Source organism: Hymenobacter sp. UV11, assembly GCF_004684095.1.
In the GTDB taxonomy this organism is placed as follows: domain Bacteria; phylum Bacteroidota; class Bacteroidia; order Cytophagales; family Hymenobacteraceae; genus Hymenobacter.
Genome location: NZ_SRII01000002.1, coordinates 115344 through 230686, shown reverse-complemented (window position 1 = coordinate 230686; position 115343 = coordinate 115344). Strand labels below are relative to the sequence as shown.

Annotated in this window: 90 protein-coding genes (2 of these 90 cut by a window edge); 38 read left to right on the top strand and 52 right to left on the bottom strand. The window is 60.6% G+C overall.

The genetic code is table 11. The features are described 5' to 3' along the window. Nucleotides 1-1259, top strand: partial view of a M1 family aminopeptidase gene (locus E4631_RS03550; RefSeq protein ID WP_133657376.1) — the 3' portion only. It extends 2392 nt beyond the left edge of the window; 1259 of the gene's 3651 nt are visible here — the last part of the coding sequence; its start codon lies off the left edge, out of view; its stop codon occupies nt 1257-1259. A gap of 96 nt (nt 1260-1355) precedes the next feature. Here E4631_RS03550 and E4631_RS03545 read toward each other — a convergent pair whose 3' ends face one another. Continuing rightward, nucleotides 1356-1766, bottom strand: a complete 411-nt coding sequence (locus tag E4631_RS03545; protein WP_133657377.1) for an EVE domain-containing protein — start codon at nt 1764-1766, stop codon at nt 1356-1358. Nucleotides 1767-1903: 137 nt separating this feature from the next. Here E4631_RS03545 and E4631_RS03540 point away from each other — a divergent pair, with 137 nt between their 5' ends. The 3 genes from E4631_RS03540 (at nt 1904) to E4631_RS03530 (ending at nt 5155) form a co-directional block, all read left to right on the top strand. Further along, nucleotides 1904-2575 carry an FkbM family methyltransferase gene (locus tag E4631_RS03540; protein ID WP_166648070.1) on the top strand — a complete coding sequence of 224 codons (672 nt, stop codon included), beginning with the start codon at nt 1904-1906 and terminating at the stop codon, nt 2573-2575. 90 nt (nt 2576-2665) lie between these two features. Then, nucleotides 2666-3934 (top strand): O-antigen ligase, encoded by a 1269-nt coding sequence (locus tag E4631_RS03535; RefSeq protein ID WP_133657379.1) that lies wholly within the window; start codon nt 2666-2668, stop codon nt 3932-3934. 9 nt (nt 3935-3943) lie between these two features. Further along, nucleotides 3944-5155 (top strand): glycosyltransferase family 9 protein, encoded by a 1212-nt coding sequence (locus E4631_RS03530; protein ID WP_133657380.1) that lies wholly within the window; start codon nt 3944-3946, stop codon nt 5153-5155. Between the two features lie 25 nt (nt 5156-5180). Here E4631_RS03530 and E4631_RS03525 read toward each other — a convergent pair whose 3' ends face one another. Continuing rightward, the gene (locus E4631_RS03525) at nt 5181-6209 is read right to left on the bottom strand and encodes a YncE family protein (protein ID WP_133657381.1); all 1029 of its coding nucleotides are present in this window, start codon (nt 6207-6209) and stop codon (nt 5181-5183) included. A gap of 462 nt (nt 6210-6671) precedes the next feature. Here E4631_RS03525 and E4631_RS03520 point away from each other — a divergent pair, with 462 nt between their 5' ends. Then, on the top strand, nt 6672-8042 hold the full coding sequence (locus E4631_RS03520; RefSeq protein ID WP_240734649.1) for a flippase: 1371 nt from the start codon (nt 6672-6674) through the stop codon (nt 8040-8042). 3 nt (nt 8043-8045) lie between these two features. Further along, the gene (locus E4631_RS03515; RefSeq protein ID WP_133657382.1) at nt 8046-8960 is read left to right on the top strand and encodes a glycosyltransferase family 2 protein; all 915 of its coding nucleotides are present in this window, start codon (nt 8046-8048) and stop codon (nt 8958-8960) included. Nucleotides 8961-9039: 79 nt separating this feature from the next. On the opposite strand, the gene E4631_RS03510 is transcribed toward E4631_RS03515, so the two are convergent. Both E4631_RS03510 and E4631_RS03505 read right to left on the bottom strand, forming a co-directional pair. After that, a complete protein-coding gene (locus tag E4631_RS03510; RefSeq protein ID WP_133657383.1) occupies nt 9040-10263 on the bottom strand; it encodes an OmpA family protein in 1224 nt (407 codons plus the stop codon). Nucleotides 10264-10456: 193 nt separating this feature from the next. Beyond that, on the bottom strand, nt 10457-10987 hold the full coding sequence (locus tag E4631_RS03505; protein ID WP_133657384.1) for a hypothetical protein: 531 nt from the start codon (nt 10985-10987) through the stop codon (nt 10457-10459). A gap of 412 nt (nt 10988-11399) precedes the next feature. Between E4631_RS03505 and E4631_RS03500 the strand changes: the two genes are divergently transcribed. The 10 genes from E4631_RS03500 to E4631_RS03455 all read left to right on the top strand — a co-directional run bounded on the left by E4631_RS03500 (nt 11400) and on the right by E4631_RS03455 (nt 24862). Beyond that, nucleotides 11400-12179 (top strand): polysaccharide biosynthesis/export family protein, encoded by a 780-nt coding sequence (locus E4631_RS03500; RefSeq protein WP_133657385.1) that lies wholly within the window; start codon nt 11400-11402, stop codon nt 12177-12179. A 51-nt stretch (nt 12180-12230) separates the two neighbouring features. Further along, nucleotides 12231-14621, top strand: a complete 2391-nt coding sequence (locus E4631_RS03495) for a polysaccharide biosynthesis tyrosine autokinase (protein ID WP_133657386.1) — start codon at nt 12231-12233, stop codon at nt 14619-14621. Between the two features lie 83 nt (nt 14622-14704). After that, complete coding sequence (locus E4631_RS03490; RefSeq protein ID WP_133657387.1) at nt 14705-16285, top strand: lipopolysaccharide biosynthesis protein; 1581 nt, start codon at nt 14705-14707, stop codon at nt 16283-16285. After that, complete coding sequence (locus tag E4631_RS03485) at nt 16282-17502, top strand: glycosyltransferase family 4 protein (RefSeq protein ID WP_133657388.1); 1221 nt, start codon at nt 16282-16284, stop codon at nt 17500-17502. Before E4631_RS03490 ends, E4631_RS03485 begins: the two co-directional genes overlap by 4 nt. A gap of 48 nt (nt 17503-17550) precedes the next feature. Then, nucleotides 17551-18846: an O-antigen ligase gene (locus E4631_RS03480; protein WP_133657389.1), complete on the top strand. Its 1296-nt coding sequence runs from the start codon at nt 17551-17553 to the stop codon at nt 18844-18846. 105 nt (nt 18847-18951) lie between these two features. Beyond that, a complete protein-coding gene (locus tag E4631_RS03475; RefSeq protein ID WP_133657390.1) occupies nt 18952-19953 on the top strand; it encodes a nucleotide-diphospho-sugar transferase in 1002 nt (333 codons plus the stop codon). A gap of 175 nt (nt 19954-20128) precedes the next feature. Next, nucleotides 20129-21400, top strand: a complete 1272-nt coding sequence (locus E4631_RS03470; protein ID WP_133657391.1) for a glycosyltransferase family 4 protein — start codon at nt 20129-20131, stop codon at nt 21398-21400. Between the two features lie 114 nt (nt 21401-21514). Beyond that, entirely contained in the window at nt 21515-22354 is an 840-nt protein-coding gene (locus E4631_RS03465) for a glycosyltransferase family 2 protein (protein ID WP_133657392.1), read from the top strand. After that, complete coding sequence (locus E4631_RS03460) at nt 22355-23527, top strand: hypothetical protein (protein ID WP_133657393.1); 1173 nt, start codon at nt 22355-22357, stop codon at nt 23525-23527. Nucleotides 23528-23689: 162 nt separating this feature from the next. Beyond that, complete coding sequence (locus E4631_RS03455) at nt 23690-24862, top strand: glycosyltransferase family 4 protein (protein WP_133657394.1); 1173 nt, start codon at nt 23690-23692, stop codon at nt 24860-24862. A 155-nt stretch (nt 24863-25017) separates the two neighbouring features. Here the strand turns inward: E4631_RS03455 and E4631_RS03450 are convergent, their stop codons facing one another. Together E4631_RS03450 and E4631_RS03445 are read right to left on the bottom strand one after the other, a co-directional pair. Then, nucleotides 25018-26178: a glycosyltransferase family 4 protein gene (locus E4631_RS03450; protein ID WP_133657395.1), complete on the bottom strand. Its 1161-nt coding sequence runs from the start codon at nt 26176-26178 to the stop codon at nt 25018-25020. A 33-nt stretch (nt 26179-26211) separates the two neighbouring features. Then, entirely contained in the window at nt 26212-27186 is a 975-nt protein-coding gene (locus tag E4631_RS03445) for a polysaccharide deacetylase family protein (RefSeq protein ID WP_133657396.1), read from the bottom strand. 234 nt (nt 27187-27420) lie between these two features. Between E4631_RS03445 and E4631_RS03440 the strand changes: the two genes are divergently transcribed. Further along, the gene (locus E4631_RS03440; RefSeq protein WP_133657397.1) at nt 27421-30186 is read left to right on the top strand and encodes an Ig-like domain-containing protein; all 2766 of its coding nucleotides are present in this window, start codon (nt 27421-27423) and stop codon (nt 30184-30186) included. A 99-nt stretch (nt 30187-30285) separates the two neighbouring features. Here E4631_RS03440 and E4631_RS03435 read toward each other — a convergent pair whose 3' ends face one another. The 3 genes from E4631_RS03435 to E4631_RS03425 form a co-directional block, all read right to left on the bottom strand. Next, nucleotides 30286-31032, bottom strand: a complete 747-nt coding sequence (locus E4631_RS03435) for a WecB/TagA/CpsF family glycosyltransferase (protein ID WP_166648072.1) — start codon at nt 31030-31032, stop codon at nt 30286-30288. 35 nt (nt 31033-31067) lie between these two features. Further along, complete coding sequence (locus tag E4631_RS03430; protein WP_133657398.1) at nt 31068-32465, bottom strand: exopolysaccharide biosynthesis polyprenyl glycosylphosphotransferase; 1398 nt, start codon at nt 32463-32465, stop codon at nt 31068-31070. A 500-nt stretch (nt 32466-32965) separates the two neighbouring features. Further along, nucleotides 32966-33385, bottom strand: a complete 420-nt coding sequence (locus E4631_RS03425; protein WP_133657399.1) for a hypothetical protein — start codon at nt 33383-33385, stop codon at nt 32966-32968. Between the two features lie 122 nt (nt 33386-33507). Between E4631_RS03425 and E4631_RS03420 the strand changes: the two genes are divergently transcribed. Both E4631_RS03420 and E4631_RS03415 read left to right on the top strand, forming a co-directional pair. After that, nucleotides 33508-35223: a helix-hairpin-helix domain-containing protein gene (locus E4631_RS03420; protein ID WP_133657400.1), complete on the top strand. Its 1716-nt coding sequence runs from the start codon at nt 33508-33510 to the stop codon at nt 35221-35223. 79 nt (nt 35224-35302) lie between these two features. Continuing rightward, complete coding sequence (locus E4631_RS03415; protein ID WP_133657401.1) at nt 35303-36304, top strand: glycosyltransferase family 9 protein; 1002 nt, start codon at nt 35303-35305, stop codon at nt 36302-36304. A 74-nt stretch (nt 36305-36378) separates the two neighbouring features. On the opposite strand, the gene E4631_RS03410 is transcribed toward E4631_RS03415, so the two are convergent. The 3 genes from E4631_RS03410 to E4631_RS03400 form a co-directional block, all read right to left on the bottom strand. Then, entirely contained in the window at nt 36379-36888 is a 510-nt protein-coding gene (locus E4631_RS03410) for a hypothetical protein (RefSeq protein WP_133657402.1), read from the bottom strand. A gap of 12 nt (nt 36889-36900) precedes the next feature. Then, complete coding sequence (locus tag E4631_RS03405) at nt 36901-38052, bottom strand: zinc-dependent alcohol dehydrogenase (RefSeq protein ID WP_133657403.1); 1152 nt, start codon at nt 38050-38052, stop codon at nt 36901-36903. Between the two features lie 258 nt (nt 38053-38310). Beyond that, on the bottom strand, nt 38311-40383 hold the full coding sequence (locus E4631_RS03400; RefSeq protein ID WP_240734647.1) for an OmpA family protein: 2073 nt from the start codon (nt 40381-40383) through the stop codon (nt 38311-38313). A 309-nt stretch (nt 40384-40692) separates the two neighbouring features. On the opposite strand from E4631_RS03400, the gene lon reads away from it, so the two are divergent. The 3 genes from lon to hslU all read left to right on the top strand — a co-directional run bounded on the left by lon (nt 40693) and on the right by hslU (nt 45866). Further along, complete coding sequence (gene lon, locus E4631_RS03395; RefSeq protein ID WP_133657548.1) at nt 40693-43125, top strand: endopeptidase La; 2433 nt, start codon at nt 40693-40695, stop codon at nt 43123-43125. Nucleotides 43126-43230: 105 nt separating this feature from the next. After that, the gene (gene porQ, locus E4631_RS03390; protein WP_133657404.1) at nt 43231-44262 is read left to right on the top strand and encodes a type IX secretion system protein PorQ; all 1032 of its coding nucleotides are present in this window, start codon (nt 43231-43233) and stop codon (nt 44260-44262) included. 170 nt (nt 44263-44432) lie between these two features. Then, the gene (hslU, locus tag E4631_RS03385) at nt 44433-45866 is read left to right on the top strand and encodes an ATP-dependent protease ATPase subunit HslU (protein WP_133657405.1); all 1434 of its coding nucleotides are present in this window, start codon (nt 44433-44435) and stop codon (nt 45864-45866) included. An 80-nt stretch (nt 45867-45946) separates the two neighbouring features. Here hslU and E4631_RS03380 read toward each other — a convergent pair whose 3' ends face one another. The 14 genes from E4631_RS03380 to E4631_RS03315 all read right to left on the bottom strand — a co-directional run bounded on the left by E4631_RS03380 (nt 45947) and on the right by E4631_RS03315 (nt 69389). Then, nucleotides 45947-47308 (bottom strand): RagB/SusD family nutrient uptake outer membrane protein, encoded by a 1362-nt coding sequence (locus tag E4631_RS03380; protein WP_133657406.1) that lies wholly within the window; start codon nt 47306-47308, stop codon nt 45947-45949. A gap of 21 nt (nt 47309-47329) precedes the next feature. Then, nucleotides 47330-50515 carry a TonB-dependent receptor gene (locus E4631_RS03375; RefSeq protein WP_240734672.1) on the bottom strand — a complete coding sequence of 1062 codons (3186 nt, stop codon included), beginning with the start codon at nt 50513-50515 and terminating at the stop codon, nt 47330-47332. Between the two features lie 200 nt (nt 50516-50715). Then, entirely contained in the window at nt 50716-52161 is a 1446-nt protein-coding gene (locus E4631_RS03370; protein WP_133657408.1) for a RagB/SusD family nutrient uptake outer membrane protein, read from the bottom strand. Nucleotides 52162-52181: 20 nt separating this feature from the next. Further along, nucleotides 52182-55394, bottom strand: a complete 3213-nt coding sequence (locus E4631_RS03365; RefSeq protein WP_133657409.1) for a TonB-dependent receptor — start codon at nt 55392-55394, stop codon at nt 52182-52184. Between the two features lie 389 nt (nt 55395-55783). Next, nucleotides 55784-57211 (bottom strand): SusD/RagB family nutrient-binding outer membrane lipoprotein, encoded by a 1428-nt coding sequence (locus tag E4631_RS03360; RefSeq protein ID WP_133657410.1) that lies wholly within the window; start codon nt 57209-57211, stop codon nt 55784-55786. Between the two features lie 19 nt (nt 57212-57230). After that, the gene (locus E4631_RS03355; RefSeq protein ID WP_133657411.1) at nt 57231-60461 is read right to left on the bottom strand and encodes a SusC/RagA family TonB-linked outer membrane protein; all 3231 of its coding nucleotides are present in this window, start codon (nt 60459-60461) and stop codon (nt 57231-57233) included. A gap of 396 nt (nt 60462-60857) precedes the next feature. Beyond that, a protein-coding gene (gene prfB / locus E4631_RS03350) for a peptide chain release factor 2 (protein ID WP_205704198.1) occupies nt 60858-61935 on the bottom strand; the annotation gives its coding sequence in 2 pieces (ribosomal slippage) (nt 60858-61874 and nt 61876-61935; 1077 coding nt in all). Between the two features lie 158 nt (nt 61936-62093). Next, nucleotides 62094-63158 (bottom strand): branched-chain amino acid aminotransferase, encoded by a 1065-nt coding sequence (locus E4631_RS03345; RefSeq protein ID WP_133657413.1) that lies wholly within the window; start codon nt 63156-63158, stop codon nt 62094-62096. A 136-nt stretch (nt 63159-63294) separates the two neighbouring features. Next, complete coding sequence (locus E4631_RS03340) at nt 63295-63846, bottom strand: cob(I)yrinic acid a,c-diamide adenosyltransferase (protein WP_133657414.1); 552 nt, start codon at nt 63844-63846, stop codon at nt 63295-63297. 91 nt (nt 63847-63937) lie between these two features. Then, nucleotides 63938-64675 (bottom strand): ABC transporter ATP-binding protein, encoded by a 738-nt coding sequence (locus tag E4631_RS03335; protein ID WP_133657415.1) that lies wholly within the window; start codon nt 64673-64675, stop codon nt 63938-63940. Between the two features lie 17 nt (nt 64676-64692). Continuing rightward, nucleotides 64693-67449 carry a hypothetical protein gene (locus E4631_RS03330; RefSeq protein ID WP_133657416.1) on the bottom strand — a complete coding sequence of 919 codons (2757 nt, stop codon included), beginning with the start codon at nt 67447-67449 and terminating at the stop codon, nt 64693-64695. Between the two features lie 167 nt (nt 67450-67616). Then, entirely contained in the window at nt 67617-67898 is a 282-nt protein-coding gene (gene gatC / locus E4631_RS03325; protein ID WP_133657417.1) for an Asp-tRNA(Asn)/Glu-tRNA(Gln) amidotransferase subunit GatC, read from the bottom strand. 95 nt (nt 67899-67993) lie between these two features. Next, nucleotides 67994-68767: a 1-acyl-sn-glycerol-3-phosphate acyltransferase gene (locus tag E4631_RS03320; RefSeq protein ID WP_133657418.1), complete on the bottom strand. Its 774-nt coding sequence runs from the start codon at nt 68765-68767 to the stop codon at nt 67994-67996. 37 nt (nt 68768-68804) lie between these two features. Continuing rightward, nucleotides 68805-69389, bottom strand: coding sequence for an NUDIX hydrolase (locus E4631_RS03315; protein ID WP_133657419.1), 585 nt, complete (start codon nt 69387-69389; stop codon nt 68805-68807). Nucleotides 69390-69524: 135 nt separating this feature from the next. Here E4631_RS03315 and E4631_RS03310 point away from each other — a divergent pair, with 135 nt between their 5' ends. Both E4631_RS03310 and E4631_RS03305 read left to right on the top strand, forming a co-directional pair. Next, on the top strand, nt 69525-69761 hold the full coding sequence (locus tag E4631_RS03310; RefSeq protein ID WP_133657420.1) for a hypothetical protein: 237 nt from the start codon (nt 69525-69527) through the stop codon (nt 69759-69761). A 10-nt stretch (nt 69762-69771) separates the two neighbouring features. Beyond that, nucleotides 69772-70383 (top strand): DUF4252 domain-containing protein, encoded by a 612-nt coding sequence (locus tag E4631_RS03305; RefSeq protein WP_133657421.1) that lies wholly within the window; start codon nt 69772-69774, stop codon nt 70381-70383. 69 nt (nt 70384-70452) lie between these two features. Here E4631_RS03305 and E4631_RS03300 read toward each other — a convergent pair whose 3' ends face one another. The 16 genes from E4631_RS03300 to E4631_RS03225 all read right to left on the bottom strand — a co-directional run bounded on the left by E4631_RS03300 (nt 70453) and on the right by E4631_RS03225 (nt 90409). After that, on the bottom strand, nt 70453-72054 hold the full coding sequence (locus tag E4631_RS03300; protein ID WP_133657549.1) for an aldehyde dehydrogenase family protein: 1602 nt from the start codon (nt 72052-72054) through the stop codon (nt 70453-70455). Between the two features lie 57 nt (nt 72055-72111). Further along, a complete protein-coding gene (locus E4631_RS03295; RefSeq protein WP_133657422.1) occupies nt 72112-72531 on the bottom strand; it encodes a hypothetical protein in 420 nt (139 codons plus the stop codon). Nucleotides 72532-72710: 179 nt separating this feature from the next. After that, complete coding sequence (locus E4631_RS03290) at nt 72711-74075, bottom strand: Do family serine endopeptidase (protein ID WP_240734645.1); 1365 nt, start codon at nt 74073-74075, stop codon at nt 72711-72713. Between the two features lie 414 nt (nt 74076-74489). Next, entirely contained in the window at nt 74490-74936 is a 447-nt protein-coding gene (locus tag E4631_RS03285) for an Hsp20/alpha crystallin family protein (protein ID WP_133657423.1), read from the bottom strand. A 191-nt stretch (nt 74937-75127) separates the two neighbouring features. Beyond that, nucleotides 75128-75988, bottom strand: coding sequence for a hypothetical protein (locus E4631_RS03280; RefSeq protein ID WP_135318582.1), 861 nt, complete (start codon nt 75986-75988; stop codon nt 75128-75130). Nucleotides 75989-76001: 13 nt separating this feature from the next. Continuing rightward, complete coding sequence (locus tag E4631_RS03275) at nt 76002-77192, bottom strand: M20 family metallopeptidase (protein WP_133657425.1); 1191 nt, start codon at nt 77190-77192, stop codon at nt 76002-76004. A gap of 119 nt (nt 77193-77311) precedes the next feature. Then, nucleotides 77312-77881, bottom strand: a complete 570-nt coding sequence (locus E4631_RS03270; protein WP_133657426.1) for a hypothetical protein — start codon at nt 77879-77881, stop codon at nt 77312-77314. After that, nucleotides 77862-78536 carry a deoxyribose-phosphate aldolase gene (gene deoC / locus E4631_RS03265; RefSeq protein WP_133657427.1) on the bottom strand — a complete coding sequence of 225 codons (675 nt, stop codon included), beginning with the start codon at nt 78534-78536 and terminating at the stop codon, nt 77862-77864. Before deoC ends, E4631_RS03270 begins: the two co-directional genes overlap by 20 nt. A gap of 30 nt (nt 78537-78566) precedes the next feature. Beyond that, entirely contained in the window at nt 78567-79841 is a 1275-nt protein-coding gene (locus E4631_RS03260; protein WP_166648074.1) for a T9SS type A sorting domain-containing protein, read from the bottom strand. Nucleotides 79842-80486: 645 nt separating this feature from the next. Continuing rightward, nucleotides 80487-83912 (bottom strand): preprotein translocase subunit SecA, encoded by a 3426-nt coding sequence (gene secA / locus E4631_RS03255; RefSeq protein WP_133657429.1) that lies wholly within the window; start codon nt 83910-83912, stop codon nt 80487-80489. Between the two features lie 161 nt (nt 83913-84073). Continuing rightward, nucleotides 84074-84277: a hypothetical protein gene (locus E4631_RS03250; protein WP_135318581.1), complete on the bottom strand. Its 204-nt coding sequence runs from the start codon at nt 84275-84277 to the stop codon at nt 84074-84076. Between the two features lie 112 nt (nt 84278-84389). Then, a complete protein-coding gene (glf, locus tag E4631_RS03245) occupies nt 84390-85568 on the bottom strand; it encodes a UDP-galactopyranose mutase (RefSeq protein WP_133657430.1) in 1179 nt (392 codons plus the stop codon). Between the two features lie 92 nt (nt 85569-85660). Next, nucleotides 85661-86872 carry a glycosyltransferase family 1 protein gene (locus E4631_RS03240; protein WP_133657431.1) on the bottom strand — a complete coding sequence of 404 codons (1212 nt, stop codon included), beginning with the start codon at nt 86870-86872 and terminating at the stop codon, nt 85661-85663. A gap of 142 nt (nt 86873-87014) precedes the next feature. Beyond that, a complete protein-coding gene (locus E4631_RS03235) occupies nt 87015-87584 on the bottom strand; it encodes a GNAT family N-acetyltransferase (protein ID WP_133657432.1) in 570 nt (189 codons plus the stop codon). A gap of 181 nt (nt 87585-87765) precedes the next feature. Then, entirely contained in the window at nt 87766-88572 is an 807-nt protein-coding gene (dapF, locus tag E4631_RS03230) for a diaminopimelate epimerase (RefSeq protein WP_133657433.1), read from the bottom strand. A gap of 31 nt (nt 88573-88603) precedes the next feature. Then, nucleotides 88604-90409, bottom strand: a complete 1806-nt coding sequence (locus E4631_RS03225; protein ID WP_166648075.1) for a penicillin-binding protein 2 — start codon at nt 90407-90409, stop codon at nt 88604-88606. A gap of 209 nt (nt 90410-90618) precedes the next feature. Here E4631_RS03225 and galB point away from each other — a divergent pair, with 209 nt between their 5' ends. Together galB and E4631_RS03215 are read left to right on the top strand one after the other, a co-directional pair. Next, on the top strand, nt 90619-93063 hold the full coding sequence (gene galB / locus E4631_RS03220; RefSeq protein WP_133657435.1) for a beta-galactosidase GalB: 2445 nt from the start codon (nt 90619-90621) through the stop codon (nt 93061-93063). Nucleotides 93064-93378: 315 nt separating this feature from the next. Continuing rightward, nucleotides 93379-94383, top strand: coding sequence for an SDR family oxidoreductase (locus E4631_RS03215; RefSeq protein WP_133657436.1), 1005 nt, complete (start codon nt 93379-93381; stop codon nt 94381-94383). Between the two features lie 85 nt (nt 94384-94468). Here the strand turns inward: E4631_RS03215 and E4631_RS03210 are convergent, their stop codons facing one another. Further along, nucleotides 94469-94978 carry a Dps family protein gene (locus E4631_RS03210; protein ID WP_133657437.1) on the bottom strand — a complete coding sequence of 170 codons (510 nt, stop codon included), beginning with the start codon at nt 94976-94978 and terminating at the stop codon, nt 94469-94471. A gap of 204 nt (nt 94979-95182) precedes the next feature. Between E4631_RS03210 and E4631_RS03205 the strand changes: the two genes are divergently transcribed. After that, entirely contained in the window at nt 95183-96067 is an 885-nt protein-coding gene (locus tag E4631_RS03205; protein WP_133657438.1) for a class I SAM-dependent methyltransferase, read from the top strand. A 6-nt stretch (nt 96068-96073) separates the two neighbouring features. On the opposite strand, the gene E4631_RS03200 is transcribed toward E4631_RS03205, so the two are convergent. Together E4631_RS03200 and E4631_RS03195 are read right to left on the bottom strand one after the other, a co-directional pair. Beyond that, nucleotides 96074-96445 (bottom strand): hypothetical protein, encoded by a 372-nt coding sequence (locus E4631_RS03200; RefSeq protein WP_133657439.1) that lies wholly within the window; start codon nt 96443-96445, stop codon nt 96074-96076. A 2-nt stretch (nt 96446-96447) separates the two neighbouring features. After that, entirely contained in the window at nt 96448-96756 is a 309-nt protein-coding gene (locus E4631_RS03195; RefSeq protein ID WP_133657440.1) for a hypothetical protein, read from the bottom strand. Between the two features lie 108 nt (nt 96757-96864). Between E4631_RS03195 and E4631_RS03190 the strand changes: the two genes are divergently transcribed. Further along, on the top strand, nt 96865-97815 hold the full coding sequence (locus E4631_RS03190; RefSeq protein ID WP_240734643.1) for a phosphatase: 951 nt from the start codon (nt 96865-96867) through the stop codon (nt 97813-97815). 104 nt (nt 97816-97919) lie between these two features. Here the strand turns inward: E4631_RS03190 and E4631_RS03185 are convergent, their stop codons facing one another. Then, nucleotides 97920-99008 carry a putative zinc-binding metallopeptidase gene (locus E4631_RS03185; protein WP_133657441.1) on the bottom strand — a complete coding sequence of 363 codons (1089 nt, stop codon included), beginning with the start codon at nt 99006-99008 and terminating at the stop codon, nt 97920-97922. A 230-nt stretch (nt 99009-99238) separates the two neighbouring features. Here E4631_RS03185 and E4631_RS03180 point away from each other — a divergent pair, with 230 nt between their 5' ends. The 4 genes from E4631_RS03180 (at nt 99239) to E4631_RS03165 (ending at nt 103165) form a co-directional block, all read left to right on the top strand. Next, nucleotides 99239-100684, top strand: a complete 1446-nt coding sequence (locus tag E4631_RS03180; protein ID WP_133657442.1) for a circularly permuted type 2 ATP-grasp protein — start codon at nt 99239-99241, stop codon at nt 100682-100684. 38 nt (nt 100685-100722) lie between these two features. Next, nucleotides 100723-101145, top strand: a complete 423-nt coding sequence (locus E4631_RS03175) for a four helix bundle protein (RefSeq protein ID WP_133657443.1) — start codon at nt 100723-100725, stop codon at nt 101143-101145. A 24-nt stretch (nt 101146-101169) separates the two neighbouring features. Then, complete coding sequence (locus E4631_RS03170) at nt 101170-102093, top strand: alpha-E domain-containing protein (protein ID WP_133657444.1); 924 nt, start codon at nt 101170-101172, stop codon at nt 102091-102093. 94 nt (nt 102094-102187) lie between these two features. Beyond that, on the top strand, nt 102188-103165 hold the full coding sequence (locus E4631_RS03165) for a transglutaminase family protein (RefSeq protein ID WP_133657445.1): 978 nt from the start codon (nt 102188-102190) through the stop codon (nt 103163-103165). A 130-nt stretch (nt 103166-103295) separates the two neighbouring features. On the opposite strand, the gene E4631_RS03160 is transcribed toward E4631_RS03165, so the two are convergent. From E4631_RS03160 to E4631_RS03150, 3 genes are read right to left on the bottom strand one after another with little or no spacing between them, the layout of a single operon-like run. Next, nucleotides 103296-104639 carry a M56 family metallopeptidase gene (locus tag E4631_RS03160; RefSeq protein WP_133657446.1) on the bottom strand — a complete coding sequence of 448 codons (1344 nt, stop codon included), beginning with the start codon at nt 104637-104639 and terminating at the stop codon, nt 103296-103298. A gap of 53 nt (nt 104640-104692) precedes the next feature. Then, nucleotides 104693-105151 carry a toxin-antitoxin system YwqK family antitoxin gene (locus tag E4631_RS03155; RefSeq protein WP_133657447.1) on the bottom strand — a complete coding sequence of 153 codons (459 nt, stop codon included), beginning with the start codon at nt 105149-105151 and terminating at the stop codon, nt 104693-104695. Nucleotides 105152-105168: 17 nt separating this feature from the next. Next, a complete protein-coding gene (locus E4631_RS03150) occupies nt 105169-105582 on the bottom strand; it encodes a BlaI/MecI/CopY family transcriptional regulator (protein ID WP_133657448.1) in 414 nt (137 codons plus the stop codon). Between the two features lie 323 nt (nt 105583-105905). Here E4631_RS03150 and E4631_RS03145 point away from each other — a divergent pair, with 323 nt between their 5' ends. Together E4631_RS03145 and E4631_RS03140 are read left to right on the top strand one after the other, a co-directional pair. Further along, nucleotides 105906-106967 carry an Ldh family oxidoreductase gene (locus tag E4631_RS03145; RefSeq protein WP_133657449.1) on the top strand — a complete coding sequence of 354 codons (1062 nt, stop codon included), beginning with the start codon at nt 105906-105908 and terminating at the stop codon, nt 106965-106967. Nucleotides 106968-106983: 16 nt separating this feature from the next. After that, nucleotides 106984-107520 carry a GNAT family N-acetyltransferase gene (locus E4631_RS03140; protein WP_205704197.1) on the top strand — a complete coding sequence of 179 codons (537 nt, stop codon included), beginning with the start codon at nt 106984-106986 and terminating at the stop codon, nt 107518-107520. Here E4631_RS03140 and E4631_RS03135 read toward each other — a convergent pair. Together E4631_RS03135 and E4631_RS03130 are read right to left on the bottom strand one after the other, a co-directional pair. Beyond that, nucleotides 107512-108144 (bottom strand): phosphatase PAP2 family protein, encoded by a 633-nt coding sequence (locus E4631_RS03135; protein ID WP_133657451.1) that lies wholly within the window; start codon nt 108142-108144, stop codon nt 107512-107514. The genes E4631_RS03140 and E4631_RS03135 overlap by 9 nt on opposite strands. Nucleotides 108145-108301: 157 nt before the next feature. Further along, entirely contained in the window at nt 108302-108625 is a 324-nt protein-coding gene (locus E4631_RS03130; protein ID WP_133657452.1) for a hypothetical protein, read from the bottom strand. 170 nt (nt 108626-108795) lie between these two features. Between E4631_RS03130 and E4631_RS03125 the strand changes: the two genes are divergently transcribed. The 4 genes from E4631_RS03125 (at nt 108796) to E4631_RS03110 (ending at nt 113351) form a co-directional block, all read left to right on the top strand. Further along, complete coding sequence (locus E4631_RS03125) at nt 108796-110226, top strand: alpha-amylase family glycosyl hydrolase (protein WP_166648076.1); 1431 nt, start codon at nt 108796-108798, stop codon at nt 110224-110226. Nucleotides 110227-110277: 51 nt separating this feature from the next. Next, the gene (locus tag E4631_RS03120; RefSeq protein WP_133657454.1) at nt 110278-111510 is read left to right on the top strand and encodes an alpha/beta hydrolase-fold protein; all 1233 of its coding nucleotides are present in this window, start codon (nt 110278-110280) and stop codon (nt 111508-111510) included. Between the two features lie 109 nt (nt 111511-111619). After that, a complete protein-coding gene (locus tag E4631_RS03115; RefSeq protein ID WP_133657455.1) occupies nt 111620-112969 on the top strand; it encodes an alpha-amylase family glycosyl hydrolase in 1350 nt (449 codons plus the stop codon). A 52-nt stretch (nt 112970-113021) separates the two neighbouring features. After that, nucleotides 113022-113351, top strand: coding sequence for a multidrug efflux SMR transporter (locus E4631_RS03110; protein WP_133657456.1), 330 nt, complete (start codon nt 113022-113024; stop codon nt 113349-113351). An 87-nt stretch (nt 113352-113438) separates the two neighbouring features. On the opposite strand, the gene E4631_RS03105 is transcribed toward E4631_RS03110, so the two are convergent. After that, nucleotides 113439-115343, bottom strand: the 3' portion of a protein-coding gene (locus tag E4631_RS03105) for a DUF4331 family protein (protein ID WP_133657457.1). Its footprint extends 255 nt past the window's final position; only the last 1905 of its 2160 coding nucleotides appear in the window; its start codon lies off the right edge, out of view — the gene reads right to left on this strand; the stop codon is at nt 113439-113441.

Sequence of the window (115343 nt, the reverse complement as noted above, 5' to 3'; positions counted from 1 at the left end):
AGGACGCGGACTGGATTCGCTTCCGCACCACGGTGAGCACCACCGCCGACCAGACGGCCGTCGCCCCCGGCTACCTGCAAAAGGAATGGACCAAGGACGGCCGCCACTACTTCACCTACGTGATGGACCGGCCCATGCTGAATTTCTACACCTTTCTCTCGGCCAGGTACTTAACTTATAAAGACAAGTGGGTGGACTCGGTGGGCCAGCGCAGCATTCCCATTACCATTTACTACCAGCCGGGCCACACCTACAACCTGGCCAGCATGGCGGCCGGGGCCAAGGCCTCGCTGGCGTATTGCTCGCGCAACTTCTCGCCCTACCAGCACCAGCAGGTGCGTATTCTGGAATTCCCTAACTACCAGTCCTTTGCCCAGAGCTTTGCGAATACCATTCCGTATTCTGAGAGCATCGGCTTCATTGTGAAGGTGGACCCCAAGGACCCCGACGACCTGAACATTCCCTTCTACGTGACGGCCCACGAGGTGGCGCACCAGTGGTGGGCGCACCAGGTAATCGGCGGCAACGTGCAGGGTAGCACGCTGATGGTGGAGTCGATGGCCGAGTATTCGGCCCTGATGGTGGTGAAGCACCGCTACGGCTACTTCGCGATGGAAAATTTTCTGAAAATCGACCAGCGCCGCTACCTGCAAGGGCGGGCGTTTGAGCGCAAGAAGGAGGTGCCGCTGGCCCTGGTCGAAAACCAGCCCTACATCCACTACGGCAAGGGCTCGGTGGTGATGTATGCCCTGCAGGACTACCTGGGCGAGCAAAAGCTGAACGCGGCCCTGCACGACTACGTGCACGCCGTGGCCTTTCAGGGGCCGCCTTATACCAATTCGACCGAGTTTATCAGCGCGTTGCGGCGGGCCGCGCCCGACTCGCTCCAGCAGTTTATTACCGATAATTTCAACCGCATCACGCTCTACGAAAACCGGGTGACCGACGCAGCGGCGAAGAAGCTGCCCGATGGCCGCTACCAGGTCAGCTTCACGGTGAAGAGTGAGAAATTCTACGCCGACAGCACCGGCAACCAGCGGCCGGCCGCCGAGCACGACTACGTGCCCGTCGCCGTTTTTCCGGCCCTTGGCCCCGACAAGAAGCCCCTACCCCCCCTGCTACTCACCAAGCGCCGCCTCGTGGCCGGCGACAATAAGCTGCAATTCATAGTAGTCCAAAAGCCAGCCTCCGTGGCCGTGGACCCCTACCACGAGCTGATAGACCGCAACCTGGACGACAACACGAAAGACGTAAAGTAGTGAGCAGTGAGCAGTGAGCAGTGAGCAAAAAAACTGTTCATTGTTCATTGTTCATTGTTCATTGTTCATTGTTCATTGTTCACTGCTCATTGCTCCCTACCCCTCCCCCAGCGCCAGCACCACGTCGAACTCGTCGGGCGTGACGGGCGTCACTGACAGGCGCGACTGCCGGATGAGGCCCAGCGCGGCCAGCCGGGGCTCGGCCTTGAGGGCGGCCAGCGGCACGGGGCGGGCCAGCGGCGCGTGGGGCCGCAGGTGCACGGCCACCCAGGGGCTGCCGGCCTCGGCGGTGGCATCGGGGGCGGCGGCGGCGTGCACCAGGGCCACGCCCACCACGGCTTTCTGGCTCACGCTGTGGTAAAAAAGGGCTAGGTCGCCGGGCTGCATGGCTTGCAGGTTGTTGCGGGCCTGGTAGTTGCGCACGCCGGTCCAGTCGGTGCCGCCGTCGCGCACAAAGTCGGCCCAGGAATACGCTTCGGGTTCAGATTTAACGAGCCAGTGGTTCATGCTCGCAAAGGTCGGGGCAGCGCAACCACAACGGCGCAGGCTTTACTTTTATGGCTCTATTGGCTACTCCCGTCCAGCTTGCTGATGCCGAATTTGGCTTGGCTTCTGGCACGGTGGCGTTAGCCCAGCCCTCGGTAATGAACAGAATCTACGAAAAGCTTTCGCCCAAAAAACTAATCTTTACCCACGTCTGCGAGGTAGGGGTTTACATTCCGGAAACATCTAACGTACTGGAGTTTATCAGAGATGGAGTGCGGGCTACGCTAGTGGAAGCCGACCCCGAAGTGGCAGAAAAAATTCGGGTAACTTTCGCTGCCAATAACGTGCGCGTGTACCCGGTGGCAGTTTGGGATACCACGGGTACGCTTCAGCTTTCTAAAGCGGCCTCGTCCACGTTTGCCACGGCGCTGCCCAGTAGCCCGGCCCGCGAAAACGACCGCTACCACGTGCGCGAAGAGCTGACGTTTGAGGTACCCTGCGTACAATTTTCTGAAATCGACGACGGCACCATCGACTTGCTCAGCGTTGATATTGAGGGTGCCGAGTGGTACGTGCTCAAGCACCTGCGCAGTCGCCCCAAGGTGCTCTCGCTTGAAACGCACGGTAAGTACTACACCAACCCGTATATGCCGCAAATCAGCGACTGGCTGCACCACCACAACTACGTACTCTGGTATAAAGATGGCAGCGACAGCGTATATATCGCCCAGGGGCTGTTTGCTGTTAGCTTCTTGGACAAGCTAGAAACCCGGCAGGCGGAACTACTTATTCGCTGGAAAAAGCTGAAACGGATTTTTAAAAAGAAATAAACCAGCTTTTCGCTTACCGTTTTTCCGGCCGGGGCCGGCTTCGCCTAAGTCGGCTCGAAAATTCATGGCGCACACCGTCGCCTTTCCTAAATGCGGAGTTTTTTTTCTGAAAGCCGGGTACGGTACCTAAGCGTTGGCTGGAGTCTGCTTATCGTGGTGGGGCTATTCGTTTCGGATGCCGTGCGGGTGTTGCCGAGCATTGGGGTGGCCGGGCTGTTTGCGACGGGCCTGGGCTACAGCGTAGCGCACCGGCGCATTGCGCAGCGCGTTTACTGGCCCGAATTGCTGAGCTTTACCTTGGTGTACGCGCTGCACCTGGCCACGGGCCTGTGGTGGGGCCACCTCACCGAGCCGGCCCTGTGGCAAGACCTCCTGCTGGAGCTACCCTTTGTGCTGCTGCCAGTGGCTTTTTTACTGCTGCCCACCTGGCCGCCAGCGCATAAGCGCACGGTGTGGCTGGTGCTACTGGGCTGCTGCCTAGTAGCGGCCACCAGCGCCACGGTCAACTACCTACGGCACGTGCAGGCCATCGACCACCTGTACCTGGAATCGCGGTTTATGCCAACCGAGCCAGACCATATTCGCTTTAGTCTGCTGGTGAGTATGGCCGTGCTGGCGAGCACCGTGCTGCTGTTTCATTCTGAGCTGCCGCGCTGGCTGCGGCCAGTCGTGCTGGTGAGCGTGCTATTGCTATTCCTGTTTCAACATCTGCTGGCTGCCCGTAGCGGCTTGGTTACGCTGTACGCGGGTGGGGCGCTGTGGCTGGGCTGGCTGGGCTGGCAGCTAGGGCGCTGGCGGGCCATGCTGCTAACCAGCGTGCTGGTGGCTAGCCTGGCCGGGGCCTCGCTCCTGCTCTTTACTACGCTGCAAAACAAGATTATCAACACGCGGGTAGATGCCGGCAAGCTCGCGTCGGCGGGTGCGGCCAACAATTTTTCCGTTACGGGGCGGGTATACTCCTATCAGGTGGCCGGCGTCGTCATCCGCGCGCATCCACTACTGGGCGTGAGCAAGCTCCGGCTCGCCGACGCAATGGCCGAGCAGTACTCGTATATGTTTCCGGCCATCGAGCGTGACCATTACCTGCTGCCGCACAACCAGTTTCTCTTCAACCTGGCCGCATATGGCGCGGTCGGGTTACTGATTTTTCTGCTGGGCTTCTACTACCCCCTGCTGGTAGCCCTGCGCCGCCGCAATATCTTGACACTGCTCATGTACGTGATTGTCTCGGTGTCTTTTCTGGTCGAATACACCCTGGAAACTAATATCGGCGTGCTCACGGGGCTATTCTTTATCCTGCTGGCCGCCGCCCCCGAGGGGCCGGCCCCAGTTGTGCCGCGCCCGGCGGTGAGCCAGTAGTTTTACGCCATGCTCGGTTCTTTATTCGCCCGCTTGCGTCAGTTTAGCCGTCAGCGCCGCCAGGCGCGCCAGGTGGCGCTGCTGAACCAGACCGACGCCGCGGCCCTGGCCTCACAGGCTACCCCCGACCCGGCGCGCGTGCTGATCGTGCGCAATGATTCTATTGGTGACTACCTGCTCTATCGGCCCTGGCTGCGCCAGCTGGGTGCCGAAGCCCGCGGCCGCGGCCAGCGCCTGACGCTACTGGCCAACGCCCTCTGGGCGCCGCTGGCCCAGGCCTGGGATGCCGACCTGGTGGAGCAACTTATCCCCGTCGATTTTGGCCGTTTCACTACTGATTACGCTTACCGGGCCGAAATCCTGATGCTTATCGGCCGGACGGGCTTCGGGGAAGTGCTATACCCGGTACACGTGCGCGAGCCGGCAGTAGAGAATTTCATTCGCTTCCTGCGCGCGCCCGTGCGCGTAGCTAGCCAGGGCACCCACGTGCTTGGCTCCTGGGTGGCCCAGCTCAATGCCGGGTACACCCACCTACTGCCCAGTACCCGCGCCGTGCTGCACGAGTACTACCGCAACCAGGAGTTCTTTGCGCACTGGCAACAGCTTATGCATCCCGCAGCGGCCCCTACCCCCCCCCGAGCTGCCCCGCTGCTGCTGCCCGCTACGGTGCCCCAGGCAGCAGCGACGCTGGCGGCGGCCGGGCCGTACCTGGTGCTTTTTCCGGGGGCCAGCGCCCGGCAGAAGCGGTGGCCCACCCAGCGCTTTGCGCAGCTGGCGCGCGGCCTGCATGCGCGCTATGGCCCACGCTACCGCCTGGTGCTGGCCGGCAGCCCCGCCGACGACGCGCACGCCCGACGCATTATGGCCCTGGCCGGGCCGGGCGTGCCCCTCGATAACCGTTGCGGCCAAACCGACCTGCCTGGCCTGGCCGCGCTGCTGGCCGGAGCCAGCCTGCTTATCAGCAATGACACGGTGGCCGCCCACCTGGCAGTCCAGGCGGGTACGCCCTGCCTGGTGGTGCTTATGGGTGAGAACTACGGCAAGTTTTTTCCCTACCCCCCTGCCCTGCTGCGGGCGCCGTGCCGCTGCCTGTTTCCGCCCAGCCAGGAAGCCCGCTTCGCCCAGGGCGATTTTAGCCCGCCCGCCCGCGACCCGGCCATTGGCCGCATCTCGCCAGAAAAAGTACTGGCGGAAGCGATACCACTGCTTACTGGGCAGTGATTAACGAACGGGCAGATTACCCATACTATTTCCCGTACTCCAGCACCCGGAACGTGCCAGGCACGATGCTGGGGCGTGGGCGCGGCACATCAGTGGTGGCGGGGGGGGTAGGGCCCAGGTTAGCGGTGCAGGTAAAAATGTGGTGCGACTTGGGGTCGATGGCGATGGTGCGGGCACCTTTGGCCGTGGGCATGTTGGCCACCACGGTGTACGTGGTGGGCGAGTCCTGGTGGATGACCGTGAACGTGCCCGCGCCGCCGTTCGAAGTCACCACATTGTTGGTGCTGGGGTCAAACACGGCCCCATCGACGCCGGCACCGATGGGCAGCACGGCGATTTGCTTGCCGGTTTTGCTGTCGGTTACTATCAGCTTCTCGTTGTGGCAGGCGCTGAAGAGGCGGTTGGTTTTGGGGTCGTAGCCCAGGCCGGTGGGCTCTTCGCCGGGGGCCAACTTGTGGCGCTGGCGCACGGCCAGGGTTTTGGCATCGAACTCGATAACTTCACTCTTATCCTCCACGTTGGCGAAGATGTGGCCCTTGCCATCGGTAGCAGTGGCCTCAATATCGCCGCCCAGCTCGGCGGTGCCTTCTACGGCGCCGGTGGCGGCATTCAGCACGGTGCTCTTGCCCCCGTTATTACTAAATAAGAACACGCGCTTGGAGAAGGCGTCGTAGAGCAGCGCGTCAGGCTTGAGACCCGTGGCGATGGGCGCGCCGATGGGCTGAAGCGTGGTCAGGTCAAACACGACGCAGGTATTGCTGCGGCCGCAGGTGATGTAGCCCCGGTTGGCGCTGGGCACCACCTCAATGCCGTGCACGTTCGGCGTGTTCGGGATGGTACCGATAACCTTGCGGGTCTTCAAGTCCACCACCTCCACCTGGGTGCCGTGCGAGAGGTAGAGGCGCTCGCCGGCGGGGTCCACGTTGAGGTAGTCCCAGCCACCCTCACCGCCCACGGCAATGGTATGGAGCAGGCGGTAGGGCGCCGTTTGGGCCAGGGCCGCGCCGCTCGGCAGGGCCAGCGAAGCCGCCACGGCCACTATTATTTTTTTCATGGAAGCAGGTCGGTTAAGAGCAGATGCCGCAAGGTGCGCCGTAATTCTGTGGCGAAGCTGTGGGTAGGATAAGCATTGGATGAAGGCGGCGCCTGAGTGAGTGAGTCGCTGGCTGACAAAGCCCTCGTATCATCATAACTCGCTAGGCAACCTTGTCTTTTTTACTGCTAAAACTAAAAAATGCCCTACTAATTCTGGGATAGTTGCAGTACTTACACAGCAGCGCCTAACGCATTTAAGACTAGGATACTTACGTGCGTGAAAAGCCGAGCCGTGCCAGGACTGGTACCTGCCACCGGCACCTACTTTGACGGCTAACGCGCGATAACTTACCAAGAATCTATTGACTAGAAGCACGTTAACTTCGTATGTGCGAGCTCCGCACGATAAGCGCGCCCTTTTAGCTGCCCCGCAGTGATATAGCAGCGGCCCCCTACCCCCCCTTTTTAGCCCCACTGCCTAGTGAGCGACGAGATTACCGACGAGATTACCATCGTGAAGAACGAGGTGGGCATCGCCAAGCCCACCATGAAGCGCTTCGCCGTGAACGTGGCCTCGCTGTTCAGCGTGCAGATTGCTAATTTCCTCTTGCCGCTGCTCACGGTACCCTACGTGGTGCGCATTATCGGCCCCGAAAAGCTGGGCTTGCTCAACTTCTCGCAGGCCTACGTCACGTATTTCAGCTTGCTCATCAACTACGGCTTCGACATGGCGGCCGTGCGCAGCATTGCCGCCAACCGCGACGATAAGGAGGCGACCAACCGCATTTTCAGCCAGGTAATGGCGGGCAAAACGTTGCTCTGGGTGCTCTCGACGGTCATTTTCGTCATTGTCTCGCTGTCTAACCCCGAGTTTAAGCAGCACCTGTTTTTGCACGTGTGCACCTACCTGGTGTGCATCGGCACGGTGCTGTCGCCGTTCTGGCTCTACCAGGCCATGGAAGATTTGGGACGGGTAGCGCTGTTCAACCTAGCCGTGAAGCTCATCTTTTCGCTGTCGGTGCTGCTGCTTATCCGGCAGGCCAGCGACTACTTCTACCAAAACCTGGCCATCAGCGTCTCGCAGATTTTGGTGAGCGTGGGGGCGCTCTACGTGGCCATGCGGCGGTTTAACATTCGGTTTCGCTGGCCCACGTTTCCCGAGCTGCGCACTCGGTTTCGGGAAGACCGGACGCTGTTTTTCTCGTCCGTCACCATCACTATCTATGCCAGCTCCAACATCTTCATTCTGGGGCTGATGAGCCTACCCTACAACGTGGGCATCTACGCGGCCGGCACCCGGCTGGAGGGCATGGCCGAGTCGTTTGTGGGCCTGGCGCTCAACCAGGCCTTTTTTCCGATTGTGGCGCAGGCCTTTGGGCAGGGGCGCGAGCAGGGGCTGCGCATGGTGCGCAACACATTTTTCCCGCTCTTTATTCTGATGAGCATCGTGGCGGTGGGGCTGTGGCTGGTGGGGCCGTTCGTGCTCACGCTGCTCTACGGCGCTAAGTTTCAAGATGCCAGTACTATCCTGCGCATCGTGTGCGTGCTACCCCTCATTATCGGCCTCAGTAACCTGCTGGGCCTGCACACCATGCTGAACCTGCGCATGGACCGGGCCTTTTTCATGGTGACGGCCGTGGGCTCGGTGGTGGGGCTAGCGCTCAACTGGCTACTGGTGCGGCGCTATGCCCACGTGGGCGCGGCCTACGCGCTGGTGCTCACCGAGTTGTACATCACCCTGGCTATGTACGGCTACCTACGCTGGAAGGGCATCAATGTCGTGAAGCTCTCGCACTTGCGCGAGGCCATTGCTTTTACTAAAAATCGCGTGCAAACCCTTAGAAATAGATAAATTATGGAAACAGTTGCCGCAGTTGTGGTTACCTATAACCGCCTCGCCGACCTCAAATTATGCCTCGATAGCCTGCGCCAGCAAAGCCGGCCGCTCGACGCGCTATTTGTTATCAATAATGGCAGCACCGACGGCACCGCCGAGTGGCTGGCCACCCAGTCCGACCTGGCCCTGACGACCCAGGCCAACCTGGGCGGCGCGGGCGGCTTCGCCACAGGCATCAGCACGGCGTATGCGGCGGGCCACACCTGGCTCTGGTGCATGGACGACGACTGCCTGGCTGCGCCCGACGCGCTGGCCCGGCTGCTGGAATCGCCCAACCTGGGGCCGTGCATCAAGAACTCGATGTCGGTGAGCGCCAGCAATTCCGAGGAACTAGCCTTTTTCGTGGACCGCCCCAACCGCGCCTACCGCAAGGTAACCGACATGACGGGCCAGGACCTGGTGTACGGGGTAGCGTCGTTTTTCAACGGCACGCTCATTCACTCCGAAGTAGTAAAAGCCATTGGCATCCCGGATAAGGCGCTCTTTATCTGGGGCGATGAGGTGGAGTACATGACACGGGCCCAGAAAAATGGCTTCCCCATCGTGACAGTGCCAAGCAGTGTGTTTTACCACCCCGCCTCGTTCGACCGCGACGGCATTCCGTGGCCGGCCGCCTGGAAGCAGTACTACGCCGTGCGCAACCAGCGCCGGGTGCTGCAAAACCAGTTCGGCAATACCATTGGCCGCTTGCTGTTTGCGAGCTGGGCGGCGCGCGCCACCTTTCAGCAAGCCGTGGCCAAGCGCAGCAACCGCCTCTACAACTTCCTACTCTACGGCGAGGCCACCATGGACAGCCTCACCAACAACTTCCGCAAGCGGCCCGACACCATCCGTACGCTTCAATTCTACAAGTGGAGACACAGAAGTAATTAACAGTAAGCAATTACTGGATGGCCTACTGGCTCGTGTAGCCAATTACGCCATCCAATAATTGCTCACTATTCACTGCTAATTACTTATCCGTGACCTGCATGCTCACCCGGCGGTTGATGGAGCGGCCTTCCTCGGTATCGTTGGTGGTAATGTTATCGAGGGAGCCGAAACCTACGGCCGTGAGGCGCTCGGTGGGCACACCCATACCCACGAGCGCGTCTTTGGTAGCGGCGGCGCGCTCGCGGCTCAAGCGTAGGTTGCTAAGGGGGTTGCCCGAGCTATCGGTGTAGCCGCCAATCTTGATTTTAGCCTCCGGAAAGCGCTTGAGAATACTGGCTACGTTGGATAGCTGCCACAACGACTCGTTGGTGAGCGTGGCTTTGCTCGATTCAAAGTAGATGCGGTCGAAGCCAATCCAGTCCTTGGTGGGGTCCACGAGGTCCACTTCCTTGGTGGGGTCAATCAGAAATTGGTAGAGCTTGCTTTCGGTAGAGGCCGCGCCAATTACCTGCCGCAGGCCGTTTTTGAGCTTCAGCACCACCGGCACCGCCGCTGCGCTGCGGGCCGCGTCGGCGCCCGTGCCCGTGCGGCTCACTACCGGCAGGGCCGTGTATTGGCCGCCGGTGGGGGGGGTAGAGGCCAGCCCATCGGTGGGCGTGGGCGCGGCGGCGGTGTCTACCGAAGCAACTTCGGCACTGCTGGTGCGCGTGCCCACAATGTAGCCAAACTCTCCTAGTGCAAGCAGGCTCACGGCTAGCAGTAGGATGTTGGAGGGCGCGGACAGCCAGGAGGCCGAGCCGCTGGCGCCCGTGGCGGCCAGCACCGGCGCGGCGGCCACTGCCACCGGCGGCACCACGCCGGCTACCTGGTAGGGCCGCAGCCACTGGTTCAGCTCCTGGGCCGACCAGTTATGCGTGGCCACCAGGCGGCCCATAATGGCCAGGGCCGCCGCGGCCGCCACCTCCAGCAGGCGGCCGACGGTGGCGGTTTGCACCTGGGTTTCTTTCACTACGCCGTGCACGGTACCGTGGTAGCGGTCGTCGAGCACGTTGCGCACCAGGTCGGCCCCTTGCTGGCCGGCGTCGGGGGCAGTGCCCGCCTCGCTGGCCAGGTTCCACACTACTTCGCGGCTGCCGTGCTGGCCAGCAGTTTCGGCAAAGGCACTCAGCACTACCTCGCTTAGGCGCGCCAGGGCCGTGTGCACAGCCGCCGGGTCTTCGCCAGTCAGGCCATTGGCTTGCAATAGGTTATGGTCGCGCACGAAATTCTGGATTTCGTGCGGCATATCTTTTAGCGTAATCATGGCAGAAATGGGCGAAGAGTGAGTAGTGCTACTTTTTATTGTTTTATTACTACGCAATGTACGGCGCAAGGCAGCTCTCAGATTGACAAAATCCAAGAAATGGCGCGGCGCGCGAAAAATAAGTTTTGGGGCAGGCGGCACGACTGGCCTGGCCAGCCCAAATACCCCAAATCAGCTAATAATCAAGGTACTTTTAGAGCTGCTCGACTTTACCGCCGGGGTACACCACGAAGGTGGCACTGTCGAGCACCACCGCGCCCGACTTGTTTTTGAAACGAAAGCGATGCACCAGCTCGGTGCCCAGGCGCGTGGTATCGGAAACACCGATAAAGCTGTTGGCGATGACCAGCAACGAATCGTTATGCTTGTTGGCCTTGCCATACAAGGCCTCAATAGCCTTGTTGCGGGCGGGCGGGTCGTGGCGGGCCAATGACGCCTTGTAGTTGGCCAGAGCTTGGTTGCGCGGCACCAGCGCGTCGTCAAACGCTTTCATAGCCACGACTCCTTTAATAGCCGCCTCGCTCTGGCGGGTGTAGACGGCGGGCTTGCTCCAACTCACTGGCTCATAGCTTGGAAACTCGGTGCCGTTGGTGTGCATGAAGGCTACTACGGCGCGCTGCAAAGAGTCGGCTGGGGTGCCCTCGTTGGCTGCGCCGGTGGGGGTAGCAGCCGTTTGAGGAGCCGACGAGGAATTGCAGCCCGCGGCGGCGAGTAAAAAGAGCAAGGGAAAAGCTTTTCTCATAGCAGGAGGCTTGCGCCAGGTTGGGCCCGGTGGGTAGGGGTAGACTTACGATTATGAAAAGAAATTCATTTTACTGTAAATTCGACTAATCATCAGTTAATTAGTGAATTCTACGGCGGCGAATATGCGCCCGGCGTAACCTCGGCAGCGCCGGACTATACGCGGCAAGTGCTTACCAAGTTTGCGGTTATTCAGGTCCTTTCGAGCTATAATTTGCCTACCTACTAACCTCTTGAGTCGGTAAGCGTACTTCCCGACGTAATCTACTGGAAATAGCCTGATTCGGTTTTAAAATTAAATTTTTTATGGTTTTCGCAAACCGATAGTATAATTTTATCGCTAAATAGTCGCCCTTGCTCTACCACACCACTAGCTTTTACTAGCTTTCAAACTTATGATTTCACCTTTTCGACTACGTTTACTGGTTTACGGATGGCTATTGCTCGGGCTCGGGGGCTGCGTGGTGCAGAACAAGCTACCCTACCTGCAGGGCGGCCGCTATTCTACTACTACCCCCACTTCGGTAGACAATGTGCGGCCCGTGTACCTGCTGCAAGCCGGTGACGTGCTCAGCATTAAGGTGCAGAGTGTGCAGCCGGCGCTAAGCGATATCTTTAACATTCAGGGGCCGCAGACCATTGCCACCGGCGACCCCGGCGTGCTGTACTTAACTGGCTATTCGGTAGATGATACCGGTAGTATTACCCTACCCACCATTGGGCAGGTGAAGGTGCAGGGCCTGAGTGTGGAGCAGGCCCAGACGCTGGTGCGCCAAAAGGTGGGCGCCTATGTGCGCGATGCCAACGTGCTGGTAAAGCTGCTTAGCTTCAAGGTGACGGTGCTGGGCGAGGTGCGCCAGCCGGGGCGCTATTTCATCTATAACCCGCAGGCTACCGTATTGGAAGCCCTGGGCCTGGCCGGCGACCTCACGGAGTTTGGCAACCGCCAGAACATCAAGCTTATTCGGCAAACGACAAAAGGCTCGGAAGTGGTGCTGCTGGACCTCACGGACCCCAACCTGCTGAAATCGCCTTACTATTATCTGCTGCCCAACGACGCGCTCTACGTGGAGCCGCAAAAGGCACGCACGGCCCGCGGCAATGCTAACAACCTGGGCATTGTGTTCGCGGGTATTTCAGCCATCGTGCTGCTTATTAGTTATTTAACTCGCTAACTACCCTGCGAATAGCCTTCGCTAAGTTATCCTAACCTTCCCCTTTCTGCTATGGAAATGCGTCCTGCGCCCTTTGCGGCCGAAATAGACCTGCACGAGCTTTTCTTTAAGCTTCAGCGGCGCTGGCCCCTGTTTGTGGGCTCGCTGCTGCTGGCCGGTGCCCTGGCCTGGGTATACCTCCAGGTGAAAGCTCCGGTGTACGATTTTCAATCGACGCTACTCATCGGCGACCAATCGACGGGCTCGAAGCAGGCCCAGGAGCTGCTACAACTACTTGACAGTAAGCCCAAAGGCCTCAAGCTGGAAGACGAGGTGGGACTGCTCACGTCGTCGGGTATGCTGCGGCGCACCCTGGCCCAGCTGCCTTTCACGGTGAGCTATTACGCCGAGCCCGGCTCGTGGCTAAACCTGGTGCGGCCCTTGCAGGTGCGCGAGCGGGCGGCGGGCGACATGCCCTTTTGGGTGGTGGCCGTGCCGGGCCGACCGCAGATTACGGGGGTACCTATTTACGTGGAGCAACTGGAAGGCGGCAAGTTTCGCATTCATGCCGATGCCAAGCGCGGCGAGCTGCGCCAGCTGGCCACCGGCGACCTAGTGCGCGAGGTGCTGGGCGTGAAGTTTGACCAGACCGTGGCGGCCGGCGACACCCTGCGCAACCCCCTGCTGACGGTGGTAATACGGCCCGAACCCGACCAGCTGGGTGGCGAGGCCAGCGGCCAGTACTTCTTCAAGCTCAACGACCTGAGCAGCCTGGTGGGCGACTACCAGAGCCGCCTCAAGGTGAAGCCCACCGACCACGAGTCGCGCATTCTGGAGCTGAGCGTGCAGGGCACGGTGCCCGCCAAGGAAACGCAGTTTCTGAACACGCTGATGAACACCTACGTGCAGGACGACCTGACCCAGAAAAACCAGATTGGCGGCAAGACGGTGTCTTTTCTGGACAATGAAATTAACAAGCTGGCCGAGTCGAAGTCGAAGGCCGCGCAGAGCCTCAGCTCGTTTCGCTCGGCCAACAGCGTGGTCGATGCGGGCGCGCAGCTGGGGGTAGGGATTCAGCAGCAGACTGAGCTGAACTCGAACCGCAACCGGTTGTCTACCAACCGCCGCTACTACCAAAACCTACTCAGCTACCTGAAGGAACACCGCGGCCCCGGCCAGGCCACGGCCCTGAGCAGCGCCGGCATTGATGACCCGGCCACCACGGGCCTCATTCAGCAGCTATCAGACCTGGGCAGCCAGCGGGCCTCGCTGATTGTGAACGGCACCGAAATCAACCCCCTGGTAGTGGTGCTGGATGAGAAAATCAGCACTACTAAGGAGTTGCTCATCCAGACGCTGACCAGCCTGGTAAACAGCTCGGGCAGCGCCCTGCGCGATGTGGAGCAGCAGCTGGGCGACGTGCGCGGCCAGCTGACCAAGATGCCCGAAAACGAGCGCCAGATGAACAACCTGCAAAACACTAGCAACTTCAACGAGAAGAACTACAACTACCTGGTGGAGAAGCGTAACGAAGCCGCCATCGCACTAGCGACCAACGTGACCGACAAGAAGGTGGTGGACCCGGCCAAGCAGAACGGCCTGGGACCCTCGGCCCCCAAGCCGCTGCTGGTGGCGTTGCTGGCCGTGCTGGCCGGCCTGCTGCTACCCGCCGGCCTGGTGCTGATGCAGGACAAAACCAACCGCCGCGTGCAGAGCAAGGAAGACCTGGCCCGCCTCACCAACATTCCGCTGCTGGGCGTGATTCCGCACGGCACGCCGGAGGATAAGCAGACCATGCTGCACGACCCGCGCAGCCCCATTGCGGAGGCGTTTCGGTCGGTGCGGGTGAATATGCAGTACCTGGCCGCCGGCCTCGACAAGCGCGTGATTGGCGTCACGTCGTCGGTACCCGGCGAGGGCAAGAGCTTCTGCACCGTGAACCTGGCCGCCGAGCTGGCCCAGAGCGGCCGCCGCGTGGCCGTGCTGGAGTGCGACATGCGCCGCCCTACCCTGGCCGGCTACTTCGGCATCGACCCGCGCGCCAAGCATGGCCTGAGCACCTATCTGGCCGGCGACAGCACCCTCGATGAAGCGCGTAGCAACACCAGCATTGAGGGCCTCGACGTGCTGTGCTGCGGCCCACTGCCCCAAAACCCGACCCGCCTTATTGAAAGCCCGCGCCTGGCCGAACTGATGCAGCAGCTACGCGACGAGTACGACTACCTGCTGGTGGATATTCCGCCGCTGGGCTACGTATCGGAATTTCTGGTGCTGCTGCAGTACCTGGACGCCAAGGTGTACGTGGTGCGCCAGAACTATACCGACCGCGCCCTGGTGGCCCAGATAACCGAGATGCACCGCGACCACAAGGTGAAGCAGCTCTACATGCTTATCAACGACGTGCACTTTAGCAGCACGTATGAGTATCGCCACAAGGCGAATGCTTACAAGTACGGCGTGTAAAAGGCTGGCTCTGTCGTTGCGAGCAATTTGCGCATTAAGCAAGGACGCGGCACTGACAAGCGGCGCTACCAACTCAAACTAAAATGGCAGTAACCACCCAAAATCTCACTTCGACCGCCGTGCGCGGGGTGCAGTGGACAACGGCGGCCACGGTGCTAACGGCGGTGCTCCAGATTGGCTACACCGCCGTGATGGCGCGCCTGCTCGACCCCGCTGCTTTCGGCCTAGTGGCCATGGCGGGGGTAGTGCTGCGCTTCGGCAGCTACTTTGCTGAGATGGGACTGGGCCACGCCTTGGTGCAGCGCCTGAACATTGACGACGACGACGTGCGGGCCACCTTCACGGCCTCGCTGGGCCTGGGGCTGGCGGTGGCGGGCATTGCCTGGCTGGCCGCGCCGCTGGCCGTATTCTTCCTGAAAAATGACGCCGTGGTGCCGCTGGTGCGGGTGCAGGCGCTGGGGTTTATCTTGGTGGGACTAGGGTCCACGGCCACCAGCATGCTGCGCCGCGAGATGCGCTTCGAGGCCATTGCCAAGGTGGAGGTAGTGGCCTACATCCTGGGCTATGGGGGGGTAGGCGTGACGCTGGGCCTGTTGGGCGCTGGCGTGTGGAGCCTGGTGGCCGCCAGCCTGGCGCAGCAGTTTTTCGCGGCCGTGCTCAACTACCTGGTGGTGCGGCACTCGCTGCGGTTCATCTTCCAAAAGGCACCCTACGCCCGGCTGCTGGGCTACGGCGGGCGGGTGTCGGTGGTGGGCTTTCTGGAATTTGTGAATGGCAACCTCGACACGCTGCTCATCGGGCGGCTGCTGGGCTCGGTGCTGCTCGGCATCTACAACCGGGCCTACATGCTGCTGTACCTGCCCATGTATTTCCTGACCAATAGCCTGGCGCGGGTGGCCTTTCCGGCGTTCAGCAAGATTCAGGACGACCTGCCGCGCGTGCGGTCTTTGTACCTGACCAGCACCACGCTCATCACGACGGTGGTGCTGCCCGTGTGCGCTGGCGTGGCCGTGGCCGCCCCCGAGCTGGTGGCGGTGCTGCTGGGCCCGCGCTGGGCAGCTTCGGTGCCGATTTTGCGGGTGCTGTGCTTTTCTATTCCGCTCACCATGAGCACCTTGCTGGCGGGCGTAGTGGCCGATGCCCGCGCCAACCTGCACCAGAAAATCATCCTCAACCTGACCTATATGGTGCTGCTGGCCACCTTGTTCTGGTCGCTGAAGGGCTACGGCCTGGCGGGCATTGCGGTGGGCATCGGCACGGGCGAGTTTGTGCGCACGCTGCTCTACATGCGCGTGACGCACAACGACATTGGCATCGCCTACCCCCGGCTGCTGTCCGTTTATAAGCCGGGCCTGCTCAATGCGGCGGCGGTGGGCCTGAGCCTGCTGGTGGTGAGCGCCCTGGTGCGCCCGTTGCACCTGCCTATCCTACTGACCTTGCTGGCTCTGATGGCGACGGGCGCCGTGGCGCTGCTGGCGGTGGTGCTGCGCTGGCCTTCGGCCGAGCTGCGGCCCATGCTGGCCCAGGCGCTCGGCCGGCTGCGAGGCCTGCCGCGCCTACCCCCCCGCGCCCACCCGCACCTGGCCCGCTACCATGCGTTTCTCGAAACTCAGCCCGGCGCATTCTCTTCGGTCGACACCCTTACCCCGCCCCTTACCCCATGAATATTTTGCTGACTTCCCTGCAGGTGCCGGGCGCGGCTTCGGGCGTGCGGGTGCATTATGAGCGGCTGGCGGCACTGCTGCGCGCCCAGGGCCACCACGTAACGGTGGTGACCCAGGACGACCTGCGGCCCTGGGTGCGGCGGGCCATTGGGGTGGGCCGGCGGGTGGTGGGCCTGCTTGGTTCGCTGGGCCGGCGCGTGGGCCTGGAGCTGGGCCAGGCGCTTGAAATCTACTGCGCCATCGACCGGCAGCAGCCCTACGACGTGGTGAATGCCCAGGACGTGAGTAGCGGCTGGGCGGCCCGCCTGGCCCTGCGCGACCAGGTGCCGGTAGTAGTAACCGGCCACTACAACGACCACCCCGGCACCGAGGTGGTGCAGCAGCTGGCCCTACCCCCCCGCGGCTGGGCGGCCCGCTTCGAGGTGCGCTGGTATAACTTTTTGCTACGCCGCACCCGGTTTTTTCTGGGAATTTCGGAGTACGCCCTGCGGCTGACGCAGCCGTTTTTACCGGCCGATGCCCAAACGGCCATCGCCCACAATGGCGTGGACATGGCGGCCTTTGCGCCCGGCGCGGCGGGCGCGCCCAGTGCTGAAACCGACTTACGGGCGCTGTTTCCCGGCCGGCCGATTATCCTGAACATCGGGCAGCTCGAAGCCCGTAAAAACCAGCAGTACCTGGTGGCCGTGGCCGCCGAGCTGCGCCACCGGCACCCCAGCTGCGTGACGGTGCTGGTGGGCAAGGGCGAAGACGAAGCCATGCTGCGCGACCTCATCGCCGCGCAAGGCCTCGAAAACGACGTGGTGCTGCTGGGCTACCATACGCAGGTAGCCGCACTGCTGCACGCCGCCGATGTATATGTGCACACCGCGCTACGCGAAAACTGCCCCTATGTGGTAATTGAGGCCATTGCCAGCGGCTGCCCGGCCTTGGCGTTGGTGGCGGGGGGTAGCCCCGAGCTGTTGGCTGCCACCCCCGAAGCTTCGCTGCCCCAAAGCACCCCGCCCGCCGCCCTGGCCGCCCAGCTAGCCGACTTGCTGGCCGACCCGGCGACCCGCCACGACTTGCAGCAGCGCCAGTACGCCTACGCCCGCACCCGCTTCGACCGGGCCGCGATGGTGCAGGGCACGCTGGCTTTTTACCGGCAGGCAACGGGCCTGGCCCCGGCCCTACCCCCTCCGCTCGCCGTGAAGCGGCCGGCTTCGCAACCAGTATAAGCGGCTGGCTATTGAGTATTCTCTGAGCTTCACTAGCTTTTTATTTCTATGAAAATTCGCCTCAACTTTATGGTCATTCTGCCGCTGCTGGCCGTGCTGGCCACGAATGCGGCGTTTTGGGAGTTTATCTACGGGCCGCAGGTAGACCAGGAGCCGGAGGGCGTGAAGCTCTACACCTACCTGCTGTTTGCAGCCTCGACGGGCGCGCTGGTGCTGTATGCGCGCTACATGGAGCCGATGGTTAAGATTTGGATGTGGGTAGTGCTAGCCGGCATTGGGGGGCTAATGCTGGAATCGTACGCCAACCAGGGCTCGTGGCTGGCCTACCCCCACGTGTTCAGCAAGCTGTTTATGCTGCTGATTATGTTCGGAATTTACGCCTTTCACCGGCGGTTTGGGCTGCCGTCGATGGGCCAGGTTATCGGGGTGCTCACGTTTGTGCTGGCGGCTAATTTGCTGGTTTTTCACCGCGACTCGCTCAGCCTGAGCGCCTTTGCAGAGAATGAGCGGGGCTTCGGCTCATCGTCGGCCTACTTGTTTGTGCTCGTGACCTTGTACTGCCTCAACCGCTACCTGACCCACGGCGGGATACGGATGCTGCTGGGCTTTTTTCTGTGCCTGCCGCTCATCATTTTCTTGCAGCACCGCTCGGTGTGGATTGCCACGGCGGTGGCCGTGCCGCTCGATTTGCTGCTGCTGCGCCGCTCGCCGGGCGCCCGGTTTTCCTTCTCCAAAATTGCCATGCTGGTGCTGGTGCCGGGCATTCTGGGCTCGCTGGGCGTCACGGCCATCGTGCTAAACAGCCCCGAAGTGGTGACCCGCATGCAGGACAACATGGAGGACATGGCCAACGCCGACAAGCAGGGCACCGGCAGCTGGCGCCTCAAGCAGCTGGAGTCGTACATGCCGCTGGTTTACGAGCGGCCCATTGCGGGCTGGCGCCTGGAGGGCTTTGAGGTGCCCATGCAGTTCTACGACCCCAGCAACGACCAGCCGATGTGGGCCGACCGCACCGGGCATCACTTTCACAACTTCTACCTCGACCGGGCCTTTTACTTCGGCATTATCGGCATTTTGATGGTGCTGCTGGTGCCCATTGTGCGCGTTTGGCAGCGGCTGTGGCAGCGCGGCCCCATGCGCCCCGATACGGCGCTGCTAATTGCCTACTTCGGCTGCCTGTTGGTGTTTTCGGCCTCCTACGACTGGTCTACCTACCACTTTGGCCTGCTGGGCCTGCTGCTGGCCGCCCTAGCCGAGCCCGAGCCTCAGTCGGTGTCCCTACCCCCCCTGCTAACCCCTGAGCCCGATACCGAGCCTGTCCCGGCCGAGCTGATGCCGGCTTAGCACCAGCCGCGGCTGGTTACCGTATAGCTTGCTACTACACTACGTTACCTCACGCTTCCCTCCCACCCCGCTTCCTGAATTCAGACTTTTTAGCTCCGCGCATCTATGGCATTTTCTTCCGCTGACCAGCCGCCTGAGGCGCTGCAAACGCCGGTACTGCTGCTGATTTTCAGCCGGCCCGACACTACCCGGCGGGTGTTTGACACCATTCGGCAGGCGCGCCCTACCCGGCTCTACGTGGCGGCCGACGGCCCACGCCCCGGCCACCCCACCGACTTTATTCGTTGCGCCGAAACCCGCGCCGTGGTGCAGGAAGTAGACTGGCCCTGCGAAGTTTTCACGCTGTTTCAGGAAGAGAACCTGAACTGCGGGCTGGCCCCGGTGACGGCCATGAACTGGTTTTTTGCGCACGAGCCGGAGGGCATTATTCTGGAAGATGACTGCGTGCCGGCGCCCAGCTTTTTCCGGTTTTGCCAGGAGCTGCTGGTCCGCTACCGCGACGAGGCGCGAGTAATGCACATCGGGGGCAATAACTTTGGCTCGGAGGCGCAGCAGCCGCCCGCGCCGGGGGCGCCGTCGTACTACTTCTCGACGCAGCGCAACAGCTGGGGCTGGGCCACCTGGCGGCGCGCCTGGCAGCTCTATGATTACCATCTCACTGATTTTGAGGGGGTAGCAAAATCGGGCGAGCTGAACGACAGCTTTACGGGGCCGCTTGAAAAGCGCTACCGCCTGGGCAAGATGGCCGGCGTGCGCGCCCTACCCCAGCCGCCCGACGTGTGGGACTACCAGTGGGAGTACACCATTGCCCGCCACCACGGCCTCTACATTGTGCCGGCCGTGAACCTAGTGGGCAACATCGGCTTCGGCAACGACTCGACGCACACCCACGACAGCGCCGACAATATGGCCGCCGTGCCCGCCCGCGACCTCACGTTTCCGCTGCGCCACCCGGCCGAGGTGGCCCAGGACCGCCGCCGCGATAACCGCCGCTTCAACGAGTTCTTAATGAGCCGGGTAGGCGCCATCGTGCGGCGCGTATTCGCAGGCCAGAAGCCGGTAGCCGCCGGCCTACAAAGCCCCAAAATAAAGCAAAGCGCAGGCTGAGGCGCGGTAAGCTTCAGCTTACTGTGAGTTGACTGACAATACGCAGCCTGAACGATAGTGACTTTTTTCTTAGCATAACTGCCTGTTTAGCTAACTAGGCGAAAAAACGGCAAGCTTTAGCTTACCCTATGCTACCCACGGCAAGCTAAAGCTTACCGCACACTACTTCCTCTTTATGAAGATTTTGCTTTCGGCCTACGCCTGCGACCCTTTGCACGGCAGCGAAGAAGGCTCGGGCTTCAACTGGCTGTGGCAGGTGGCCGCGCTGGGCCACGAGGTGTGGTGCCTCACTACCCCCCGCGGCCGGCCCAACCTGGAGCAGGTGCTGGCCGAGCGCGCCGCCGACCCCGTAGCGGGCCGCATTCACCTGGTATTCATTGACGTGCCGCAAGCGGTGAACTACGCTTATCGCTGGCAGCCAGGCGTGTACCTGCACTACATGGTGTGGCAGTACCAGGCCTGGCGCACGGCGCAGCAGCTCGACGCGCAGGTAAATTTTGACGCGGTGCACCACATCACCTACAACAGCCTGCAAATGGCGTCGTGGCTGTGGCGCTTAAAAAAGCCGCTGCTGCTGGGCCCGATGGGCGGCGGCATGACGGCGCCCGCGTCGCTGCGCCGCTACCTGCCCGATTGGTTTAAAACCGAAACTGTGCGCAATGGTATCAGCAGCCTGCTCACGACGTTTGACCCCAACGTGCGGCAGTCGCTGCGACACGCCTCGCTGGTGCTGGTAGCCAACAGCGACACGGCCGCGCTGGCCCGGCGGCTGGGTGCGCGCCGGGTGGCGTTGGCAATGGGCGCGGCGCTGGCCGCCGACTACTTTCCGGCCGCCTACGCGCCGCGGCCACCGCTGGCGGGCCGCGAACTACGCATTTTGTGGCTGGCCCGGCTGTTTCCGCGCAAGGGCCTGCCCCTGGTGCTTGAGGCACTGGGCCGGGTTGATAAGCGCGTGAAGTTTCACCTCGATGTGATGGGCGATGGGCCAATGGGCCCGCTGGTGCCCGGCTGGATTGCCGAAGCGGGCCTGCAAGACCGCGTGACCTGGCACGGCAGCGTGCCCTACGAAGCCACCCGCGCCGCCTACCTCGGCCACGACCTGTTTATGCTGTGCAGCCTGCGCGACACCTACGCCAACCAGTACCTCGAATCGATGGCGCTGGGCCTGCCCATTCTGACGCTCGACCACCACGGCGCCCACGATTTCATTCCCGACTCGGCGGGTATTAAGGTGCCCGTGCAAACCGCCGATGCCACGGCCGAGGCCCTGGCGCGGGCCGTCGAGCACCTCTACGACCACCCCGCCCAGCTCGAAGCCATGGGCCGGGCGGGCTTCGCCTACGCCGCGCAGTTTGCCCTACCCCGCCTCGTGGCCAGCCTCTACCAGCTGGCCGCCGACACCGCACCCGAGCTGGCCGGCCTGGCCCCAAGGGGTAGTGAACAGTGAGCAATGAGCCATTGCTTGGACTTAGCTAAACAGCCAAGGTCCGCATGAAGCAACCACTGCTCACCGCTCCTTATTCACTGCTCACTGTTCATTACTCACTGCTCACTACTTCTTATGCTCTACATTATTATCCCCGTTTTCAACCGCTGGCGCTACACCCGCGCCTGCCTCGACTCGCTGCGGGCGCAAACCAACCAGGACTTTCGGGTAATTGTGGTCGATGATGGCTCGACCGATGAAACGGCCGCCGCGCTGGCCCGCGCCTACCCCGAGGTGGAGGTAGTGACCGGCGATGGCAACCTCTTCTGGACGGCCGGCGTGAACCGGGGCATTGAGCGGGCATTGGCCCTGGGCGCCGACCGCGTGCTCACGCTGAACAACGACGTGCTGACCGCGCCCGATTTCGTGGCCCAGATGCTGACCACCGCCGCCCAGCGCCCCACCGCCGTGCTCGGCGCCCTAGAGTTTGATGCCGACACCGGCCAGGCCATCTACGGCGGCGAGCGGCTCGATTTTCGGACCAATACCCGCCACGACCTGCTCGACGTGCTACCCCCCAGCCAGCGCACGGGGCTGCACCCGGTCACGTACCTGCCGGGGCGCGGGCTGCTCATTCCGAAGGCGGTAATTGATAAGATTGGGCTCTTTGATGAGCAGCGCCTGCCGCATTACCTGGCCGATTTCGACTACACCAGCGTGGCCCGGCGCGCGGGCTTTCCGGTGTATTGCAACTACGACGCCCAGCTCAGCACCTACCCCGAGGAAAGCGGCCAGACGCTGACCCGCAAGCACCGCAGCGCCAAGGGCTACTACCAGCATTTATTCGGCATTCGGGGCGGGGGCAACATGGTCAATTTCACCCATTTCGCCCTCAAAAACTGCCCCGCGCCCTACCTGCCCTATTTTCTACTGAACGGCTACGCGCGCCGGCTGGTGGGCTACTTTCTGCACTAGATGAAGCTTGCACAACACGCGCTTGGTTGGCTGACGTTGGCCCTCGGCAGCGCGCTCAGCGCCTGCGCCAGCCACCACACCAGCGGCGAGGCCGGGCTGGTGATTACCAAGGGCGGCACCTACTCGGGCCGCTACCAGAGCGCGGCCTCTGGCGAGGCCTGCGTGCGGGTGGCCACCACCGAGCCCGTAGTGCTCGACGGCTGCACGCTCACGGGCCCCGGCAACCTCATCGAGGCCGGCGAGGGCGCTAACCTGACCGTGCGTAACTGCCGTGGCCAGGGCCTACCCCCCACCGCCGACAAGCAAGCGCCCGGCCGCTTTTTGGACGCGTACAAACCCCAGCGCCTGGTGGTGGAACACAATTTTTTCGCCCAGACCAGCGGCATGGTCATCAACCGCTGGAGCGGGACGACGGGCGCGCTCACGGTGCGCTACAACCAGGCCCGCAACGTGGACGGCCGCTGGCGCGATAACGCGGGCAGTACGCATTGCAGCTTCTTGATTTTGAACACGGTGGCGCATTTGCCGGGCATCGAAATTGCCTATAATGAGGTGCTGAACGCGCCCGGCCAGAGCCTGGTGGAGGATAATATTAACCTCTACAACTCGTCGGGCACGGCGGCTAGTCCGCTGCGGGTGCACGACAACTTCGTGCGCGGCGCCTACCCCTACCCCGCCACGGCGGGCCAGTTTACGGGCACCGGGCTAACGAGCGACGGCGACGCCAAAACGGCCGACGCCGCCACGGCCTACGTCGAGGCCGACCACAACCAGCTGGTGAGTACCGGCAACGCGGGCCTGAACATCGCGGCCGGCCACGACATTTATTATCACGATAACCGAATCGTTACCAGCGGCTTATTGCCCAATGGGCAGCGCTTCAACGCCACGCACGCGGGGCTGGGCGTCTTCAACTTTTACAAGCAGCCGGCCAGCGTGTTTTTCAACAACCGGGCCGAGCGCAACGTAATTGGCTACGTGCGCTGGGGCGCCAGCAGTCCCTACCCCGACCGCCAAGACCTAAGCCCCGACGCCTGCGCCACCTGCACCGACACCAGCAGCCTACCCAACCCCATTACGCTGGCCACCGAGCAAAACGAGTGGGCGCTGTGGCAGCAAAAGCTGAAGCGCGCCGGCGTAGCGGTGGGGCCACTGCCGGGCGGCAAAAAATAAGAGGATTGACTTAAACTCGTCTGTCATTGCGAGCGGAGCGCGGCAATCGCACCAGAACGAAACCCGCGCCGCCTCGTTCTACCAGATTGTTCTGGTGCGATTGCCGCGCTTCGCTCGCAATGACAGACTACCTTTCTACAACTTATTACCCCATTACCCAGCATGTACATCGCCGTTTTGGGCCCCATCGCGACCAACGACTTACTGCTGCCGGCCGAGCAGGATGGCCGCGCCTACCCGGCCGGCCGGGCCGGCGCGCCGCTGGTGAGCGACCTTATTAAAGCCTACATCGCCCGCGGCCACCGCGTGGTGGCCATCACGCTGGATGATAAGCTGGACGATGACGCCCCGCCTTTCGTACACGAGGGCCCCGGCCTGACCTATGTGGTGGTGCCCAGCCGCAGCCGCACGTTTCGGCTCAATGGGCGGCGGCTGGGGCGCACGGCCGATTTCTTCTGGTTCGAGCGCCGGCAGCTGCTGGCCCAATTGCGGCGCTACCGCCCCGAGGTGGTGCACGCGCACTGGACCTACGAGTTTGCGATGCCAGCCCTGCGCTACGACCCCAAGGCGGTGGTAACGGTGCACGATAACGCGCTGGTTATCTACCGCTACGTGCGCACGCTCAACCGGCTGTTTCACCTGCTCATGGCGCGCTACGTGTTTTGGAAGGGGCGGCGCTTCACGGCCGTATCGCCCTACATGGCCGAGTCGGTGCAGGCCTGGACGCGCAACCCCGTGCAAGTGGTGCCCAACCCCGTGGTGGTGCCCGAGCGCGCCAGCCAGACGCGCGCGCCGCTGAGCGCGCCCGTGCTAAGCGTGGTAGTAAATGGCTGGGACGACCGCAAAAACAGCAAAAACGCCCTGCTGGCCTTCAAGGAAGTGCAGCGTCGGCACCCGGCGGCCCAGCTCTGGGCCATGGGCACGGCCTTCGAACCCGATGAAGATGCGGCCGAATTTTGCCGCGAAAATGACGTGCAGAACGTGGTGTTTATGGGCCCTACCCCCCACCACGAGGTGCTGGCCCATATTGCGGCCAGCACGCTCATTCTGCACACCTCGCTCGAAGAATCGTTTGGCATGGTGCTGGTGGAGGCGATGGCCTACGGCGTGCCCGTGGTGGCCGGCCAGGCCAGCGGCGCCGTGCCCTGGGTGGTGGCCGACGGAGGCCTGCTGGTGGACGTAACCAACGTGGCGGCCATCGCCGACGCCGTGGACCGCTTCCTCACTGACCCAGCTCTTTATGAGCAGGTAGCGGCGCGAGCCGTGGCCATCGTGGCCGAGCGCTTCCCGCTAGCCAAGGTGGCCGACCAGTATCTGGCGCTGTTGGGTTCTTAGCTGTCGGTCAAACCAGGAACTGGGTGAACTGACTTTTTAAATTGGCATACAGTACCAGGAGTTTTTAGCCCGCAGAAGACGCAGAGGTTTGCGCAGAAGACGCAGAAGCAAATGGCTTCCTGTGTGCTACTTTAAAAAGCAAGTTCAACTAAGGACTAATAACGCAGTACCTCCCGGTAAATTTCCAGCGTGCGGGCCACAATCACGGCCGGGTCGTGGCGGGGGCGGGCTACGGCCGCCGCCTGAGTAGCGAGGCGCTGGCGCAGGGCGGGGTCGCGCAACAGGCGCAGGGCCTGGGCTGCGATGCTAGCCGGGGCCAGGGTGCACAGCAGTCCGGTTACCTCGTCTTCGACCAGCGAGCGCACGCCGCCTACGTCGGCGGCTACCACGGGCAGGCCGGCTACCTGAGCCTCGCACACGCTGTTGGGGCTATTATCGACGTAGGACGGGTGCAGCAGGGCCACCGACTCGCTGAACAGCTGCGCCAGCTCGCGGCCCGTTAGCAGGGGGCGGCACTCGATATCGGCGGGGCCAAGGTGCTGGAGGCCGGCTTGTTGCACGGCGTGCCACACCTCGGCCGGCCGGGCCACCCCGGCAATAACCAGCCGCACTTCCCCTTGCTGCCGAATGAGGTCGAACGCCGCGAGCACTTCGCGAAAGCCTTTCATTACCTGCGTGCCGCCCACAAATACCAGCTGCGGCCTACCCCCCGCCGGCGCGGGCAAAGTGGGCAAGCGGAAAAATTCGGGCCGGATAACCTCCCAGCAAGGATGCACCGTGCAGCCAGGGCTGAGCCGCCGCACGAGCGCCTGGTCCCAGTGCGTGCGGCACACAAAGTGGTGAATAGCGGGCAAATAGCGCCGCTCGTAGTAGCCGGCCAGCGTCCAGAGGGCGCGTAGCCACGCCAGGCGCCAGGGCACGTAGGGCGGATACTGCGACACCAGGCCCTGCACCGACAGCAGCTGCGGCTGGGGCAGGCCGGCCGTCATGGCGGGTAGCTGGAGCTCGGAGCCGTGCAGGTGCAGCAGGTCGTAGCCGGCCGCGTGCCGGCGTAGCCAGGCCCGCACAAGGACAATGCGCCACTGGTAGAGCGTGAGAATATCGGCCCGCACCGACGGCATTTTCAGGTAGATAAACCGGATGCCACCGCGCGCAAACTCGTCCGTTTTGGTCGTTATTTTAGTAGTCCAGTGCAGTATGGTTAGCTCCAGGCCGGGCTGTTGGCGGAGCTGGTCGGCCAGGGCGCCTACCCAGGGCACGGGGTGCGCCTGTACGTCGAGCGGGTGGGGGTAGGGCGCGAGCCAGAGTATTTTCATAGATAAAGACAGCCGGGGGGCGGGCCAGCGGCCCTACCCCCGTCGCCACGAGCGAAGTTGCTCTTTCAGGTTGAAATCGGCGCGAAACAGGCGGCACTGCCGCTCTACGTCGCGGTCGCCCCACAGCAGGAAACGCTTGAGCTGCAAGGTATCTACGTTATGCCGGGCAAAAGGCAGGTAGTTTTTGCCGGGCTCCACCGTCACGCCCAGGTGCAGGCCCGCCGCGCCGGCGGCAGCCACCACAGCCGCCGAGGTGTTGCCATTAGGGTAGGCCACGGCGCGGGGGGTAGGGCCTGCCAGCTGCGCCAGGTGCTGCTGGCAGGCGGCCAGCTCGTGGGCCACGGCGGCCGGCGCGTAGTTGGTAAGGATGGCGTGGTGGGCGGTGTGGTTGCCAAGCGTCACCTCGGGCTCGCAGGCAAAGGCTTGCAGCTCGGCGGGCGTGAAGGGCCGGTCAAGGTCGCCCACCGGCCGCAGGGCCTCGAGGCCAAAATTTGCCAGCAAATACTGGTCAATTTCTGCGTGCTGCATGCCTTTCAGGTGCTCATGCTCGGCTAGTTGCGCGGCGGGGGGTAGGGGCTGCCGCTGGCGGGCGCGGTACACCACATCCCACCAAAAGGCCTGCCCAGCCAGCACGTGGTGGCTGGAGATAAAGAACGTGGCCGGCACCCCATAGCGCCGCAAAACGGGCAGCGCCAGCTGGTTGTTGAAGTAGCCATCATCGAAGGTGAGGAGCGCATACTTGCCGGCGGGGTTGAGGCCGCGCAGCACGTCGGCGGGGGTCACAAACTGGTAGCCGTGGGCCACAAAATGCGCCACGAACTGCGCAAAGATGGCGGTGGTAATGCGCTGCTGCGGGTCTAACTCGTGCCGGCTCATGGCCGCCGCATCTTCAAACAGCGCATGAAACATAAACACCAGCAATGCCGGGCGCTCGGGCCGCACGGCACCGTGCGCCAGGGCCAGGGCTTCGCTGAAGTGGTGAAGCAGAAGTTGCCAGGGCCGGTTCATTGCGCAGGAAAAATACGGAGCTACCGCCAGAAAACAGCAGTTTGTCGCCAGCAGCTTAGGTAATAAGCCTATTTCTTAGCCTTTTACTATTTGCTTTCAAAACAGTTGCCAGCCCAGATTATCTTTTGTTTTAGTCGCAGTTTTTCATCTGTTAAACCCTTCACTCCTTGTAGCTTTACTCTTATATCCCCACCCATTTTTTATTCCTTCTCCATCCATTATAGTCTTATTATCATGCTAAAAACAATCCATTTGAGTGGCTGGCTACGCCTTAGCCGCACACGGGCCGCGTGGGGTGGCCGGGTGCTGGCAGCCGCTTGCCTGCTGCCGGCCCTGGGCCAGGCGCAGGCTATCACGTACTCGGCGCCGCTGGTCATTACCAGAGCGGGCACCTACACGGGCAACTACCAGAGCCTGGCTTCGGGGGTGCCGTGCATTTTGGTGAATACTACCGAGGCGGTGGTGTTGGAGGGCTGCAACCTGTCGGGGGCCGGCTACCTTATTCAATCGGGTACCGGCGCCAACCTAACCGTGCGCAACTGTAGCGGCGTGGCGCTGGCGCCCTCGGTCGATGGCCAGTCGCCGGGGCACTTCCTCGATACGTACCAGTCGGCCAGCCTGGTCGTCGAGCACAACTACCTTAGCGGCACGAGCGGCATCGTGGTCAACCGCTGGGCAGGCAACGGTGCGCTCACGGTGCGCTACAACCAGGTGCGCAACGTGGACGGCCGCTGGCGCAACAACGGCGGCAGCACCCGCAGCAGCTTCTTGCAGCTGAACACGGTGCAGAACCTGGCCGGGGTTGATATTGCCTATAATGAGGTAATCAACACGCCCAACCAGAGCCTGGTGGAGGATAATATCAACCTCTACAACTCGTCGGGCACGGCGGGCAGCCCCATTCGGGTGCACGACAACTTCGTGCGCGGCGCCTACCCCTACCCCGCCACGGCGGGCCAGTTTACGGGTACCGGCATGACCACCGACGGCGACGGCGCGACGCTGGGCTTGGCCGCGGGCTACATCGAGGCCAGCAACAACCAGTTTGTGAGCACCTGCAACGCGGCCATGAATATTGCGGCCGGCCACGACGTGTATTACCACGATAACCGCATGGTGACCAGCGGCTTGCTGCCCGATGGCACCCGCCTGAATGCCACCTATGCCGGCACGGCCGTGTTCAACTACTATAACCAGCTGGCCAGCGTTTTCTTTAATAACCGCATTGCCAACAACACCATCGGCTACGTGCGCTGGGGCGCCAACAGCCCCTACCCCGACCGCCAGGACATAAGCCCCGGCGCCTGCGCTACCTGCACCGGCACCAACAGCCTGCCCAACCCTATTACGGTAGCCACCGAGGACAACGAGTACGTGCTGTGGCAGCAAAAGCTGGCGCAAAACGGCGTGACCGTTGGACCGCTGGGTACGACAGCCCCGGCGCCCACTCCCGCCCCTACCCCTACTCCCGTTACCAGCGTCGGTACCATCCTCAACCCCGGCTTTGAGGCGGATAACACGGCCGTGGGTGCGCCCACTGGCTGGCAGACGACTACCGGCCAAGGCACCAACGACAACGCCGACTACACCGAAAGCTACGGGGGCGCGCACGCGGGCACGTACCACGGCACGCACTACCGCCCCGAGGCCTATGAGGTGTACACCTACCAGGTGGTGACGGGCCTGGCCAATGGCACCTACACTCTCAACGCCTGGGTTAAGAGCAGCGGCGGCCAGAACACGGCCCAGCTCCAGGCCAAAAACTACGGCGGCGCGGCGCTTAGCTCAGCTATCGGCGCTTCGCCCGGCACGTGGGTGCAGGTGGCCGTTCAAAATATCAGCGTCACCAATGGTCAGTGCGAGATTGGCTTCTATTCGAAAGCCAATGCGAGCAACTGGCTGTATTTCGACGACGTTACGCTGGTGCCGGCGGCCAACACACCGCCTACCGTGAGCCTGGCGGCCTCGGCAGCAACGCTCACCCTGGGCCAGACCGTGACCCTGAGCGCCACAGCCGCCAATGCCAATGGCACGGTAGCCAAGGTGGAGTTTTTCAATGGCACCACCAAGCTAGGCGAAGCTACCACTACCCCCTATCAGCTGAGCTGGACGCCTGCCGCCGGCACCTACTCCCTCACGGCCGTGGCCACCAACAATACCGGGGCCAGCACCACCTCGGCCGCCACAAGCCTGACGGTGAGTGCTGTGCCAACTACTACCCCTACCACACCAGTTGCGACGGGCAATAACCTGGTTGTGAATCCCGGCTTCGAGGCCGATGGGCTGCCCGTGGGTGCGCCCACTGGCTGGCAGACGACTACCGGCCAAGGCACTAACGACAACGCCGACTATACCGAGGCCTACCCCGGCGCGCACGGCGGCCTCTACCACGGCACGCACTACCGCCCCGAAAGCTACACGGTATACACCTATCAGGTAATCAACAATCTACCCGCCGGTACCTACTCGCTGAGTGCTTGGATGAAAAGCAGCGGCGGCCAAAACCAGGCTCAGCTGCAAGCCAAAAACTTTGGTGGTACTGCCCTGGCAGCCGACGTGCCCACCACCCCCGATGGGCAATGGGTACGCGTAACCATTCCCAATATTACGGTCAGCAGCGGGCAATGCGAGATTGGCTTTTATTCGCAGGCCAATAAGGGCCAGTGGCTGTATTTCGACGATGTGGAGCTGGTGCAGCAAGGCGGTAGCCTGCCCGCAACTTCTCCGGCCGATGCCTCCTCGGCCGATACCTCCTCCCTGTACCCCAACCCCGCCGACAACCAGGTGACGCTCAGCATGCCGTTTAGCCGCACCGATATCGTCGTCATTTCCGTCCTGAATGCCCAGGGCAACCTGGCAGCCCAGCACTGGCGGGTGGCTACCCCCGGCGCCAATCAGTTCACCATCACTACGGCTTACTTGCCCAGCGGCCCCTACACGCTACGCGTTACCAGCAATACCCAAGCTGCCAGCATATTACGCTTAGAAGTCAAGCACTAAGCACTACTCACCGCAAGCCTGAGTAGTAACTATACAAACAGGGGGTAGGAAGGCCAATGGTGCCTCCCTACCCCCTGTTTTTTGGGCAATGCGCCAGCGCTAGCCCCTGGTCAGCGTCTGGCGAGCCATGAGGTACAGAAAGCGCGAATTGGTGAGCAGGTAGCGGCGCCACAGGCGGCGCGGCTCCAGCCAGAGGCGGTAGGCCCACTCCAGCCACAGCCGGCGCGCCCAAACCGGTAAGCGCTGCTCCAGGCCCGCGTAGGTCAGGAATGCCTGCCCTACCCCTAGCATACAGGCCTTTACCTGCCCGCGGTGCGCGGCCATCCACTTCTCTTGCCGCGGGCAGCCAAGGGCCACAAACAGCAGGTCGGGGTCGGCAGCGTTGATGGCCGCCATGTGCTGGGCTTCTTCGGCGGGGGTCAGGGGCCGGAAGGGGGGCGCGCAGGTACCCCCAATGCGCAGGGCGGGCAGTTCGCGCCGCGCCCGGTCTACTATGGCCTGCAAAACGTCGTCGGTAGTGCCGTAGAAATAAACCGATTGCCCACGCTTGGCTGCTTCGGCGAGCAGCGCGGGCAGCAGGTCCATGCCCGCCACGCGCTCCTGCCGCTGGCCACTGCGCCAGCCGGCTATGCTGGCTACGGGGCCACCATCGGGGGTTACGAGGTTGGCCTCGGCCAGCACCTTTTGAAAACTGGCGTCGCGGTGGGCTTCGACCAGCATGTGCACGTTGGCGCAGCATACGTAGGCCGAGGAGCGCGCCGCACCAAGTTGTAAAATGGTATCTACAAACTCGTTAAACGGACCGATGGCAATCGGCGAATCAAGAACCAGCTGCTTCGACAACATAGGCAATAAGGGTTAGCGGTGGCAAGCACCACCAGCTAGTACGCATTCTTTTCCCCACCAATCATGTTTGTCACCGTTTTAATGATAATTTTCACGTCGAGGAGTAAAGACCAGTTTTCTACGTATTTCAAATCGTATTCCACGCGCTTTTCCATAGCGCCCGAGGCCCGGGTTTCGCCCCGGTAGCCATTGACCTGCGCGTAGCCCGTGATGCCGGGCGTCACGGTGTGGCGGTGCGCGTAGGTGTTCATGCGCTTGGAGTATTCTTCCAGCTGCGACAGCATATTGGGCCGGGGCCCTACCACCGACATGTGGCCCAACCATACGTCGAAGAACTGCGGCAGCTCGTCGAGGCTCGAGGCCCGCAAAAAGCGGCCAATGCGCGTAACGCGGGCATCGCCTTTGGTGGCTTGCAGCTCGGTGCCGCTTAGGTCGGTGCGCATGGTGCGCAGCTTGTAGCACGGAAACAGCTTATTGTGCTTACCGGGCCGCATCTGCTTGAAAAACACCGGACCCGGCGAGTCAAGCTTAATAAGCAGCGCTAGAATGGGCATGATGATGGGGAAGATGCCGACAATGACCAGGCCCGAAAAAGCCAGGTCGAATGCCCGCTTGGAAAGCTGGTTGGCCCGCGAGCCCAGCGGGTGGCGGCGCACCGTGAGAATGGGGCCGTAATCGTGGTAGTGGATGTTAACGTTTTTGCGTAGCGTGCCTTCAAAGTCGGGTACAATGCGGAACGTGATAAAGTTGTCGTCCGCAAAGCTGGACAGGTCCTGAATCAGGTCTGTCTGGTCGAATGGCAGCGCGAAATAAATCTCATCCACCTGGTTGTTCTGGCAAAACTCCCGCAGGTCGTCGAGACGACCCAGCACCAGGTTCTGCACTTCATTCGGGGCCGGCGCATCGGTAAAAAAGCCCAGGCATTCGTTGGTTATCGAGCCGTGCACCGACAGGAAGCGGTAGAGGTCGACGCCGCTGCGGCTGGCCCCCACTATCACCACCCGATTGGACGGGTGCGCCCAGCGGTAGCGGTAGGTGCGGTGCAGAAAAGCCAGCACCAGCCGCCCGCCCACTACGCCTAGCCCCGCCATGCCATACAGCAAGCCCAGGTAGCGCATCGGCATCAGATGTACCTGCAGCAAGACAATGCCGGCCGTCAGTACTACGGCGTGCAGTACGAACGTTCGCACTAGCGCCCAAAACTTCTCCCCGTACGTGCTTAAGCGCTCACTGGGGTCAGTATTGGCAAACTGCCCGGCCAAAATCCACCATAGCAAGGCAAAGATGGCGAAGAACACGGGGTAGTCACCGCCAAATTGCCAATCGCTCCGCTGGTAATAACATTCCAGCCGGAAGGCACCTAAAATCATCAGAATATCTACTATCAACAGCAAAAACTGGTTGAGGTAGACTCGTTGTTTGTAAAGTACCATAGCGGAAGTAGGTTAGAGCTTATTTTTAGTCGCAGCCACCACCATTTAGAGGGCAGCTATAGCTTAAAATCGGCTTAAGGTACGATTTTCTCTAGGGAGCCGGACTTAAAAACTTGGGTTAATTTGTTATTTAATTGAAATTTCATAAGAAATTACCACCAATTGGCTTAAAAACGTCAAATAATTATATCGCCCAAAACCCCACGTCAGCTCACCTTTAACGCCACGATTTGTATTGCAGCTGGTTCAAGTCCCTGTCGGCAATTTAGCAGCGCGGCGCTAAATTGCCGCAAAAAATTCCTCTATTTTACTCTATACCACGTAGTTGCCAATTAAATACTCGCCAGAAGCGTATGTTAACTAATAGTTAACTTTTTAAAAGGACATTGACTTTCGGCTGCTACCTAGTAGTAGGTAGCTGTTTCACTTTCTCACGGCCGAGTTTAATACAGTAATTATGGCCAATGGAATACTACAATTTTTTGCTAAAACTACGGGCGTTATCGTGGCGTTCTGCGCAGCTTCAGCAGGCCTTTCTGATGGGCTAGCAGCTCCAGTTCGTAGTCGGGCTCGGCCGGCTCTACTTCGGGCAAGTGAATGTGCAGGCGGCCATTGCCGGTTTCGGTCCAGGCACCCTCCTGGGCCAGCAGGCCACCGCCGGGGGCCAGGTCATAGCGAATGAAGCGGCCCGCCGGGCCCAGCCGAAAACCCGGCCGCCCGCCCGGCCGGTACCGAAAGCGGTATGTGTTGCGGCGGTAGGTGAGCGTATCGGCGCGGCTGGCTTCGGGCACCAGCAGCCAGGTGCCGCGCAGGGCGGCCAGCTGGCCCTTGGGCAGCTCGGCAACGTGGGGGTCGGAGTGGCAGGCGGCCAGCAATAGCAAACACGGGCCAAGCAGCCGCAGGGCAGGAAGAGGAGTCATAACGAGAGATAGTACGTGAAAGTACCGGCAACTGCCCACTGGGCGGGCGTACTTTTGGGTTATCAGGCGGCCGGGCATCGTGGCCGCCGGCCTCTCCTACCCCCTCTTCCCAGCCCTACCTCGTGGATAATCGCGCCCTCATCAAAGCCTTCAAGCTCACGGCCCAACTGCTGGAGCTGCACGACGAAAACGCCTTCAAAATCAGGGCTTACGAGGGTACCGTCACGGCCCTGGAGCAGCTGGAGTTTTCGGTGGCCGAGGTGGAGCGCCCCGGCCTGCCCGACCGCACCGGCCTGAGTAAAACCCAGGCCGCCAAAGTGGCCGAACTGCTCGATACCGGCACCTTCGAAGAATTGCAGCGGCTGCTCGATGCTACCCCACCCGGCGTGGTGGAGCTACTCACTATTAAAGGCATCGGCCCCAAAAAGGTACGGGCCCTGTGGCGCGATGCCGGCATCGAAGGCCCCGAGCAGTTGCGCGAAGCCGCCGAGGCTGGCACGGTGGCCAAGCTCAAGGGCTTCGGGGCCAAAACTCAGGAGAGTATTTTGGCCGCGCTGGCATTCACGGACCAAAGCGCGGGCAAGCTGCTGTTTTCGCAAGCCGAGCAGCTGGCTACTGACCTGGCCGAGCGCCTGCGCCAGGTGCCGGGGGTAGGCGCGGTGGCCGCCGCCGGCGAGGTGCGCCGCGCCCTCGAAATAGTGGAAACCGTCGAGATACTGGTGGCCGCCGCCAACCCCGCGCCCATTCACGCGCTGCTCAACGCTGCGCCCGGCCTGCGCGCCGATGCCCACCTCTCGGGCCCCTGGGCCTGGCGCGGCACGGCCGCCGACTCAGGGGTAGGCGTGGCGGTGCGCGTAGTGGCGGAAGCCGATTTTGTGAATCAGCTTTTTGTGGCCACCGGCAACGAGGCGCACCTCGGCGCGGTGCTGCCCCAGGCCGGCCCCGGCCAGCCCGCTACCCTGCGCCAGTGGGCCAAGCGCGAGCTGTTTGCCAGCGAAGAAGCCCTGTACGAAAAAGCTGGCCTGCAATACGTGGTGCCCGAGCTGCGCGAGGGCCTGGGTGAAATCGAGCTGGCCGCCGAGCGCAAAATTCCGCGCCTGCTAGAGGACGGCGACCTGCACGGCTCGCTGCATAACCACAGCACCTACTCCGATGGCAACCACTCGCTGCGCCAGATGGCTACCTTTCTGCGCGATGCGGGCTACGAGTACCTCGGCATCTGCGACCACTCGCAGGCGGCGCACTACGCCCAGGGCCTCAGCCCCGAGCGCGTGCGCCAGCAGCAGCGCGAGATAGAGGAGCTGAACGCCGAGCTCGCGCCCTTCCGCATTTTCAAGGGCATTGAAGCTGATATTCTGGGCGATGGCAGCCTGGACTACGATGCGGAACTGCGCGACTCGTTCGATTTTATCGTAGCGAGCATTCACTCTAATCTAAAGATGGATGAGCAGCGCGCCACCGAGCGCCTACTGGCCGCCATTGCCAACCCGCACTGTACTATGCTGGGCCACCCCACCGGCCGGCTGCTGCTGCGCCGCGCCGGCTACCCCATTGATTTTAAAGCGGTTATTGACGCCTGCGCCGAGCACCAGGTGATTATCGAAATCAACGCCAACCCCTGGCGGCTCGACCTCGATTGGCGCTGGGTGCGCTATGCGATTAGCCAGGGCGTGCAGCTCAGTATCAACCCCGACGCCCACCACACCGCCGGCTACGCCGATATGCGCTACGGCGTACTGGCCGGCCGCAAGGGTATGCTAACCAAGGAGATGACATTTAATACGAAGTCGGTAGAGGAAGCAGCGGCGTACTTCGCGGCGCGGAAAAAGCGCTTGTAAAACGGAGTGGCACCCCGTTTACCGTTGCACAAGTCGTTCGCTTGGAAACGGAGTGCCACTCCGTTTTACACTTTTCTCTATGAAAATTCTGGTTCTCCGCTTCTCCTCCATCGGCGATATTGTGCTGACGACGCCGGTGGTGCGGCAGCTCAAAACCCAGCTACCGGGCGCGCAGGTGCACTTCGCCACCAAGCCCGCTTTCGCCAAGCTCTTCGAGGCCAGCCCCTACGTGGATAAGCTGCACCTGCTGAGCGGCAGCCTGGGCGAGCTGGTGCGCGAGCTACGCGCCGAGCGGTTCGACTTTATCGTGGATTTACATAATAACCTGCGCACCAGGCTTATTCGGCTGCAATTGCCGGGCGTGCCGGGCCAGGCCTTCGACAAGCTGAATTGGCAGAAGTACCTGCTGGTGCGCTTCAACATAAACCGCCTACCCCCCCTGCACATCGTGGACCGCTACCGGATGGCCGCCGCGCCGCTGGGCATAAAGGACGATGGGGAGGGGCTTGATTACTTCATTCCGCCCGCGCAGGAAGTGGATGTGGCGGCGGCCCTACCCCCCGGTTTTCGGCTAGGGCACTACGTGGCGGTGGCCATCGGGGCGCAGCACGCCACCAAGCGCTTACCCCCCGAAAAGCTCATCGAGCTGGTGCAGCGCCTGGCGCCGCGCCCGGTGGTACTGCTCGGTGGGCCCGAAGATGAGAGCACCGGCCACGTGATGGAGCTGGCTTTCCAAAACCCGTCTTCGCTCACTTCTTCCCCTACTCAATCACCCATTTACAACGGCTGCGGCAAGTTTTCGCTGCACCAGTCGGCCTCGTTGCTGCGGCAGGCGAAGTTTGTAGTGAGCCACGACACAGGGCTGATGCACATCGCCTCGGCGTTTAAGAAGCAGATTTTCAGCGTGTGGGGCAATACCGTGCCGCAGTTTGGCATGTATCCCTACCGCACCCGCTTCGAGGCGCTGGAGGTGCTGGGGCTGCCTTGCCGGCCGTGCTCCAAGATTGGCTTCGCGCAGTGCCCGCAGGGGCATTTCAAGTGCATGCGCGAGCAGGATTTGGCGCGCGACTGGCCGGGCTAGCTTCTACGAAAACGACCCCGCCGCTTTTTAGAAAAAGCAACGAGGTCGTTTTAACTAAAGCTGCTAGCGCGGAACTAGCGCTTGTTCTTGGATTTCTTGGCTGACTTGCGCGAGAACATCACTACCGTAGCTACGGCGAAAGCAGCGCCGATAGCAGCTTTGGTAAGCTGGCTTTTGCGGTTGAATTTCCAGTCGGACTTGCCCCCTTTTTCGGCAAAAATATTGGGAATGTGGCCGCGCTTTAAATCGTCCAGAATGCCTTCGACCACGTCTACGCGGTCGGCCAGAATCAGTGGCAGCCAGTGTTTGTACTCGTTTTCGCTAAACTTGAAGGCGTAGCGCCGAATGAGGCCACTGAGGCCCGCGGGCGGGGCAGCCTCGCCGAACACCGCCGACACATTGGGCCGCTCGATGGAGTGCAGCACCTCAAACGTGAGCGGCTGCTGCGGCAGGTCGGTCGGCCGGTGGTAACCCGCATGCTCCCCGTTGGTACGGTGCTTCATGGGGTAGGTAGGGTCGTTTTTCGGGTCGGCATCAATGCCCCAGCCCGGGATGTGCGCGTAGTCTTTTGCAGTCTTTTCCATAAGGCTTCGTGATTAAGGGCGGGCAGAAGGGATGAGCACCGTTTTGATGCAGTCGTCCAGCTTGGCCGAAAAAATGTGGTAGGCGTCGGCGGCTTCCTCCAGCGGCATGCGGTGCGTGATAATGCCCTTGGGGTTGAGGCGGCCGGCCTGCACGTGCTCGATGAGGCGCGGCAGCAGGCGCTTCACCGAAGTCTGGTTGCCGCGCAGGGTCAGGCCCTTATTCATCATGTTGCCGATGGGCACGAGGTTGTCGGTAGGCCCGTACACGCCCACAATGGACACGATACCGCCTTTTTTCACCGCGTTAATGGCCCAGTGCAGCGCCGTGGCCGAGCCAGCTTGGAGCATAAGCTTGCGGCCGGTGAGGGTTTGCATGGCGTTGCCGGCGGCGTCGGCCCCCACGGCGTCGATGCAGACGTCGGCGCCCAGCCAGCCGGTGGTCTTCTTGATAAACATCACCGGGTCTTCCAGCGATTCAAAGTTGTAGGCCTCGCACTGAGCGTAGTTACGCGCAAATTCGAGGCGGTACTCTACGTGGTCGATGATGATGACGCGGCCCGCGCCAAACAGCCAGGCGCACTTGGCAGCCATAATGCCCACCGGGCCGGCACCAAATACCACTACGGTATCGCCGGTCTGGATGCCGCCCATCTCGGCAGCTTGGTAGCCGGTCGGCACCACGTCGGTAAGCAGCACGGCATCGTCGGGGTCCATGTCGGGCGGAATCACCGTGGGGCCAACGTTGGCGTACGGCACGCGGGCGTACTCGGCCTGGCCGCCGTTGTAGCCGCCGGCAGTGTGCGAGTAACCAAAAATAGCCCCCACGGCCGTCGATTGCGAGTTCGACTCGTGGCAGTTACCGTACATTTCCTGCTTGCAGAATACGCACTCGCCGCAAGCGATGTTGAACGGCACCAGCACCTGGTCGCCGACTTTAATCTTGGTTACATCGGGCCCTACTTCCTCCACAATGCCCACAAACTCGTGGCCAAACGTGGTACCCACGCGGGTATCGGGCACGAGGCCGTGGTAGAGGTGCAGGTCGGAGCCGCAGATGCAGGAGCGGGTCACACGCACGATGGCATCCTGCGGGTGCAGGATTTCGGGCATGGGCTTTTGTTCGACGCGGACCCGGTAAGGGCCCCGGTAATTCATAGCTAGCATAAACGGTGCGGTTAAGGTGCGGTGGACTTCCCTACCCCCCGGCTGGCTCTTGGCGCGCAGGCCAAGTATCGACGGCTCAGGCAGTAGGTGCCTGCCTGTTTTACGCAATCCTGCGCCCGCTAGCCAACCTGCTTTGTCCGACAACCTGCTTAACCCAGAGCATACCGCCCGCCAGTTAGCTGAAATGCAAACGCTTCGGCGCTTGCAAAATATTCTCGCCTGCGCCGCCGCTGGCCAGTATTATTGCCTAAGTAGGCGCTATTTCCAGTCGGCCCCACCGCCCACGTTTTTCTCCCCCTCGGGCTTAATCAGCCGGAACTCGACGCGGCGATTGATGCGGGCGTCGGCCTCGGTCACTTCGTCTTTGAGGGGCTTGCTGGAGCCGTAGCCGAAGCTTTCGATGCGGTTGGGCTTGAGTTTGCCCTTGCGCTCGATGTAGCGGCGGATTTCCTCGGCGCGGTCCTGCGAGAGCTTCTCGTTCACGTCGGGGTCGCCGCGGCCGTCGGTGTAGCCCGCAATGCTGAGCCGAAACGTGGGGTGGTCAACCAAAAACAGCGTGATGCGGTCGAGCGTGGGGTACATACTAGGCAATATCCCCGATTTACCAGCCTCAAATTCAATGTTTTTGAAGATGAGTGGTAGCTTGTAGTCAATGCTGTTGGTAAGCAGGCTCATCACGGTATCGCCCTTTAGCTCAAACTTCTTCTCGACCGTGAAGGCGTCGGGGCTCTGGATGAGCATGGCGTAGTGCGAGCCATCCATGAGCTCAAAATCGAAAGAGCCGTCGGGCCGCAGGTACTTGCTGGCTACTTCGACACCATTATCCAAGTCGATGATGCTCACAATACCTTTCAACGGCCGGTTGCTCACCGAGTCGAGCAGCGTGCCGGCTACCTGAGTGGTAGCCAGCGGCTGGGCCTCCATGGGCAGCGGAAAGGAATAGAGGTCCAGGTTCTGCATGTCCTGGGCCTCGGAGCGGGCGTAGTAGAGGTTCTTGCTCTGGCTGTCGATAGTGAAGTAATATTCTGACCCCTTGCCATTTACCAGCGGACCGATGTTGCGCGGCTCCTGCCAGCGCCCGCCTACCCGGTAGGTTTTGTAGATGTCAAAATCGCCAAAATTGAGCAGCTGCCCGCGCGAGCTGAAGTACAGCACCTGGTAGAGCGGGTGAAAAAACGGGCTCACTTCGCTCTCGCGGGTGTTTACGGTAGGGCCCAGGTTCAGGGCCCTACCCCACTGGCCGTTCTTGCCCTTCACGGTGTAGTAAATGTCGCTGAGGCCAAAGCCGCCGAGCCGGTCGGAGGCGAAGTAGAGCGTGTCTTCCTTGGGCGAGAGCGTGGGCTGCGAGTCCCAGGCGGGCGAGTTTACGAGCGGGCCGAGGCTTTTGGGGTTGCTCCACTGGCCGTCTTTGCCGAGCGTGGCGGTGAAGAGGTCGCAGTTGCCGTGGCAGGTAGGGCACTCGCAGCGCGCGAAGAAAATGGTGCGGCCATCGTGCGAGAAGCAGGCCGAGCCCTCATTATAAACCGAATTTATGGGCTTGGGCAGCGGCTGGGCCTCCGACCACACGTTGGGCGCTTCGAGGTGCGAGACGTAGAGGTTTTCGTCTTCCTTGGCGCGCACGCCCTTGCCCATCTGGCGCTTCGAGCTGAACAGCAGCACGGTATCGGCGGCGCCCAGCGCGGGACCGTAATCCGGAAACTTCGAGTTGATGGCGTCGCCCATGTTGGTGTACACGTTTTTGGGCGGGTGGAAGGTGTTGAGGCTCTTGCGGTACTCCACCACCTCATAGTACACTTTGAGCGGCACGTAGAGGTCGGCGGTCCTTTCCTCCAGCGAGTCGTAGTAAAGCTGCACGCGCCGGATGTCGGTGCGGTGGTGCTTGAGCGCCAGCCGGAAATACGCCTTGGCCAATTCCTGCGACCGCGCATTGGCACTGTCGCGCTGCAAGAGCTGCCCCAGGTGCCAGAGCATGTCGGTATTCCGGTAAAAATTCTCGATGCCAAACTGGCCCACGTAGGTAGTCAGCAACGCTTTGGCCTCGGCGTAGCGGTGGCGGCGCTCGGCTTTCTGGATGGCTTTGAGGGCCTTTTTATCTTCGAAAAACGCGATGCGGTTGACGTTCGGAAAGTCGGGCGTGCCGTCGGCGTGCACGCGCAGGCGGCGCGTCACGCGGCCTCGCAGGGCGCGTTGCCGGTAGGTGGGGGGGGTAGGGGCAGCGGGGGTGGGCTGGGCCTTGGTGGGGCGCGGGGCGCGCTGCGCGGCGGCAGGCAGCTGGCCACCTACCAGCACCAGCCAGCAACCCAGTGTATAGAGTAGCAGCGAGCGAAACATAAAGCCTAAATAAATGGAAAATAATAAGAACGTGCAAGTTCTCACCAAACTGCCAGTATCAGCAAATTACTATGCCCGTGGGTAAAGTAAGCCGCCGGATTGGCGGCCGGCGCGGGCTGGCACGGGCCTTGCCGCCCTACCCCGTTGCCTCGGCTGTATCTTAGCCAAGCGGTAGCTGGCTGCCAGAGTGGCAGCCCCAGGCTGGCTTTGGCCGACCTCTTTTTTGCTTTGCCCATGCCCTTTGATTTGCTCCGCCCCAGCCACGCGCTGGCTGGCGGCCCCGATTCGCCTTCCGATGCCATTGCCATTATGGCCGCTGACCCCGACCACCTGCTTTCTGCCGCCGATGCGCCCGATGTGCTGGCCATTCTGCCCGTGCGCAATACGGTGCTCTTTCCGGGGGTAGTGCTGCCCGTGACGGTGACGCGCAAAAAAAGTATTCGGCTGGTGCGCAAGCTGGCCGCCAAAAACGAAAAGCTCATCGGCGTGGTGGCCCAGCGCCAGCCCGACGCCGACGAGCCCACCGCCGAGGACCTGTACCCGGTGGGTACGCTGGCCCGCATTCTCAAGGTCATCGACCAGCCCGACGATACGGTGACCATCATCATTCAGGGGCAGATGCGCTTTGCGGTGGGCGAGCAGCTCACGCACACGCCGCAGCTCACGGTGCGGGCCACGTACTTTGAAGAGAAAGCGCTTGACACAACCATCGACGGCGAGCTGGTGCTGCTGCAAAGCCTGCGTGAGGCCGCCAGCAAAGTGCTGGAGCTGACGCCCGAAATACCCATGGAGGCGCGCAACATGCTCGAAGGCATTCAGTCGCCGGCGTTTCTTATTCACTTTCTGTCGTCTAACGTGCAGCTGGAGCTGCCCGCCAAGCAGCTGCTGCTGGAGCTAGCCGAGCCCGAGGCCCAGGCCCGCCAGCTGCTTGAGGCGCTACTGCGCCAGATTGAGCTGTTGGAGATTAAAAACGACATTCGCACTAAGGTGCACACCGGTATCGACGCCGAGCAGCGCGAATACTTCCTGCGCAAGCAGCTCAAAACCTTGCAGGACGAGCTAGGCCAGGGCGAAGGCAGCCCCGAGGGCGACATAGCTGCACTACGCGAGCGGGCCCTCACCAAAAAATGGCCCGAGGCCACGGCCAAGCACTTCGACAAGGAGCTGAGCAAGCTCACGCGCCTCAACCAGATGTCGCCCGACTACCCGGTGACGCTCAACTACGTAGAGTTTCTGCTGGACCTGCCCTGGGGCGAGACAACCAAGGACAAATTCAACCTCAAAACGAGCAAGAAAATCCTCGACGCCGACCACTTCGGCCTCGAAAAGGTGAAGGAGCGCATTCTCGAATACCTGGCCGTACTCAAGCTGAAGCAGGATTTGAAGGCGCCGATTTTGTGCCTCTACGGCCCGCCCGGCGTGGGCAAAACTTCGCTGGGCCGCAGCATTGCGCAGGCGCTGGGCCGCAAGTACGTGCGCTTGAGCCTGGGCGGCGTGCGCGACGAAGCTGAGATTCGGGGCCACCGCAAAACCTACGTGGGCGCCATGCCCGGCCGCATTATCTCGCAGATAAAGAAGGCCGGCGTGAGCAACCCGGTTATCATTCTGGACGAGATTGACAAGGTGAGCAGCGACTTCCGGGGCGACCCGTCGTCGGCCCTGCTGGAAGTGCTGGACCCCGAGCAAAACTCGACCTTCACGGATAACTACCTAGAGGTGGAGTACGACCTGAGCCGGGTGCTATTCATCGCCACGGCCAACTCGCTCGATACCATTCAGCCCGCCCTACGCGACCGAATGGAGATTATCGACCTCACCGGCTACACCCAGGAGGAAAAGGTGCAGATTGCCAAGAAGCATCTCTGGCCCAAGCAGTTGCACGAACACGGCCTGGGCGAGACGGAGGTTAAAATCAGCGATGCCGCCCTGCACCGCGTGGCCGACGATTATACCCGCGAGAGCGGCGTGCGCAGCCTGGAGCGCCAGCTGGCGGCCCTCACCCGCAACCTGGCCCGCCGCAAGGCCAGCAAGGAAACCCTACCCCCCCAACTTGAGCCGAGCGACGTGCTCAAGATTCTGGGGGCGCCGCGCTTCGAGCGCGATAAGGACCAGGACCACGACACGGCCGGCGTAGTTACGGGTCTGGCCTGGACGAGCGTGGGCGGCGATATCTTATTCGTAGAGAGCCTCTTGAGCCGCGGTCGGGGCAAGCTCACGCTGAGCGGCCAGCTTGGCGACGTGATGAAGGAATCGGCCATTACGGCCCTCTCCTACCTGCGCTCGCGGGGCGACGAGCTGGGCATCGACCACCGCTTGTTTGAGCAGTACGACCTGCACATTCACTTCCCCGAGGGCGGCATTCCGAAGGATGGGCCGAGCGCGGGCATCGCCATTTTCACCAGCATTGCCTCGGCCTACACCCAGCGCAAGATTCGGCCGAAAATGGCCATGACCGGCGAAATCACGCTGCGCGGCCGGGTGCTGCCGGTGGGCGGCATCAAGGAAAAGCTGCTGGCCGCGCGCCGCGCGGGCATCAACCTGATTATTCTGTCGCCCAAAAACCGCAAGGACGTGGAGGAAATCGGCGGCGATTACCTCAAGGGTGTGCACATTCACTACGCCGAGCGCGTGGACGATGTGCTGGCCGTGGCCCTGCTGCCCGAGCTGGTGGCCCGCCCCCAGAAGCTGCCCGTGCGCGACGAGGCCCCTACCCCCCTCGGCCCCAGCGTAGAGGTACAATAGGTAATTTCGCACGGAGTTCACGGAGTTGCACAGAGCTAAAAAACTCCTTTAACTCTGTGAACTCCGTGCGAAATTTTGTCTCGGGCCGCTCGTTACCTTCGAACGATGAAACATTTTTCCGCGCTCCTACTACTGCTGCCTTTTGCTGCCCAGGCGCAGATTGGGGGCCGCGCGGCGTTTCCGTTTCTTTCCCTACCCCCCTCGGCGCAGCTGGCAGCGCTGGGTGGCATGACGGCCTCGGCCCGTAGCACCGACCCTACGCAGTTCTTCGCCAACCCGGCCCTGCTCTACGCGGGCAATGACCACGCGGTGGCCGCCACCTACGTGGCCTACGTGGCCGACATCAAGCAGAGCTACCTGGCCTATACATTTAATACGGAAAAGCGAGGCCGCTTTGGCCTGGGACTCACGTATTTGAACTATGGCAGCCTGCCGCAGTACGATGCTGCAGGCAACTCACTGGGCGATTTTTCAGTGAATGAGTACGCGCTGGCGGCGGCCGACTCCTACACCTGGGGCAAGTTTACGGCGGGCGTCACGGCCAAGCTGGCCGTGTCGGGCATTGCCGGCAGCCGCGCCGTGGGCCTGGCCGCCGACGCGGGCGTGCTCTACAAACCGCACGAGGACCAGGATTTTACAGTGGGCCTGGTGGTGAAAAACGCGGGCTACATGCTAAAGCCCTACATCGCCACCGCCCGCGAGCCCCTACCCCTCGATGTGCAGCTGGGCACCACCATCAAGCCCGAGCACATGCCGCTGCGCTTCACCTTCACGGCCCACCACTTGCAGCAGTGGGATATTCAGTACCTCGACCCCAGCGCGACGACTACTAACGCGGCCGGCGATACGGTGCGCGCCCGCAAAAACTTTGGTGATAACCTGGCCCGGCACCTCACGGTGGGCGCCGAGCTGCTGCTGGGCAAGGGCCTAAGCCTGCGCCTGGGCTACAACCACCTGCAAGCCCGCGAGCTGCGCCTCGACAACGTGGGCGGCGGCGCGGGCTTCAGCTTCGGAGCCATGGTGCGGATTTCGCAGTTTCAGCTCGATTACACGTATGCTACGTTGCAGGCCGCCGGCAGCAGCAATTACTTCACGCTGAGCCGCAGCCTGGATAGTCTTTTCAAGAAAACCGAGTAGGTATAAACCGTTTGCTAAAAACTTTGTGTTAAAAAGAACGTCATGCTGAGCTTGTCGAAGCATCTCGCTCAAGCCGTTGGGTAGCCATCCAACGATTCAAGCGAGATGCTTCGACAAGCTCAGCATGACGTTCTTTTTAAATTCCCCCGTTCCCCCCGATTTCCCATCGAATGCTAGACGACACCTTCCTGACCCCGGCCCAGATTGTGGCCGAACTCGACAAGTACATCATTGGCCAGCACGAGGCCAAGCGCCACGTGGCCATTGCGCTGCGCAACCGCTGGCGCCGCCTGCATGCCCCGGCCGACATGCAGAAGGAGATTGTGCCCAACAACATCCTCATGATTGGGGCCACGGGCGTGGGCAAAACCGAGATTGCCCGCCGCCTCGCCATCCTGGCCGACGCGCCCTTCGTGAAGGTCGAGGCCAGCAAGTTTACCGAAGTGGGCTACGTGGGCCGCGACGTGGAAAGCATGGTGCGCGACCTGGCCGAGCAGGCTGTGAGCCGCCTGCGCCAGCGCCGCCAGGAAGAAGTGAAAGCCCAGGCCGCTCAGGCCGTGGAAGATATCATCCTCGACGCGCTCATCCCGCCCATGAAGGCCCCGGCCAAAGACGGGGGTAGCAGCCCGAGTTTGGGCTTTGGTATCGGCATCAGCGGCGAGCGCATTGCTGGCGACGCCGTGCCAGGCTCGGACCAGGAGTTGAACGAGCGCACTCGCGAGCGCTTCCGCCAGAAAATTCGCAACGGCGAGCTCGAAGACCGTCGCATCGAAATCAACGTGTCGCAGGGTGCCCCAAGCGTGGGCATTATGGGCGCGCCGGGCATGATGGACGAAGCCACCATGTCGGGCCTGCAGGATATGCTGGGCTCAATGATGCCCAAAAAGTCGCGCAAGCGCAAAGTGACCGTGGCCGAAGCGCGCAAAGTCCTCCTCGATGAGGAAGCCGCCAAGCTCGTGGACATGGACGAAATCAAGGAAGAGGCTATCCGCCAGACCGAAAACGCGGGCATCATCTTTATCGATGAGATTGACAAGGTAGCTACCGCCAGCAGCGGCAAAAGCGGCGGCGGCCCCGACGTGAGCCGCCAAGGCGTGCAGCGCGACCTCCTACCCATCGTGGAAGGCTCGGCCGTAAACACCAAGTATGGCATCGTCAACACCGACCACATCCTGTTTATCGCCGCCGGCGCCTTCCACGTCAGCAAGCCCAGCGACCTTATTCCCGAGCTACAGGGCCGCTTCCCCATCCGCGTCGAGCTGCAAAGCCTGACCAAGGACGACTTTTACCGCATCCTCAAAGACCCCAAAAACGCGCTCACCAAGCAGTACCAGGCCCTGCTGGCCTCGGAAGACGTGCAGCTTACCTTCGAAGACGAAGCCCTGCTCAAACTGGCCGACATCGCTGCCGAAGTTAACAGCGAGGTCGAAAACATCGGCGCCCGCCGCCTGCACACCGTCATGAGCCGCTTGCTCAACGACCTGCTTTTCGACGTGCCCGACAAGATTGCGGCCGGCGCGCAGCTCACCATCACGCCCCAGCTGGTAGAAGAGCGCCTGCGCGACATGGTGAAAAACCGCGACATGAGCCAGTACATTCTCTGAGTTTTTTTTTGAGGGGGTAGGGCTATAAAAAAATCCCCAGTCAATTTGACCGGGGATTTTTTATGCGTTGTACAGCAGGTTTAGAAACCCGTATTCTGCGTGATTACACCGCCCGTAATGTTTACCTCCCGTGTGGGGATGGGAAACAGGTTGCGGAAAGTTTGGGTATAGGTCGGTAGCACCGTCTGAATGGTATTCGTGCGGCGCAGGTCAATCCAGTATAGCCCTTCGTAGGCTAGCTCCAAGCGGCGCTGAAGCAGGATATCGCTAACCAAGGTGGCTGCGGTAGAAGCGGTGCTGGGTGCCAGGCCAGCCCGACTCCGGATAATATTTAGCTGAGCAGCAGCTGTTATTAGGTCGCCGGTTTGGGCGGCGGCTTCGGCAATAGTCAACACCACTTCGGCATAGCGCACGCAGTTAAAATAGTCATCACGGGTAGCCGTGTGGGTATATTTCAACGTAGTGCCAGCGGGCGAGTTATTATTATTGATAGCCAAGCGCTTGTCACCAGCCGGGTGGGCAGCAATCAGTGCAGGACCGGCGTCAAACTCGTTGCGACCATCGGGTGCGGGGTACCAATAAAAGGCGTACAGATTTTGGTCATTATTAGAGAAATACAGCTGCCAGATGGCATCGGGAGTAGACGTTGACGCCAGCGACATAGAGGCGAAGCCCAGTACAGCTGGCACCTGCTGAGCATACTTCAGCGCGGCAGGGTAATTACGCAACCACAGCTCAAGCCGAGCCCGTAGTGCAAGCGCCGCATTTTGGGTGCAGCGTAGCGACCCACCGTTAGCAACTACGGGCAGGTTGGCGATGGCAAAATCCAGGTCGGCCCGGATGGCCGTTACAACATCGGCTTCCGAAGAGCGCGCAATGGGGGTAGCAGACGTTGTGCTGGGCACAGGAGTCAGGCGCAGCGGCACTCCTACCCCACCGGTATAGCCAAAGCCCTGCGGCGTACCGCCCCAATAGGCCAGCAGGTTCATGTAGTTATAAGCTCGCAGGCAGCGGGCTTCGGCTTGGGTGGTCACCTTTGGAAACGCTGGGTCGGTAATATTGTCGCTCTGCTGCAGCAAGTAGTTAATACGGTTGATGCCGTCGTAAATGACCTGCCACGTGTTTTGCAGCTGCACGTTATCGCCAGTGAGCAGATTTTGCCCCGCATAGCCATAAGTAGTATTGTAAGTGCCTACCTCCCGGATATTACCCGAAATCAGCTCTCCTAAAGAAGAGTAACCCACACCTTGATAGTCGTTGGCCTGCACCGCGTCGTAGCAGCCAACCAGGCCGGCAGCCGCGTCCTCCTTGGTGGTATAGCCGATAGAAGAGTTGATAGCTGCCTGCGGCTGCACGTCCAGCGCCTTCTGGCATCCACCCAGCCCCAAAACCAGGGCAAAAGCAGCACTGGCGAGTAGCCAGTGAAGAGAATTAAGTTTCATAGTATGGACTGACGAGTAAAATTAAAAGCCGACGTTTATCCCACCCGTGATAGTCCGGGCCTGCGGGTACGTGAAGAAGTCCGTGCCCAGCGAAGTGTTGGAACCAGGGAAAGTGCTCAGCTCCGGGTCGAGGCCCGTGTACTTGGTGAATGTGACCAGGTTTTGAGCCTGCACGTAGAGGCGCAACGTGCGCAGGTGCACCCGCGACAGCAGGTCGGCCGGCAGGTTATAGCCCAGCGTTACTGTCTTGAAACGGCCGTAGGAGCCACTTTCCAGAAAGCGGTCCGACGTGCGAGCGTTACCATTCGGGTCACCATACACGGCGCGTGGCATATCGGTATTGGTATTGGTCGGCGTCCAGCGGTTCAGCACGGCTACGTCCTGGCCATATACTGAGCTCATGCCTTGGTTGTAAGCCCGTGGGTTGTTATAAATCTGGTTACCCACATTGAATTGGAAGAACACGTTCAGGTCGATACCCTTGTAGCGGAAGGTGTTCGTGATACCCCCGAAGTACTTGGGCTGAGCGTTACCCATGATTTCCTGGTCAGCGGCCGTGACAACACCGTCGCCGTTCAGGTCTCGGAACTTGATATCGCCAGGGCGAGTGGACTCCGTCTGATACGCCCCCGTAGACGACTTTGCATTCAAGGCATTAATCTCATCCTGGGTCTGAAATATATGGTCTACGCGGTAGCCGTAGAAGGATCCGAGCGGCTCGCCCACTTTCAGGCGGCTGGCAAAGCCATAGGCCACGCCAGTGGGGCTGGGGTCCGATACGGCCGTTACCTTATTGCGGTTGAACGAGATATTGAAATTGGTAGTCCAGCCAAAGCTATCCCCGTCGCCGGTCAGGTTTACCGTCGTTAGGGCTAGTTCCAAGCCTTTGTTTTCCATACTGCCTACATTGGCGTTGTAGCTCGGATAACCTGTATCGAGGGGCAGGTTATAAGGCAGCAGCAGGTCGTTGGTGATACGCTTGTAAATGTCAGCCGATAGGTAGACCCGGTTTTGCAGGGTCCCGATATCCAAGCCAATGTTGTAGTTGGTCGTGTTTTCCCATTTAAGCGCCGGGTTAGCCAATTGGTTGGGCGCCAGGCCGCCCTGGCCCTGATAGTTGTAGCCCCCACCAATGAGGCCTACCGCTGGAAAGTCAGCATTGTTAATGGTACCGAAGTTGTTGTTACCGGTCTGGCCGTAGCTGGCACGCAGCTTCAATTCTGAAAGGGCCGTCTGGTCTTTCAAAAACGACTCGTCAATCACGCGCCATCCAGCCGACACGGCCGAGAAGTAGCCTATCCGGTTGTCCGCACCGAAATTCGACGAATTATCGCGCCGTACCGAGCCACCCAGCAGGTATTTACCTTTGTAGGCATAGTTGAGCTTGAGCAGTTGGCTAAACAGCGTGCTGTTGGTCGCGAAAGAAGTAGCATCTGTTTTATTGGCTCCCGCCGACAGCAATTGGATAGCATTGCTGGGGAAACCAGTAGCCTCAGCGAAAATGCTGCTGTAGCTGGTACGCTGATATTCTACTACGGCCAGCGCAGTTAGCGAGTGGTCGGTAGCGAAGGTATGCGAATAGTTAACGGCGCTGATATGGTTAAATCGGGGCTGCTGCACTGAGCCAGCCGACGCATCACCGTTAACCGACGCTCCAGAGTTGGTAATAGTGGAGTAGAAGCTGTCATCGCGCTCGTACAGATAGTCAAGGCTAAACGTGGCCCGGTAGCGCAGGTCTTTGATAAACTCAAATTCCGTATACTGCGTAGCAAGCAGGCGATTGTCTACCGACTTGATGAGCGGAACGTTGGCCGCCACGATGGGATTTTCGAGCGAGCCGTTTTTGTAGTATGTCCCGTCTGGGTTAAATATGGGCAGGTCGGAAGAATACAATCGAGCAGTTGTAAGTACCCCGTAAATGCTATTATCGTTGTTAACGCGGTTATTTACGGCCGAGCTCAAGCCGATTGACAGCCCCATGCGAATTTTATCCGACAGGTTGTTATCCAGCGAAAGGCGAGCACTGGCCCGGTTATAACCCGAGCCCACTAAGGTACCTTGTTGGTTGAAGTCATTTACCGACAAACGATAGCGCGACTTGTCTGTGCCACCAGAGAAGGTTACCGCATAGTTGCTAATAGGTGCCGTACGCAGCACGGGGCTTACCCAGTCGGTAGTCGGAGCCGTAGAAGGGTCCTGAAACTGGCTCAGTGGACGGTAGAAGTTATTAGCAGGCTGCGTATACGTGTATACCCCGCCGCTTGCAGCAGCATCACCTGGCCCAAAATAGTAGGCAGTCAGGTCGGCATTACTCCGCCACCTAACGCCGAGCGCGTCAACGGTTCCGTCAGTGTTCGCCGGATAAAAGTTGCTGATTTCATCTAGGAATACCTGCGTTTGTTGGGGGCCGTTTATTACTTGGGGCCGCTTCCACACCGTCGAGGCACCCGTGTAGTACTCCAGGTTTACCTGCGTTTTACCAGCCTGACCGCGCTTTGTGGTAATAATAACAACCCCGTTGGAGCCCCGCGAACCATAAACGGCGGCGGCGGCGGCATCTTTTAGCACTTCAATCGTAGCAATATCATTGGGGTTCAGGTCACTCAAGCCGTTAGTAGTCTGGTTGCCTGTACCCAACTGCGATGTATTACCTGTGCTAATCGGTAGGCCATCTACTACGTACAACGGCTCGCTGCTAGCCAGGATGGAGGCCGCACCCCGCACTCGAACCGAAATTGCCGAGCCCGGTGCCCCAGAGTTTTGTGATACCTGCACCCCGGCAGCGCGGCCTTGCAGGGCTTGGTCAACGCCAGTTACTGGCTGGTCTTTGTACTGAGACGACGCTACAGTAGCTACCGCACCAGTCAACTCGCGACGCGATACCTGCTCGCCGTAGCCTAAAACTACTACTTCGCTCAACTGCTTATTATCAGTGGCTAATGCTATATCAAAATTTGCACGATTACCAATAGAAACCTCCTGCGTTACCATACCCACCGAACTGACTACCAGTGCACCACCGGTATCAGGTACATTCAGGGTAAACCGCCCATCTGAATTGGAAGAAACTCCCGTAGTAGTGCCCTTTAGCAACACTGTTGCTCCTGGTAGGCCCTCGCCGCTTGTCTGGTCTATTACTCGTCCCGATATTGCCCGCGTTTGGGCTATCACCGTTTGGAACACAGTGATTATGAGCACTATGCTCATCAATAAACTTTTTTTCATGCAATGTGATGTTATAAAAAAGTGATTAGATGGTAAGCAAAAAGTGAATGCCCGAAAGTAGCGGCAAAAAATCAAACATGCAGTATATACACCTTCATTACTACCATTTTTTGCCAAAAAAACCCAAAAAAAATCCCTCGGCCAAATTGGCCAAGGGATTTTTTTGAATGACTACTATCAGATTAATAGCCTGGATTTTGCACTAGATTAGGATTCTGCTGAATGTCAACCAGCGGAATAGGTAATACTACCCGGTTATCGCCGTAACTTATCCGGCTTGGGTTGCGCTTGTAGCGTAGCAGGTCATAGTAGCGATGCCCCTCAAAAGCCAATTCCAAGCGACGCTCGAATAGGATGGCGTCAATAAGCGCCTGCTTGTTAGCGAAGTTTGCAGAAGTGTAAGACGGATAGGCCGGAATAGCGGGTACTGAGCGTCCTCGCACGGTATTGAGTAGCGTTATAGCCTCCGCACTAACGGTTGCGCTAATCTGAGCCAGCGCTTCAGCACGATTAAGCAACACCTCGGAATAACGGTGAATCGGTACGTAGTCGAACGACGCGTTATTGTATTTCAGCGTATATATCAGCTCTGAAGCAGCCGGGTAATTACTGCCCGAAGTTAGCAGTAATGTGCGCCGCCGGTCTTTGCTACGAAATTGTGTTGTATCAATACGAGCGTAAGGCGTCACTGTTATGTCAGCCCTGTTTTTACCACCGTAATGCTGGCCCAAAGCGTTGTTGGTATTCGGGTTATCAGACGAATTCATTGCTACTGAAAAGATAGACTCTGAAGTCTGATAGGAAGCAGCAGTAAAGGGCGTAACTGGGCTAGCGTTCAAGGTATGACGTCCACCCGTAATTACGTCGCCGCTGTATTTGGCGGCGTTCGTGTAGTCACCCTTATACAAGTACATCCGCGAAAGCAGCGTACGCGCTGCATCTTTGGTTGCCCGGCCAGTTTTATCGAAACTTGTGGTATAAGTTTCGGGCAAATTAGCTAGTGCTTCGAGCAAGTCTTTTTCAATTTGGTCATACACTTGCTTGACGGTTGACCGCGACAAGTTCTGACTAGCATCGAAAGCCCCTACCGCATCCGGCGCGGTAAGTTGAATTGGCACGCCCAGATGCGAGGCATCGGCCGTAAAATTATAAGGTTGCGCATAAAGGTTCACTAGATTAAAGTAAACAAGCGCCCTTATGTATTTAGCTTCCCCTGTATACTGTTTCTCCAGGTCAGCAGTAGTTTTACCGGGGTTAAGAGCTAACTGCTGAAGAAAATAGTTAACACCATATAGCGTACGGTAGCCACCTGTCCAGCCATTAGTGGCGTAGGCATCGTTCGGCAGCGTAGAGGTAGTATTGACTATGGTGGCGAAGTAAGGCGACGCGTTAGTGTCGTCGCTGCGCACATCGCTGTATATAAGGGCGCGCCCACCCAGAAACTCTGCATTTTGCAATGCATCGTACATCCCAACGGCTGACTTGCCAATGCGGTCAGCACTGGAAAAAGCATCGGCCGGCGTGAGCGCGGTGAACGGGTCTTGCTGTAGCACGTTGCAGCTAGCTGCTCCCATTAGCAGCAGGACACTTAAGGCCGGAATTCGTGCAAACTTAGCGGATTGATACATAATAAATTAGACGCAAAAGATTAGATGCCGAAATTGATACCCAGCGTGAAGCTGCGGGGCTGCGGTACCGAGCGGTTGTCGGTGCCGTAGGCGATGTTGCTGGTGCGGTTGGAGTTCACCTCGGGGTCAGCGCCTCTGTACTTAGTAAACGTGTACAAGTTCTGGATGAGACCATAAACACGCAGGTTCTCTAGGCCAAGACGGGTAGCGAGATTCTTGGGCAGGTTGTAGCCCAAGCTTACTTGGCGGAAGCGCAGGAAGTTTCCGTTTTCGAGCCAACGCGTCGAAGCCTGAGTCGAGACATTATCCTGCAGCACCAGCTTAGGTACATCAGTTTGCTGGCCTGGCGTGGTCCAGCGGCCATTGATTTCTGCGAGGTTATTGTTGAGGGAGTTCGTCATCAGGGCAGCGCGGGTAGCATTATAGATAGAGTTACCTCCGCTGTATTGCAGAAAGACACCCAGGTCAATCCCTTTGAAGCTAAACGTGTTGTCGAAGCCGCCGTACCAGGTCGGAATACCACCCTTCTCTTGGTACTGGTAATCGGCCGTCGTGATGGGGGTAGTAACATCGCCATTCTGCGTCAGCCAACGCCCTGAGGTAGTAGTAGTCCCTGCAGCGTTAGTGGTAGCGTAGGCCGCGTCATACTGCTTGATGCTACCATCAGCGGCGTAGAATTGAGCGTTGCCGTTGGCCGCGTTCACCCCAGCCCATAATGGCAGATAGTACATGCTTAGCGTCCGGCTTGCGCTAGCGCGCTGCACCCCACTAATAATATCACTAGGCGTAGCCAATGATTGTACCCGGTTCTTAATCCAAGTAGCGTTGAAGCTGGTCGTCCATTGAAATCCATTCTGCAGGCGCACATTTACCGTGTTCAGCGTTACTTCTACCCCGCGGTTATACATCTCGCCCACGTTACGGGTAATGGTAGCTGTAGTCAGTGAAGCTGTGTTAGGAATACCAGTGGTGCGCAGCACTGGCGCTGCCAATACTAGGCCGCTAATTTGGTGATTAAAGTAATCCACTACAAGACCAAGGCGGTTATCCAAGAACGAAGCGTCCAAACCGATATCCAACTTTTTACTAGTTTCCCATTGCAGTGCGGGGTTACCAACCTGCGCGATGCTAAAGCCATTTGCGTCGGCATACTGTCCGCCCCCAATCAGCGTACGTGAAGCGTAAGAGCCGATACCGTTGGAGTTACCTACTAGACCATAGCTAGCACGCAACTTTATATCGTTTACTCGACCGGATGAATTTAGGTCGCGGAAGAACTGCTCATCCGAGATACGCCAGCCTATCGAGCCACCTGGAAAGAAGCCGTAGCGGTTGTCAGCTCCGAATACTGATGAGCCATCATAACGTGCGGAGAAAGACAGGTAATAGCGGCTACCAAAGCTGTAATTGGCCCGACCGAAGTAAGACTGAAATCCGTTGGCGAAATGCGTTCCGCCACCCGATAGAGTCGAGGTAAACAATCCATCCAGAATCTCTTTAAATTTCGGATCCGCAAAATCCGCCGCAGGCGTATAAATCTGTTTTTCTTCAGTTTGCTGAAATTCTACCCCGGCTGTCAGGCCTAACGTATGATTAGTGCCGAAGGTGCGGTCGTAATTAGCATAGTTCTGCCAGTTGAACTGGTTGCGGTCTCGCTGATTATCTTGTACCAAGCCTTGCCCTAATTGCCGCCCTAAACCCGATAAGATAGGACTGCTGTACTGGTCCTCGAAGTTCGACAAGTAGTCAATACCATAGCGGGAAGTTAGGCTAAATCCTTTAAAAGGAATAGCAGTCACGTAACCATTGGCGATAATGCGCTGTGAGGTATTGTCGTTGCGCTGCAAATCAAGCACCCCACGTGGATTATTGTAGTTATTGGCCACATAGGCAATATTATTGCCTCCATTACCTAGATTACCAATTGAATTGAGGTAATAGCTGCCATCAGCATTATATACCGGTACGTTTGGAGGCGCATTATATCCCGACACGGTAGCGCCTGACAAATAACCATCCGTCAGAACACCGTTGTTCAGCGTCTTGGCATAGCTACCGCTCAAGCCTGCTTTCAGCCAAGGCCTAGGGGTTACGTCTAAGTTGAGGCGGAAAGCACCCCGACGTAGCCGGTTGGCATTCAAAATGCCTTTTTGGTCGGTCCAATCACCCGAGCCGTAGTAAGAGGCTTTGTCTGTACCGCCCGAAAGCGCCAATTGATAGTCCTGAATAACGCCCGTGCGGAAAATCTGGTCCTGCCAGTTTGTATCTACTCGGTCAGGAGTGCCATCGCCGTTCAAATCCGGAAAAGCCGCGATTGTAGCCGGAATGTTCGGATTAGAGATATTATTAAGCGCACTCCCGGCCCGGCGGTTGGCAGCTTTCTCATTGTTAATAGCAATGAAGTCGTCGGCTCCTAAAAGGTTTAGCTTACGCACAGCTTGCTGAACGCCAATGTAGGAATTTACCGAAACGTGGTTTTGCCCAGCCTTACCACGCTTAGTGGTAATGATAAGAACGCCATTGGCAGCCCGCGAGCCATAGATAGCTGCCGCCGACGCATCCTTCAGTACTTCTACTGACTGGATATCGTTGGGATTGATGTCAGCTAGCGGATTGTAGCGGGTACCGTTGCCTCCGTTGAAGGTATTTGCATTGTCGGTGCTATTGATTGGCACTCCATCCACTACAATTAGCGGCCCAGAGCTGTTACTGATAGAATTTACTCCACGAATGCGAATAGCAGTTTGGTCAGCCAAAGCGCCACCCGTAGAGTTAATCTGCACGCCAGCCGTACGGCCCGTAAGTGCTTGGTCGAAGCTCTGTACCGGCTGTAGCAAAAAGTCTTTCTCTCCTACTTTAGCAATCGAGCCGGTAATGTCTTTTACATCCTGCGAGCCACCGTAGCCGGTTACGACTACTTCACTCAGCTGTTTGTTATCTGCAGCTAAACCAACTTTGAATTGTGAGTCAGCTCCTAGTAGGCGCTCCTGCGATACATAACTAACCGAACTGAATATTAGCGTCCCCCCCGAAGTGGGCACAGTTAGGCTGAAAGTACCGTCTGCATTAGTTGATACACCGTTGGAGGTGCCTTTCAGCAAGACGGTTACGCCGGGTAGGCCTTCGCCTGTCTTTTGGTCTGTTACCTGTCCCGATACTACCCGCGTCTGGGCTAGCACCACTTGGAACAGTGTAAGCATGAGCACGAGGCTCATGAGTAAGGTTTTTTTCATTGAAAAAAAGGGAAGTGAAAAAGAGATAAATTACTGCCAAATGCAATTGGCATGAATTAATTGGTGCCGCAATATAACTGGTAAAGGTCGAACGGGGAATGTCTTCTTTTAGCTCATAAGCTGCGTATAGTCCATTATATGGGCTGTGTAGTCTATAACAAGCTGGTTTATAGCCAAAAAAAGTTACACTTGCATGTCCTTAATTACTCAACTAGCAATTTTGCATATTTTTACTAATTTTCATAAATACCTCATAATCAGAGAAGGTAAATTTTTATCCGATTGCATACATATTAAAAATTTTAATATATCATATCATTTCACAAAAAAGAAAGACTGCTCTTGCGAGCAGTCTTTCTTTTTTGTGAAACCTGTTTGGAATTCGAACCTTAAAACTTATCCCAGAATATCTTAGTCGTAACCAAGTCACCTCCAATGGCAGCGGCGGCAGCAGCATTGTTTGCACCATTCAAGTTCAACTCGGTTGATGGGTAGGGAAAGCGAACTGGAATTTCCGAGATGGCGCGAGCAGGCTTCACCAAGGTAGGCGAATCCAAACGACGCCACTCAGTCCACGCTACGACAGGTTGGTCATACAGCGCAATCCATTTCTGGATACCAATTTTCTGCTTATACGTACCTGCGGCGGTAGCATAAGCTACGGTAGGCTGCGCCAGATAAGCGTCAACATCACTAGCTGAACCACCCGCTTCTATAATTGAGGCCGTGACGGCGGCATTATAGTGCGAAGCGGCAGTTCCTCCGACAGCAATATTGCGTGCGGCGGCTTCGGCCAGCAAAAATTCCACTTCCGAATAAGAAAGCAGCACGCCTGGCAGCGTAGGGTCCTCTAAGCGCGTACCAGGAGCCGAGAAATTGTTATAGGTATTGAGCGCACCATAAGGTCCTCCAACGTAAGCGTTTCCTGGGCCTAGCTTGAAGTAGCTGGGGCGGCGGGGGTCATTCAGCGTATTCAGTTGGTTTACGAAAGTATCAGCTCCCACAAAGTCATAGCGGCCGCTCTGAATCAGGTCTTCCCACAAAGGATTAGTGTTGGGAGGAGATGAAATGAATTGCAGTTGGGCTTTGTCACCAACAGCTTTGAATACGTTGGGAGCCGCTTGCACAGCAGCCGTTGCAGCCTTGGCAGCATCGTCGTCAGCAATGGTCAGGGCCATGCGCAGTTTCAGCGAGTTACCAAACTTAACCCAACTAGCCACGTTGCCGCTGTAGAGGATGTCCGCATCGCCCATACCTGCTACCGAAGGGTTAAGCGAGGCCAGCGCAGCATCCAAACGGGTGAAAAGTGAAGCGTAGATGGTTTTAGCATCATCGTACTTAGGCTGCGCGTTGTTGAAGTCCAGGGCTTCCGTGTACGGGATGTTGCCGTAGGTATCAACCAAGGTTTTCCAGGTATAGACCGCTAGAATCTCCACGCACGCCTGCTGGTTTTTCTGAACCGCCGCCGAGGTAAACTGATTGTTTGGAATCAGCTTTTTGGCTTCGCTCAGGTTGCTGAGGGCACCGGTGTAGAGGGCGTCCCAAAAGGCGCGGTTGATTTGCCGGGTATCGATGTTATAGCGCGACTCCTGTGGGTAAGAAGTTTCAGCCCAATACTGCACGTAAAGCCGGAACGGGTTCAGGTTTACGTTGGTGCTTACAACCGTGCGGGTTAGGGTACGCTCAGCGTTGGAGAAGAGCGCTACCCCAGGTACGGCAGCCGGGTTCTTGATATCAACGTTGTAATCCGTCAGGCTGTCTACGCAGCTGGTAGCCAGCAGTAGGGTAGACAACGAGAAAATAATGGCTTTTTTCATACGATAAGTTCGTTTTAGATTAGAAGCTTAGACGCAGGTTAGCCCCTAGCGTGCGCGTGAGGGGGTAGGAGCCCGACTGGTAGCCTTGGCCCAAGTTGCCCGAGCTCAAGCCTTCCTCAGGGTCAGCATCTGGCAGGTTCTTATGGATAATCCACAAGTTGCGGCCTACTACCGAGAACGTTACGCCTTTTACAAAGCCAAAGCGATTGGTCAGACTGCTCGGAAAAGCATAGCTCAGGCTAGCTTCCCGCAGCTTCACGAAGCTGGCATCGTACACAAAGCCGGCGTTGGGGTTGGCGCCGTAGCCGTAGAGGCCAGAGGCATCATTGGCCACGCGGGTAGTGTTAGGAGTGCCATCAGCTTTAACACCGGCTAGGATGATTCCACCGCTGGCTGCGGTATTGGTGACGGGGTCACGCGATGGGTTGCCCAAGTCGTTCAGGCCCGCAGTTTCTGGCTGCAAACCACCGGCTAGGCCGTAGTAGCGGTCAAGCGAGAACAATGAGCCACCCTGGCGTACGTCAACCAAGAAAGTCAAGGAAATGTCTTTGTAGGATACGGTGTTCGTAACACCACCACGCCATTTCGGGTTCGGGTCACCGATAACGGCGCTCGAATTAGTCATCACGTAGGAAGTGCCAGTGGCATTTACCACTTTCTGGCCGTTCACGTACACATAGTCGGAACCACGCAGGCTACCAAAAGCTTGGCCCACCGTAGCGTTGGACGAGATACCACCCTGGTAGGTAGCCAGCACGATGTTATCAACTCCATTGAAGAGCGATAGCACCTGGTTGCGGTTACGGGTCCAGTTAGCGCTCAAACGCCAGGTAAAGTCTTCTGTCTTTACGGGTATTACGTAGCCGGTAACCTCGACACCCCGGTTACGAACCTCACCCGAGTTTACGTAGCGGGCGCTGTAGCCCGAAGCGGTCGAAACGCGTAGCGGGATAATCTGGTTGATGGTGTTCTGCTGGTAATACGTTACCTCTAAGCCGATACGGCTGTTGAGGAAAGCTGTTTCGATACCTACCTCGCCACTGCGGGTGCGCTCGGGCACCAAGTCCTGATTGTTCTTAGTGAGCGGCAAGCGGGCAATGGCGGCGGCACCAAGGGCCGGCGACTGAATGTAGTAGTCATACAGGCTGAGGGGCTGCGCACCCTGGCCTACTTCGGCATAGTTGATACGAACTTTACCGTACGAGACCCAAGGCGCGGCATCACGCAGGCCTTCCGAGAACACGTAGCCCAGCGATACCGAAGGGTAGATAAAAGTGTTGTTGGCACGTATCAGCGTCGTCGATTTATCGCGGCGGGCAGTCAGGTCCAGGAATACCCGGTTGCGGTAGCCAAACGTTGCGTTAGCAAAAATGCCATCTACGCCGATACTTATATCCGTTTCAATAGGAGCAACCAGCGGGCTCACCGTATTAGTCAACGCATATAGGTTCGGGAGAGCTAAACCGCCGTTAGTAGTAGCATAAATCGTTTTAATGTACTGCCGACGCATGTTGGTACCAATCAGGCCCTGAAACGAGAAGTTCTCGTTGAAGTCCTTCTTGAAATTGCCAATCAGGTCGTAGTTAATTTCGCGATAAGTGCGGTTGTAGCGTGCGTAGTAGGAAGGATAGCTGGCAGTAGTGCTGCCCAGCGCCGAGCGTTCTTCCTGCAGTTCGTCGTACGAATCGAGGGTAACGCGACCCAGCACGTTAAACCAGTTAGTTGCTTTGTAAGTGGTGACGACGTTGCCAAAGGTGCGGTAGCGCGTGTCGTTTTCGTAGTTCTGGTAGCGAACGAAATAGGGATTGTTCCAATAGATAGCGGCGTTGTTGCCATTTTCGGGGCTGGCCAGGTTCCAGGTAGCATTCTGATTGGCGTAGTTGTACGCACTCTCCTGCTCCTTGATATCCACGTTGGTCTGCCACCACTGGCGGAAGTTGGTCATCAAATTTTCGGAGCCGTAGCCCGTGCCGTAGCGACCAAGGCCACTCGTGCGCGAAAAGTTGACCGTAGCACTAGTAGTGAGTTTGGGCGTCAGGTTCAGCGCAGCGCTGAAGTTCAGGATGTCTTTAATCACCTTACTATTAGGCAGCACGCCGCGCTCCACGTTGTTGATGTAGCCAATCTTGAAGTTTCCCTGGTCATTACCCCCGTCGATGCTGACGCTGTTCAGGGTCGAAACTGCCGTTTTAAAGAACGTGCTGGGGTCGTTGGAAGCCGCTACCCATGGAGTAGCCTTGCCGAACGTGGACGAGCCCGGCGTGTAGGCGCCCCACTGTAGCACGTTCAGATTCGGATCAAACTTGTTGCCGTACGAAGCGTCGTCGGCGGTAGGAGCTACCGGCGTACCGTTGTCGTCGTTGAAGTATTCGCCATAGCCGGCGCCGTATTCTTTCTGGTACTTGATAAAGGTGCTCTTGTCAATGCGACCTACCGTGAGGCCAGAATTAATTGTCACGTTCAAGCCTCTGCGGCCCTTTTTGGTGGTAATCAGGATGACACCGTTGGCCGCACGCTCGCCGTAAAGGGCCGTAGCAGCAGCACCTTTCAGAACGGTCGTAGTGGCGATGTCATCGGGGTTGATGTCAGAGGCCGCGTTGCCATAGTCATAGCCACTGCCACCACTCTGCTGGCTACCCGGACGGGTACTCGTTGCGCCACCGCTGTTCGTGTTATCGTTGCTGATGGGCACTCCGTCGATTACAAAAAGTGCCTGGTTGTTACCGAATAGCGACTTGCTGCCCCGGATAACTACGTTGCTCGAACCGCCCAGCGTGTTGCTTTGCGTGATAGCCAGACCAGCTACTTTACCCGAAAGACCATTGACGGCACTAGGGTTACGAGCCTGGGTTATTTCGCTGCCATCAATTTGAGTAGCGGAGTAGGCCAGCGAGTTGCGGCTACGCTCTACGTTGAGAGCCGTTACTACTACTTCGTTGAGCTGTTTGGCATCGGGAGCCAAAGCGATAGAGATGGTATTGGAGCCCGTGATGGGGGTCTCCTGGGTTGCGTATCCGATGAAGCTATACACCAGGGTAGTAGCTACAGAAGGTACGCTCAGGGAGTAGGCACCATCGGCATTAGTGGAAGTGCCAATAGTGGGCTGGCCTTTCACAATGATAGTTACCCCTGGCAGGCCTTGTCCATTGGCACGGTCGGTTACCTTACCGGTGATGGTTCGGTCTTGTGCCCAGGCTGGCTGGCACAAGCCAGCCAAGAGCAGCAGAACCCAGCATAAGAGTTTATTCATGATGTAAATAAGTAAGTGAATGCTTTTAAAAAAGCGAGCTTGTGACGGATGCAGCAAGTATAAGCAAAAAACAATAGCTCGATTGACCCTCACTGCTTAGCTTAACCTGGGTTTAACACATAGTATATCTAGCAATAATCTTGCTTCTAGCAAATTATCAATAACTTACCTATCCTAAGTATGAATTTTTTCAGCATTACTGCGTACTAAAAAAAATTACTTTTATGTAATACACTTCTGATTATACCATGAAGTTAAAGTCGGGCGTCTTACCTCACCTCGTGTTTTGGACGGCTTCTTATTCTTGATAGCTAGACTACTACAGGCAACAAAAAAGGTCTTGCCTACCCGGCAAGACCTTTTCAAATAACAGTATTTCACTATTTGGCAAGCTGCTCAGTTTTGCATTAAATAGCCCTTGATATACTCGTCAAGGTCGCCATCGAGCACATTTTGCACGTCGGTGCGCTCGATGCCGGTGCGCAGGTCCTTGATGAGCTTGTAGGGATGCAGCACGTAGTTGCGAATCTGGGAGCCGAAGTCGATACGCTTTTTGGTGGCTTCTACTTTATCGCGCTCTAGGTTGCGCTTGTCCATTTCCTGCTGGTAGAGGCGCGATTTGAGCATGCGCAAGGCGTGCTCTTTGTTCATGAGCTGCGAACGCTCAATCTGCACGGCGATGATGATGCCGCTGGGCGCGTGGGTGAGGCGCACGGCGGTTTCGACCTTGTTCACGTTCTGGCCACCCGCGCCGCCGGCCCGGAAGGTATCCCAGGAAATATCGGCGGGGTTGATTTCGATGTTAATCGTATCATCGACGACGGGGTAGGCGAAGACGGAGGCGAATGAGGTGTGCCGCCGCCCGCTACTGTCGAAGGGCGACATGCGCACCAGCCGGTGCACGCCGATTTCGCTCTTGAGGTAGCCGTAGGCGAACGGCCCATCAATCTCCAGCGAGGCCGACTTGATGCCCGCGCCTTCGCCGGGCTGGTAGCTTAGCTGCTTCACGGTGAAGCCCTTGCTTTCGCCCCACATGATGTACATGCGCATGAGCATCTCGGCCCAGTCCTGGCTTTCGGTGCCGCCGGCGCCGGGGTTGATGTCGATGATGGCGGGTAGCTGGTCCTCCTCATCGGAGAGCATGCGCTTAAATTCCAAGGCTTCGACCTTAGCCTGGGTAGCGTCGTAATCGGCCTTTATTTCGGCCTCGGTGGCCTCGCCTTCCTTGTAGAAATCGTAGAGCACGTCCGTATCGGCCACGGCTTGCAGCACGGCCTCGTAGTCGTCGGTCCAGGTCTTGATACTCTTGATTTCCTTGAGCTTAACCTCGGCCGCTTTGGAATCGTCCCAGAAGTCGGGGGCCAGGGTTTCGGCCTCGGCCGCGGTTACTTGTTCTTTGCGGGTATCGTAGTCAAAGATACCTCCTCAGAGCCTCGGCGCGGCCCCTCAAGTCCTTTATCTGGTCTTGGGTCATGTGGTGAAATAGTGAGTGGTGAACTGGTGAGTTGGGAACTCACGGTACAAAGGTCGAACAAAAAAAGGCTGGCCGTGGATTCCGACCAGCCTTTTCAATTTGCGGGCTAATAGGTGGCGCTAGTTTACTCACCAGTTCACCACCTCTCCAATTCACCTCTATACCGTTACCAACCAGCCGTGTGGGTCGGGCGCGTGGCCGGTGCGAATGGCCTCCAGGGCCGCCCCTACCCGGCGCGCGAAGGCCGAGTCGGTGAGGGCGGGCAGGTCGTAGTCGTGGCCCTCATGGCCGATAGTGGCGATGGTGGCTACCGTGGCAGCTGTGCCCACACCAAAGGCCTCGGTGAGGCGGCCTTCCTGGATAGCGGCTACGATTTCGCGGCTCGATACGCGGCGCTCTTCTACGGGCATGCCCCAGTTGCGGGCCAATTCCAGCACCGAGCGGCGCGTGATGCCGTCGAGGATGGACGTGGAAAGCGCGGGCGTAATCAGGGTGCCGTCGATGACAAACATCACGTTCATGGCGCCCGACTCTTCTACGTACTGGTGCTCAGAGGCATCGGTCCAGATGAGCTGGTGGTAGCCTTGCTCCTGGGCTAGCTTGCTGGGCAGCATGGCGGCGCCGTAGTTGCCGGCGTTTTTGGCGTAGCCAGCCCCGCCGGGGGCGGCGCGCACGTATTGTTGCTCGAAGCGCACGCGCACCGGCTTGGTGAAGAACGATGCTACCGGGCAGCTGATAATGCCGAAATGGTAGGTATTGGAAGGCCGCACGCCCAGAAAGCCGTCGGTAGCAAACATAAATGGCCGGATGTAGAGCGAGCTACCCGCCGCGCCGGGCACCCAGGCCGCGTCGAGCTTTACCAGCTCGCGCAGGCCCTGCATGAATATTTCTTCTGGCAGGGTGGGCATGGCCATGCGCTCGGCCGAGGCATTGAGGCGGCGCCAGTTGTCGAGGGGCCGGAACAGCCCTACCCCCCCATCGGCCTGCCGATAGGCCTTCATGCCTTCAAAAATGGCCTGGCCGTAGTGCAGGGCCGAGTTGGCGGGGCTCACGGCCAACGGGCCGTAGGGCACGACGCGCGGCTGTTGCCACTCGCCGCCGATATATTCTACCGACAGCATGTGGTCGGCGAAGAGCTTACCAAATTCCAGGTTGGCCAGGTCGAGCTCGCCGAGGCGGGACGTAGTGGCGCGGTGCACGTCGATGGTCAGGGTATCAAGCATAGGAAGTCGAAATAAATAGGCGACTGTAAAAAGCGCCCTGTGGGCGCTGGGGTGGGTGGGAAAAGACAGGGTAGGGACGGCCCAGCCGGCTAAAGGTTGCCGACTAGCGCTAAGTAGCTGGTGGGCAAGCGGTAAGTTACACCCGCGGCTTCCACGTTACTTCGGCCACCCCCAGGTCGTGGGCCATGGCGCGGCTGAGCACAAAGAGGTAGTCGGAGAGCCGGTTGAGGTACATCACCACCAGGTCTTCGACCGGCGACTCTTCGCGCAGGTGAATGACCAGGCGCTCGGCGCGGCGGCACACGCAGCGCGCCACGTGCGCGAACGACACGGCCGGGTGCCCACCGGGCAGGATGAACGCCCGCAATGGCTCCAACTCCTTGTCCATCTGGTCCATCTCCATTTCCAGCAGCGCTACGTCTTCGGGGTGCAGGTCGGGCAAGGGCTGGCGGGCTTCTTTGCCGGGGTCGGTGGCCAGATGCGAGCCGATGGTGAAGAGGCGGTCCTGAATCTCTTTGAGCAAGTCGCGGCGCGGGGCGTTCACGTCTTGGTCGCGTAGCAGGCCAATGTAGGAGTTCAGCTCATCTACGGTGCCGTAGCAGTCGATGCGCAGGCTCGACTTGGGCACGCGCGCGCCGCCGATGAGCGAGGTCAGGCCCTGGTCGCCGGTTTTGGTGTAGATTTTCATGACCGCAGATTTAACGGATTTAACGGATTGCGTGGATACGCCGCTGCGCGGCTGACTGCGGGGGGTAGGGAGTTGCCTTTGGGGCCCCTTGCTACGGGTGGCTTAGGACAGCCGGCCGGGCAATCTCATGGTTGACCTCGTCGGTTTCGATGAGGCCGTCGCGCAGGCGCACGATGCGGTGGGCGTAGCGGGCGATGTCTTCTTCGTGCGTCACCATGATAATGGTATTGCCTTTAGCGTAGAGGGCTTCGAACAGGGCCATGATTTCGTAGCTCGTTTTGGAGTCGAGGGCGCCGGTGGGTTCGTCGGCGAGTAGCACGCTGGGGGTGTTGACGAGGGCGCGGGCGATGGCTACGCGCTGGCGCTGGCCGCCCGACAGCTCGTTGGGGCGGTGGCCGGCTCGGTCGGCCAGGCCCACCGAGCGCAGGGCTTCGAGGGCACGCTCGCTGCGCTCGCGCTTGCCCAGGCCCGCGTAGATGAGGGGTAGGGCCACGTTTTCGAGCGAGGTAGAGCGTGGCAGCAGGTTAAAGGTCTGGAAAACGAAGCCGATTTCTTTGTTGCGCACTTCGGCCAGCTCGTTGTCGCTCATGCGGCTCACGTCCTGGCCATTCAGGATATACTGGCCCTGAGTGGGCGTATCGAGGCAGCCAATGATGTTCATCAGCGTACTCTTGCCCGAGCCCGACGGCCCCATAAACGCCACGTATTCGCCACGCTTGATGTCGATGCTTACCGAGCGCAGGGCGTGAATGTGCTCAGTGCCCATCACGTACTCCTTGGCAATGTCGGTGGTCTTGATAACGTAGGGGGTAGGGCTGGCAGCGAGCATAAAACGAGCAGAAAAAATCAGCGGACGGGGAGCGGCACTTGGTCGAAAGCGGCGACAGCCGCCGCGTTGGCGGCCCGGTGCGCCGCGAATTGCGTCAGCAAGTTAGCGTACCCGGCGGGGCTGAGGCGCGGGCGCAGCTGCGTTAGGGCCGACTGGCCGAGGTCGGCCAGGCCGGCATCGGCGGCAGCCAGCGCGTAGGCTTGTAACAGTGGTAAGGAGGTGGGGTTTTCGGTCAGGCCTTTGTTGAGCGCATCGTAGGCATCGGTGGTGGCTTTTTGCTGCGCAAAAAAGCGGGCCGCCGCCAGCACGGCTGTTTCATTGAAAGGCGCCAGCTTCACCAATGCCTGGTAGCGGCGGGTAGCTTCGGGCAGGCTATGCGCCGCCTCGGCTTGTTGCGCCGCAGCCAGCTCCGAGCTACCAACGAGGCCCGTTGGCGGCTTACTATGCAGTAAGTTGGGCGCACGCAGCGCTAACCCCAGCCGGGCCACTCCCTGCGCCCGCGCTGTATCGGCCGCCAGCCGACGGTACGCCGCCTGGGCCGAATCGACTTGGCCGGCCAGCGCCAGCGCCCAAGCGTGGGGTAGGCGCGCATCGCGCGCGCCGTGCGCCGCGGCTAAAGCCAGCTGATTGGCCGCCGTGGCATACTGCTCCTGCTGCAACTGCCACAGGCCCAGCACGTACTGATAGTAGCCACTAGTGCCCGAAGTGCCGGCCGTGAGCGGCGCCAGCGTTTGGCGGGCGGCCAGCTCCTGGCCCGCCGCGTGGCGCAGCAGCGCTTGCAGGAAAAGCAGCTGCTCGTAATAGGGCTCGTTGGCGGGGCGCTCGGCTAGCCGGGCCAGTTCGGTATCGGCGCGGCGGCAGGCGGCTCGCTGGGCGGCTCGCGCCGTGAGCAGCGCCGCGTGGTATACCTGGGCGAAAGCCGCGGCGTCGAGGTCGAGGCTGGCGGGGGGGGTAGGGCTGGTAACTACCCGCGAATTCAGCAACGCCAACAGCTCTTTATTAGCCAGCAAGCCGGGCTCGGTGGCGGTGGCCGGCCAGGGTTTGGCCATTTTTTGGGCGGCGGGCACCAGGCCCTGGCTCAGCAGGAAGCCCAGCTGGTTGGTACGGCCCACGTAGCTGCCGGGCCGAAGCCGCTCGGCCTTGCCTAGGTAAAACACCACCGAGTCGGTGAGCGTAGAGCGGGTGAATAATTGGGCCGCATCAGAAGCCACGGCAAAGCTGCGGGGCGCGGCGCGGCGGGCCTGGCGCAGCACCTCCAGCGCATCCAAAAAATCGGCCGGCTCGGTGAGCAGGGAGTTTAATTGGAGGCTGATTTTCTCATCGGGCTGGCGCAGCAAGGCGCGGCGCAGGGCATTAATTTCGTTCTGGCGCTGGTTGCGGAAGCTATAGAGTGCCGCCCTACCCACCTGCGCCGAGCGGTTGAAGCGGGCCAGCACGTCGCCGCTTTCGGCGTAGTAGCGCTCGGCCAGCAGGGCCAGAGGCAGGTCGTCGGGCCGGGCTTCGCTCTGCTGGCGGGCCAGGTCGCCGAATTGATTATACTGTCCCGCCTGCACCTGGTCGAGCAGCGGCCAGCCGTTGCGCAGCTCAAACAGCAGCAGCGCGGCCACGCCCAGGATATAGACGGTATAAAAGGGCAGCCGGCGCGGCTCAAACACCACCCGGTACACCCGCAGCCGCTGCTGAATGAGCGAGCCAAAATTGACCAGCACGTAGAGCAAAAACGCTGCCCCCAGCAGCAGCAGCGCCCGCACGCTAAAGGTGCGGGCAGCCGTCAGCAACGGCGTATTATCCGTGGCCAGGGCGTAGCCCAGCGCCGCCGCGGCTGCCGCCAGCAACAGCCAGTACAAGGGCCGGGCGGCCACAAAGGGCAACCAGCCCGCGTAGCTGGGCGCCCGCTCGCGCAGGCCCAGGCCGGCCGTGAGGGCAGCCGGTAGCAGCAGCACCAGCGGGTCGAGGTGCAGGCCGCCGCCCAGGGCCAGCGTGTCGCCATTGTACCAGTACAGGAACAGCGTGCCCAAATAGAGCAAGCTCGACAGAATAAAGGGCAGCCGCCCGAAGCGGCTCTCGGGGTTTTCGGCCTGGGTGTTGAACCAGAGCAGCGCCCGCACATTCTCTACCCCCACCCACAGCACCAGCGCCGCCACCAGGCCCGCCCCGGCCGGCGTGGCGTAGGCGGCCAGGTGCAGGGCAGTTTCGGCCGGCGGCAGCTGCGACTTGGCCAGCAGCAGCGCCACCAGCCCGCCGAGCAGCGCGCCAAACAGCACCACCCGCCGCCCTACCCCCACCCGTTCGCCGAATGCCTGCAGGCCCAGCGCCGCCGCGCCCAGCACGCCCAGGCTCAGGTACAGGAAGTATTGCCGGGTAGGGTTGAAAACGCCCAGGCCATCGGCGTTGAGCGCAGCCAGCAGAAACACCACCGGCACCGTGCCCGCCAGAAAAGCCGGCCGCCGCAGCATGCTCACCACCGCCAGCCAGCCGGCCAGCGCCAGGCCCAGCACGCTCAGCCACAGCCCGGCCGCCAACGGCTGGGTATAAGGCCCACCCACGTCGTGCGTAAGGGTCGTGATAAAGCCACTCACCGGCAGCGGCAGCCGCGCCGGGCCCACGGCTACTGAGTCGAGGGTAAACGGTACTGGGGCCAGGTGCGGCACCAGCTGCAGGGGTAGGGTCGCGCTTTCGCCCGCGAAGTAGTAGTACACGGCCCCCGCCACGGCCAGCAGGGCCAGCAGCGCGGGCAGCCCCGGCAAGCGGCGCAGAATGGGAAGGTCAGGCAATGGCAGTGGGAAAGTAGGTAGCTGAAGAAGTATAAAAGAACGTCATGCTGAGCCCCGCGAAGCATCTCGCTCGCATCGCTATGGGAAACCCACTGGCGCGAGCGAGATGCTTCGCGGGGCTCAGCATGACGTTCTACCTTATTGCTCGCACAAGTAAGCTGCTGGCCCTAGTCCAGCACCTTGGGCACTCGGAAGTAGTCCGAGTCCTTGCGCGGAGCGTTGCGCAGGCCGTCCTGGTGGCTGATGGTGTTGTGAGCTTTATCGTCGCGCAGCACGTTGATTTCTTGCGACAAATGCACCAGCGGCTCCACGCCGTCGGTATCTACTTTGGAGAGTTGGTCTACCCAATCCAGAATCTTGTTGAGGTCGGTGAGCATCTGCTCCTCGCGGGCGGGGTCAAATTCGAGGCGGGCGAGGTGAGCCAGGCCGCGGAGGGTTTCAGTATTCATAATTGGTAAATGAGTAATTGAGCAGATGAGTAAAGCCAGAAAAGGACAAGTTAAGAAGGTGAAAAAATTACTCATTTACTCACCTACTCACTTACCTAACGCCAGGTGCTGGCCGCCGGAATGCCCCGGCCTTCGGGCACGAAGTCGTCGGCAATCTGGGCCATGACGTTGGCCTTGAGGTCGGGAATATCGGCCTCGGTGAGGCCCTTGGTCGCGATGGCTTCGTGAAACACGACCCGCAGCCGGGCGTGGCGCACGCGCAGGCCCGCAACCGAGGGCATAAACTTGTGGTTGAGGGGCATACTTACCGGCACGATGGGCACGCCCATGTTAATAGCCAGCTGAAAAGCGCCGTCCATAAAGGGCTGCAGCTCCTCGCCGGGCTTGGGGCCGATAGTGCCCTCCGGAAACAGCGCCAGCGGGCGGCCATCTTTCAGGCCCTGGCGGGCCTGGGCAAAGGCCCTACCCCGGCTCACCACGCTGCGGCGGTTAACGGGAATATACGTCTTGCCAAAGAGGGGGCCCCACAGCGGAAACTTCACCAGCGTATCCTTGCCCATCATGTTGAGAAAGCCCGGAATGGTGTAAAACAGCACCAGAATATCGATGTAGGAGCCGTGGTTGGCCACGTAGATGCAGGGCTGCGGCACGGGCCGGGTGTTTTCCCGAATGATTTCCAGCGGCACGCCCCACATCAGAATAGCGAATTTGGCCCACTGCCGGTTGATGCTATGCAGGTGGCGGCGCCACTCGGGCCGGCGCACCAGCACCAACTGCAGGGGGTAGGTCACGACAAACGGCAGCACAAACCAGAACGTAGCCCAGATAGTGTACAGCCGGTGGCCGAGGTAACGTAAAAAAACAGGCATAGCGGCAAATTTACGGCAAATGACAAACGTCCCTACCTTACCCTACCCTCCCCGCCAGCAGCTTCTCCACTTTAAGCAGGCCGGCCACGCTGAGCGCGTCGGTGATGCTATCGTCCATCACCAGCTCGATGGCCTGGGCCAGGGGCAGCTTCCAGACGCGCAGGTCCTCGGTTTCTTCGGGTTCCCACTCGCTTTGCGTGAGGTCTTCGGCCAGGAAAACGAAGCCTTCCTCGTCAGTGACGGAGTTGGAAGTATGCATGCGGGCGATGCGCGTCCAGCGGGCGGCGAGCAGGCCGGTTTCTTCGCGCAGCTCGCGCGCGGCCGACTCCTGCGGGTCGACGCCCATCACGCCACCGCCCATGGGCACCTCCCAGCTATACTCGTTGAGAGTGTAGCGGTACTGGCCCACCAGCCAGGTATTGCCCTCGCTATCAACGGGTATAATGGCAATGGCCTTGTTCTGCATCGATACCACGCCGTAGATGCCGGCCCCACCTTTGGGGTTCAGCACCTGGTCTTCGCGCACCCGAATCCAGGGATTCTGGTATTTGGGCTCCGAGCTGAGCGTTTGCCAGGGGTTATGGTGGGGGTCGAAATCGATGGGGGGCTGAGTATGAGGCATAAGGAATTGAAAGCAGCTGAACGAACGCAAAAGTAGCCCCGCCCGGCCCGCCCGCCTACCCCAACCCCCGCTCCGCAAGCGCGTATGACTTAGTAAGCTGGCCGCCGTTTACTTTCCGGAGGCCCGGCTTTTACGATGGCTGACAAACCCCAGAATCCCACCGAAGACTCGTTGCTCAACCTTAAGTTTGCCCAGGCCGAAGCCGACTTGGCTAAGAAAAACGGCGGCCTCGGCCCCGTTACCAATGAGTACGTCACGACTGACGAAAACGAAGAAATAACCCAGGCCGAAGGCCCTCGCGACAGCCAGGGCCAGCGCCGTGGCGATATCGATACCTCGCGTGAGGGCTCCAACGCAGGCACGCATAACTAGCCCTACCCCCATGCACGCTTTGGACCCCAGCCCTACCAGCCACCGCCCGTTGGGCATCCGCATTGCCTTGCCGCTACTGGCTTTTGCCGTGGTCCTGGCGCTGCTGAGTGGCTGCCGGGCTAGTGGCGGCGGACCCAGCACGCCAGCGCGCAACGTGGCCGCCTTCTTTGCCAAGTACCGCGACCGGCCGGGCTTCCGCACCACCGAGTGGTCGGCCGACTTCTTGCAGCGCCTGGCGCTGGTGCGAGTAGGTAAGCTACTCGGGGGCAATGACCTGACTAATGCCATTACCGGTATTCGTACGGCCCGCGTGATGACTTTTTTGCCCACTACCGGCAGCGCCCAAAGCTTGGTGCGCGAAGGCCTCAACAGTGAAGTGAGCGGCCTGCTGCAAGCCGAACGCTACACCTCGCTGGCCAATTCGGCCACTGGGGCGGCCCCCTACCAGTATGTAGTAAAGGCTAACGGCGACCAGGTGAGCGAGCTAGTGGCTACCGGCACCATGCCCGATGCGCTAGGCTCGTTTGTGCTGGTGCAGGTGCAGGGCAATTTTACCCGTGCCCAAGCCGACGCCCTAAGCCAAGTGCTGCCCGAAGTGGTGCAGCAAACGGCGGGTAACTAGCCTACCCCTACCCACAAAGAAGCCCTGCTTACTTGGCGTAAGCGGGGCTTCTTTGTGGAAAGCAACTCACTAAATATCGAACTTAATCCCCTGTGCCAGTGGCAGCTCGGTACCGTAGTTCACGGTATTGGTCTGGCGGCGCATGTAGACTTTCCAGGCGTCGGAGCCGGATTCCCTACCCCCCCCGGTTTCCTTTTCGCCGCCAAAGGCTCCGCCGATTTCGGCGCCGCTCGTGCCGATGTTCACGTTGGCAATGCCGCAGTCGGAGCCGGGCGCGGCCAGAAAGGCTTCGGCCTCGCGCAGGTTGAGGGTGAAGATGGCCGAGGACAGGCCCTGCTTCACGCCGTTTTGCAGCGCGATGGCCTCCCCTACCCCCCCGCCGTACTTGAGCAGGTAGAGAATGGGCGCGAAGGTTTCGGCCTGCACCGTAGGATAATGGTTTTCGGCTGCCACCAGGGCGGGCAGCACGTAGTGGCCGCCGTGCAGCTCGGCGCTGCTCAGCACCTGGCCGCCGGTGAGCAGGGTAGCGCCTTCGCGCTGCACGGCTTCGAGGGCGTTGGTGAAGGCCAGCACCGCGTCGGCGTCAATAAGAGGCCCTACCAGCGTGCCGGCTTGCAGCGGATGGCCCACCGGCAGCTTGGCGTAGGCGGCCAGCAGGCGCTGCTGCACTTCTTCGTAAATACTCTCGTGGATGATGAGCCGGCGCGTGGTAGTGCAGCGCTGCCCGGCCGTGCCCACAGCCCCAAACACGATGGCCCGCATGGCCATGTCGAGGTCGGCCTGCGGCGTCAGGATGATGGCGTTATTGCCGCCCAGCTCCAGCAGGGCGCGGCCCAGGCGCTGGCCCACGGCGGCGCCCACGGCCCGGCCCATGCGGGTGCTGCCCGTGGCCGACACGAGGGGTAGGCGCTCATCGGCGCTCATGGCCTGGCCCACTTTGGGGCCGCCCAGCACAAGGTTGAACACGCCCTCGGGCACGTCGTTATCGGCCAGTACTTGCTGAATGAGGTGGTGCACGGCCACGGCGGCCAGCGGCGTTTTCTCCGAGGGCTTCCAGATGCATACATCGCCGCACACGGCGGCCAGCATGGCGTTCCAGGCCCACACCGCCACCGGGAAGTTGAAGGCCGAGATAATGCCTACGATGCCCAGCGGGTGGTACTGGTCGTACATGCGGTGCGCGGGCCGCTCCGAGTGCATGGTAAAGCCGTGCAGCTGCCGGCTCAGGCCCACCGCAAAGTCACAGATGTCAATCATCTCCTGCACTTCGCCCAGGCCTTCCTGCAATATTTTGCCCATCTCGTAGCTCACCAGCTTGCCCAGGGCCTCTTTGTGGTGGCGCAGCGCCAGGCCAATCTGGCGCACAATGTCGCCGCGCTGGGGCGCTGGCACCAGCCGCCACTTCAGGAAAGCCGCCTGGGCAGTTTTCACCACCGCCTCGTAGTCGGCTACCGTGGCTACGGCCACGGCCGCAATGCGCTGCCCATCGGCCGGCGACACGATAGTCTTCTGCGCGCCGCCTACCCCCCCCCAGGTGCGCCCGGTGCAGGTAGCGGGGTTTTCGGCCTTGATGCCGAGCTGGCTCAGCACGTCCTGCATACCGTGGGGGTCGGCGTGGGGGTGCGGCACGGTCACGTCGGGGGTAGTAGCTTCTTCGAGGGCCTGCTTCATGGGGTGGGCATGGTGGGGAAGGTGAGTGCCCAAAGGTAGCAGCCCCGGCCGTGCCGGCTAGGCCCGCCCGGCCAGCCAGGCCAGGCACTCGCCTTCCTGGTTGAAGTAGTGGTAGTGCATTTGCTGAATGCTGCCCTGCTGGATATTGGCGTTCAGGCCGGGGTTGGTGGTGGCCTGGTCGTGCGCTATCATGGCGAAGTAGGCCAGGTACAGCGGCTGCGCAAACGCCGCCGATAGCCGGGGCATAAACTCCTGCCCAAACCACTCGGCGGCCGGGGCATCGCCCACGCGGCGGCGGCGCACGTCGAGCAGCCAGTGGCGGCAGCCGTGCGCCAGCGCGCTGGCCAGCAGCGCTTCGTAGTGCGTTTTTAGCTCGTCAAGATTCGCCTGGCGCAGCCACCGGCCAATGAGCAGATGTTGGTCGGGGCGATACTCCAGGGTAAAGCTCTCAGGTGAATAGGCAGGAGCGGCGGGCATGGGACAGTGAAAGCCGGATGAAGACCGATAAAAGTAGTAGCCAGGCGCAGTATCGCCCGCTGCCTGCTGCCAGGGGGGGGTAGGCCGCCACCTACGCCGCCCCTCCCCCATTTCTTCACCAAGCAAAAAAAGCCTCCGCCAGATGCTGGCGGAGGCTTTCTCATATCCCAACGGGGCGCTTACTCGCGGCCGATGGGGTAGTAGGCCTTGCGGCCATCTGGGTAAACGCCTTCTACCAACGCACCCGAGTTGTCTTTGGCCTGGTCGAGGTAGGCCTGCACGTCGGCAGGCTTGCGCACCACGTTCTTATCGATACGGGTGATAATGAAGCCGTCGGCCATGCCGGTTTCCTTGAAATTGCTGCCTTTGATGCCCGAAATCTGGGCTCCGCCTTCAATGCCGAGCGAGTTTTGCAGGCGGGCCGTTACCGGGCCCAGCTTGGCACCTTCGTAGCTAATGCCAGCGTCGGCGGGCAGCTCTTTCACCACAGCCGTGGTGTTGGAGGCATTGAAGAGGGTAGCGTTGGCGTTTTCCTGGCTGCCATTACGCAGGTAGCCCACCTTAATCTTGTCGCCGGGGCGGAAGCGCGACACCTGCTCCTGCAGTTGCGAGGCAGTGTTCACGTTCACACCGTTGATGTCGGTAATGATATCGCCGATTTTGAGGCCCGCGGCGGCGGCGGCACTCTTCTCACCCAAGCCCTGCACGTACACGCCATTCAGGGTATTAAGCTTTTTCTCCGAAGCCAGCTTGGCATCCACTTCCTGAATGCGCACGCCCAACAGGGCGCGCTGCACTACCTTGTACTTGAGCAGGTCGTCTACCACCTTGCTCACAATGGCGCTGGGCACGGCAAAAGCATAGCCTTCAAACGAGCCCGTGTGCGAGGAGATAGCCGAGTTAATACCGATGAGGTCGCCGCTGGTGTTCACCAGCGCGCCACCCGAGTTGCCGGGGTTTACCACGGCATCCGTCTGGAGGTACGACTCGATACCGGCGGCTTGGTCGCGGCTCAGAATACCGATGCTGCGGCCCTTGGCCGAGATGATGCCGGCCGTTACGGTCGAGTTCAGGTTGAAGGGGTTGCCCACGGCGAGCACCCACTGGCCCACCTTCACCTCGTCCGAGTTGCCATACTTCACGAAAGGCAGGTTATCGGCCTTCACTTTGAGCACGGCCAGGTCGGTGCTGGGGTCAGCGCCCACTAGCTCGGCGTCAAACTTCCGCTTGTCGTCCATCACCACCGTGATTTTCGAAGCTTTGTCGATAACGTGGTTATTCGTAACGATATAGCCGTTGGCCGCAATAATAACGCCCGAGCCCGAGCCTTCGCCGCCGCCCTGGGGCTCGCGCTGGCCGCGCTGCTGCCCATCAAACTGGTCGCCGAAGAACTGGCGCAGGAAGGGGTCCATCTGCATCCGGCTGTGGGCGGCCTGGGGCTCGGCCTTGTATTCGGTCATTACGTGCACTACGGCGGGCGTAACGGCCGCGGCGGCGGCCACGAAGTTCAGGCCTTCGGGTGCGGCGTAGGCAGTGCTACGCATGGCTGAGGTGTAACGAACTTGAGGGTCAGAAGCAACTGTCGTGAGAGCCACGTTGCCCGGCTCAGATTCCAGCAACTTATATCCCCCCACGGCCACGCCTCCGCCTAGCACAGCGGAAGTCAACAGGCCGAGCATCATATTTTTAGCTTGCATCGGGGTTTGTTTTAAAAGGTAGTAAGAAGAAAAGCGAAGTAACGACGGGAAGCCAAGAAAATCAACTTCCCTGCCTAAAACTGATAGGATAATGCTGGCGCTACGGCCGCGTCTTGTCCCTGTACTAATTAACGCCAGTAAGAGTCGCTTTCGTGCCCAAAGGTTGCCGAAAAGCAGCATTTTTTTGGGGTGGCCAACGGCCGCAGCAGTCCACAATGAACAGGCAGAGGCACCCAGGTAGGTGCCTCTGCCCGTTAGCGCTTAGCGCACCTCAATGTGCTGCTTGGTCACTTTTTCGGTATCAAAGGGCAGCGTTACGCGCAGCAGGCCATCCGTCAGCTCTGCGCTGATGCTTTTCACGTTCACCGTTTCGGGCAGGCGGAAGGCCCGGCGGAACTCGCCGAAGCGGGTTTCGACGCGGCGTAGCTGCGGCACGTTATCGCCCTCCGTGGCCGGGGCGGGGCGGCGGCCGGTTACCACCAGCTGGCCTTCCTGGAAGTCGATGGTTACGGCGTCCTTAGCTACGCCGGGCAGCGCCAGGTGCAGCTCGTAGCCAGCGGCCGTTTCGAAGATGTCGGCGGCGGGTACGAAGGAAGTAGAGGGGGTAGGCGTGGTGGGTTGAGCATCACGCAGCAACTCGTTCAGCAGCGAGTTGAACGCACGGCCCGGGCGAACGGCCGGGCGGGAATTATACAATAAAGCAGACATGGAGCAGAAAAGTAAGTAAGGTTGGAAACAAGCCGCTACCAGCGACGCTGCTTGATATCCTTAAACTTTATGCCACTACCCAGAATCAGTCAAAATGTCTTGTTAGTTTACGAATTTCCGTTATCGACAAGAAAAATTGTCTTTTTAGATTCTAATCAGCCTTTTATTAGCGTCATAATGACATACCACTACTAATGCTGGGTAGGCAGCTGTTTGCGGTCAGCTTTATTACCACTGGGCAGCAACGTAAAGCGCACGTCGAGCCCGACAGTCGGGTATATGGCATTAACCTTACCGCCTGACACCGGAATTGTCCCAGTGGCATCCGTAAAGACCAGGTTCTGTTGATAAGCAGTCTGGTACGCGAACCACGGCGTAAAATCGAGGCTCGGCGACAGTCGCACGCCTACTTCACCGCGCAGGCTGGTGTATTGAATGGTGCGTTCATCGGGGTCGTTGGTCGCCTTCTGGAGGCGCAGGTGCGTGCTGGCTTCGTAGCTCAGGCGCGGGCGCAGGGCCAGGCCAGTGACGTCACTACCGAGGGGTAGGAGCTTTTCCAGGTCCACGCGCAAGCGTGTCCAGGTCTGGCCGTCGGGCCCCGAGCCCAGCGGCGGCGCGATACCACTAGCAGCGAAGTTACGCTCCAAGCTCAAGCGCTGGCCAAAGGTGACAGCACCAAAAATGGGCGAACGGTGCCGTAGCAGTATTTCGGGGATAACACTCGTGCCGCTACCATTGCCTACCAGCTGCACCGTGGCGCCGTAGCTCCAGGTAGCGCTGCCAAAATGTTCGTAGGCCACTCGGGCGCGGCGGGTATCAACCCCCAAGCTGCGGTCCACAGAGCCGGCGCCGGAGGCCGCACGCTCGCCGCGCAGTGCCAGCAGCAGATAGTCGCCGTTAGGTAGCACCAGCTCCCCTTGCAGCTCGGGCCAGAGCTGGAGCGCCTGTATCGAGCGGTGGGCTACGTTGGGGTCGTAGGGGGGGGTAGGGGCTTGAGCACAAGCAGCCACGGAGCCACCCAAAAGAAACGAAGCAAGTAGCAGGCTACGCATAAAAAATTGGTAGTTAAGCAGTAGCGGGCCCGGCCAGCTCCTGCAAGGTAAGCCAGGCCATAAGCCCCGCACCTAGGCTGAGCGCCTGCTCGTCGATATCAAAAATGGGGGTGTGCACCGAAGCGGCAAAGCGCCCGTCGGCGGCCCGCGTGCCGAGGCGGTAGAAGCAGGCCGGCGCAGCCTGCGAGAAGTAGGCAAAGTCCTCAGCGGCCAGCCACTGGTCCAACTCAATCACGTTTTCGGCGCCCAGGTAGGCTTCGGCGGCGGCGCGCACGCGGGCCGTCACGGCGGGGTTGTTGTCGAGGCAGGGGTAGCCGCGCCGGATTTCCAGCTCGCACACCGCGCCCATGCTGGCGGCCAACCCTTCGCAGAGCTGCCGCAGGTGCGCGTGGGCCTCGTTGCGCCACGTCTCATCAAGCGTGCGGAAGGTGCCTTCGATGTACACCTCATCGGGAATGACGTTGGTAGCGCCGTTGGCGATGACCTTGCCGAAGCTCAGTACCGAGGGCATTTTGGGGTTGGCACGGCGGCTCACTACCTGCTGCGCCGCCACAATGAGGTGGGCCGCCACCAGCACCGGGTCGAGGTTGAGCTCGGGCATGGCGCCGTGGCCACCCTTGCCCTTGATGCGCAGGTACAGCTCGTCGGTGCTGGCCATGTAGCGGCCCGGCCGCACGCCAATCTGCCCCACCGGCAGGCGCGGAAACACATGCTGCCCCAGAATTTCGGCGGGCGCGGGGTTTTCGAGCACGCCGTCCTGTATCATCAAGGAGGCGCCGCCGGGTAGCAGTTCCTCGCCGGGCTGAAAAATCAGCTTCACGGTGCCTCGAAAGTTAGCGCGCTGCTCGGTGAGCAGGCGCGCCGCGCCGAGCAGGCAGGTGGTGTGCACGTCGTGGCCACAGGCGTGCATTACGCCGGGCCGGGTCGATTTATACGGAATATCGCTCAACTCCTGGATGGGCAGCGCGTCCATGTCGGCGCGCAGGGCCACCACCGGGCCACCCGGCTGCCCCTCCACTAAGGCTACTACCCCCGTGCCCGCCACCGAATAGGGCGCCAGGCCCATCGCCCGCAGCTGCTCGGTCACGAATGCCGCCGTTTCGGTTTCATGGAATGAAAGCTCGGGGTTGGCGTGCAGGTGGCGGCGCAGGGCCGATAGCTCGGGGGCAAGGGCGGCAGCACGGGCTTTTAGTGTATCTAGCATAACTACGTTAGTATAATCATTGTCATGCTGAGCTTGTCGAAGCATCTCTGCCGCATCATCCAACGACGCGGGAGAGATGCTTCAACAAGCTCAGCATGACGTTCTTTCATTAGGCTGATTTACGGCGTCTTATCCAGTAGCACTTGCATGGGCTCCAGCTCGGCGCGGGGCACAAACTGCCGCACCCGCGCCAGCCCACGGGCCGCGTCGAGCTTATTGACATAGTCGCCCACGTAGAGCCGGTACACGGGCTGCTTGAAGGTGATGTAGTCCGTCTCGTCGGGGTAGCGCGAAATTATCTGGCGGCGAATACTCATCACCTGGTCACGCTCCAGCCCTAAGTAGGCCCGCACCCGGAAACCGCTGACGTACTTCACGTTCTGGTTGGTGAAGGCCTGGTCACGCAAGCGCTGCTCCACCTGGGCATTGACCTGGTTGGTAGGGGTAGGCGCGGCGGGACGCACCGCCACCGTGGGCTTGGCCGCCGCGGGGGGGATAGGGCTGCCCGCCGCCGCCACTGGCGCGAAAACCGGTCGGTACTTGGTCAGGTCATCGGCAGTGGCCGTGGCCACGGTCTTGCGGGTGGTATCGGCCGGCACTTGGGCGCGGGTGGTGGGGGCCGAGGCCGCGCAGGCGGCCAGCAGCGGCAGGCTTAGCAGTAGCACGGCGTTACGAAAGCGGAGATTCATCTTCTTGCAAGATAGCCAGACTATTAGAGGTACCCAGGCGGTCGGCGCCGGCCGCGAGCAAGGCCAGCGCCTGGTCCCGCGTGCGGATGCCGCCGCTGGCCTTGATGCGTATGTGGGGGGGTAGCACCCGACGTAGTAACTCCACATCGGCCACCGACGCGCCCCGGCTGGCAAAGCCGGTGCTGGTTTTCACAAAGTGCGCGCCCGCCTCGGCGCAGAGCCGGGCGGCGGTTTCCATCCCCTCCTCGGTTAATAAGGCAGTTTCGATAATGACTTTGAGCAGCGCACCGTGCGCCTCGGCCAGGTCGGTGAGGTCTTCGATTTCGGCCCGCACCGCATCGAGTTGGCCCGACTTGAGCAGCGATATGTTCAGCACCATATCCAACTCGGTAGCACCTTCGGCGAGCGCGATTTCCGCCTCCCGAAACTTACCCCGCGAGCTGCTGTAGCCTAGCGGAAAGCCAATAACGGTGCACACCGCCACCTCCGAACCGCTCAGCTCACGGGCGGCCACCGGCACGTAGCAGGGCGGCACACAGGCGCTAGCGAAGCCGTAGGTGCGCGCCTCCTGGCACAGCTGAATTATCTGGGCTTCGGTGCAGTCGGGGCGCAGCAGGGTGTGGTCAAGGGTAGCGGCGAGGTTCGGCGTGGGCATGGGGCAAAGGTACGGCCCATCGCCGCGCGGCTACTCTATTACCAGCTTCTGCGTGGCCAGCGCCTCGCCGGCCTGCATGCGCAAGGCGTATACGCCGGGCACAAGGCCAGTGAGGTCAAGCGGATAGTCGGCCCCAGCCGCCGCAGCCTGTGTGCGCACCACACGCCCCAAGGCATCGAGCAGGGTAAAAGCAGCTAGACCAGCGCTGGCCGGCACGCTTATCGTGACTGTGCCGTGACCAGGATTGGGATAGATGTTCGGGCGGGCGGGCAACATAGGTACTTTGGTGGGCAAGGTCACATCGGCAAGCGAGGCCAAGAAAGCACTACCTGTGCCGTTATTATAAGCCTTAGGAAGCGTAATGTTACCCAGCAGCAAAGGCGTGCCGTTAAAAGTACCACTTACGTACACCCTTTCCCCACTCAGAGCCAGGCCACCTGCCACGTCGATATCGCCGCTACCAGCCTGCTGGGCCCAGGTCAGGTTGCTACTATTGCCAGCATCCGCAAACTTGGCCAGAAATATGTCGCACCCGCCCACCGTAGTGAGGGTAGTACCACCGGCCGTAGCTGTGGCACTAGCCGTAGTGGAGGAGCCAAGACCAAAGTAGCCCAGCAGGTATACTGCGTTACCATGTACGGCTACCTGCACCCCAATGTCGCCAAGGGCACCCCCTACCCGCTGCACCCAACCCACTAGGCCGCTAGTACCCCCGTCCGTGAGTTTAATCAGGCAGGCATCGGCCGCACCACTGCTAGTGAAAGTGATGGAGCCGATACTAGCGCTAGTGCCATTAAAGGTACCGGCTATATATAAGTTATCACCTTGCAGAGCTAGCCCACTACTACTTTCATTTGCCGCCCCGCCCAAAGGCAGTGCCCATTGCAGGGTAGCTATGCTGCCCTGGTTAGCCAGCTTGGCCACAAATATATCGGTCCCACCAGCGCTGGTAAGCGTGGCCCCGCCCAAGCTAGCCGTACCATAGAAAAAGCCAGTAATGTACACGTCGTTCGCATGCACAGCCAAGGCTGTCACCTCGATGGGGGAAGCCCCCACAATGGGCTGCACCCAGCCAAAAATACTTGTAGCCCCATTATCTACTAGTTTAGCTACAAAGCCATTACCCGAGCCAGTGGTGGCCAAAGTAGTGGTACCAATGCTAACTATCGGGCTGCTAAAACCACCTGCCAAATACAAATTATTTTCATCTATGGCGAGCCCTAGCACCTCTTCGTCGCGGGTGCCGCCCGCATATTGGGTCCACGTAAAGCTAGCGGTAGTGCCTGCGTCGATGAGCTTCGACACAAATAAATCTTTATAGCCTGCACCCGCATTAGTGAGAGTGGTACTGCCAAAAAAAGCCCTAGCCCCAGTAAAGCTTCCGGCCACGTACACACTCATCCCGCTGACAGCTATGGCTTTCGCCTCGGCTCCGCCATTGCCGTTGCTACCCCCACCCTGCATAGCCCAAACAAAATTACCCGTAGCGGGGCTCCATTTAGCCACAAACATATCGTAAGTACCAGCGCTCACTAGCGTAGTACTCCCAAAGGTGGCCGTGCCGGAAAAGCTCCCCGCCACATACACATTGCCTACAGCATCGGTGGTAGTGACATTAGCTACGCTGTTGTAAGCAAATACTTGATTACCAGCTGCAATAGCCATTTGCCAGGCTGGAGCCTGGGCTTGGCTCTGCAAACTTATGAGCAGCACTATAAATAGTAGAATCGAATTTTTACTAGTAAATCTATTACGCATAACAAACCGGAAAATCACCTCTAAATGTGGGAAGCTACCTGATAATGAACCAAAAGCGTCTACAGCATACAAGCCACGAGGTGATAGCTACTATACACCCGCAAAACAGTTTTCATTTAATTTATAATTGATTATTACATATGCATAAAAAAGGCCTGCTCACGCAGGCCTTTTTCTTTGTTAAAGAGGCTACTACGCCTCCTCCACTAGCACGCAGCGCTGGGCGGCGAGGTCTTCTTCTACGGTCTTGTACTTCACGTCGCGCACTACGCGGCCGTCCATGTACTGCACCGTCACCTTGTCGTTGCGGTTGGCTACTTTCTGGCTGCGGGCCGGCTCCTGGCGGGGCGGCGGAGCCACGGCGATGCCCAGCTCAGCGGCCTGGTCCAGGTCTTCCTGGCCCGCACCGAGGCTCACATCCGAGATAGCTTTCTCGGCCTTGAGCTTGGGCAGAGGCTCAGATATATCGTCTTCGTAGAAGAAATCGGGCTCGGCAAAGCCTGCCTCGGCGGCCACCGGCACGTCGGCTTTGAAGAGGAACGCGCTGGTGCCGTGGTTCACCTTGGCCAGCATGCGCTTGAACAGTTCGAAAGCCTCGAATTTGTAAACCAGCAGCGGGTCTTTCTGCTCGTATACCGCGTTTTGCACCACCTGCTTGAGGTCGTCCATCTGGCGCAGGTGCTGGGTCCAGGCCTCGTCGATGGTCGAGAGCACGGCACCTTTTTCCATCTGGCGCACAATGTCGAGGCCGTTGCTGGCCTGGGCCTTGCGCAGGTTGGCCACCACTTGCGTGTGCTTGTGGCCGTCGGTGAAGGGAATGGCAATGTTCTCGTAGGGCGTGTTCTGGCTCAGCAGGTCGTTTATCATCGGCAGGGCATTCTGGCCAATGTGCTCGTTCTTGCTGTCGTAGTAGCCAGTAGCCTCGTCGTAGAGTTTCTGGGTGAGGCGCTCGGCCGACAACGCGCTGAACTCCTGCGGCGTGATGTGCGTGTCGTAGCCGAAGTCCTTGATAACCGACAGCTTGAAGTCCTCGAAATCGTTGGTGATTTTGTGGCCGGCCGCGATGTCCTCGCTCACGTCGTAAATCAGGTTGAGAATATCCAACTCCAAACGCTCGCCGAAGAGAGCATTGCGGCGGCGGCGGTACACCACCTCGCGCTGGGCGTTCATCACGTCGTCGTACTCCAGCAGGCGCTTGCGGGTGCCGAAGTTATTCTCCTCTACCTTCTTCTGGGCACGCTCAATCGACGAGGTAATCATCGAGTGCTGAATCACTTCACCCTCTTCCATGCCCATGCGGTCCATGAGCTTGGCAATGCGCTCCGAGCCAAACAGTCGCATCAGGTTGTCTTCCAGCGATACGAAGAACTGCGAGGAGCCGGGGTCGCCCTGGCGGCCGGCCCTACCCCGCAGCTGGCGGTCAACGCGGCGGCTTTCGTGGCGCTCGGTGCCGATGATGGCCAGGCCGCCCGCCTCACGCGAGGTTTCGCGCAGCTTGATGTCGGTGCCGCGGCCGGCCATGTTGGTGGCGATGGTTACGGTGCCGGGGTAGCCGGCGGCGGCCACAATCTCGGCCTCCCGCTGGTTCTGCTTGGCGTTCAGCACTTGGTGCTTGATGCCGCGCAGCTTCAGCATCCGGCTCATCAGCTCACTGATTTCTACCGAGGTAGTACCGACCAGCACGGGCCGGCCAGCCTCTACCAAAGCCTGAATTTCTTCGGCCACGGCGTTGTACTTCTCGCGCACCGTGCGGTACACCTTGTCGTGGTCGTCCTTGCGCGAAATCACGCGGTTGGTCGGAATCACCACTACGTCGAGCTTGTAGATTTCCCACAACTCGCCGGCCTCCGTTTCGGCCGTACCGGTCATGCCCGAGAGCTTGTGGTACATGCGGAAGAAGTTCTGCAGCGTCACCGTGGCGTAGGTCTGGGTGGCATCCTCGATGCGCACGCCTTCCTTGGCCTCGATGGCCTGGTGCAGGCCGTCGGAGTAGCGGCGGCCTTCCATCACGCGGCCGGTTTGCTCGTCCACAATCATCACCTTGCCTTCCTGGCTCAGAATGTACTGGTCGTCCTTCTCAAACAGCGTGTAGGCTTTCAGGAGCTGGTTCACGGTGTGCACGCGCTCCGATTTGTCCTGGTAATCGCTCATCAGCTGCTCTTTCTGCTGGAGCTTTTCCTCCGCAGTCAGGGCCTCGGCCTTCTCAATATTGGCGATTTCGACGCCGATATCGGGCATGATGAACAGGTGCGGGTCTTCGCCCTGCGCTGTAATCAGGTCGATGCCTTTTTCGGTCAACTCAATCTGGTTGTTTTTCTCGTCGATGGTGAAGAACAGCGGCTTGTCGGCCTCCGGCATCTGGCGCGAGTTGTCCTGCATGTAGTGATTCTCGGTCTGCTGCAAAATCACGCGCATACCCGATTCGCTCAGGAACTTGATGAGCGGCTTGCTTTTGGGCAGACCGCGGTAGGCGCGGAACAGGGCCAAGCCGCCGTCGCCGTTCTTACCCCCCTCTTCCGAACCAGTCTTGCCTTCGGCAATGGCTTTGCGGGCCTGCACCAGGTAGCTCTGCACCAGCTTTTTCTGCTCGTCTACCAGGCGCTGAATGCGCGGCTTAAGCTGCAAAAACTCGTGCACGTCGCCCTTGGGCACGGGGCCCGAGATGATGAGCGGCGTACGCGCATCGTCAATCAGGACGGAGTCCACTTCGTCCACCATGGCGTAGTGGTGCTTGCGCTGCACCAGCTCCGAGGGGTCGCGGGCCATGTTGTCGCGCAGGTAGTCGAAGCCAAACTCGTTGTTGGTGCCGTAGGTCACGTCAGCCAGGTAGGCGTTGCGGCGGGCGTCGGTATTGGGCTGGTGCTTGTCGATGCAATCCACGGTCAGGCCGTGAAACTCGAACAGCGGCGCATTCCACTCCGAGTCGCGCTTAGCCAGGTAGTCGTTGACCGTCACGAGGTGCACGCCCCTACCCCCCAGCGCGTTGAGGAACGCGGGCAGGGTCGAAACCAGCGTCTTGCCCTCGCCGGTGGCCATCTCGGCAATTTTGCCCTGGTGCAGCACTACGCCGCCAATCAGCTGCACATCGTAGTGCACCATGTCCCAGGTGATTTCGGCACCAGCGGCCAGCCACTTGTTGCTCCAGATGGCCTGGTCGCCCACAATGGTCACATTCTGCTTGGTGCGCGAGATGTCGCGGTCCATGTCGGTGGCCGTCACCGTCAGCTGGCCATTCTGGGCGTAGCGGCGGGCGGTTTCCTTCACAATGGCGAAGGTTTGGGGCAGCACCTCGGTGAGGGCCACTTCCAGGTCCTTGTTGCGCTGCTTTTCGAGGGTGTCAATCTGCTCAAAAATCTGTTCCTTTTTACTGACGTCGAGCTGTGGCTGGTCGTCAATCTGCGCGTGCAGGCCCGCAATCTGCGCGTCCAGGTTAGCGAGCTTGCCGTCTAGCTGCTGGCGCACCTCCTGGGTGCGGTGGCGCAGCTGGTCGTCGGTAATGTCAGCCAGTTTGGCATATTCCGCATTAATGAGGGCCACGTAAGGCACCACGTCCTTGAGGTCCTTTTCTGCTTTAGAGCCAAACAGCTTGGCGACGGTTTTGCCGAGGAAATCTAACATTGGGTAAACAAATTGACTAAAAAGGACAGCGCGATTTGGGCAAATTTAGGGCCTGCCCGCTTAACCGGGCCATGCGCCGTAAACTATAAAACCCTGCACGCTCAAAAAGAGTGCAGGGTTTTAAGAAGCGGTAAAAATGGCAGTCAGGCTACTAGACCCCGTTAGTAGCGGCGGCCTCCGCGTACAATTACGGTGCGGCGGGGCTGCGGATGCACCACTACTACCCGGCGCCGACGGCGCGGCCGCACTACCACCGTCCGGGGGCGGGGCTGTACTACTACTACGCGCTGGGCGGTCGCCTCAGGCGCTTTGGCCAAACCGAGGCAGAACAAAAAGAAAGCGGCAAAAATACTTTTAACTAACATAGCGAAAGGGTTGGATGGTGGGATGTACGACCCTGGTAGTTTAAGCTAGGTTTAATCCCTACTCTCAAACTTTCGCCATCAAACGTATTTCAGGTAGGCTGGTTGCCAGTTATTACTCTTTGGAAGGCGAGCGGCTAACCAGCTTCTCGACCAGCGCTGTGCTGCCCGAAATAGCGGGGCGGACTGGCTTAGCGGCTTCCTCCTTCTCAGTCAGGCGCTTATAGAGCGTCAATGCCTGGGCCACTACCTGGTCCATGTTGTAATACTTGTAGGTAGCCAGGCGACCCACGAAGTGCACATTGGGCGCTTCGTCGGCTATCTTCTTATACTTAGCGTATAGCTCGGCGTTTTCCGGCATCGGAATGGGGTAGTATGGGTCGCCCTCAGCCTGCGGGTACTCGTACACGATAGCCGTTTTGGGGTGCGACTGGCCGGTGAGGGCCTTAAACTCCGTTATGCGGGTGTAGGGGTGCTCGTTGGGGAAGTTCACAACTGGCGCGGCCAGGTGCTTTTCCTCGCTCAGCGTGTCGTGCTTGAACTCCAGTGAACGGTAGGGCAGCTTGCCGAATTTGAAGTCGAAATACTCATCTACCGGACCTGTGAAAATCATTTCCTTGAAGGGAATGAAATCCATAATCTCGTGGTAGTCAGTATTGAGCATGATTTTGATGTTCGGGTGGTCGAGCATCTTCTCAAACATGCGGGTGTAGCCGTGCAGCGGCATCGCCTGGTAGGTGTCGGTGAAATACCGGTCGTCGCGGTTGGTGCGGGTAGGCACGCGGCTCGTCACCGACTTGTCCAGCTGCGAGGGGTCGAGGCCCCACTGCTTGTTGGTGTAGTTCTTGAAAAACTTGTTGTACAGCTCCCTACCCACCTTGCTCACCACCACATCTTCCGACGTCTTCACTACCGGCACCTCTTCAGCTACCGACGCAAAAAATTCCTCTACCTGGAAGCTGGTCAGGTTCAGACCATACAACTTGTTGATAGTGTCGAGGTTAATGGGCATCGGCACCAGCTGGCCATCTACCGAGGCGAGCACGCGGTGCTCATAGGGACGCCAATCGGTGAAGTTGCCGAGGTAGTCAAATACGTCCTTCGAATTGGTGTGGAAGATGTGCGGGCCGTACTTGTGAATCAGGATACCGTCCTCATTATAATGGTCATAGGCATTACCCCCAATGTGGCTACGCTTATCAATGATGAGCACTTTTTTGTTGCTGCGGGTGGCTAGCCGCTCGGCCAGCACGCTGCCAGCGAAGCCGGCCCCGACGATGAGGTAGTCAAACATGAGAGTAAAAAATTAGGAGACGTGGAAATGAGTAACTTGGGGGGGGTAGGGCGGGAAAGGATAGCGTAGGCAGCAGTAATACTCAACGGCGGCTACTTGGCAGCAAGGCGCGCCTGCATCAGGTTCACCATATTTTGCCAGGTGAGGTCCCAGGAAATAGTAGCCAGGTAAGCGTCGGTGCGGGTGCGCCAGTCGGCGTCTTCACCCTGCACAAGGGCACGGGCAATGGCTTGGCCAAAGTCCTGCGGGTCATCAGCAATCTGCACCAGATTGAGGTCGCCGTAAGGGCGCACCACATCGCGGATGCTGGTACTCACTACTGGCCGGCCGGCGGCCAGGTATTCGGGTGTTTTGGTGGGAGAGATAAACTCGGTGCTTTCGTTGCGCGCAAAGAGGAGGGTAGCTACGTCCCAGCCGCGCAAGTAGGCCGGGAGCTCCTGATAATTTTTGCCGCCTAAATAATGGATATTGGCGTTGTGCGGCAGGGTGGCAGGGTCAATCTTTACCACTGGCCCGATTATAACGAACTGCCATTCGGGATGGTTCGTGGCCAGGGCACCTAATAATATGATGTCAAGGCGCTCGTCTACTACCCCAAAAAAACCGATGCGCGGGTGCGCAATACCGGCCTGGTCAGCGGGCTCAGCCAGCTGCGGGTTGCGGGCCTGGCCAAAGTGCTCTTTATCAATGCTGCTCGGGAAAGGGTGCGCGTCGTTGTGCTGCTCGCGCTTGGCCTCGTAAATGCGCTGCCCACCGGTAAATACCAGGTCTGCCTTCTGAAACAACTCCTGCTCACGCTGGCGCAGCTCGGGCGGGGCAAACTTGAATTGCGCCAGCTCGTCCATGCAATCGTACACGGTGAGCGCCGGCGAAAAGAGCCGCGACTTGCCGAGCGCCATTGGGGTGTAGTACCACGCCACAAACTGCGTAACCGAGTTATCTGCAAAAAACCGGCTTAATACGGCAAATTGGGCCTGCTCGGCGGCCGCCTCGTCGGCGTGCAGGTGGTGCGGCAGGTGCACTACCAACACTTTCACGCCATTCTGCCGCTCTTTTACTTCGAGGTGTGGCTCTACGAGGTCGTCGGCGTGGTAAAAGGCGTCCTCTACGTAAAATACGCGGCCCTGCTGGGCAAAGCGCGACAGCAGGTGCTGGGGCCGCTGCCACACAAAGTCCCAGTGCAGGTGTGCAAAGCAAACCAGGTCGGGCAGCGGATACGAAGGTTTTTTAGAGTCGGCTTTGCCCGCAGCCGGAGCGGTGGAGGTGGCACGCGCGGGTGTCACCGCCGGAGTAGAAAGCGGCATGAAATAAAGACAGGAAGAAGCTTTGGGGTAGCAGGCGCCGGGTAAAAAACGTCCGGTATGCAGTCCTTGCCCGCTTCTACGAAAGACCCCGACTAAAAGATATGGTCGGGCTTAAAATGACTATCTGGCCGTGAAGATAATGTCAGTTTTCGAGTATTAGTTGCATTTCTACGGCATTTCTCCACCCAAGAGAGGTATTTTCGCGTAGCCAGTCGTGCCTTATGCCAACGCGCCGAAAACCGGCATTTTTGAATAAGCTGATACTGGCCCGATTATCGGCCGCTACGGTGCAGTATAGCTGGTGCAGGCGCAGGGCCTGCCGGGCGTAGGGTAGCAGTTGGGCCAGCGCTGCTTGGGCGCACCCCTGCCGCCGCGCTTGGCGCAGCACCGTAATCCCTACCCCCGCCCGCTGGTGAAGCGCCGAGTAGTCGAACAAGTCGAGCGTACCCACGGCCGGCCCATCTTTCAGGCTGATAACCAAGCGCATTTGCCCCGCTTCGGCCAGGCTGGCGGCGGCGTGGCGCAGGTACTCGCGCAGCGCATGACGCGAAACCGGGGCCGGCAGCACATCGGACGCCGCCCAGAGGTCGGGGTCGTTTTCGAGCTGAAATAAAAATTCTAAATCGTCGGGTTCGAGCGCGCGCAGCGTGATTTTTGGGTTCCTACTTCCTGGTTCCTGGTTGTCGGGTAAAGATTCGGGGCTGGTTGGCATGATATAGCGTAATACGTTAAACTTCACCAACAAGGAAATAGGGACCAGATGAACTGACAAGTTAAATTGGCATACAGCACCAGGAGTTTTTAGCCCGCAGAAGACGCAGAGGTTTGCGCAGAAGACGCAGAAGCAATATAGCTTCTTGTTTGCTACTTTAAAAAGTCAGTTCAACTAGGAACTAGGAACCCGAAATTTCGCCGCCAAACACGCGCACGGCCGGCCCGCTCAGCCACACGTTTTCGAAGCCGCCGTCGGGGCGCTGGTCGAAGGCTACTTCGAGCAGGCCGCCGGCCGCTTGCAGGCGCACCGGAGAGGTGGCGCCGCGCGCCGAGGCGGCCAGTGCCACAGCCGTCACGCCAGTGCCGCAGCTCAGGGTTTCGTCTTCCACGCCGCGCTCGTATGTGCGCACGGGCCAGGGGTGGGCGGGGTCGGCGGGCACCTCCACGAAGTTGACGTTGACGCCCGCGGGGTCGTAGGCCTGGTCGTAGCGAATGTCGTGGCCGTGGCCGTACACATCGAACTCGGCCAGGGCGGGATGCTCCTCAGCATCGAGGAAATGAATGTGGTGAGGCGAGCCGGTGTGCAGGAAAATATCGTCCTCCCCTACCCCCGCTGCCTGGGCCGGCGCCACGTCAATCATTTTGAGGCGCACGGTGCCGTCGGGCTCCACGCGGGCGTTGTGGGGGCCATCCACGGCCAGAAAATGGGCTTTATCCGCAATGATGCCCAGGTGCTTGGCGAAGGCCACCAGGCAGCGGCCGCCGTTGCCGCACATGCTGCTGGGGTGGCCGTCGGCGTTGAAGTACACCATCTCAAAGTCGTAGCCTTGCTTGTTGCGCAGCAGCATTAGGCCATCGGCCCCGATGCCGAAGCGGCGGTTGCAGAGCTGCGCAATGCGCACGTGGTCGGTTTCGTCGAATTGCTGGGCGCGGTCGTCGAGGATGACGAAGTCGTTGCCGGTGCCCTGGTATTTATGGAAGGTCATGGGGGAGCGCGGGGGTAGCCGCCCCGCAAAACTACCGATACGGACGGTGGCGGTACTGCATGCGCCGCTCCCAGCGCTTGCGGCGGGGCGAAGAAATGCTGCCGCGCAGGTATTTTTCGATGACCAGGGCGGCGCAGGGCGCGGCGGCCGTCGCCCCAAAACCCGCGTTTTCGAGGTACACGGCGATGGCGATTTTGGGGTGGTCGGCCGGCGCAAAGCCCACGAACGTGGCGTGGTCGTCGCCCTCATCGTTTTGCACGGTGCCGGTTTTGCCCGCGATGGCAATGCCCACATCGGCCAGGCTGGAGGCCTCGGCGGTGCCGCCGCGGCGCATCACGGCCAGCATGCCGGGCAGCAGGGCCGCAAAGTTGGCACTATCGACCAGCGTGTAGTGCTTGACCAGGAAGCGCGGCAGTGGCTGGCCGGTAGTGCCGATGCCGCGCACGAAATGCGGCGCGATGTACCAGCCCTTGTTGGCGATAATAGCCATCATATTAGCCATTTGCAAACCCGTGAGGTTGATTTCGCCCTGCCCGATACTGAGCGAGTAGATGGAGCGATACGTCCAGTTGGGCGTGCGCCGCGCCTTGTCGTAGTAAGCGGGGGTAGGGAGAAAGCCGGGGCTTTCGCGGGGCACGTCGGTGCCCAGCAGCGTGTCGAGGCCAAACGACTTGGCCAGGTGGCGCCAGGCGGCCAGGTTGGCGTGGCGGGCCGCCACGGTGTCGGTGGCCAGGCTGTCGGGCACACGGCTGATGACCGCGCGCATCACCTGGTAGAAATAGGGGTTGCAGCTGTACTGCAGGGCCATGGTGAGGTTGCGGGCCTCGGGGTGGTGGTGCACGCAGCTAATGAGCGACTGGTCGCAGGGGAAGCCCGTGGCGGGGGTAGTAGCCCCCAGCTGCAAGGCAATGGCGGCATTCACGAGCTTAAAAACTGAGCCGGGCGGGTTGGCCAGCATGGCGGGGCGGTTGAGCAGGGGCATGTCCTCATCTTCAAGCAGCTCGCGGCGCTTGCCGGCCTCGTCGGGGTCAGTGAGGAAAGCGGGCGCGTAGGTGGGCGCCGATACCGAGCACAGGATTTCGCCGGTGCGCGGGTCGAGAGCTACTAGGTAGCCCTTGCGGCCGCCCAGTAGGCTTTCGGCATACGCTTGCAGCTTGCTGTCGAGGCTGAGGTGCAAGTCTTGCCCCTCCTGAAATACCGTGTCGGCGGCCCAGGTGCCGTGGCGCTGGCCCCGCGCATCGAGCAGCGGGTGCAGGTAGCCGCGGTGGCCATTGAGAATACCGTTGTAGTAGCTCTCCACGCCGCCGCTGCGCAGGTTGTAGAAGCGGCCGCGCCGGTAGCGCTTGGCCTGGCTCAGAAAGCCTTGCGCATTGGCCGAGGCATAGCCCAGCACCGTAGCGGCCGTGCGGCCCGTGTAGGTGCGCATGGTGCGCTGCGACAGGGTGAGCTGCGGCCAATCCTCCTGGTGGCGGCGCACGCGCGCGGCCTCAGCGGGGGTGAGCACCAGCTCCACGGGGCCGCGGGGCCGGGCGCCGGCGTAGGGCTGGGCGGTGGCGATGCGGCGCTCCAGGGTGCTGTCGGCCCAGCCCAGCAGGCGATTGAGCTGCACCGAGCTGACCGAGTCGAGGCCGGGGCGCAGGGGTAGGGTGAGCAGGTCAACCGGCCGGGTGGCTACCAGAATGGAGTCGTGGCGGTCGAGCACTTCGCCACGGCGCGTGGGGCCGGCGGTTAGCTCGCGGTGCCGGATATAGGTTTCGGCCGGGGATGACGCGGAGGAAGACGCCGGCGAGTCAGGAGATGAGCAAGAAACTACCCCTACCCCCCATAGGACAAGCAATAGCTTTAGGCAGATGGTTTTTCTTGGGGGAAAGCGGCGCATCACGTAAAGCTAGGGCTTTGTGGCCCAGTACCGAAGCCCCACCCGGCCAACTGCCAACCCGGCCCTCCAAACCGTAGCAATTACGCGCCGAAGCCCGGCCGCGCCCGGCTGGCGTAACTTGCCTTCTCTTATTACACACTGTCTTTTACGCCGCTTCTACCCTTCCCATGCCCTTTGCTAAACCCTTGGCCGCCGCGCTGCTGCTGGCCGCCAGCCTGCCCGCCGCCGCCCAGAGCCGCCAGGAAACCCTGCTGACTACTAACTGGAAATTCACCAAAGGTGAGCAGCCCAACGGCGCCAAGCCTGACCTCAACGACGCCAAGTGGCAGACCGTCCGCATCCCGCACGACTGGGCCATTACGGGGCCGTTTGATGGCCAAAATGATGCTCAGGTCGTGAAAATCGAGCAAAATGGCGAGAACAAGGCTACGCTGAAGTCTGGCCGCACGGGCGGGCTGCCCTTCGTGGGCGTGGGCTGGTACCGGCGCGCGCTGGCCATACCCAAGCTGGGCAAGGGTAGCCAGGCGGTGCTGCTGTTCGATGGCGCCATGAGCAACGCGCGGGTGTACATCAACGGCAAGGAAGCCATGTTCTGGCCCTATGGCTACAACTCGTTTTCGGTCGATATCACGCCCTACCTGCGCACCAGTGGCCCCAACACGCTGGCCGTGCGCCTCGAAAATCAGCCCGAAGCCTCGCGGTGGTACCCCGGCGCGGGCCTGTACCGCAACGTGCACCTCATCATGACCCAGGGCGCCCACGTGCCGGTGTGGGGCACCTACGTTACTACCCCCACCATCACGGCCGAAGCCGCCACCGTGAAGCTGCGCACGAAGGTGGAAGCCCCGGCCGGCACCACCGGCCTGAAGCTGCAAACCGAGCTGCACGACGCCGCCGGCCGCGTGGTGGCCACGGCCACTACCCCCGTTTCGGGGGCCGAAGTCGAGCAGACGTTCGAGGTGAAAGCGCCCAAATTATGGTCGCCCGAAACGCCGGTGCTCTACCGCGCCGAGTCGAAGCTGCTGGCCGGTGCGGCGGTGCAGGACACGTATAAAACGCCGTTTGGTATTCGCAGCTTCAAGTTTGAGAAGGACAAAGGCTTCTCGCTCAATGGGCAGCCGCGCAAGTTTAAGGGCGTGTGCAACCACCATGACCTCGGGCCGCTGGGCACGGCCGTGAATACGGCCGCGCTGCGCCACCAGCTTACACTGTTAAAGGACATGGGCTGCGATGCCATCCGGACTTCGCACAACATGCCCGCGCCTGAGCTGATGACGCTCTGCGACGAGCTGGGCTTTATGGTGATGGTGGAGTCGTTTGACGAGTGGAAGGCGCCCAAGGTGAAGAACGGCTACAGCCAGTACTTCGACCAGTGGGTGGAGAAGGACCTCACCAACATGGTGCACCGCGACCGCAACCACCCGTCGGCCATTATGTGGAGCATCGGCAACGAGGTGCCCGACCAGAGCACGCCCGAGGGCCCCGTCCTAGTGAAGAAGCTGCAGGACATTGTGCACCGCGAGGACCCTACCCGCCCCGTAACGGCCGGCATGGACCGCTTCGAAGACGACTTTAAATACGGCTTTGCGGCGGCGCTCGACATTCCGGGCTTCAACTACAAGCCCGCCCGCTACCCCGAGGCCATTGCCAAGCTGCCGCAGGGTTTCTTGCTGGGCACCGAAACGGCCTCCACCGTGAGCTCGCGCGGGGTGTATAAGTTTCCGGTGGTGCTGGCTAAGGACAAGCAGTACCCCGACAACCAATCGTCTTCCTACGACCTGGAGGCCTGCCGCTGGTCGCAGATTCCGGACATTGAGTTCACGGCCCAGGACGACTACCCCTACGTGGCTGGTGAGTTTGTGTGGACGGGCTTCGACTACCTCGGCGAGCCCACGCCTTACGATGAGAAGTGGCCCTCGCACAGCTCCTACTTTGGTATTCTGGACCTGGCCAGCCAGCCCAAGGACCGCTACTACCTCTACCGCGCCAAGTGGAACCCCACCCAGGCCACCGTGCACCTGCTGCCGCACTGGACCTGGCCCGGCCGTGAGGGCCAGGTCACGCCCGTGTTCTGCTACACCAACGGCACCTCGGCCGAGCTCTTTGTGAACGGCAAAAGCCAGGGCCGCCAGACCAAAACCACCACCGCCGACCCCCAAACCCGCTACCGCCTGGAGTGGCGCGATGTGGTGTATCAGCCCGGCACTATCAAGGTAGTGGCCTATGATGCCCAGGGCAAGGAAATTGGCACCGAGGAAGTACGCACGGCCGGCGCGCCCCACCACATCAAGCTGACTACCGACCACACCAAGCTGGCCGCCGACGGTGAAGACCTGGCCTACATCACCGCACGCGTGGAAGACGCCCGGGGCAACCTCTGCCCCGAAGCCACCCAGCAGCTACACTTTACGGTAGGCGGCGCGGGCCGCTTCCGCGCCATCGGCAACGGCGACGCTACCTGCCTGGAGCCATTCCAGCTGCCGCAGATGCACGCGTTTCGGGGGCAGCTCGTGGCCATTGTGCAGGCTGGCGAGGCACCCGGCGCGGTGCAGGTGAAGGCCACGGCCGCCGGCCTGAAAGACGGCACCTTGCAGCTGACTTCGGCGAAGTAAGCAGCGCCCTACCCCCTCCAAAACCCCTGGCCTCCCGGTTTATGCCGAGGGGCCGGGGGTTTTTGCTTTGAAGCCACTGGCGGCTGCAGCAATGCCGCTTTATTGCGCCGAAAGTGTACTGACAGGAGCCAGACGCAGCAAATAAGCTCCACGTAAGCAAGCTCCACTGTAGCAACCGTGGGTTTTTAGCGGCGTATGAGCGCTTATCTGCCTCGGGCAAAATGCCTGGCTTGCGCACGCAAGCGGGGGTAGGGCGACACTGCCAGACGGGCCGTTTTATGCTCCCGGCAACTCTTCAAAAAAGTAAACCTCATTATGGATACCGAACATAACCTCAGCCGCCGCCAGATTCTGGGCGGCCTGGGGGCCAGCCTGGCGGCCGCCGCCGTATCGCCGGTGCTGGCCGCTACGGGCGACGCAACGCCCACGCCGACGGCCGCGCCGCTCGTGGACCCCACCACCAAATATCCCCGGCCGCCCTTTCAGAGGCAGTCGCAGCCCTTTCCGGGGCTGGCCAGCCAGATGACGCCCCGCCCCGACCACGGCGAAACCAGCTATAAGGGCTCGGGCCGCCTGGCCGGGCGCAAGGCCCTCATCACGGGTGGCGACTCGGGCATGGGCCGCGCCGCTGCCATCGCCTACGCCCGCGAGGGCGCCGATGTGGCCATCAACTACCTGCCAGCCGAGGAGGCCGACGCCAAAGAAGTCATTGCGCTTATTAAAGCTGCCGGCCGCAAGGGCGTGGCCATTCCGGGCGATTTGCGCGAAGAGGCTTTTTGCCAGAAGCTGGTAGCCGAAACCGTACGCCAGCTCGGCGGGCTCGATATCGTGGTCAGCAACGCCGGCCGGCAGCAGCAGCACCAGTCGATTCTGGACCTGTCGACTGAGGACTTCGACGCCACGATGAAGACTAACATCTACGCGCCGTTCTGGATTATCAAGGCTGCGCTGCCGCACATGCCGCCCGGCTCGGCCATTATCGGCACTACGTCGGAGCAGGCCTACGACCCCTCGCCGAACCTGTACGACTACGCCCAGACCAAGGCCGCGACCATGAACTACGTGAAGTCGCTGGCCAAGCAGCTCGCGCCCAAGGGCATTCGGGTAAACGGCGTGGCGCCCGGCCCCATCTGGACACCCTTGCAAGTGGCCGGCGGCTCGACCCAGGAAAACCTCAAGGAGTTTGGTGGCAAAACGCCCATGGGCCGGCCGGGTCAGCCCGCCGAACTGGCCTCCATCTACGTGCAGCTGGCCGCCAGCGACGCCAGCTATGCCACCGGGCAGGTGTACGGCTCGGCCGGTGGTGGTGGCCAGCCGTAGGCCTGGCACTAGCCCACGCAAAAAAGGCGGGCTGGTCGGTAATTACCGACCAGCCCGCCTTTTTATAGCGCTACGTAGCAGCAGCTTAGTTTACGTCGCGGGTAGCTTCGAACAGGAACCAGGCACGGCGCTCGGCTTCGTCGATGTACACTTCCAGCAGGCTGGCAGTGGCTACGTCGTTGATATCGTCGGCGATTTCGTGGGTGGCACGCATGTTTTTAGCCAGCGTGCGGTTTTCGTTCATCAGGTCTACGAGCATGTCTTTGGGGTCCTCATAGATGTCGTCGTTATCCTTCACGCGCTGCTTGCGGCCGATTTCACCTACCGAATGCACGGTGGGGTAGCCTAATTTGCGTACGCGCTCGGCGGTGGGGTCGATAACGGCAAAAATCTGGTCAGCCTGCTCGTCCAGCAGCAGGTGGTAGTCGCGGAAGTGGCGACCGCTCATATGCCAGTGGTAATTCTTGGTTTTGATGTAAAGCGCAAAGAAGTCCGAAACCAGGATGTTCAGGCTGTCGCTTAGTTTGGCGCGGCCGGTTTCATCAAGGTCTGACGGCGTGTGCAACAGAGCTGGTTTGGCGAGGGTAGTAGCCATAAAATGAAGTTTAAATTAAGTTCTGAAGAGTCAATTTTTTAACAGCCAGCCGCTTGCTTTACCAGCGGCCGGGTTCTGGTGTGTTTACGCAATCGGGCTGGGGTAGTTTAGAAAATATTCGGGCATTCCGCATTTTTCAGCTGGCTGCCCGACCTTTGCCGGTCCGGCCCGTGGCCAGGCACCCGTTAAACCCGCTTTTTGCTCGTGTACGATTTTCTCACTACCTCTCCCTGGCCCGACTACGAGTTGCTCGACAGCGGCAATTTTCAGAAGCTGGAGCGCTTTGGCAAGTACGTGCTGGCGCGCCCCGAGCCGCAGGCCATCTGGGACCCGGCCCTACCCCCCACCGAGTGGCACCAAGCCGACGCCACCTTTGCCCGCGCCCCCGGCAGCACCGAAAAGGGCCAGTGGAGCCTCCAGAAAGGTATGCCCGAGCAGTGGGTTATTGCCTACGAACGCCCCGGCGGCCTGAAGCTGAAGTTTCGGCTGGGGCTGTCGTCGTTCAAGCACGTGGGGCTGTTTCCGGAGCAGGACCCCAACTGGCAATTCATTTACAACCAGACCAAAGCGCGCCGCGCTACCCTGCCGCGCGTGCTCAACCTGTTTGCCTACACCGGCGCGGCCACGCTGGCCGCCCGCGCCGGCGGCGCCGACGTCACGCACCTCGACTCGGTGAAGCAGGTCAATTTCTGGGCCCGTGACAACATGGAGGCTAGCCAGCTCGACGGCGTGCGCTGGCTGGTGGAAGACGCCATGAAATACGTGCGCCGCGAGGTGAAGCGCGGCAGCAAGTACCAGGGCCTCATCCTGGACCCGCCCGCCTACGGCCGCGGCCCCAACGGCGAGAAGTGGCAGCTCGAAGACGAGCTCAATGAGCTGCTCAAGCTCAGCCAGCAGCTGCTCGACCCCGAGGACCATTTTTTCGTGGTGAACCTGTACTCGCTGGGCTTCTCGGCGCTCATTCTGGACAACCTCACCCAGGCCATTTTCCCCGGCAAAAAAGCCGTGCGCGAGCTGGGCGAAATCTACCTGCACGACGCGGGCCAGCGCAAGCTGCCGCTGGGCACGTTCTGCCGGTTTGCCACGTAGGCAGGGCTAGCCGGGGGTAGGCGGCCGGTTGAGCCACTGGTGAAAGCCCAAGGTGCCCAGCGCATAAGCCAGCACATCGAGCGGGTCGGCCACGGCTTGGTCCGACCACAGCGGCAGCAGCACCTCAAACCAGCTGGCCACCAGCAGCCACGCCCCGGCCAGCCACGCCACCGGTAGCGCCCCGGTGCGGTCGATGAGCAGCCGGTGCGCCGCCAGCGCCAGGCTCAGCATGAGCGGCAGGCTGAGTAGGTCGCCCAGGTACGACGTCACGGCCGGGGGTAGGGGCCAGTGTAGCCAGTGCTTGTTTACGTATAACCCACTGTAAAGCAGCGCAGCAGCCCCAAACAGTGGGTGGCGCAGCCCCGTAGCCCAACCCACAGCTAAGCGGCCACGGCCGTCGCTATCCACACAAAGAGCCCGAGCAGCGCCATAAAAAGCAATTGCCCGCCGCGAACTATCCACTTCAGAAAGCGCAGCACGGCTCCGTCTTCGGGGTTTATCTGAATAAGGCGCACCGCAAACTGCCCTTTTTTGTGGGTAGCATCCGTGGCTTGCTGAGCGCGGTGGTGGGCCTGCGGGTCGAGCAGCTGGCCGCAGTGAGTGCAGCGGTCGGTGGGCTGCAACTGCCATTCCGACCACTGCTGACAAAAGGGACATTTCTTGGTAGAAACGAGCGGAGTATCGGCCATAGTTGAGTTTACGGCGCCAGCGGCGGCGGCGTTGTGAGCTAGGCCCGGCCGTATCTTGCGGCGCTGCACCGGCCCGGCCAAGCCTTCCTACCCGCAGTTTTATTTCTTATGCACGCTCCCGTACTGCACCGCCGGCTAGCCCTTATCGACATGGGTACCAACACCTTCCACCTGCTCATTGTGGAAGACCGGCCCGGCCAGCCGCCCCACCCGCTGGTGCGCACCAAGGTGGGCGTGCGCCTGGGCGAGGGCGGCATCAGCCAGGGCGAAATAATGCCCGCGCCCTACGCCCGCGCCCTCCAAACGCTGCGCGGCTTCAAGGAAGAGATTGAGCTGCACCAGGCCACGGAGGTGCGCGCCACGGCCACCAGCGCCATGCGCGTGTCGCGCAACGGCCCCGATTTGGTGCGCGACATTCTGGCCACTACCGGCATTCAGGTCGAGGTAATCGGCGGCGAGCGCGAGGCCGAGCTCATTGCCAAAGGCATTCGGCAGGCCGTGCCGCTGGGCCAGGCTCGGCACTTGCTGATGGACATCGGCGGCGGCTCGGTCGAGTTTATCATTGCCAACGAGGACACGATTTTCTGGAAGCACAGCTTCGAAATCGGCGGCCAGCGGCTGCTGGACCAGTTTTTCCCGGACCCTAGCGGCGTTTTCCCACGCGCGCAGGTGCAGGCCGAGCTGGAGTTTCTGGCCGATAAGCTGGCGCCGCTCACGGCGGCCGTGGCCGAATTTGGGCCGCTGGCTGGCCTGGTAGGCAGCTCGGGCAGCTTCGACACGCTGGCCGACCTGAGCGTGGGCCAGGTGCGCCGCGAGGCCGACCTGCCCCCCAGCACCCAGTTGGCCGTGGCCGATTTTGAGCGCTACTTCGCGCAGCTCCTCACCCTCGACCACGACGGGCGCGTGGCCCTGCCGGGCATGTTCCCGATGCGCGCCGACATGCTGGTGGTAGCCAGCATCATCATTAAATACGTGCTGACCACCTACGGGCTCACGCAGATTACTACCTCGGCACTTGCCCTCAAAGAAGGCCTGCTGGCCGAGCTAATGGGCCAGTAGCGCGGACGCTGCGAGTCCGCGCGTGAGCAAAGCGAGCAGGCGAGACCGGACGGCCCTGGCGCAAGCTGTTCGCGATGCTCACGCGCGGACCCGCAGCGTCCGCGCTACTCTTGGCGCGACGCCACCCCGGCCCTACCCCCCGCCACGCGGTGGATGAAGGCCAGCTTGTCGGCCACGGCCGGGCTGATGATGAAGGGGTAGGAATCGGGCTGGCCCATGCTACGGTTGAGGCTGTTCATGGTGAAGGTGAGGGGTAGCCACATGCTCATAATCTGCTTGAAATCAGCCAGCTGATAGGGGTCTTGCATAGCGGCGTGCCAATTGGCCGGCACGCTGGTATCGAGCGGGTCGAGGCGCAGGCCGAAGGCATTGGCGGTTTGCAGCGTGTCGAGAATGTGCAGGTAGTGGGCCCAGGTTTCGGCCCAGTCTTCCCAGGGGTGGCTGCTGGCGTAGGCGCTGATGAAATGCTGCGGCCAGTCGGGCGGCGCGCCCTGGGCGTAGTGCCGCTTGAGGGCTTCGCCGTAGTCGGCGCGCTCATCCCCAAATAGTTGCCGAAACTCGGCCAGCGGCGGCGCCTCGTCAATGAGGCGGTCCCAGTAGTAATGGCCTACCTCGTGCCGGAAGTGGCCCAGCACCGTGCGGTACACCTCGTTCATCGACTGCCGGGCCTGCTCGCGGGCAATGTCGTCGGCCTCGGCTATATTTATGGTAATGAGGCCATTGTCGTGGCCCGTGAGCACGCGCTGGCTGTCGTTGGTGCCCTCATCAGCTTTGAAGTCAAATTGCAGGCCCTCTTTCGGGTACACACTTTTGCTCACTACGGGCAGGTGCAGGCACAGCAGGCTATATACCAGCCGGTGCTTGGCCGCTTCCAGGCTGCGCCAGCGGCCCAGGTAGCCGGGGTGGCTTAGGTCCGGGATGGTGCGATTGAGGGCGCAGGCCGGGCAGAAAGGGGTAGGGCTGTCGGTGGGCACCAGCCAGTTGCACACGCCCTGCTCATGGTTGGCGCAGTAGGCGTAAGCTGGCGACTCGGGCTCGTTGTAGAGGCGAAAAGTGCGGCCGTCGGGCTCAGGCACCAGGGGTAGCAGCTGCCGCCGCGTGGCTTCAAAACCCAGCGGAAACTGGCATTTCTCGCAGCGGCTGTTCTCAAAGTACAGCACTTGGCCGCAGTGCGTGCAGGTAAAAAGCTTCACGGAAGTAGGGGCTGATTTGCTTGGCTGAACGGCTGGGCAGGCCGGTGGGTTTGGTAAAGGACTGAACTTTGAAAGAAACAGCTTTTTCAACATAGCACCCATGAAGCTGAAGGGTGTTTTATAAAAAATGTAGGTAGTTTAGTTTTTTTAGTTGTTTATTTAGCCCAAATCTTACCTGAACACTCTTTTTACAAAGCCTACCCCCTTCTTCACATAAGCACGCCTTTTCTATGCCAAATTCGCTGCTTACTTCCTATCAGAACCAACCCCAGGTGTGGGACGAGATGTTTCGGGCCGAGGGCGTGCGGGCCGAGTACCAGCATTTCGTGACGGCCATCGAAAACCTGGCCGGCGCCGAAATGACCCGCAAGGACGAGCTGGCCAAAAAGCTCTTTATGAGCCAGGGCATTACGTTTACTGTATATAGCAGCGGCGAAGGCATTGAGAAGATTTTTCCGTTTGATATTATCCCGCGCATCATCTCCAATGCGGAATGGCTGCGCGTGGAGGCGGGCATCAAGCAGCGGCTAAAGGCGCTCAATATCTTCCTCAAAGACATTTACCACCAGCAGTTTATCCTCAAGGATGGGGTAGTGCCGGCGGCGCTGGTGTACTCGTGTCCGCAGTTTTTGCGCGAGATGATGAACGTGGACGTGCCCCACGACGTGTACACGCACATTGCGGGCGTGGACCTGATTCGGGACCACGACGGCGAGTTTTATGTGCTCGAAGACAACCTGCGCACGCCCTCCGGCGTGTCGTATATGCTGGAAAACCGGAGCATTACCTACCGCATCTTCCCCGACCTGCTGCCCAAGAGCAACGTGCTGCCGGTGAAGGACTACCCCGATTTGCTGTATCGCAACCTGCTGGCCCTGGCCGACCGCCAAACCGCCGACCCCACGGTGGTGCTACTGTCGCCGGGCATCTACAACTCGGCTTACTTCGAGCACAGCACGCTGGCCCGGCTCATGGGCATTGAGCTGGTAGAGGGCCGCGACCTGGTGGTGCACAACCACTTCGTGTTTATGAAAACCACGCGCGGGCTGCAAAAGGTGGACGTCATTTACCGGCGCGTCGATGACGAGTTTCTGGACCCGCTGGCCTTTCGTCCCGATAGCGCGCTGGGCGTGCCGGGCCTGTACTGGGCCTACCGCAAGGGCAACGTGGCCATCGCCAACGCCATGGGCAACGGCGTGGCCGACGACAAAGCCGTGTACTGCTACGTGCCCGACATGATTCGCTACTACCTCAACGAGGAGCCGATTCTGAAGAACGTGCCCACCTACCAGCTCGGCAATGCCGAGCACCGCGAGCTGGTGTTCAGCCAGATGGAGAAGATGGTCATCAAGCGTACCAACGAGAGCGGTGGCTACGGCATGCTCATCGGCAGCGCCGCCACCGAGCAGGAAATGGCCGACTTCCGCACCGCCATCACGGCTGACCCGCGCAGCTTCATCGCGCAGCCTATCATCAGCCTCTCTTCTACCCCCTGCTACATCGACGGCAAGCTCCAGCCCCGGCGCATCGACCTGCGGCCCTTCGCGCTGTGCGGCCCCGACGGCATCGACATCGTGCCGGGCGGCCTCACGCGGGTGGCCCTGCGCGAAGGCTCCTTGATTGTGAATTCGTCGCAAGGGGGGGGTAGTAAGGATACGTGGGTGTTGGGCGCTTAGTCAATTATCAGTTATCATTCATCAATTATCAAACCTGCATGCTGGGTGCAAGGACTAACGTTTTATATACTAAAGCCTACGCTTTTGCAGTGCGCGTGGTGAAAGCGTATCAACATATTTCACAAGAGCAGCATGAGTATGTGCTTTCCAAGCAATTACTACGCTGCGGCACAAGTATTGGGGCCAATGTTACGGAAGCAAATGGTGCTATTTCTGAGGCTGATTTCTCTGCAAAAATTTCGATTGCCTATAAGGAGTGTTTAGAGACAAAGTATTGGCTAAATCTCCTTCACGACACCACCTATATTTCTACAGCTGCCTTCAATAGCTTATTCGCCGATGCTGATGAGCTAGGAAAGCTTCTTTACGCTATTTTACGCACTACGCGCAACCTAAAATCAGCTGCTGCATTCTCAAAGGCTTCCGAAGATATTTCTTCCGAAGAGAAGGATGATAAGTGATGATTGATAACTGATAATTGAAAAATGTTAAGCCGCGTTGCTGATACTATCTACTGGCTGGCCCGCTACATGGAGCGCACCCAGACCATGCTGCAGGTTATTCGTATTCAATATATTGCCTCGCAGGATGAGCCCAATTACTGGGGCTGGCAACCACTGCTCTACACCTACGGCGACCTCAGTGAGAAGGAGGTGGTGAAGCGCGCGCCGCACACGCCGCAGGTGCTCTACCACCTGCTGTTCGACCGCGACAATGCGGCCTCGGTGTACCGCAACATTGTGCAGGGCCGCGAGAATGCCCGCGCCGTGCAGGACCACATCACCAAGGAAGTGTGGCAGAGCCTGAACGATTACTACCACCTCATCCGCCACGATGCGCTGGCCCACCAGACGTTGGGCGAAGACCCCGTATCGGGTATGGACAACCTATTGCAGCAGAGCGTATTGTACGTAGGAACAGTGGAAAACACCATGCCGCGCGACGAAGGCTACATCTTCCTGCGGCTGGGCAAGTTTCTGGAGCGCGCCCTGCAAACGGTGGATTTGCTGCGCCTCAACCAGCACCTGTTTGAGGCCGAGGCGGGCACCAGCAACCACGAGCTGCGCTACCTGCTGTATAGCCTGCTGGGCTACGAGCTGTACGTAAAGACCTACCAGGGTGATTTTGAGGCCGGTAACGTGCTGGAGCTGGTACTTTACAGTCTCTATTTTCCGCACTCGCTGCTCTATAGCCTGGGCCAGCTGCAAACCTACTGCGAGCGCCTCCAAGACAAAAGCCGGCCCGAGAGCTACGAGCAGCTGCGCTTCCTCATCGGCAAAGCCCGCACTACGGTGGCCTACAGCACCTTGCGCGCCAAGCAAACCAGCGGCCTAGAAGAGTTTCTGACCCAGGTGCGCAGTGAGCTGCTGGCCATCACAGGAGCCCTCAGCACCTCTTATTTCAGTTAACAAGGAGCAATGAACAGGGAGCAATTGGCACGCTAGCTACTTGCTTCCTACCCGTTCATTGCTCACTGTTCATTGCTCACTGTTCATTGCAAAAATGTCTTCCTATAAAATTCAGCACCGCACCCGCTACGTGTACGCCGCGCCGGTTATCGACTGCGCCAACCAGCTGATGATATATCCGCTGCCCGATGAGCGGCTGACCGTGCGCAGCCACGCCGTCACCATTACGCAGCACCCGGAAGTGGCTTTGTTTACCGATTACTTTGGCAATCAGGTGGGCGTGTTTTCGATTCTTCCGCCGCACACTGAGCTGGTTATCGACTCGCTGGCGGAGGTGGAAACCCACGCCATCCAGTTTCCGATGGACGAGGAAACCGCCGAGGCGCAATGGCAAAACCTGGCCGGGCTGCGCGACGACGTGGCCTTCATGGACTTTTTGCGCGCGCCGCACTGTGAGATTGAAGCCGAGCTGCGCGAGGCGCTGGGCGGCATCGTCACGCACGGGGCCAAGCCTTTGAAACAGGCGCTCGAACTGTCGGAGTACGTGCACGATACCATGCAGTACCAGCAGGGCGTAACGAGCGTAGAAACGCCGGTGAAGGACATCTGGCGGCTGCGGGCCGGCGTGTGCCAAGACTTTGCGCACCTGCTGCTGCACCTGCTGCGCCTCAACGGCCTGCCCGCCCGCTACGTGAGCGGCTACGTGTGCCCCCGCGAGGAGGGCGTGCGCGGGGCGGGCGCCACCCACGCCTGGGTCGAGGTCTACATCCCGTTCTATGGATGGCTGGGCCTCGACCCCACCAACAACTGCATCGTGAACGACGGGCACGTGCGCATGGCCATCGGCCGCAATTTTGCCGACTGCACGCCCGTGAAAGGCACCTACAAAGGTACCGGCGCACACACCCTGGAGGTATCGGTGCACATCGAAAACGGCAAACCGATTCCGGGCAATGAGCCGTCTGACCAGCCCACCTACGTGCAGCAGGCCCCTACCCCTACCAAGCCTGTCAACTCCTACCGCAAGTACCTCGACTGGGAGCAGCAACAACAGCAGCAGCAGCAGCAGTAGCTGCGGTAACTGCAAAGAATCGTCTGTCATGCTGAGCTTGTCGAAGCATCTTGGCCGCTTCATCCAACGAGGCGGCCAAGATGCTTCGACAAGCTCAGCATGACAGACGATTCTTAATTCTACTAACCGCTTACGGCTCTATCTTAAAGAATATTGGCACTGTAAAGCTCACGGTTACTGCCTTGCCGCTCTGCATACCTGGCTCGAAGCGCGGCAGCTTCCGAATGGCAGCCACTACAGCTTTATCATACGGTACACTGAGGCCTTTCACGATTTTAGCGTCGCCCACGCTGCCATGGTCATTCACCGTGAAGCTGGCGAATATTCGGCCTTCCTGGAACGGCCCAGCGGGACGCACAAAGTTGTCCTGAATCTGCTTCACGATGGCGCCCATGCCATTAGTGCCGGGCAGATGCGGCATTTGCTCAACGTACGTGTAGATGTGGTTAGCGGCATCTTCATCACCCTCGGCGTGCGGCAGGGTAGTAAGAATTGGCGGCGGCGGTGGCGGCGGGGCCATTTCATCGGTCGCGTTTGTAGACGCTTGCTTGGCATTCGGGGCAGGCTGGTCGCTAGCCGACTGGCAGGCGGTTAGAAATAGTCCGCCCAGCACGGGCAGCACGAGCCACTGCTTCCAGCGGCGCACGGGTTTTTGATTTTGCAACATAGCAAGGCGAGTAAGGGTGAAGGAAAAAGTAAATGGCTGAAGCAAAGCAGTATAGCTAACTCCCACTACCCCACGCAAAGCCAGCCGCGCCAGCAAGGCGGGGTAGGGCGTGGCAACTTCGGCCGGGGCGGAGGGGGTAGGCACGTGGGCCGCGGCCTCATCGGCCAGCAATTCGTGGGTGAGGCGCAGGGCCGGCAGCAATAGGTGAGCAAAGGGATTGGGCCAGAGCACCGCCCGCCAGATTTCGAGCCAGAGCACGTCGGCGCTGTGGCCCTGGCGCACGTGGGCCAACTCATGGGCGAGTACCGAGGTAGCCTCGGTGGGCGTGAGGTCGGCCGTGTCATCCCAAAAAATGGTGCGGCCGAAGGAGCTGGTAGGCAGCTGCCCGCCGGTGTAGGCCAGCGTGTAGACGGGCCGGGCCTCGCGGGGCAGGCGGCGGGTAGCACGGTGCAGGCGCCAGCCCTGCCAAGCCAGCCGGCCCAACAGCAGCCCTACCCCCCCGGCGTAGGCCCAGGCCAGCCAGCTCCAGTCGGGAGCAGCGACGGCGACCGGCGCCGAGGCCGTCAGCGTTGGCAAGAGTATGGGGGGTAGGGCCGCGCTGGGCGTGCCGCTGCTCACCAGCCAGGTGGGCAGGGCTGGCAGCGGCAGCAGCGGTAGCACGGCGGCCACCAGCGGAGCAAGCAGCAGCAGTGCCCGGTTGTAGCTAAAGCAGCGCTCGCGGCGCAGCGCCAGCCGGTACACCAGCCACAGCGCGCCCAGCGGCGGCAGCGTGCCGCCCAGCCAGGTCAGGAGAGAGGATGCGTTCATCTACGTTTGTTTTTTAGGTTGGCTTATGGGATGTGCTGCTCGCAGCCTCGGCGCTACTTATCAGCTATTTTACGTTTATCGGTCAGGTACTTAGTGGCCGTGCGCTTGCCCACATCATACACCTGCACGCTGTCGAGAGAGCCGGCTGGCGAGTAGAACCGCCACTCGCCCAGCCAGTAGAAGTGCGCGCCCCTGGGCTCATCCACGGTGCGCGCTTGGCCGCGGCGGGCCACCCGACCGCTGGGGTAGTAGTAGGCAATGTTGCTGAAGCCCCGGCGGCGGTAGCGCTCCTGGCGCTGCAGCTCGCCGGCCTGCGCGTAGTAACGCCAACGGCCCACTGGGCGGCCGTGCCGGTAGCGGCCCTGGGTGAATAGCTGCGTGCGGGCGTCGTCGTAATAAGTGCGGGTGCGGCCCTGCCGCTGACCCTGGCGGTCGAGGTGCTCGGCGGGCCGGGCACTCGTGCAGGCCGTTGCCAGGGCGCTGAAGCAAAAGAGGAGCAGTAGCGGGCGCATGGTAGCAAGCAACTGATTTACTTATTCCTTAGCTCATCTGGCGAATCACCTTCCGGGGTAGGCTCATCGGCTTGCGCTTGGCGCAGCAGGGCATCAAGCTGGGTGGCGTCGAGGTTTTCATCCTGGGCGAAGAAGGAAACCAGCTGACTAAATGAGCCACCGAAGTAGCCGCGCAGCAGCTTGCGCAGCGAAAAGCGCCGGTAGTCGTCCTGCGCTACCAGGGCGTGGTAGCGGTAGCCGCGCCCCACCGGCTCGTAGCCCACGAAGCCTTTTTGCTCCAGAATGCGCACGATGGTGGACACCGTAGTAAGCGCCGGCAACGGTGCGGGCAGCGCCTCGCGCAGGTCCTTAACCAGGCTAGGGCCGCGCTGCCATAGCAGCTGCATTAGCTGCTCCTCGGCGCGGGTGAGTTCGGGAAAGGGCGGTTGCATAACGGGCTTGATAAGTTGATGAAACGAAGTACGCACTTTTTCAACGTAAAATTTAGTTTATGACTAAATTTTACGTTGAAAATATATAAACCCCTGTCAACCAGCATAATTATTTAGCTTAAACTTACCATCTGGAGAATAGTAGCGCGAAGTTTCCACTTCGTGCGTGAGCGCAGCGAGCAGGCGGGGCCGCGCCAGCTGATAAGCAATCGGCATTGCCTAGCCAACGCAAGCGGCTCGCTTTGCGCGCACACGAAGCGGAAGCTTCGCGCTACTCGTAGGTTTGTGGTGCGAAACGCCGCTTGCTACCCCCCTTCCGCACCATGACTATCCCCTACCAACAGCTGTTCACCTTTGCCGAGCAGGTTTTTCTGGCCATCGGCTGCCCACCCGACGATGCCCGCCTGGCCACCGAAACCCTGCTTTCGGCCGACTTGCGGGGGGTAGACTCGCACGGGGTGGCGCGGCTGAGCGGCTACGTGCGCCTCTGGGAGGCCGGCCGCATCAATGCCCGCCCGCGGGTGGGCGTCACCTACGAAACGCCCAGCACGGCCGTGGTGGATGGCGACGGCGGCCTGGGCCTGGTGGTGGGCCCCAAGGCCATGCGCGTGGCCATGCAGAAGGCCGCGCAGGTGGGCACCGGCTGGGTATCGGTCAAGAATTCCAACCACTTCGGCATTGCGGGCTACCACGCCATGCTGCCGCTGGCCCAGGAGATGATTGGCATCGCTATGACCAACGCCTCGCCACTGGTGGCGCCTACCTACTCGCTCGATAGACTATTGGGCACCAACCCGATAGCTGTAGCCGTGCCGGCCGGCGAACAGCCCGATTTCGTGCTCGACATGGCTACCACTACCGCCGCCAACGGCAAGCTCGAAATCGCGCAGCGCAAAAACCTACCCATCCCCGAAGGCTGGGCCCAGGATGCCGCCGGCCAGCCCAGCACCGATGCCAACGCCGTGAAAAACGGCGGGGCCCTGCAGCCATTGGGCGGGGCCACCGGCTCGCACAAGGGCTACGGCCTAGGGGCGGTGGTCGATATCTTTTCGGCCGTGCTCAGCGGGGCAAACTACGGGCCGTGGGTGCCGCCGTTCGTGGCGTTTTTGCAGCCGCCGACCGACCCGGTGGGCCAGGGCATCGGGCACTTTTTTGGGGCAATGCGGGTCGATGCCTTCCGGCCGGCCGACGAGTTTAAGGCGCACATGGACAACTGGATAACCACCTTCCGCCAGGCCAAGGCCGTGGAGGGCAAGAAGGTGCTCATCCCCGGCGACCCCGAGCGCGAGATGGCCGCCCAGCGGCTGCTGGCAGGCATTCCGCTGCTCGACGCCGTGGTGCAGGATTTGGAGGGGGTAGGGAAGAAGTTTGGCGTGACGCTGTAGCCTGATGCTACCCGCTTTGCTGCCTATTGAAACCGCGCGCCTTCTGTTGCGCCCACTGCTAGCCGGCGACGCGCCCGGCATGCTGGCGCTGGATAGCGACCCCACCGTGCACCGTTACCTGGGCGGCATTGGCGGCGCGGCTGCTACCAGCCTGGCCGATAGCGAAGCTACCATTCGCTACATACAGGCGCAGTACGCGGCCAGCGGCATCGGGCGCTGGGCGGTGCTACTGCGCACCACCGGCGAATTTATGGGCTGGGCCGGCCTGAAGCTGGTGGCCGGGCCCGTGAATAGTCAGCGTGATTTTTATGACTTGGGCTACCGGTTCTTACCCTGCTATTGGGGCCAAGGCTACGGCTACGAGGCCGCCCAGGCCTGGCTGCATTGCGGGTTCGATACCCTGGTGCTACCCCGCATCTGCGCCTATGCCGACATGCGCAACGCTGGCTCACACCGCATTTTGGCCAGGATTGGGCTCCGGCCGGGCAATCTATTCGAAGAAAACGGCACTGCCTGCGCCTGGTACGAGGCTCCCAACCCGCGGCTAAGCTAACGCGGCGTCCCGCTGGGGCCAGCGGGTCGCCACCAGCTGCACCAGCAGCACCCAGCCCACGGCGGCGCTCCAGCCGGCCAGCACGTCGGAAGGGTTGTGCACGCCCAGGTACATACGCGCCCCGCCCACGGCCAGCGCGAACAGCGGCGCCAGCCCCCACCACCCGCGCCAGCGACGCGGCACCACAAAAAACAGCGCCGTGGCCAGCGCCGCCGTATCCATGGCGTGGCCGCTGGGAAAGCTGAACGTGTGCTCGGGCCGCAGGCTGACCCACAGCGCCGGCCGGGGCCGGGCCACCGAGTACTTGATGGCCTGCGTGAGCAGCATAGAACCCCCTACCCCCAGCGCAAACAGCCAAGCCGCCCGGCGCCAGCCCGCCCGCGCCAGCGCTGCCGTGGTGAGCACTCCGGCGGCCACCATAGGCCCGGTGTTGCCCACGATGGTAAAGAAAATGGCCGTTTGGTCGAGCGCCGGCGTGGCGTGGCGGTGCAGCCACAGCAGCGTGGGCGTATCAAACGGGGCCGCACCGCGGCTCGCTACCAGCCCGGCCATGCTACCGAATAGGCCCCAGGCCAGCCCGGCTGGCAGCCACAAGTGGCGAGGCGAATCAGAAGTACTGGGCATACGCAGCAAACAGGATAATATGCCGCCGCATACGCAAAACTACCGGCCGAAGTAGTTAGCCCGTTGGCTGGCCGGGGCAGCTCGGCGGCTATTTTTAAGCAAAAAAGGCGGCCGCTCAGGAGCGGCCGCCTTTTGTAGCGCGTTGATGCAAAGACGCTTAGCCTTTCAGCTGGCTGGCAGCCGAGCTGAGGGCCTGGCCCAGCTGCATGAGCTTATCTTTCGAATCGGCGGTAGCCGACGATGCGGCTTTCGTGGTGTGCTCGCCCAGCGTGTTCAGGCTGCTGGCGATGGTGCTGCTGTCGCCGCTCGAAATAGCATCGCTCAGCTTCTGCAGCTCCGAGCTGATGCCCGAAAGCTGCTGGTTGCCTTGCAGCGTTTGAATCCAGCCCTTGATGTTGGGGCCGGCCGCGCCAGCGGCGTTAGCAAGGCCGCCTTGCAGGGCGTTAATGGTGGCGTCGAGTTGGCTGGTTGAATCTGCCATGATGGAAAAGAAAAAATGTGGGGTGAGAATGTAGCGTATTAACCCACAGCCGGAGTGGTTGTTAGCCGAATAACGTATAACATTTCGGCTTTATCTAAAAATACATTTTTTTAATTGTCGAGCTTATGCAGGAGGCCATGCCGAATGTCGGGCCCGGCGTAAGTTGCGGCATGATTTGTCGCGCTGCCCTGCTGCTGGCCGGCTCCCTGCTAGTGGGAGGCTGCGCCCCCACCGACCCGGCCACCCAGCCCGATGTAGCCATTCCGGCTAGTTGCCGGCCGCCCGCGCCGTTCACCATTCAGCACCCGGCCTGGGCCACCAACGCCAGCCTCTACCAGGTAAATGTGCGCCAGTACACACCCGAGGGCACGTTTCGGGCGTTTGAGAAGCACTTGCCGCGCCTGCAAAAAATGGGGGTAGGGATTCTGTGGCTGATGCCGGTGCAGCCCATCGGGCAGGAGAAGCGCAAGGGCACGCTCGGCAGCCAGTACTCGCTGCGCGACTACCGTACGGTGAACCCCGAGTTTGGCTCGCTGGCTGATTTGCAGCATCTTATTGCCGAGGCGCACCGCCTGAAAATGCACGTTATCCTCGACTGGGTAGCCAACCACACCAGCTGGGACAGCGAACTGAGCAGGCAGCATCCCGACTGGTTTACCCACGATGCACAGGGCCATTTTGTACCGCCCGTGGCTGACTGGCAAGACGTTATCGACCTCGATTACGCCCAGCCCGGCCTGCGCCAGTACATGACCCAGAGCATGGCCTACTGGGTGAAGGACGTGGGTTTCGACGGCTTCCGCTGCGATGTGGCCGGCCTGGTGCCCACCGATTTCTGGAACGCCACCCGCGCGGAGCTGACGAAAATCAAGCCCGTGTTTATGCTGGCCGAGTGGGACGAATTGCACGACCCACCCTTCCTCAAAAAAGGCGAATTTACCCCGCACACGCACCTGCTCGAAAAGGCGTTTGATGCTACTTACGCGCTCAGGCTGCACTACCTCATCGACAGCATTGCGCAGGGCAAGCGGCCGGTGGCGGCCCTACCCCCCTACTTTGCCGCCGAGCGCCGCAGGTACCCGGCCGGGGTGTATTTGATGAATTTTACCAGCTCGCACGACGTCAACAGCTGGGACAATCCGGAGGGTATTCGCCTGGGGGCCAATGCGCAAGCCTTCGCCGTGCTCACGACGCTGCTGCCCGGCATTCCGCTGGTGTACAGCGGCCAGGAGGCGGCCTCGACCCGGAAGCTGCGCTTTTTCGATAAGGATACCATTCGGTGGAACGGCTACCCGCTGAACGCTTTTTACGCCGCCCTGCTGCACCTTAAGCAGCGCAGCGCGGCCCTGCGCAACGGCGATGCCTGCGCCAAGTTCACCATCCTGCCCGCGCCGGCCGAGTGCTTTGCCTTCGAGCGGGCCAGCGGCGACGGGCAGGCGCGGGTGTGGACGGTCATCAACCTAGGCGCGCAGCCCCAGACGCTGGCCCGCCCGGCCGAGCTGGTCACCGATGCCTTCGCCGATGTGGGCTCGCCGCTCGAAGGCCCTACCCTCTCGGTACCGGCCCACGGCTGGCGCGTGCTCACGACCAAGAAACCGTAGCTTACTCCCGCGCTGCCGCTTTCGTATTTCATCTTCTACTCTCTGTTTTTCATGAAACAACTTCTGCTTTTGTGGCTCTTGGCCGGGAGTGCGCTGGCGCAGGCGCAAACCATTAGAAATAACGCCGTTATAATCGGCCGGGTTGATAGCGTGACTTCGGCGGTACTAAAAGAAAAGCGCAAAATCTGGGTGTACGTGCCGGCCAGCGCCCACGACCCGACCTACCTGCCGCAGCGCTACCCGGTGCTGTACCTGCTCGATGGCGATGCGCATTTCGTCTCCGTCATGGGTATGGTGCAGCAGCTCAGCACGGTCAACGGCAATATGGTATGCCCCGAGATGATTGTGGTGGGCATTCCCAACACGGAGCGCAGGCGCGACCTCACGCCCACGTATGCGGCCAGCGCGGGCCCACCGGGCAGCAGCGGCGGGGGCGAAAGCTTCACTGCTTTTCTGGAAAAGGAGCTCATTCCGTATGTGGATGCCCACTACCCCACTACGCCCCACCGCACCTTTATCGGCCACTCGCTCGGCGGCCTGCTGGTGATGAATACGCTGCTACACCACCCCAGCTTGTTCGACAACTACGTGGCCCTGGACCCTAGTATGTGGTGGGATGGGAAAAAGCTGCTCCGGGAGGCCCCTGGCCTGCTGGCCCAGCCCCAGCTTGCCGGCCGGGCGCTGTTCGTGGGCATTGCCAACACGATGCCGACTGGTTTCGATACCGTGCGGGTGCGCAAAGACACTTCCGAAGCCACTGATTTTATGCGCTCCAAGCTGACTTTGCGCGATGAGCTGGCCCGCCACCCTAACAATGGCTTGCGCGTCGTGGCCAAGTACTATCCTAACGATAGCCACAGCTCGGTGCCGCTACCGGCCACCTACGATGCGCTCCGCTTCCTGTTCCAAGCCTACACCCCCTCGCCGGCGGCCCTGGTTGATTTTTATGAGCCCGGCTATATGCCCAATCCCGCCGCCTTTGTGGAGGCGCACTACCAGCGCGCCTCCGCGGCGATGGGCTACCCGGTGCTGCCGCCCGAGCCGATGGTGCACGACCTCGCCGACTACCTGCTTCAGAGCAAGCAGCCGACGCAGGCCCTAGCCATGTTTCAGCTGAATGCGCGTAACTACCCTACCAGTTTCAGTGTGCACGACAGCCTGGGTGACTACTATAGCGCCCAGGGCCAGCCCACCCTGGCGGCCGCGGCTTATACCAAAGCCTTGCGGCTGAAAGACACTCCCGCTACCCGGCAGAAACTCAGTAAGCTCCGGGCGAAAAAGTGAGCGCACCGACCGGCAAACCCCGGTCCGCCGCCCGCGCTTTTCAGTTTGCTACCCCCTCCGGCTCGTATGAGTGTCGAAACGCGCGCCGTATTGGGTGCGCTCTTGCCTTATGACCGACCATCCGCTTGCCTCCCGCTTTGTGGTGCGCCACCCCGAGTGGGCCGCCAACGCTACTATTTACGAAGTTAATGTGCGCAACTACACGCCCGAAGGCACCTTTCGGGCCTTTGAGGCGCACCTGCCCCGGCTCGCCAAAATGGGCGTTGTCATCGTGTGGCTGATGCCCGTTCACCCCATTGGGGAGGTCGGGCGCAAGGGTTCGCTGGGCTCGCCCTACGCGGTGCGCGACTACTTTGGGGTAAACCCTGAATTTGGCACGCTGGAAGATTTGCAGCACCTCGTGCAAACAGCCCACACGCTGGGCCTCAAGGTTATCCTCGACTGGGTGGCCAACCACACCAGCCGCGACAACGCCCTCATCGCGGAGCATCCCAGCTGGTACCAGCACGACGCCCAGGGCCAGCTCGTGCCACCCGTGGCCGACTGGACCGATGTGGTAGCCCTCGACTACTCGAACCAGGAAATGCGCGCCTACATGGTCGAAGCCCTGCGCTACTGGGTACGCGAGGCCGACATTGACGGCTACCGCTGCGACGTGGCCGGCCTGGTACCCACCAATTTCTGGGACGCGGCGCGGCCGGCGCTGGAGGCTCTCAAGCCCGTGTTCATGCTGGCCGAGTGGGACGAATTATATCCCTCGGGGGGCCTCACCTGGGAAGAATTCAACGGCGATACCGAGCTGCTGGAGCGGGCCTTCGACATGAGCTTCGGCCTGCGCCTGCACTACCTGCTCGACCATATTGCCGAAGGCAAGGCCGCGCTGGCTGCTATCGACGTGTATCTGGCTGCGGAGCGCGAAAAGTACCCGCCTACCACGTACCTGATGCACTTTACCAGCAACCACGACGTGAACAGCTGGGACGGCACCGAGTACGAGCGCCTCGGCCCGCTGGCGCTGCCCTTTGCGGTGCTCACGGCGCTACTGCCGGGCATGCCGATGCTCTACAGCGGCCAGGAAGCGGGGCTGGCCCGGCGGCTGGCTTTCTTCGACCGCGACACGATTGAGTGGGGCGCCTACCCCCTCCAGGATTTTTATACCCGGCTCCTACAGCTCAAAAAGCGCCACCCCGCCCTGCGCAACGGCGACCCCGAGAGCCACTTCCAGCGCCTGGCCGGGCCGGCCGGCCTCTACGGCTTTGTGCGCGAAAAGGGCGGCGCGGCCGTAGTGGTACTGGTAAACGCCACCGCCGAGCCGCTGGTGCTGCCGGGCCAGAAGATGCTGGTGCCACCTCAGAAAGGCCTGTTCGACGTATTCAGCGGGGCGCAGTGCACCCTGGCGCAACTGCCGGCGCGCACGGTACCAGCCCACGGCTGGCGGGTTTTCCGCACCCGCGACTAGCGCGAAATGCGCGCGCTCGGACTACCAAGGCCAAGCTACTTTTCTATTTGCCATGCCCTACGTTTTTTTGTTGCTCGCCATTATCAGCGAAGTCATTGGCACTACTGCGCTCAATGCGTCCAATCAGTTTACTAAGCTGATACCTAGCCTAGTAACCGTGGCGGGCTACGGGCTGGGCTTTTACTTTTTCAGCTTTGCGCTCAAGGCCATTCCTATGGGGGTGGCGTACGCCATTTGGGGAGGGGTAGGGATTGTGCTGGTCACGCTCATTGGCTTCTTTCTTTTCAAGCAGCGGCTCGATTTGCCGGCCCTGGCGGGCATCGCTCTCATCGTTATCGGTGTGCTGGTGATGCAGCTCTTTTCCAAAACCATTTCGCACTAAGCGGCTGCGTAGGCCCCAAAAAAAGAGCCGCCGCTGACCTTGGCAGGTCAAGCGGCGGCTCTGGTACTGTAGGTGCGCTAGCTTAGCTTAATTGCGCTGCACCTGGATAGATTGCAGCTTGGTGCTGCCACTGTACACCGTCACGATGTAGCGGCCAGACGGCAGGTTGCGGTCTGGGCGCCAGCTAACCTCGTGGGTGCCTTTGCTGAAGTTCTGAGCGTTGACAAGTGTCGCCACGCGCTGGCCCTGGCTATTGCTCACCACAACGGTCAGGTTGGAGGCTGTGCCCGTGTTCAGCTGGAAGGTAGTCTGCTCGTTCATGGGGTTAGGATACACCTGCATGTTGGTGAGCGTGGGCTGAATGGACATCACGGCGGCCGACGAGGTGGCCGCGCTTGGGGTCATCTGGTACTTCGAGATATCCGTAATCTGCGCCTTGGGGCCAGCCCAGGGAGCCTGCACGTAGGGGAAGGCTGCCTTCAGCGTGGTGTCGTTGCGCTCGATACCGGTGGTGAAGCCGAGCACGTTACCCAACTGAGGCGTTACCGGGTTGGTATCGGCGGGGCCGAAGTCATCGTACCACAGGCCGATGGCGGCCAGCACTACACCACTAACGGCTTGCAGCTCGATGCGGGTCACGTCGTCTTCCAGGCGGCGGCCGTTCGGGAAGCCATCCATGTTCGGGATGTTCATCAGGTCGGTGCCTCCGTTGTAGCGTGCGTCAAGCAAGCCCAGCTTGGCAGCGGCCAGCAGGCCCTCGGAGCTGAAATCAGCCGAATTGCGGGGGGTAGCGGGCACGGCCATGTTCAGGCGCAGCATATCGCCCACCACGGGCAGGAAGTTGTTGACAAACGGCTTACCGGCGGCCAGGGGGTTGCCGCCTTTGCCGGTAGCCAGCTGGTAGGGGCGCAGGTTAGGCACACCCGTCAGGAAGATGGGGAGCAAGTCCACGGAGCGCGGCTGGCCGGCTTGCAGCAACAAGTTGCCAAAAGCGGCGTCGGCCAGCGCCGTGCCATTGAGCACGGCATTGCCCTTCAGCACCGACAAGCCATTGGCACCGTTGCGGAAGTCGAAGCCATTGGCGGGCAGACCCGGCCGGCCGGCCAGCGACTTCGATTGAATGCGTAGGGGGCTAAAGCCAGGTACTGCCTCGCCGTAGTAGGTCTGGCCCGCCGGCTTAGCAGCGGCGCCGTTGCGGGGCATGTTGTCGGCCATGTACAAGCCCAGCTCTGGGTTCGAGAAGCTGCTACGGAAGGCCGCGTTCTCGGTGTAGGGCGTGCGAGCGTTGAATTCGTCCTTGTTGCCGATGGGGTTGATTACCTCGTTGGTGAGCGGCATGCCCAGGCGCGACACCTGCACGTAGTCACCCGACATCATTTGCGCACCGGTCGTGTTGCCGTTGGCATCGGGCGCCACCAGCGTACGCAACGCCGGGCGGCTGGCCGAAGCCCACACGCCGATTACGTAGTCGGGGTCAAGGATATTGGCCGCCTGCGCGCCGGTTTTGCCAATCTTTTGGAGCTTATAAATCGGCAGCTGCAGCGCGATAGTGTTCACGTTCTTGTGGTAGAGGCCATCGCGAGCGCTGCCGGGGCGTACGCCGCCCAGGTCGAAGATGCCGCCGATGTCCACGAAGAAAGGGTCATCCACGGGCCCGCAGAAGGCTTTGCCGCCGCCTGCCGGGATAATGGCCCCGGTCATCAGCGCGTCGTAGCTCGGTGCGTTCAGCCCCGCCGCCCCGCTAATCGAGCGGGCGCCCACGTTGTAGGCGGGCACCACTACCTTGTCCATCAGCGTAATGAAAGCCCCACCCTTCTGGCTTTGCTCCAGCTTGTAGGTGGTCTTCAGGTTTTCCTGCCCCAGCCGGATGTTGAAGAAGGTGCTGGGGTCCTGGTTCGTGCGGGTAAACGTGAACCGGAACGTGAGGTCGTCCCCCGGGCGAGTGGGGTCGTTTTTGATGTGAATTTCGTACCGAATATTCTCCCCAAAGTG

What these genes read in the sequence shown, in the direction of transcription:
- E4631_RS03545 (WP_133657377.1), bottom strand. Translation starts at nt 1,766, where the DNA reads ATGAACCACTGGCTCGTTAAATCTGAACCCGAAGCGTATTCCTGGGCC.
- E4631_RS03540 (WP_166648070.1), top strand. Translation starts at nt 1,904, where the DNA reads ATGAACAGAATCTACGAAAAGCTTTCGCCCAAAAAACTAATCTTTACC.
- E4631_RS03535 (WP_133657379.1), top strand. Translation starts at nt 2,666, where the DNA reads ATGCGGAGTTTTTTTTCTGAAAGCCGGGTACGGTACCTAAGCGTTGGC.
- E4631_RS03530 (WP_133657380.1), top strand. Translation starts at nt 3,944, where the DNA reads ATGCTCGGTTCTTTATTCGCCCGCTTGCGTCAGTTTAGCCGTCAGCGC.
- E4631_RS03525 (WP_133657381.1), bottom strand. Translation starts at nt 6,209, where the DNA reads ATGAAAAAAATAATAGTGGCCGTGGCGGCTTCGCTGGCCCTGCCGAGC.
- E4631_RS03515 (WP_133657382.1), top strand. Translation starts at nt 8,046, where the DNA reads ATGGAAACAGTTGCCGCAGTTGTGGTTACCTATAACCGCCTCGCCGAC.
- E4631_RS03510 (WP_133657383.1), bottom strand. Translation starts at nt 10,263, where the DNA reads ATGATTACGCTAAAAGATATGCCGCACGAAATCCAGAATTTCGTGCGC.
- E4631_RS03500 (WP_133657385.1), top strand. Translation starts at nt 11,400, where the DNA reads ATGATTTCACCTTTTCGACTACGTTTACTGGTTTACGGATGGCTATTG.
- E4631_RS03495 (WP_133657386.1), top strand. Translation starts at nt 12,231, where the DNA reads ATGGAAATGCGTCCTGCGCCCTTTGCGGCCGAAATAGACCTGCACGAG.
- E4631_RS03490 (WP_133657387.1), top strand. Translation starts at nt 14,705, where the DNA reads ATGGCAGTAACCACCCAAAATCTCACTTCGACCGCCGTGCGCGGGGTG.
- E4631_RS03485 (WP_133657388.1), top strand. Translation starts at nt 16,282, where the DNA reads ATGAATATTTTGCTGACTTCCCTGCAGGTGCCGGGCGCGGCTTCGGGC.
- E4631_RS03480 (WP_133657389.1), top strand. Translation starts at nt 17,551, where the DNA reads ATGAAAATTCGCCTCAACTTTATGGTCATTCTGCCGCTGCTGGCCGTG.
- E4631_RS03475 (WP_133657390.1), top strand. Translation starts at nt 18,952, where the DNA reads ATGGCATTTTCTTCCGCTGACCAGCCGCCTGAGGCGCTGCAAACGCCG.
- E4631_RS03470 (WP_133657391.1), top strand. Translation starts at nt 20,129, where the DNA reads ATGAAGATTTTGCTTTCGGCCTACGCCTGCGACCCTTTGCACGGCAGC.
- E4631_RS03465 (WP_133657392.1), top strand. Translation starts at nt 21,515, where the DNA reads ATGCTCTACATTATTATCCCCGTTTTCAACCGCTGGCGCTACACCCGC.
- E4631_RS03460 (WP_133657393.1), top strand. Translation starts at nt 22,355, where the DNA reads ATGAAGCTTGCACAACACGCGCTTGGTTGGCTGACGTTGGCCCTCGGC.
- E4631_RS03455 (WP_133657394.1), top strand. Translation starts at nt 23,690, where the DNA reads ATGTACATCGCCGTTTTGGGCCCCATCGCGACCAACGACTTACTGCTG.
- E4631_RS03450 (WP_133657395.1), bottom strand. Translation starts at nt 26,178, where the DNA reads ATGAAAATACTCTGGCTCGCGCCCTACCCCCACCCGCTCGACGTACAG.
- E4631_RS03445 (WP_133657396.1), bottom strand. Translation starts at nt 27,186, where the DNA reads ATGAACCGGCCCTGGCAACTTCTGCTTCACCACTTCAGCGAAGCCCTG.
- E4631_RS03440 (WP_133657397.1), top strand. Translation starts at nt 27,421, where the DNA reads ATGCTAAAAACAATCCATTTGAGTGGCTGGCTACGCCTTAGCCGCACA.
- E4631_RS03435 (WP_166648072.1), bottom strand. Translation starts at nt 31,032, where the DNA reads ATGTTGTCGAAGCAGCTGGTTCTTGATTCGCCGATTGCCATCGGTCCG.
- E4631_RS03430 (WP_133657398.1), bottom strand. Translation starts at nt 32,465, where the DNA reads ATGGTACTTTACAAACAACGAGTCTACCTCAACCAGTTTTTGCTGTTG.
- E4631_RS03425 (WP_133657399.1), bottom strand. Translation starts at nt 33,385, where the DNA reads ATGACTCCTCTTCCTGCCCTGCGGCTGCTTGGCCCGTGTTTGCTATTG.
- E4631_RS03415 (WP_133657401.1), top strand. Translation starts at nt 35,303, where the DNA reads ATGAAAATTCTGGTTCTCCGCTTCTCCTCCATCGGCGATATTGTGCTG.
- E4631_RS03410 (WP_133657402.1), bottom strand. Translation starts at nt 36,888, where the DNA reads ATGGAAAAGACTGCAAAAGACTACGCGCACATCCCGGGCTGGGGCATT.
- E4631_RS03405 (WP_133657403.1), bottom strand. Translation starts at nt 38,052, where the DNA reads ATGCTAGCTATGAATTACCGGGGCCCTTACCGGGTCCGCGTCGAACAA.
- E4631_RS03400 (WP_240734647.1), bottom strand. Translation starts at nt 40,383, where the DNA reads ATGTTTCGCTCGCTGCTACTCTATACACTGGGTTGCTGGCTGGTGCTG.
- lon (WP_133657548.1), top strand. Translation starts at nt 40,693, where the DNA reads ATGGCCGCTGACCCCGACCACCTGCTTTCTGCCGCCGATGCGCCCGAT.
- porQ (WP_133657404.1), top strand. Translation starts at nt 43,231, where the DNA reads ATGAAACATTTTTCCGCGCTCCTACTACTGCTGCCTTTTGCTGCCCAG.
- hslU (WP_133657405.1), top strand. Translation starts at nt 44,433, where the DNA reads ATGCTAGACGACACCTTCCTGACCCCGGCCCAGATTGTGGCCGAACTC.
- E4631_RS03380 (WP_133657406.1), bottom strand. Translation starts at nt 47,308, where the DNA reads ATGAAACTTAATTCTCTTCACTGGCTACTCGCCAGTGCTGCTTTTGCC.
- E4631_RS03375 (WP_240734672.1), bottom strand. Translation starts at nt 50,515, where the DNA reads ATGAGCATAGTGCTCATAATCACTGTGTTCCAAACGGTGATAGCCCAA.
- E4631_RS03370 (WP_133657408.1), bottom strand. Translation starts at nt 52,161, where the DNA reads ATGTATCAATCCGCTAAGTTTGCACGAATTCCGGCCTTAAGTGTCCTG.
- E4631_RS03365 (WP_133657409.1), bottom strand. Translation starts at nt 55,394, where the DNA reads ATGAAAAAAACCTTACTCATGAGCCTCGTGCTCATGCTTACACTGTTC.
- E4631_RS03360 (WP_133657410.1), bottom strand. Translation starts at nt 57,211, where the DNA reads ATGAAAAAAGCCATTATTTTCTCGTTGTCTACCCTACTGCTGGCTACC.
- E4631_RS03355 (WP_133657411.1), bottom strand. Translation starts at nt 60,461, where the DNA reads ATGAATAAACTCTTATGCTGGGTTCTGCTGCTCTTGGCTGGCTTGTGC.
- E4631_RS03345 (WP_133657413.1), bottom strand. Translation starts at nt 63,158, where the DNA reads ATGCTTGATACCCTGACCATCGACGTGCACCGCGCCACTACGTCCCGC.
- E4631_RS03340 (WP_133657414.1), bottom strand. Translation starts at nt 63,846, where the DNA reads ATGAAAATCTACACCAAAACCGGCGACCAGGGCCTGACCTCGCTCATC.
- E4631_RS03335 (WP_133657415.1), bottom strand. Translation starts at nt 64,675, where the DNA reads ATGCTCGCTGCCAGCCCTACCCCCTACGTTATCAAGACCACCGACATT.
- gatC (WP_133657417.1), bottom strand. Translation starts at nt 67,898, where the DNA reads ATGAATACTGAAACCCTCCGCGGCCTGGCTCACCTCGCCCGCCTCGAA.
- E4631_RS03320 (WP_133657418.1), bottom strand. Translation starts at nt 68,767, where the DNA reads ATGCCTGTTTTTTTACGTTACCTCGGCCACCGGCTGTACACTATCTGG.
- E4631_RS03315 (WP_133657419.1), bottom strand. Translation starts at nt 69,389, where the DNA reads ATGCCTCATACTCAGCCCCCCATCGATTTCGACCCCCACCATAACCCC.
- E4631_RS03310 (WP_133657420.1), top strand. Translation starts at nt 69,525, where the DNA reads ATGGCTGACAAACCCCAGAATCCCACCGAAGACTCGTTGCTCAACCTT.
- E4631_RS03305 (WP_133657421.1), top strand. Translation starts at nt 69,772, where the DNA reads ATGCACGCTTTGGACCCCAGCCCTACCAGCCACCGCCCGTTGGGCATC.
- E4631_RS03300 (WP_133657549.1), bottom strand. Translation starts at nt 72,054, where the DNA reads ATGAAGCAGGCCCTCGAAGAAGCTACTACCCCCGACGTGACCGTGCCG.
- E4631_RS03295 (WP_133657422.1), bottom strand. Translation starts at nt 72,531, where the DNA reads ATGCCCGCCGCTCCTGCCTATTCACCTGAGAGCTTTACCCTGGAGTAT.
- E4631_RS03290 (WP_240734645.1), bottom strand. Translation starts at nt 74,075, where the DNA reads ATGCGTAGCACTGCCTACGCCGCACCCGAAGGCCTGAACTTCGTGGCC.
- E4631_RS03285 (WP_133657423.1), bottom strand. Translation starts at nt 74,936, where the DNA reads ATGTCTGCTTTATTGTATAATTCCCGCCCGGCCGTTCGCCCGGGCCGT.
- E4631_RS03280 (WP_135318582.1), bottom strand. Translation starts at nt 75,988, where the DNA reads ATGCGTAGCCTGCTACTTGCTTCGTTTCTTTTGGGTGGCTCCGTGGCT.
- E4631_RS03275 (WP_133657425.1), bottom strand. Translation starts at nt 77,192, where the DNA reads ATGCTAGATACACTAAAAGCCCGTGCTGCCGCCCTTGCCCCCGAGCTA.
- E4631_RS03270 (WP_133657426.1), bottom strand. Translation starts at nt 77,881, where the DNA reads ATGAATCTCCGCTTTCGTAACGCCGTGCTACTGCTAAGCCTGCCGCTG.
- deoC (WP_133657427.1), bottom strand. Translation starts at nt 78,536, where the DNA reads ATGCCCACGCCGAACCTCGCCGCTACCCTTGACCACACCCTGCTGCGC.
- secA (WP_133657429.1), bottom strand. Translation starts at nt 83,912, where the DNA reads ATGTTAGATTTCCTCGGCAAAACCGTCGCCAAGCTGTTTGGCTCTAAA.
- E4631_RS03250 (WP_135318581.1), bottom strand. Translation starts at nt 84,277, where the DNA reads ATGTTAGTTAAAAGTATTTTTGCCGCTTTCTTTTTGTTCTGCCTCGGT.
- glf (WP_133657430.1), bottom strand. Translation starts at nt 85,568, where the DNA reads ATGTTTGACTACCTCATCGTCGGGGCCGGCTTCGCTGGCAGCGTGCTG.
- E4631_RS03240 (WP_133657431.1), bottom strand. Translation starts at nt 86,872, where the DNA reads ATGCCGCTTTCTACTCCGGCGGTGACACCCGCGCGTGCCACCTCCACC.
- E4631_RS03235 (WP_133657432.1), bottom strand. Translation starts at nt 87,584, where the DNA reads ATGCCAACCAGCCCCGAATCTTTACCCGACAACCAGGAACCAGGAAGT.
- dapF (WP_133657433.1), bottom strand. Translation starts at nt 88,572, where the DNA reads ATGACCTTCCATAAATACCAGGGCACCGGCAACGACTTCGTCATCCTC.
- galB (WP_133657435.1), top strand. Translation starts at nt 90,619, where the DNA reads ATGCCCTTTGCTAAACCCTTGGCCGCCGCGCTGCTGCTGGCCGCCAGC.
- E4631_RS03215 (WP_133657436.1), top strand. Translation starts at nt 93,379, where the DNA reads ATGGATACCGAACATAACCTCAGCCGCCGCCAGATTCTGGGCGGCCTG.
- E4631_RS03210 (WP_133657437.1), bottom strand. Translation starts at nt 94,978, where the DNA reads ATGGCTACTACCCTCGCCAAACCAGCTCTGTTGCACACGCCGTCAGAC.
- E4631_RS03195 (WP_133657440.1), bottom strand. Translation starts at nt 96,756, where the DNA reads ATGGCCGATACTCCGCTCGTTTCTACCAAGAAATGTCCCTTTTGTCAG.
- E4631_RS03190 (WP_240734643.1), top strand. Translation starts at nt 96,865, where the DNA reads ATGCACGCTCCCGTACTGCACCGCCGGCTAGCCCTTATCGACATGGGT.
- E4631_RS03180 (WP_133657442.1), top strand. Translation starts at nt 99,239, where the DNA reads ATGCCAAATTCGCTGCTTACTTCCTATCAGAACCAACCCCAGGTGTGG.
- E4631_RS03175 (WP_133657443.1), top strand. Translation starts at nt 100,723, where the DNA reads ATGCTGGGTGCAAGGACTAACGTTTTATATACTAAAGCCTACGCTTTT.
- E4631_RS03170 (WP_133657444.1), top strand. Translation starts at nt 101,170, where the DNA reads ATGTTAAGCCGCGTTGCTGATACTATCTACTGGCTGGCCCGCTACATG.
- E4631_RS03165 (WP_133657445.1), top strand. Translation starts at nt 102,188, where the DNA reads ATGTCTTCCTATAAAATTCAGCACCGCACCCGCTACGTGTACGCCGCG.
- E4631_RS03160 (WP_133657446.1), bottom strand. Translation starts at nt 104,639, where the DNA reads ATGAACGCATCCTCTCTCCTGACCTGGCTGGGCGGCACGCTGCCGCCG.
- E4631_RS03155 (WP_133657447.1), bottom strand. Translation starts at nt 105,151, where the DNA reads ATGCGCCCGCTACTGCTCCTCTTTTGCTTCAGCGCCCTGGCAACGGCC.
- E4631_RS03150 (WP_133657448.1), bottom strand. Translation starts at nt 105,582, where the DNA reads ATGCAACCGCCCTTTCCCGAACTCACCCGCGCCGAGGAGCAGCTAATG.
- E4631_RS03145 (WP_133657449.1), top strand. Translation starts at nt 105,906, where the DNA reads ATGACTATCCCCTACCAACAGCTGTTCACCTTTGCCGAGCAGGTTTTT.
- E4631_RS03135 (WP_133657451.1), bottom strand. Translation starts at nt 108,144, where the DNA reads ATGCCCAGTACTTCTGATTCGCCTCGCCACTTGTGGCTGCCAGCCGGG.
- E4631_RS03130 (WP_133657452.1), bottom strand. Translation starts at nt 108,625, where the DNA reads ATGGCAGATTCAACCAGCCAACTCGACGCCACCATTAACGCCCTGCAA.
- E4631_RS03125 (WP_166648076.1), top strand. Translation starts at nt 108,796, where the DNA reads ATGATTTGTCGCGCTGCCCTGCTGCTGGCCGGCTCCCTGCTAGTGGGA.
- E4631_RS03120 (WP_133657454.1), top strand. Translation starts at nt 110,278, where the DNA reads ATGAAACAACTTCTGCTTTTGTGGCTCTTGGCCGGGAGTGCGCTGGCG.
- E4631_RS03115 (WP_133657455.1), top strand. Translation starts at nt 111,620, where the DNA reads ATGACCGACCATCCGCTTGCCTCCCGCTTTGTGGTGCGCCACCCCGAG.
- E4631_RS03110 (WP_133657456.1), top strand. Translation starts at nt 113,022, where the DNA reads ATGCCCTACGTTTTTTTGTTGCTCGCCATTATCAGCGAAGTCATTGGC.